Origin of the sequence: Nonomuraea sp. NPDC049486, from assembly GCF_040676925.1 — a bacterium.
GTDB lineage: Bacteria > Actinomycetota > Actinomycetes > Streptosporangiales > Streptosporangiaceae > Nonomuraea > Nonomuraea ferruginea.
This window is the reverse complement of the sequence record NZ_JBFAPV010000016.1, coordinates 54,625-167,191: the sequence shown is the minus strand read 5'-3', so window position 1 is coordinate 167,191 and position 112,567 is coordinate 54,625. Positions and strand designations below refer to the sequence as shown.

Annotated in this window: 107 protein-coding genes (2 of these 107 running past the window's edge); 51 read left to right on the top strand and 56 right to left on the bottom strand. The window is 72.6% G+C overall.

Annotation, left to right across the window (positions count from 1 at the left end; all coding sequences use genetic code 11):
* The 6 genes in view from AB0K05_RS36305 to ptsP are tightly spaced (at most 10 nt apart) and all read left to right on the top strand, a layout consistent with a single transcriptional unit that may run on beyond the window.
* Positions 1-1,236: the 3' portion of a PTS mannitol transporter subunit IICB gene (locus tag AB0K05_RS36305; protein WP_364235375.1), read on the top strand. Its footprint begins 3 nt before the window's first position; 1,236 of the gene's 1,239 nt are visible here — the last part of the coding sequence; the start codon falls outside the window, past its left edge; its stop codon occupies positions 1,234-1,236.
* A gap of 3 nt (positions 1,237-1,239) precedes the next feature.
* The gene (locus AB0K05_RS36300; RefSeq protein WP_364235372.1) at positions 1,240-1,548 is read left to right on the top strand and encodes a PTS lactose transporter subunit IIB; all 309 of its coding nucleotides are present in this window, start codon (positions 1,240-1,242) and stop codon (positions 1,546-1,548) included.
* On the top strand, positions 1,541-1,966 hold the full coding sequence (locus AB0K05_RS36295; RefSeq protein WP_148032035.1) for a PTS sugar transporter subunit IIA: 426 nt from the start codon (positions 1,541-1,543) through the stop codon (positions 1,964-1,966). Before AB0K05_RS36300 ends, AB0K05_RS36295 begins: the two co-directional genes overlap by 8 nt.
* A complete protein-coding gene (locus tag AB0K05_RS36290; RefSeq protein WP_271276246.1) occupies positions 1,963-2,967 on the top strand; it encodes an alcohol dehydrogenase catalytic domain-containing protein in 1,005 nt (334 codons plus the stop codon). Before AB0K05_RS36295 ends, AB0K05_RS36290 begins: the two co-directional genes overlap by 4 nt.
* 10 nt (positions 2,968-2,977) lie before the next feature.
* Positions 2,978-3,259: an HPr family phosphocarrier protein gene (locus AB0K05_RS36285; protein WP_148032037.1), complete on the top strand. Its 282-nt coding sequence runs from the start codon at positions 2,978-2,980 to the stop codon at positions 3,257-3,259.
* The gene (gene ptsP / locus AB0K05_RS36280) at positions 3,252-4,871 is read left to right on the top strand and encodes a phosphoenolpyruvate--protein phosphotransferase (protein WP_364235369.1); all 1,620 of its coding nucleotides are present in this window, start codon (positions 3,252-3,254) and stop codon (positions 4,869-4,871) included. Before AB0K05_RS36285 ends, ptsP begins: the two co-directional genes overlap by 8 nt.
* A 4-nt stretch (positions 4,872-4,875) precedes the next feature.
* Here ptsP and AB0K05_RS36275 read toward each other — a convergent pair whose 3' ends face one another.
* Positions 4,876-5,511, bottom strand: a complete 636-nt coding sequence (locus AB0K05_RS36275) for an NAD(P)H-binding protein (RefSeq protein ID WP_364235367.1) — start codon at positions 5,509-5,511, stop codon at positions 4,876-4,878.
* A gap of 22 nt (positions 5,512-5,533) precedes the next feature.
* On the opposite strand from AB0K05_RS36275, the gene AB0K05_RS36270 reads away from it, so the two are divergent.
* Positions 5,534-6,229: an HAD family hydrolase gene (locus AB0K05_RS36270; protein ID WP_219544343.1), complete on the top strand. Its 696-nt coding sequence runs from the start codon at positions 5,534-5,536 to the stop codon at positions 6,227-6,229.
* 62 nt (positions 6,230-6,291) lie between these two features.
* Positions 6,292-7,716 carry an NADP-dependent phosphogluconate dehydrogenase gene (gene gndA, locus AB0K05_RS36265; protein ID WP_148032041.1) on the top strand — a complete coding sequence of 475 codons (1,425 nt, stop codon included), beginning with the start codon at positions 6,292-6,294 and terminating at the stop codon, positions 7,714-7,716.
* Here the strand turns inward: gndA and AB0K05_RS36260 are convergent, their stop codons facing one another.
* Positions 7,717-8,469, bottom strand: coding sequence for a thioesterase family protein (locus tag AB0K05_RS36260; RefSeq protein WP_261808599.1), 753 nt, complete (start codon positions 8,467-8,469; stop codon positions 7,717-7,719).
* A gap of 95 nt (positions 8,470-8,564) precedes the next feature.
* Between AB0K05_RS36260 and AB0K05_RS36255 the strand changes: the two genes are divergently transcribed.
* Both AB0K05_RS36255 and AB0K05_RS36250 read left to right on the top strand, forming a co-directional pair.
* Complete coding sequence (locus AB0K05_RS36255; RefSeq protein ID WP_364235363.1) at positions 8,565-9,356, top strand: TIGR02569 family protein; 792 nt, start codon at positions 8,565-8,567, stop codon at positions 9,354-9,356.
* A 55-nt stretch (positions 9,357-9,411) separates the two neighbouring features.
* The gene (locus tag AB0K05_RS36250) at positions 9,412-9,843 is read left to right on the top strand and encodes a type II toxin-antitoxin system PemK/MazF family toxin (protein WP_148032044.1); all 432 of its coding nucleotides are present in this window, start codon (positions 9,412-9,414) and stop codon (positions 9,841-9,843) included.
* Between the two features lie 24 nt (positions 9,844-9,867).
* Here AB0K05_RS36250 and AB0K05_RS36245 read toward each other — a convergent pair whose 3' ends face one another.
* From AB0K05_RS36245 to AB0K05_RS36235, 3 genes are read right to left on the bottom strand one after another with little or no spacing between them, the layout of a single operon-like run.
* Positions 9,868-10,275 (bottom strand): cupin domain-containing protein, encoded by a 408-nt coding sequence (locus AB0K05_RS36245; RefSeq protein WP_364235361.1) that lies wholly within the window; start codon positions 10,273-10,275, stop codon positions 9,868-9,870.
* Positions 10,275-11,096 (bottom strand): phosphoenolpyruvate hydrolase family protein, encoded by an 822-nt coding sequence (locus AB0K05_RS36240; protein ID WP_219544339.1) that lies wholly within the window; start codon positions 11,094-11,096, stop codon positions 10,275-10,277. The genes AB0K05_RS36245 and AB0K05_RS36240 overlap by 1 nt, the downstream gene beginning before the upstream one ends.
* Positions 11,093-12,301, bottom strand: coding sequence for a Tm-1-like ATP-binding domain-containing protein (locus AB0K05_RS36235; protein ID WP_364235358.1), 1,209 nt, complete (start codon positions 12,299-12,301; stop codon positions 11,093-11,095). Before AB0K05_RS36235 ends, AB0K05_RS36240 begins: the two co-directional genes overlap by 4 nt.
* A 34-nt stretch (positions 12,302-12,335) precedes the next feature.
* Here AB0K05_RS36235 and AB0K05_RS36230 point away from each other — a divergent pair, with 34 nt between their 5' ends.
* The 4 genes from AB0K05_RS36230 to AB0K05_RS36215 all read left to right on the top strand — a co-directional run bounded on the left by AB0K05_RS36230 (position 12,336) and on the right by AB0K05_RS36215 (position 16,756).
* Positions 12,336-13,694, top strand: coding sequence for an FAD-dependent oxidoreductase (locus AB0K05_RS36230; protein WP_364235356.1), 1,359 nt, complete (start codon positions 12,336-12,338; stop codon positions 13,692-13,694).
* Between the two features lie 220 nt (positions 13,695-13,914).
* Complete coding sequence (locus tag AB0K05_RS36225) at positions 13,915-14,577, top strand: DUF3152 domain-containing protein (protein ID WP_364235353.1); 663 nt, start codon at positions 13,915-13,917, stop codon at positions 14,575-14,577.
* Positions 14,578-14,702: 125 nt separating this feature from the next.
* Complete coding sequence (locus AB0K05_RS36220; RefSeq protein ID WP_364235350.1) at positions 14,703-15,845, top strand: MBL fold metallo-hydrolase; 1,143 nt, start codon at positions 14,703-14,705, stop codon at positions 15,843-15,845.
* Complete coding sequence (locus AB0K05_RS36215) at positions 15,842-16,756, top strand: pirin family protein (RefSeq protein WP_364235348.1); 915 nt, start codon at positions 15,842-15,844, stop codon at positions 16,754-16,756. Before AB0K05_RS36220 ends, AB0K05_RS36215 begins: the two co-directional genes overlap by 4 nt.
* Positions 16,757-16,761: 5 nt before the next feature.
* On the opposite strand, the gene AB0K05_RS36210 is transcribed toward AB0K05_RS36215, so the two are convergent.
* The 4 genes from AB0K05_RS36210 to AB0K05_RS36195 all read right to left on the bottom strand — a co-directional run bounded on the left by AB0K05_RS36210 (position 16,762) and on the right by AB0K05_RS36195 (position 22,862).
* Positions 16,762-19,575 (bottom strand): AbfB domain-containing protein, encoded by a 2,814-nt coding sequence (locus tag AB0K05_RS36210; RefSeq protein ID WP_364235346.1) that lies wholly within the window; start codon positions 19,573-19,575, stop codon positions 16,762-16,764.
* 182 nt (positions 19,576-19,757) lie between these two features.
* Positions 19,758-20,246 carry a hypothetical protein gene (locus AB0K05_RS36205; protein ID WP_364235343.1) on the bottom strand — a complete coding sequence of 163 codons (489 nt, stop codon included), beginning with the start codon at positions 20,244-20,246 and terminating at the stop codon, positions 19,758-19,760.
* Positions 20,247-20,455: 209 nt separating this feature from the next.
* Positions 20,456-21,466: a hypothetical protein gene (locus tag AB0K05_RS36200; protein WP_271276237.1), complete on the bottom strand. Its 1,011-nt coding sequence runs from the start codon at positions 21,464-21,466 to the stop codon at positions 20,456-20,458.
* A 142-nt stretch (positions 21,467-21,608) separates the two neighbouring features.
* A complete protein-coding gene (locus tag AB0K05_RS36195; RefSeq protein WP_364235340.1) occupies positions 21,609-22,862 on the bottom strand; it encodes an FAD-dependent oxidoreductase in 1,254 nt (417 codons plus the stop codon).
* Positions 22,863-22,948: 86 nt separating this feature from the next.
* Between AB0K05_RS36195 and AB0K05_RS36190 the strand changes: the two genes are divergently transcribed.
* Positions 22,949-23,497 carry a DUF305 domain-containing protein gene (locus AB0K05_RS36190; protein WP_364235338.1) on the top strand — a complete coding sequence of 183 codons (549 nt, stop codon included), beginning with the start codon at positions 22,949-22,951 and terminating at the stop codon, positions 23,495-23,497.
* A 9-nt stretch (positions 23,498-23,506) separates the two neighbouring features.
* Here the strand turns inward: AB0K05_RS36190 and AB0K05_RS36185 are convergent, their stop codons facing one another.
* On the bottom strand, positions 23,507-24,364 hold the full coding sequence (locus tag AB0K05_RS36185; RefSeq protein WP_364235335.1) for an SMP-30/gluconolactonase/LRE family protein: 858 nt from the start codon (positions 24,362-24,364) through the stop codon (positions 23,507-23,509).
* Positions 24,365-24,423: 59 nt separating this feature from the next.
* On the opposite strand from AB0K05_RS36185, the gene AB0K05_RS36180 reads away from it, so the two are divergent.
* The 4 genes from AB0K05_RS36180 (at position 24,424) to AB0K05_RS36165 (ending at position 27,724) form a co-directional block, all read left to right on the top strand.
* Positions 24,424-25,242: a methyltransferase domain-containing protein gene (locus AB0K05_RS36180; RefSeq protein WP_364235333.1), complete on the top strand. Its 819-nt coding sequence runs from the start codon at positions 24,424-24,426 to the stop codon at positions 25,240-25,242.
* On the top strand, positions 25,239-25,889 hold the full coding sequence (locus AB0K05_RS36175; protein WP_271276233.1) for a TetR/AcrR family transcriptional regulator: 651 nt from the start codon (positions 25,239-25,241) through the stop codon (positions 25,887-25,889). The genes AB0K05_RS36180 and AB0K05_RS36175 overlap by 4 nt, the downstream gene beginning before the upstream one ends.
* Positions 25,890-25,998: 109 nt before the next feature.
* Positions 25,999-26,820, top strand: a complete 822-nt coding sequence (locus AB0K05_RS36170; RefSeq protein ID WP_148032058.1) for an MBL fold metallo-hydrolase — start codon at positions 25,999-26,001, stop codon at positions 26,818-26,820.
* A gap of 76 nt (positions 26,821-26,896) precedes the next feature.
* A complete protein-coding gene (locus AB0K05_RS36165) occupies positions 26,897-27,724 on the top strand; it encodes an alpha/beta hydrolase (protein ID WP_364235329.1) in 828 nt (275 codons plus the stop codon).
* Between the two features lie 263 nt (positions 27,725-27,987).
* On the opposite strand, the gene AB0K05_RS36160 is transcribed toward AB0K05_RS36165, so the two are convergent.
* Positions 27,988-28,737 carry a hypothetical protein gene (locus tag AB0K05_RS36160; RefSeq protein ID WP_364235326.1) on the bottom strand — a complete coding sequence of 250 codons (750 nt, stop codon included), beginning with the start codon at positions 28,735-28,737 and terminating at the stop codon, positions 27,988-27,990.
* A 1-nt stretch (position 28,738) separates the two neighbouring features.
* Positions 28,739-29,506 (bottom strand): hypothetical protein, encoded by a 768-nt coding sequence (locus AB0K05_RS36155; RefSeq protein WP_364235324.1) that lies wholly within the window; start codon positions 29,504-29,506, stop codon positions 28,739-28,741.
* Between the two features lie 171 nt (positions 29,507-29,677).
* Between AB0K05_RS36155 and AB0K05_RS36150 the strand changes: the two genes are divergently transcribed.
* The gene (locus tag AB0K05_RS36150; protein WP_261808604.1) at positions 29,678-30,019 is read left to right on the top strand and encodes a hypothetical protein; all 342 of its coding nucleotides are present in this window, start codon (positions 29,678-29,680) and stop codon (positions 30,017-30,019) included.
* 3 nt (positions 30,020-30,022) lie between these two features.
* On the opposite strand, the gene AB0K05_RS36145 is transcribed toward AB0K05_RS36150, so the two are convergent.
* A complete protein-coding gene (locus AB0K05_RS36145) occupies positions 30,023-30,658 on the bottom strand; it encodes an Lrp/AsnC family transcriptional regulator (RefSeq protein ID WP_219544325.1) in 636 nt (211 codons plus the stop codon).
* Positions 30,659-30,766: 108 nt separating this feature from the next.
* Between AB0K05_RS36145 and AB0K05_RS36140 the strand changes: the two genes are divergently transcribed.
* From AB0K05_RS36140 to menC, 8 genes are all read left to right on the top strand, one after another.
* Entirely contained in the window at positions 30,767-32,341 is a 1,575-nt protein-coding gene (locus tag AB0K05_RS36140; RefSeq protein WP_364235320.1) for an ABC transporter substrate-binding protein, read from the top strand.
* A gap of 2 nt (positions 32,342-32,343) precedes the next feature.
* Entirely contained in the window at positions 32,344-33,426 is a 1,083-nt protein-coding gene (locus AB0K05_RS36135) for an ABC transporter permease (protein ID WP_364235317.1), read from the top strand.
* Positions 33,423-34,298, top strand: a complete 876-nt coding sequence (locus tag AB0K05_RS36130; protein ID WP_148032063.1) for an ABC transporter permease — start codon at positions 33,423-33,425, stop codon at positions 34,296-34,298. Before AB0K05_RS36135 ends, AB0K05_RS36130 begins: the two co-directional genes overlap by 4 nt.
* On the top strand, positions 34,295-35,068 hold the full coding sequence (locus AB0K05_RS36125; protein ID WP_364235315.1) for an ABC transporter ATP-binding protein: 774 nt from the start codon (positions 34,295-34,297) through the stop codon (positions 35,066-35,068). The genes AB0K05_RS36130 and AB0K05_RS36125 overlap by 4 nt, the downstream gene beginning before the upstream one ends.
* Positions 35,065-35,976: an ABC transporter ATP-binding protein gene (locus AB0K05_RS36120; RefSeq protein ID WP_364235313.1), complete on the top strand. Its 912-nt coding sequence runs from the start codon at positions 35,065-35,067 to the stop codon at positions 35,974-35,976. The genes AB0K05_RS36125 and AB0K05_RS36120 overlap by 4 nt, the downstream gene beginning before the upstream one ends.
* Complete coding sequence (locus AB0K05_RS36115; protein ID WP_364235312.1) at positions 35,973-37,043, top strand: M24 family metallopeptidase; 1,071 nt, start codon at positions 35,973-35,975, stop codon at positions 37,041-37,043. The genes AB0K05_RS36120 and AB0K05_RS36115 overlap by 4 nt, the downstream gene beginning before the upstream one ends.
* Positions 37,044-37,176: 133 nt before the next feature.
* Positions 37,177-37,941, top strand: coding sequence for a GNAT family N-acetyltransferase (locus AB0K05_RS36110; protein WP_148032066.1), 765 nt, complete (start codon positions 37,177-37,179; stop codon positions 37,939-37,941).
* Positions 37,938-39,038 carry an o-succinylbenzoate synthase gene (menC, locus tag AB0K05_RS36105; RefSeq protein ID WP_271276226.1) on the top strand — a complete coding sequence of 367 codons (1,101 nt, stop codon included), beginning with the start codon at positions 37,938-37,940 and terminating at the stop codon, positions 39,036-39,038. The genes AB0K05_RS36110 and menC overlap by 4 nt, the downstream gene beginning before the upstream one ends.
* 31 nt (positions 39,039-39,069) lie before the next feature.
* On the opposite strand, the gene AB0K05_RS36100 is transcribed toward menC, so the two are convergent.
* Positions 39,070-40,338 (bottom strand): IS701 family transposase, encoded by a 1,269-nt coding sequence (locus AB0K05_RS36100; protein WP_364235309.1) that lies wholly within the window; start codon positions 40,336-40,338, stop codon positions 39,070-39,072.
* A gap of 464 nt (positions 40,339-40,802) precedes the next feature.
* On the opposite strand from AB0K05_RS36100, the gene AB0K05_RS36095 reads away from it, so the two are divergent.
* Both AB0K05_RS36095 and AB0K05_RS36090 read left to right on the top strand, forming a co-directional pair.
* Positions 40,803-41,414: a hypothetical protein gene (locus tag AB0K05_RS36095; protein WP_271276224.1), complete on the top strand. Its 612-nt coding sequence runs from the start codon at positions 40,803-40,805 to the stop codon at positions 41,412-41,414.
* Between the two features lie 53 nt (positions 41,415-41,467).
* Positions 41,468-42,904: a hypothetical protein gene (locus AB0K05_RS36090; protein ID WP_271276223.1), complete on the top strand. Its 1,437-nt coding sequence runs from the start codon at positions 41,468-41,470 to the stop codon at positions 42,902-42,904.
* A 76-nt stretch (positions 42,905-42,980) separates the two neighbouring features.
* Here AB0K05_RS36090 and AB0K05_RS36085 read toward each other — a convergent pair whose 3' ends face one another.
* From AB0K05_RS36085 to AB0K05_RS36050, 8 genes are all read right to left on the bottom strand, one after another.
* On the bottom strand, positions 42,981-43,667 hold the full coding sequence (locus AB0K05_RS36085) for an ATP-binding cassette domain-containing protein (protein WP_364235305.1): 687 nt from the start codon (positions 43,665-43,667) through the stop codon (positions 42,981-42,983).
* Positions 43,664-45,472, bottom strand: a complete 1,809-nt coding sequence (locus tag AB0K05_RS36080; RefSeq protein ID WP_364235302.1) for a dipeptide/oligopeptide/nickel ABC transporter permease/ATP-binding protein — start codon at positions 45,470-45,472, stop codon at positions 43,664-43,666. Before AB0K05_RS36080 ends, AB0K05_RS36085 begins: the two co-directional genes overlap by 4 nt.
* On the bottom strand, positions 45,472-46,410 hold the full coding sequence (locus AB0K05_RS36075) for an ABC transporter permease (protein ID WP_219544315.1): 939 nt from the start codon (positions 46,408-46,410) through the stop codon (positions 45,472-45,474). The genes AB0K05_RS36080 and AB0K05_RS36075 overlap by 1 nt, the downstream gene beginning before the upstream one ends.
* On the bottom strand, positions 46,411-47,970 hold the full coding sequence (locus AB0K05_RS36070) for an ABC transporter substrate-binding protein (protein WP_364235299.1): 1,560 nt from the start codon (positions 47,968-47,970) through the stop codon (positions 46,411-46,413). It lies immediately after the preceding gene.
* Between the two features lie 95 nt (positions 47,971-48,065).
* Entirely contained in the window at positions 48,066-49,652 is a 1,587-nt protein-coding gene (locus AB0K05_RS36065; protein WP_364235297.1) for a helix-turn-helix domain-containing protein, read from the bottom strand.
* A gap of 23 nt (positions 49,653-49,675) precedes the next feature.
* Positions 49,676-50,518, bottom strand: coding sequence for a serine hydrolase (locus AB0K05_RS36060; RefSeq protein ID WP_364235294.1), 843 nt, complete (start codon positions 50,516-50,518; stop codon positions 49,676-49,678).
* A gap of 5 nt (positions 50,519-50,523) precedes the next feature.
* Positions 50,524-51,837, bottom strand: coding sequence for a serine hydrolase domain-containing protein (locus AB0K05_RS36055; protein WP_364235292.1), 1,314 nt, complete (start codon positions 51,835-51,837; stop codon positions 50,524-50,526).
* Complete coding sequence (locus tag AB0K05_RS36050) at positions 51,801-53,717, bottom strand: S9 family peptidase (RefSeq protein ID WP_364235289.1); 1,917 nt, start codon at positions 53,715-53,717, stop codon at positions 51,801-51,803. The genes AB0K05_RS36055 and AB0K05_RS36050 overlap by 37 nt, the downstream gene beginning before the upstream one ends.
* Positions 53,718-54,018: 301 nt before the next feature.
* On the opposite strand from AB0K05_RS36050, the gene tuf reads away from it, so the two are divergent.
* Entirely contained in the window at positions 54,019-55,185 is a 1,167-nt protein-coding gene (tuf, locus tag AB0K05_RS36045; protein ID WP_364235286.1) for an elongation factor Tu, read from the top strand.
* 46 nt (positions 55,186-55,231) lie between these two features.
* Here tuf and AB0K05_RS36040 read toward each other — a convergent pair whose 3' ends face one another.
* On the bottom strand, positions 55,232-56,683 hold the full coding sequence (locus AB0K05_RS36040) for a serine/threonine-protein kinase (RefSeq protein WP_364235283.1): 1,452 nt from the start codon (positions 56,681-56,683) through the stop codon (positions 55,232-55,234).
* 103 nt (positions 56,684-56,786) lie between these two features.
* On the opposite strand from AB0K05_RS36040, the gene AB0K05_RS36035 reads away from it, so the two are divergent.
* Positions 56,787-57,122: a hypothetical protein gene (locus AB0K05_RS36035; RefSeq protein WP_364235281.1), complete on the top strand. Its 336-nt coding sequence runs from the start codon at positions 56,787-56,789 to the stop codon at positions 57,120-57,122.
* Between the two features lie 15 nt (positions 57,123-57,137).
* Here the strand turns inward: AB0K05_RS36035 and AB0K05_RS36030 are convergent, their stop codons facing one another.
* Together AB0K05_RS36030 and AB0K05_RS36025 are read right to left on the bottom strand one after the other, a co-directional pair.
* Entirely contained in the window at positions 57,138-57,425 is a 288-nt protein-coding gene (locus tag AB0K05_RS36030; protein ID WP_148032079.1) for an antibiotic biosynthesis monooxygenase family protein, read from the bottom strand.
* An 86-nt stretch (positions 57,426-57,511) separates the two neighbouring features.
* Positions 57,512-58,693 carry an MFS transporter gene (locus AB0K05_RS36025; protein WP_271276213.1) on the bottom strand — a complete coding sequence of 394 codons (1,182 nt, stop codon included), beginning with the start codon at positions 58,691-58,693 and terminating at the stop codon, positions 57,512-57,514.
* 105 nt (positions 58,694-58,798) lie between these two features.
* Here AB0K05_RS36025 and AB0K05_RS36020 point away from each other — a divergent pair, with 105 nt between their 5' ends.
* Positions 58,799-59,290 (top strand): Lrp/AsnC family transcriptional regulator, encoded by a 492-nt coding sequence (locus AB0K05_RS36020; RefSeq protein WP_271276212.1) that lies wholly within the window; start codon positions 58,799-58,801, stop codon positions 59,288-59,290.
* 2 nt (positions 59,291-59,292) lie between these two features.
* Here the strand turns inward: AB0K05_RS36020 and AB0K05_RS36015 are convergent, their stop codons facing one another.
* From AB0K05_RS36015 to AB0K05_RS36005, 3 genes are all read right to left on the bottom strand, one after another.
* Complete coding sequence (locus AB0K05_RS36015) at positions 59,293-59,790, bottom strand: hypothetical protein (protein WP_364235277.1); 498 nt, start codon at positions 59,788-59,790, stop codon at positions 59,293-59,295.
* Positions 59,791-60,168: 378 nt separating this feature from the next.
* A complete protein-coding gene (locus AB0K05_RS36010) occupies positions 60,169-60,519 on the bottom strand; it encodes a hypothetical protein (RefSeq protein ID WP_364235274.1) in 351 nt (116 codons plus the stop codon).
* A gap of 5 nt (positions 60,520-60,524) precedes the next feature.
* Entirely contained in the window at positions 60,525-63,347 is a 2,823-nt protein-coding gene (locus AB0K05_RS36005) for a glycoside hydrolase family 2 TIM barrel-domain containing protein (RefSeq protein ID WP_364235272.1), read from the bottom strand.
* A 73-nt stretch (positions 63,348-63,420) separates the two neighbouring features.
* Here AB0K05_RS36005 and AB0K05_RS36000 point away from each other — a divergent pair, with 73 nt between their 5' ends.
* On the top strand, positions 63,421-63,975 hold the full coding sequence (locus AB0K05_RS36000; RefSeq protein WP_148032085.1) for a dihydrofolate reductase family protein: 555 nt from the start codon (positions 63,421-63,423) through the stop codon (positions 63,973-63,975).
* Between the two features lie 5 nt (positions 63,976-63,980).
* Here the strand turns inward: AB0K05_RS36000 and AB0K05_RS35995 are convergent, their stop codons facing one another.
* The 6 genes from AB0K05_RS35995 to AB0K05_RS35970 form a co-directional block, all read right to left on the bottom strand.
* Positions 63,981-65,357 (bottom strand): M20 family metallopeptidase, encoded by a 1,377-nt coding sequence (locus tag AB0K05_RS35995; RefSeq protein WP_364235269.1) that lies wholly within the window; start codon positions 65,355-65,357, stop codon positions 63,981-63,983.
* Positions 65,354-66,502 carry an amidohydrolase family protein gene (locus AB0K05_RS35990; protein ID WP_364235266.1) on the bottom strand — a complete coding sequence of 383 codons (1,149 nt, stop codon included), beginning with the start codon at positions 66,500-66,502 and terminating at the stop codon, positions 65,354-65,356. The genes AB0K05_RS35995 and AB0K05_RS35990 overlap by 4 nt, the downstream gene beginning before the upstream one ends.
* Before the next feature lie 154 nt (positions 66,503-66,656).
* A complete protein-coding gene (locus AB0K05_RS35985; protein ID WP_364235263.1) occupies positions 66,657-70,043 on the bottom strand; it encodes a phosphodiester glycosidase family protein in 3,387 nt (1,128 codons plus the stop codon).
* Between the two features lie 62 nt (positions 70,044-70,105).
* Positions 70,106-72,184 (bottom strand): hypothetical protein, encoded by a 2,079-nt coding sequence (locus AB0K05_RS35980; protein ID WP_364235261.1) that lies wholly within the window; start codon positions 72,182-72,184, stop codon positions 70,106-70,108.
* A 103-nt stretch (positions 72,185-72,287) separates the two neighbouring features.
* A complete protein-coding gene (locus AB0K05_RS35975) occupies positions 72,288-73,496 on the bottom strand; it encodes an amidase (protein ID WP_364235258.1) in 1,209 nt (402 codons plus the stop codon).
* A 252-nt stretch (positions 73,497-73,748) separates the two neighbouring features.
* Positions 73,749-74,753 carry a Clp protease N-terminal domain-containing protein gene (locus tag AB0K05_RS35970; RefSeq protein ID WP_364235255.1) on the bottom strand — a complete coding sequence of 335 codons (1,005 nt, stop codon included), beginning with the start codon at positions 74,751-74,753 and terminating at the stop codon, positions 73,749-73,751.
* 218 nt (positions 74,754-74,971) lie between these two features.
* Between AB0K05_RS35970 and AB0K05_RS35965 the strand changes: the two genes are divergently transcribed.
* The 4 genes from AB0K05_RS35965 to AB0K05_RS35950 all read left to right on the top strand — a co-directional run bounded on the left by AB0K05_RS35965 (position 74,972) and on the right by AB0K05_RS35950 (position 78,618).
* Positions 74,972-75,571 (top strand): hypothetical protein, encoded by a 600-nt coding sequence (locus tag AB0K05_RS35965; RefSeq protein WP_364235253.1) that lies wholly within the window; start codon positions 74,972-74,974, stop codon positions 75,569-75,571.
* Positions 75,572-75,737: 166 nt separating this feature from the next.
* Positions 75,738-76,460: a VIT1/CCC1 transporter family protein gene (locus tag AB0K05_RS35960; protein ID WP_148032092.1), complete on the top strand. Its 723-nt coding sequence runs from the start codon at positions 75,738-75,740 to the stop codon at positions 76,458-76,460.
* Positions 76,461-76,615: 155 nt separating this feature from the next.
* A complete protein-coding gene (pgi, locus tag AB0K05_RS35955; protein WP_364235249.1) occupies positions 76,616-78,247 on the top strand; it encodes a glucose-6-phosphate isomerase in 1,632 nt (543 codons plus the stop codon).
* 14 nt (positions 78,248-78,261) lie between these two features.
* Complete coding sequence (locus AB0K05_RS35950; protein WP_219544297.1) at positions 78,262-78,618, top strand: spore germination protein GerW family protein; 357 nt, start codon at positions 78,262-78,264, stop codon at positions 78,616-78,618.
* Between the two features lie 50 nt (positions 78,619-78,668).
* On the opposite strand, the gene AB0K05_RS35945 is transcribed toward AB0K05_RS35950, so the two are convergent.
* Entirely contained in the window at positions 78,669-80,375 is a 1,707-nt protein-coding gene (locus tag AB0K05_RS35945; protein WP_219544296.1) for an IlvD/Edd family dehydratase, read from the bottom strand.
* A 96-nt stretch (positions 80,376-80,471) separates the two neighbouring features.
* Here AB0K05_RS35945 and AB0K05_RS35940 point away from each other — a divergent pair, with 96 nt between their 5' ends.
* On the top strand, positions 80,472-82,775 hold the full coding sequence (locus AB0K05_RS35940; RefSeq protein WP_219544295.1) for a phosphoketolase: 2,304 nt from the start codon (positions 80,472-80,474) through the stop codon (positions 82,773-82,775).
* Positions 82,751-83,932 carry an acetate kinase gene (locus tag AB0K05_RS35935; protein ID WP_271276198.1) on the top strand — a complete coding sequence of 394 codons (1,182 nt, stop codon included), beginning with the start codon at positions 82,751-82,753 and terminating at the stop codon, positions 83,930-83,932. The genes AB0K05_RS35940 and AB0K05_RS35935 overlap by 25 nt, the downstream gene beginning before the upstream one ends.
* 6 nt (positions 83,933-83,938) lie before the next feature.
* On the opposite strand, the gene AB0K05_RS35930 is transcribed toward AB0K05_RS35935, so the two are convergent.
* The 4 genes from AB0K05_RS35930 to AB0K05_RS35915 form a co-directional block, all read right to left on the bottom strand.
* Positions 83,939-84,322 (bottom strand): response regulator transcription factor, encoded by a 384-nt coding sequence (locus AB0K05_RS35930; RefSeq protein ID WP_148032098.1) that lies wholly within the window; start codon positions 84,320-84,322, stop codon positions 83,939-83,941.
* Entirely contained in the window at positions 84,319-85,380 is a 1,062-nt protein-coding gene (locus tag AB0K05_RS35925; RefSeq protein ID WP_271279531.1) for a PAS domain-containing sensor histidine kinase, read from the bottom strand. The genes AB0K05_RS35930 and AB0K05_RS35925 overlap by 4 nt, the downstream gene beginning before the upstream one ends.
* Before the next feature lie 31 nt (positions 85,381-85,411).
* Positions 85,412-85,819, bottom strand: coding sequence for an ATP-binding protein (locus AB0K05_RS35920; RefSeq protein ID WP_271279530.1), 408 nt, complete (start codon positions 85,817-85,819; stop codon positions 85,412-85,414).
* A 92-nt stretch (positions 85,820-85,911) separates the two neighbouring features.
* The gene (locus AB0K05_RS35915) at positions 85,912-86,574 is read right to left on the bottom strand and encodes a response regulator transcription factor (protein WP_271279529.1); all 663 of its coding nucleotides are present in this window, start codon (positions 86,572-86,574) and stop codon (positions 85,912-85,914) included.
* A gap of 150 nt (positions 86,575-86,724) precedes the next feature.
* On the opposite strand from AB0K05_RS35915, the gene AB0K05_RS35910 reads away from it, so the two are divergent.
* The 3 genes from AB0K05_RS35910 to AB0K05_RS35900 all read left to right on the top strand — a co-directional run bounded on the left by AB0K05_RS35910 (position 86,725) and on the right by AB0K05_RS35900 (position 89,121).
* Positions 86,725-87,207 (top strand): cation:proton antiporter regulatory subunit, encoded by a 483-nt coding sequence (locus tag AB0K05_RS35910; RefSeq protein ID WP_148032100.1) that lies wholly within the window; start codon positions 86,725-86,727, stop codon positions 87,205-87,207.
* A 6-nt stretch (positions 87,208-87,213) separates the two neighbouring features.
* Positions 87,214-88,374: a cation:proton antiporter gene (locus tag AB0K05_RS35905; protein WP_148032101.1), complete on the top strand. Its 1,161-nt coding sequence runs from the start codon at positions 87,214-87,216 to the stop codon at positions 88,372-88,374.
* A 147-nt stretch (positions 88,375-88,521) separates the two neighbouring features.
* Entirely contained in the window at positions 88,522-89,121 is a 600-nt protein-coding gene (locus tag AB0K05_RS35900; protein WP_364235242.1) for a pentapeptide repeat-containing protein, read from the top strand.
* A 7-nt stretch (positions 89,122-89,128) separates the two neighbouring features.
* Here the strand turns inward: AB0K05_RS35900 and AB0K05_RS35895 are convergent, their stop codons facing one another.
* Entirely contained in the window at positions 89,129-90,121 is a 993-nt protein-coding gene (locus AB0K05_RS35895; RefSeq protein WP_364235239.1) for an aldo/keto reductase, read from the bottom strand.
* 135 nt (positions 90,122-90,256) lie between these two features.
* Here AB0K05_RS35895 and AB0K05_RS35890 point away from each other — a divergent pair, with 135 nt between their 5' ends.
* On the top strand, positions 90,257-91,114 hold the full coding sequence (locus AB0K05_RS35890; RefSeq protein ID WP_364235236.1) for a helix-turn-helix domain-containing protein: 858 nt from the start codon (positions 90,257-90,259) through the stop codon (positions 91,112-91,114).
* A 30-nt stretch (positions 91,115-91,144) separates the two neighbouring features.
* Here AB0K05_RS35890 and AB0K05_RS35885 read toward each other — a convergent pair whose 3' ends face one another.
* Positions 91,145-92,152 carry a hypothetical protein gene (locus AB0K05_RS35885; protein WP_364235234.1) on the bottom strand — a complete coding sequence of 336 codons (1,008 nt, stop codon included), beginning with the start codon at positions 92,150-92,152 and terminating at the stop codon, positions 91,145-91,147.
* Positions 92,153-92,230: 78 nt separating this feature from the next.
* On the opposite strand from AB0K05_RS35885, the gene AB0K05_RS35880 reads away from it, so the two are divergent.
* Complete coding sequence (locus AB0K05_RS35880; protein WP_364235232.1) at positions 92,231-92,563, top strand: hypothetical protein; 333 nt, start codon at positions 92,231-92,233, stop codon at positions 92,561-92,563.
* Positions 92,564-92,644: 81 nt separating this feature from the next.
* Complete coding sequence (locus AB0K05_RS35875; RefSeq protein ID WP_364235229.1) at positions 92,645-93,739, top strand: serine hydrolase domain-containing protein; 1,095 nt, start codon at positions 92,645-92,647, stop codon at positions 93,737-93,739.
* Here the strand turns inward: AB0K05_RS35875 and AB0K05_RS35870 are convergent.
* The 6 genes from AB0K05_RS35870 to AB0K05_RS35845 form a co-directional block, all read right to left on the bottom strand.
* Entirely contained in the window at positions 93,723-94,847 is a 1,125-nt protein-coding gene (locus AB0K05_RS35870; protein WP_271279522.1) for an FAD-dependent monooxygenase, read from the bottom strand. The genes AB0K05_RS35875 and AB0K05_RS35870 overlap by 17 nt on opposite strands.
* On the bottom strand, positions 94,844-96,505 hold the full coding sequence (locus AB0K05_RS35865) for an MFS transporter (protein WP_187281201.1): 1,662 nt from the start codon (positions 96,503-96,505) through the stop codon (positions 94,844-94,846). Before AB0K05_RS35865 ends, AB0K05_RS35870 begins: the two co-directional genes overlap by 4 nt.
* An 85-nt stretch (positions 96,506-96,590) precedes the next feature.
* A complete protein-coding gene (locus AB0K05_RS35860; protein WP_148032110.1) occupies positions 96,591-97,991 on the bottom strand; it encodes an FAD-binding oxidoreductase in 1,401 nt (466 codons plus the stop codon).
* A gap of 78 nt (positions 97,992-98,069) precedes the next feature.
* A complete protein-coding gene (locus AB0K05_RS35855) occupies positions 98,070-98,357 on the bottom strand; it encodes a hypothetical protein (protein WP_148032111.1) in 288 nt (95 codons plus the stop codon).
* A 466-nt stretch (positions 98,358-98,823) separates the two neighbouring features.
* On the bottom strand, positions 98,824-99,693 hold the full coding sequence (locus AB0K05_RS35850) for a PRC and DUF2382 domain-containing protein (protein ID WP_364235225.1): 870 nt from the start codon (positions 99,691-99,693) through the stop codon (positions 98,824-98,826).
* A gap of 140 nt (positions 99,694-99,833) precedes the next feature.
* Positions 99,834-100,454, bottom strand: coding sequence for a DUF4142 domain-containing protein (locus tag AB0K05_RS35845; RefSeq protein WP_364235223.1), 621 nt, complete (start codon positions 100,452-100,454; stop codon positions 99,834-99,836).
* A 182-nt stretch (positions 100,455-100,636) separates the two neighbouring features.
* Here AB0K05_RS35845 and AB0K05_RS35840 point away from each other — a divergent pair, with 182 nt between their 5' ends.
* Positions 100,637-100,924: an iron-sulfur cluster biosynthesis family protein gene (locus AB0K05_RS35840; protein WP_148032115.1), complete on the top strand. Its 288-nt coding sequence runs from the start codon at positions 100,637-100,639 to the stop codon at positions 100,922-100,924.
* Between the two features lie 69 nt (positions 100,925-100,993).
* Here AB0K05_RS35840 and AB0K05_RS35835 read toward each other — a convergent pair whose 3' ends face one another.
* Positions 100,994-101,968 (bottom strand): acetylxylan esterase, encoded by a 975-nt coding sequence (locus AB0K05_RS35835; RefSeq protein WP_364235220.1) that lies wholly within the window; start codon positions 101,966-101,968, stop codon positions 100,994-100,996.
* Between the two features lie 98 nt (positions 101,969-102,066).
* On the opposite strand from AB0K05_RS35835, the gene AB0K05_RS35830 reads away from it, so the two are divergent.
* Entirely contained in the window at positions 102,067-102,339 is a 273-nt protein-coding gene (locus tag AB0K05_RS35830; protein WP_148032117.1) for a hypothetical protein, read from the top strand.
* Between the two features lie 6 nt (positions 102,340-102,345).
* Here the strand turns inward: AB0K05_RS35830 and AB0K05_RS35825 are convergent, their stop codons facing one another.
* Together AB0K05_RS35825 and AB0K05_RS35820 are read right to left on the bottom strand one after the other, a co-directional pair.
* Positions 102,346-102,852, bottom strand: coding sequence for an isoprenylcysteine carboxylmethyltransferase family protein (locus AB0K05_RS35825; RefSeq protein ID WP_148032118.1), 507 nt, complete (start codon positions 102,850-102,852; stop codon positions 102,346-102,348).
* A gap of 225 nt (positions 102,853-103,077) precedes the next feature.
* On the bottom strand, positions 103,078-103,947 hold the full coding sequence (locus tag AB0K05_RS35820) for a hypothetical protein (RefSeq protein WP_364235217.1): 870 nt from the start codon (positions 103,945-103,947) through the stop codon (positions 103,078-103,080).
* 250 nt (positions 103,948-104,197) lie between these two features.
* Here AB0K05_RS35820 and AB0K05_RS35815 point away from each other — a divergent pair, with 250 nt between their 5' ends.
* From AB0K05_RS35815 to AB0K05_RS35805, 3 genes are read left to right on the top strand one after another with little or no spacing between them, the layout of a single operon-like run.
* Positions 104,198-104,923: a L,D-transpeptidase family protein gene (locus AB0K05_RS35815; protein ID WP_271280292.1), complete on the top strand. Its 726-nt coding sequence runs from the start codon at positions 104,198-104,200 to the stop codon at positions 104,921-104,923.
* Between the two features lie 56 nt (positions 104,924-104,979).
* Positions 104,980-105,522 carry a GNAT family N-acetyltransferase gene (locus tag AB0K05_RS35810; protein ID WP_271280291.1) on the top strand — a complete coding sequence of 181 codons (543 nt, stop codon included), beginning with the start codon at positions 104,980-104,982 and terminating at the stop codon, positions 105,520-105,522.
* 13 nt (positions 105,523-105,535) lie between these two features.
* Positions 105,536-106,300 carry an SDR family oxidoreductase gene (locus tag AB0K05_RS35805; RefSeq protein ID WP_219549129.1) on the top strand — a complete coding sequence of 255 codons (765 nt, stop codon included), beginning with the start codon at positions 105,536-105,538 and terminating at the stop codon, positions 106,298-106,300.
* A gap of 48 nt (positions 106,301-106,348) precedes the next feature.
* Here AB0K05_RS35805 and AB0K05_RS35800 read toward each other — a convergent pair whose 3' ends face one another.
* The 6 genes in view from AB0K05_RS35800 to AB0K05_RS35775 are tightly spaced (at most 23 nt apart) and all read right to left on the bottom strand, a layout consistent with a single transcriptional unit that may run on beyond the window.
* Positions 106,349-107,776 carry an aldehyde dehydrogenase family protein gene (locus AB0K05_RS35800; RefSeq protein WP_364235213.1) on the bottom strand — a complete coding sequence of 476 codons (1,428 nt, stop codon included), beginning with the start codon at positions 107,774-107,776 and terminating at the stop codon, positions 106,349-106,351.
* A 23-nt stretch (positions 107,777-107,799) separates the two neighbouring features.
* Positions 107,800-109,149 (bottom strand): P1 family peptidase, encoded by a 1,350-nt coding sequence (locus AB0K05_RS35795; protein WP_364235211.1) that lies wholly within the window; start codon positions 109,147-109,149, stop codon positions 107,800-107,802.
* Positions 109,146-110,327, bottom strand: a complete 1,182-nt coding sequence (locus tag AB0K05_RS35790; protein WP_364235208.1) for a M20 family metallopeptidase — start codon at positions 110,325-110,327, stop codon at positions 109,146-109,148. The genes AB0K05_RS35795 and AB0K05_RS35790 overlap by 4 nt, the downstream gene beginning before the upstream one ends.
* Positions 110,324-111,124: an ATP-binding cassette domain-containing protein gene (locus tag AB0K05_RS35785; protein ID WP_364235206.1), complete on the bottom strand. Its 801-nt coding sequence runs from the start codon at positions 111,122-111,124 to the stop codon at positions 110,324-110,326. The genes AB0K05_RS35790 and AB0K05_RS35785 overlap by 4 nt, the downstream gene beginning before the upstream one ends.
* Positions 111,087-112,007: an ABC transporter ATP-binding protein gene (locus tag AB0K05_RS35780; protein ID WP_364235204.1), complete on the bottom strand. Its 921-nt coding sequence runs from the start codon at positions 112,005-112,007 to the stop codon at positions 111,087-111,089. Before AB0K05_RS35780 ends, AB0K05_RS35785 begins: the two co-directional genes overlap by 38 nt.
* Positions 111,994-112,567: the 3' portion of an ABC transporter permease gene (locus AB0K05_RS35775; protein WP_219549119.1), read on the bottom strand. The gene runs 260 nt beyond the window's last position; only the last 574 of its 834 coding nucleotides appear in the window; its start codon lies off the right edge, out of view; it ends in the stop codon at positions 111,994-111,996. Before AB0K05_RS35775 ends, AB0K05_RS35780 begins: the two co-directional genes overlap by 14 nt.

Below are 112,567 nucleotides of genomic sequence, written 5' to 3'. Positions count from 1 at the left end.
GCCGACACCTATACTCCCCCGGTCTACGGAACCGGCGCCAAAGCCACGATCCAGCGGATCGGCGGCCACCTGGCGGGGATGATCATGCCGAACATCGGCGCGTTCATCGCCTGGGGTCTCATCACCGCCCTGTTCATCCCCACCGGGTGGCTGCCGAACGAGACGCTGGCCGAGCTGGTCGGCCCGATCATCACGACCCTGCTGCCCATCCTCATCGCCTACACGGGCGGCCGGATGGTGCACGGGCAGCGTGGTGCCGTGGTCGGCGCCGTGGCCGCGATGGGCGTCGTCGTGGGGTCGGACGTCCCGATGTTCCTCGGCGCGATGATCATCGGCCCCCTCACCGCCTGGATCCTCAAATATGTAGACAAGTTCACCGAGGCGCGGACCAGGGCCGGGTTCGAGATGCTGGTGGACAACTTCTCCGCGGGCATCATCGGCGGCGCGATGGCGGTGGCCGGCGTGCTGGGCATCGGCCCGGTCGTTCAGGAGCTCACCAAGGCCGCGGGCAACGCGGTCGACTGGCTGGTCGGCACCGGCCTGCTGCCGTTCGCGTCCGTGCTGATCGAGCCGGCCAAGGTGCTGTTCCTCAACAACGCCATCAACCACGGCGTCCTCGGCCCGCTCGGCGTGACCCAGGCGGCGGAGACCGGCAAGTCGATCCTGTTCATGCTGGAGTCGAACCCCGGCCCCGGCCTCGGCCTGCTCCTCGCCTTCATGTTCTTCGGCCCGCGGGCCATGCGGCCCAGCACGCCGCCCGCGATGATCATCCACTTCTTCGGCGGCATCCACGAGATCTACTTCCCGTACGTGCTGATGAAGCCCCGCCTCATCCTGGCCGTCATCGGCGGCGGCATGGCCGGCGTGTTCACCTTCATGGTCACCGGCGCCGGTCTGGTCGCCACGCCGTCGCCGGGCAGCATCTTCGCCTACCTGGCCGTCACGCCGCGCGGCGGCCTGTTCGCGTCCATCGCGGGCATCGTGGTCGCCACGGCCGTGTCGTTCGCCCTGGCCGCGCTGCTGCTGGGCTTCGGCCGCGGCGAGAAGGAGGAGCCCGCCGGAGACCTGCCGGCCGAGGGCGCTCCCGAACCCGCCGACTCCCACCGGGCCGGCGCCGACGACACCGTACCGGACGTCGCGGAGAACACCCCCGGCGAGCAGCCCGCCAACGGCGAGCGCCGCGACTCCGGCGAGCCCGCGCAGACCGAGACCCGTACCGCCAGCAAGGAGGCGTGAACCGTGCCCAGCATCGACAGCAAGGACATTCACAAGATCATCGTGGCCTGCGACGCGGGGATGGGCAGCAGCGTGATGCTCGCCAGCCAGCTCCGCAAGCAGCTCAAGGACTCCGGGGTCGCCGTCGAGCACACGCCGGTCAACAACATCCCCGCCGACGCCGACGTCGTGCTCTGCCACGCCGGGCTGGCCACCAGGGCCAGGGCGGCGGCGCCGGGCAAGGTGCTGGTGCCGTTCCAGATCTTCCTGGGCGACCCGGCCGTGACCAAGCTCGTCGCCACGATCAAGAGCGGCGGCACCGTCGATGCGTGAGGACCTGCTCGACCCGCGCGCGGTGCTGCTGCACGAGAGCGCGGCCGACCGTGAGGAGGCCATCCGGCGCTGCGGGCGGGTCCTGGTCGACATCGGCGCGGTCGCGGAGCCGTACATCGACGCGATGCTGGAGCGCGAGCGCTCGATCTCCACGTACGTCGGGGAGGGCGTGGCGATCCCGCACGGCACCGCGGCCGCCAAGGAGGACGTCAGGCGCGACGCGATCTGCGTCGTGCGCTTCCCCGGCGGCGTCGACTGGGACGGCGAGCCCGTCACGGTCTGCGTCGGGATCGCGGCCAAGGACGACGGCCACGTGCCGCTGCTGGCCGCGCTCGCCGAGATCCTCCTCGACCCGGACCGGGCGCGGACGCTGCGCGAGGCGACGGAAGCACACCAGGTGATAGAGGAGTTGACGTGAAGGTCGCCAGATTCCACGCGCCGGGCGACATCCGGATCGAGGACGCGCCGGAGCCGGTCGCCGGCCCGGGCGAGCTGAAGATCCGGGTGCGCAACTGCTCGACGTGCGGCACCGACGCGAAGATCTACAAGTTCGGCCACCACCACATCCGGCCGCCCCGGGTGATGGGCCACGAGATCGCCGGCGAGGTGGTGGACACCGGCGAGCGGGTGCAGGTGATCGCCGCCATCCCGTGCGGCGCCTGCCCCGACTGCGCGCACGGCCGCATGACCGTGTGCCCCAACCAGGAGTCGATGGGCTACCACTACGACGGCGGCTTCGCCGAATACATGATCATCCCGGCCAAGGTGCTGGCCGTGAACGGGGTGAACGCGATCCCGTCCGGCGTCGGGTTCGCCGAGGCGTCGGTGGCCGAGCCGCTGGCGTGCGTGCTCAACGGGCAGGCCCTGGCCCGGGTGGGTACGGGTGACGATGTGGTGGTGATGGGAGCGGGCCCGATCGGCTGCCTGCACGTGCGGCTGGCGCGGGCGCGCGGCGCCGCCAGGGTGTTCCTCGTGGACGTGAACACCGACCGGCTCGCGATGGCGGCCGAGCTGGTACGCCCCGACGCCGCGATCGACGCCGACCCCGTGGAGCAGGTGCTCAAGCTGACCGGCGGCCGGGGCGCGGACGTGGTCATCACCGCGGCCGCGGCCGGCGCCGCCCAGGAGCAGGCCGTGCTGATGACCGCCCGCCAGGGACGCATCAGCTTCTTCGGCGGCCTGCCGAAGGACGACCCGTTCATCCGGCTGGACTCGAACCTGGTGCACTACCGGGAGCTGACCATCGTCGGCGCCAACGGCTCCAGCCCCGGCCACAACGCCGAGGCCCTCCGCCTGATCGCCGAGGGCGCCGTGCCGGTCGCCGACCTGATCACCCACCGGCTCCCGCTGTCGCGGGTGCTGGACGGGATCGGCCTGGTCAGCCAGGGCGCGGCCATCAAGGTCACCATCGAACCGTGAGGAGGCACCCATGCCCGAGAGGACCGTGGCCGTCGCGTCGGCCAGCGGGCTGCACGCCCGGCCCGCCAAACTGTTCGTCCAGGAGGCGGCGCGGCTGGGGGTGCCCGTGCGCATCCGGGTCGGGGAGAAGTCGGTCCCGGCCCACAGCATGCTGGGCGTGCTGTCGCTGGGCGCCGTCCACGGCACCGAGGTGACCCTGGAGTCGGACGCCCCCGGCGCCGACGAGGCCCTCGACGCCCTGGTGACCCTCCTGTCCCGTGATCTGGACGCGGAAGAGGCCCTGGATGCCTGACCTCCAGCCCTCCGGCCCGGCCTCGCTGGCCGGGCTGGGGGTCAGCCCGGGGCGGACGGCCGGGCCGTGCCTGCGCATGGCCGGGCCCCCGGCGCTGCCCGCGCCGAACCCCGTCACCGACACCGGCGCCGAGCTCGCCGTCGTCGGCCAGGCGCTGGAGGCGGTCGCCGAAGACCTGCGCCGGCGCTCCGCCGCCGCGGCGGGCGCTGACCGCGGCGCCGCCGAGATCCTCGACGCGCTGGCCATGATGGCCGACGACCCCATGCTCAAGGAGGAGGCCGAGCAGGGGGTGCGCGACGGACTGGACGCCCCGCACGCCCTGGACGCGGCCTTCGCCCGTCACCGCGAGGCGCTCGCCGCGCTGGGCGGCTACCTCGCAGAACGGGCCGCCGACCTGGACGACCTCAAGCACCGCGCGGTGGCCGCCGCCCTCGGCGTGCCGATGCCGGGCGTGCCGTCACCGGGGCACCCGTTCGTGCTGGTCGCCGAGGACCTCTCCCCCGCCGACACCGCCGGGCTGGGCACGGACGTGCTGGCGCTGGTGACGGTGAAGGGCGGCCCGACCAGCCACACGGCGATCCTGGCCCGCGGCCGCGGGCTGCCCGCCGTGGTGGCGTGCGCGGGCGCCGCGCACCTGGTGGACGGCACGTACATCTCGGTGGACGGCGCCACCGGCGAGATCGTCACGGGCGTCACGGAGGAGGACGCGGCACGCGTCCGCGAGCAGGACAGCGCCGAGCGCGCCCGGCTCGCGGCCACCAGCGGCCCCGGCAGGACCGCCGACGGCCATCCGGTCAAGCTGCTGCTCAACATCGGCTCGGCCGCCGACCTGCGCCCGGACGGGGAGGGCGTCGGCCTGTTCCGCACCGAGTTCCTGTTCCTGGACCGCAAGCAGGCGCCCACGTACGAGGAGCAGGTCACGGCCTACGCCGACGTCTTCACCGCCGTCCCGTACGTCGTGGTGCGCACCCTCGACGCCGGCACCGACAAGCCGCTGCCGTTCCTCGGGCTGCCCGAGGAGCCGAACCCGGCGCTGGGCATCCGCGGTCTGCGCGTGGACCGGGTGCTGCCGGACGTCCTGGACACCCAGCTGGACGCGATCGCCGAGGCGGCCCGCCGCACCGGGGCCGAGGCGTGGGTGATGGCCCCGATGGTCAGCACCCCCGGTGAGGCCGCAGCCTTCGCGCGCCGGGCCCGCGCCCGCGGCATCGCCCGGGTGGGCGCGATGGTGGAGGTCCCGGCCGCGGCCCTCCTGGCCGACCGTCTGCTGCGCGAGGTGGACTTCCTGAGCATCGGCACCAACGACCTGAGCCAGTACACCTACGCCGCCGACCGGCAGCATCCCGCCCTGGCCGACCTGCTGGACCCGGCCCAGCCGGCCCTGCTGCGCCTGGTCGAGCTCTGCGCCGAGGCGGGCCGCGCGGCCGGCAAACCGGTGGGCGTCTGCGGCGAGGCGGCCGGCGACGCGAGGCTCGCCCCCATCCTGGCCGGTCTCGGCGTGACGAGCCTCTCGATGGCCCCCGTCTGCGTCCCCGCCGTCCGCGACGCCCTGGCCCGTCACACGCTGGAGGAGTGCAGGGAACTGGCCCGCGCGGCCCTGGACGGCCGCTGACCGTTCACCTTGAGGCGACGGCTTCGGGGATGGGCGTGTCGCCGGAGACGAGTTCGAGCGTGCGCCGGCCGGGAGCGGTCAGCAGGGCGGCGACGACGGCGGCCACGTCGTCGCGGGGCACCGAGCCGGGCGGCACCTCCGGTTCGAGCCGGACCAGGCCGGTGCCGGGCTCGTCGGTGAGGCGGCCGGGGCGCACGATGGTCCAGTCGAGGTCGCGGCGGCGCAGGTCGTCCTCGGCCTCGGTCTTGGCCGTGATGTAGGCGGCCCACACCTCGTCGGTGCCGGCCGCGGGCGGCCGGCCCGCGCCCATGGAGGAGATCTGGACGAACGTGCGCACGCCGGCCCGCTCGGCGGCGTCGGCCATGAGCACGGACGCCCCCCGGTCGACGGTGTCCTTGCGGGCGGCGCCGCTGCCGGGGCCGGCGCCGGCGGCGAACACGATCGCGTCGGCGCCGCGCACGATCCCGGCGACCTCGTCGGGGCTCGCCTTCTCCAGGTCGCACACCACCGCCCGGGCGCCGGCGGCCTCGACGTCGGGGACGTGCGCGGGGTTGCGGACCAGGCCGACGGCGGCGGAGCCGAGCAGCCTGGCCAGCCGCAACGCGATCTGCCCGTGTCCGCCCGCGATGATGATCCTCATGGCCCCATGGTGTCATGGGGGTATGCACGACTTCCCTGAGGCGCCCGCTCCGGCGTTTCTCTTCGACCTCGACGGCACCCTCATCGACAGCGTCTACCAGCACGTCATCGCCTGGCGGCAGGCCCTGTCGGGGATGGGCATCGACCTCGCGGTGTGGCGCATCCACCGGCGCATCGGCATGAGCGGCGGCCTGTTCGTGAACGCGCTGCTGCGCGAGACCGGGCTGAAGCTCACCCAGGCGCAGATCGACGAGTTGCAGACGACGCACGCCGACGCGTACGAGCAGCAGGTCGAGTCGGTGCGGCCGCTGCCGGGCGCGCCGGAGCTGCTGGCGGAGCTGTCGTCGCGGGGCGTGCCGTGGGCGATCGCGACCAGCGGATACGCCCGCACGGCCCGGCTGGCGCTGGGCATGCTGGGGCTGCCGGAGGACGCGCCGCTGGTGACGCGCGACCTGGTGCGCCGGGCCAAGCCGGACCCCGACCTGTTCCTGGCCGGAGCCGCGCTGCTGCGGGCCGATCCGGCGCATGCCATGGTGGTGGGCGACAGCATCTGGGACCTGCTCGCCGCGCGCCGCGCCGGCTCGCTGGGGATCGGGTTGCTGTCCGGCGGATACGGCAGGGACGAGCTTGAGCGTACGGGGGCGTTCCGGGTGTACGCCGACCCGGCCGACATGCTCGACCGGCTGGACGAGCTGGGCGTCCGGCACGGCGACTACTAGCGGGAATACCGGCCCGAACCTGTGGGCTGGAGCCTGCGTACCACCCATAGAGGAGCTTTCACATGGACTTGGCAGACATCGGCGTCACCGGCCTGGCCGTCATGGGCCGCAACCTGGCCCGCAACCTGGCCAGGCACGGCTACGCGGTGGCGGTGCACAACCGGTCGGCGTCGCGCACGCACGCGCTGGTGCGGGAGTTCGGCGGCGAGGGCACGTTCGTGCCGTCGGAGGAGCTGGCCGACTTCGTGGCGTCGCTGAAGCGGCCGCGGCGGGCGATCATCATGGTGAAGGCCGGCGCGGGCACCGACGCCGTGATCGACGCGCTCGCGGAGCTGATGGAGCCGGGCGACATGATCGTCGACGGTGGCAACGCGCACTTCGAGGACACCCGGCGGCGGGAGGCCGCGCTGCGCGCCAAGGGCATCCACTTCGTCGGCACCGGCATCTCCGGGGGCGAGGAGGGGGCGCTGAACGGCCCGAGCATCATGCCGGGCGGGTCGAAGGAGTCGTGGGAGGCGCTCGGCCCGATCCTTCAGGACATCGCGGCCCAGGTCGACGGGGTGCCGTGCGCGGTCCACGTGGGCCCCGACGGCGCCGGCCACTTCGTGAAGATGGTCCACAACGGCATCGAGTACTCGGACATGCAGCTGATCGCCGAGTCCTACGACCTGCTGCGCCAGGCGCTCGGCGCCACCCCGGCCGAGCTGGCGGAGGTGTTCCGCGAGTGGAACCGGGGCGAGCTGGACTCGTACCTGATCGAGATCACCGCCGAGGTGCTCGACCAGGTGGACGCGGAGACCGGGAAGCCGTTCGTGGACGTCGTGGTCGACCGGGCCGAGCAGAAGGGCACCGGCCGGTGGACCGTGCAGAGCGCGCTGGAGCTGGGCGTGCCGGTGACGGGCATCGCCGAGGCGGTGTTCGCGCGGGCGCTGTCGGGCCATCCCGAGCAGCGGGCGGCGGCCAGGGAGCTGGCGGGCCCGTCGGTGTCCGGGGTGGGCGCCAAGGAGCTGATCGAGGACGTGCGCCAGGCGCTGTACGCTTCCAAGATCGTCGCGTACGCGCAGGGCTTCGACCAGATGGCGGCCGCGTCCAAGGAGTACGGCTGGGACCTGGACCTGGGCGCGATGGCGACGATCTGGCGCGGCGGCTGCATCATCCGGGCCAAGTTCCTGGACCGGATCCGCGCCGCCTACGACGCCGACCGGACCCTGCCGACGCTGCTGGCCGACCCGACGTTCGCGGCCGCGCTGGGCGTGGCGCAGGAGTCGTGGCGGCGGGTGGTCACCACGGCGGTCCAGATCGGCGTGCCGACGCCCGGTTTCTCCTCGGCGCTGGCCTACTACGACGGGCTGCGCCGCGACCGGCTCCCGGCCGCGCTGGTGCAGGGGCTGCGCGACTATTTCGGCGCGCACACGTACCTGCGCGTCGACCGGGAGGGCGCCTTCCACACCGACTGGTCCGGCGACCGCGCGGAGCGGCCCGCCTGATCAGCCGCGCAGCGGCACCGGGTTGGCCAGGGCGGTGACCACGCAGAACCCGAACGGGCCGGTGGTGTCGTGCAGGGTGACCTGGCCGGTGGCGACGCCGGCGGCGGCGACCCGGCCGGTGGCCTCCATGCCGATCAGCTCGCTCCCGGGCATCCGGGCGAGGGTGAGCGTGTAGTCGGCGTTGATGAAGGCGACGCCGCCCTCGGCCATGGAGGTGAGCGGGCTGGCGAAGTCGCCGGCGAGGGCCGTGCGCACGATCGGGGTGAGCTTCTCGTCGTCGACGAGCGGGCGGTCCTCGCGCATCCACAACCGCCGTTGGCCGGGCACCCACCACATCTCGAACGGCGGCTCCCAGCCCGTCGAGGGCTCCGGGGGGCCGTCGGGCGGGGTCTCGTCCCACGGGTCGGTGAGCACCGGCTGGTTCTCCGGCTGCTCGCTGGTGCGCAGCAGGACGGCGCTCACGCGGCCGATCACTCCCTGCTCGGTGCGGATCGTCGCGTCGGCCACCCGGATCCGCCGCCCGTCCCTGACGAGCGCGGTCTCGACTGTGACCGGCAGCATCGGGCTGTTGCGGAACAGGTCGACGGTGAGCCGGGCGACGTGCAGGTCGGGGTCGGCGTAGCGGGACTCGATGGCGCGGGCCGCCAGCCCGCCGAGCAGGCGGCCGTGCAGCATGCCCGGGGACCAGGGGCTGTGCGCGTGGGCGGCCGGGACGAACTCGGCGCCTTGCGAGGTGAAGAACGGGGACGTCACAGAACGAGATTCTAGAGGAGAGCCGCCCGGCCAGGTCGTGCGGCTCAGTCGCCCCGGCTCTTGAACATCCTCGCGGGGCGGCGAAGATCGGAGATATGACGGTCCTACCGCCCGCGGGCGTGCTCGCCGCATTCGGCCTGTCCGGCGTCCCCGAGCCGCTGCCCGGTGGTGAGGGCCGCGCCGTACGGGTCGGCGGCGCGGTGCTGAAGCCGGTCGACGGCCGCGAGGAGGCCGAGTGGAGCGCCGGGTTGTTCGAGCGCCTGCCGCCGTCGGTGTCCTTCCGCGTCCCCCGGCCGATCAGGGCCGGTTCCGGCACGTACGTGGTCGGCGGGTGGACGGCGTCCGAGCTCCTTCCCGGCCGGACGGGAACCAGGAGGTGGGCGTCGCTGCTGGCGGTCGGCCGGGCCTTCCACGAGGCGTTGCGGGACGTGCCGCGCCCCGATCTGCTGGACCGGCGCGGGCACCCGTGGGCCGTCGCGGACCGGGTGGCGTGGCAGGAGGCGGACGTCGCGCTCCGGGGGGACGCCGGGCCGATGCTTGCCGAACTCCTCGGCCTGCTCGCGCCGGTCGCCGCGCCCGCCCAGCTCGTGCACGGCGACCTGACGGGCAACGTGCTCTTCCACCGGGGCAGCCCGCCCGCGGTGATCGACTTCTCCCCCTACTGGCGGCCCGCCCCTTACGCGGACGCGATCGTCGTCGCGGACGCCCTCCTCTACCACGACGCCGAACCGGACCTGGTGGACGCCATCGGCGAGGACGCGCCGCGCTGGCTCGCCCGCGCGCTGACGTTCAGGCTCGTGGCGCTGGGCCTGCTCACCGAGGATCCCGCCCCCGAGGAGCTGGCCCGCTTCGCCGCCGTCACCCGGCTGGCGAGAGCGCGCCTCTGACGATCCGGTGTGACCGCGGGTGCTGGGCGGGCGGGGCGGCCCGTAGAATCCGCGGGTGCGTGATATCGGAGAGGACCCGCGGCCCGTCAGGGGCGCCGTGCGGGAGGTGCGGTCCCTGCGGGAGGCCGCCACGCTGGCCTACTCGCCCGATCTCGACGGGCTCGCCGATCCTGGCGAGATCGTGTGGGCCTGGGTGCCGTACGAGGAGGACCCGTCGCGGGGCAAGGACCGGCCGCTGCTCGTGGTGGGCCGGAGCGGGCGCAGGCTGCTGGGCATGATGCTGTCCAGCCGGGGCGACGACGGGCCCGACTGGTACGAACTGGGCGCCTGGGGCCGCGACGGCAAGACCTCGTACGTCCGGCTGGACCGGGTGTTCGAGCTGGACGAGGACGACATCCGGCGCGAGGGCGCGGTGCTCGACGCCGACCGGTTCACGCGGCTGGCCGCGCTGCTGATGAGGACCTACGGGTGGGCCGCGGGACGGTGAGTCCCGCGGTGTTTCCCGCGGCGGTCAGGCGGGGCGCCAGGCGGGGATGTCCCCCGCCTGGTGGAGGTGGAAGTCGGGGGCGGCTTCCAGGGCCTTCTCCTCGCCGCCCGGCGTGTAGGTGACGATCAGGCGGAGCGGGCGCCAGGTGGTGTTGAACGTCGAATGGTAGACGCCTGCCGGGATGTGCACGGCGTCGCCCTCGCGGATCGGGAACTCCTCGCCGTCGCCGACCATCTGGCGGGCCTCGCCGGAGATCACGTACAGGATCTCCTCGGCGTCCGGGTGGTTGTGGCGCGCGTGGCCCATGCCGGGGTTCACGATGACCTCGCCCAGGGTGCTGCCCGCGCCGGCGATCGCCGACGGAGTGACGAACCACTTGATCGAGCCCCAGCCGAACGTCATCGTCGGGACCGCGTCGGGATTGATGAGCATCAGATCTCCAGGTTCTTGAAGGCGGCGACCTGCTCGGTGATGGCCCGCTCGGTGGGCAGGCGCTCGACGGAGGACGCGCCGAAGAAGCCGGCCACGCCCTTGGTGCGCGCGAGCACGTGCTGGGCGTCCTGCGGCTCGGCGATCGGCCCGCCGTGACACAGGACGAGGACGTCGGGCCGGACGGCGACGGCCGCGTCGCGCATCGCCTGCACGCGGGTCACGGCCTCGTCGAGGGTGAGCGAGGTGCCGGCGCCGATGCTGCCCTTGGTGGTCAGCCCGACATGCGGCACGAGCACGTCGGCCCCGGCCTCGGTCATGGCCCGCGCCTGGTCCTCGTCGAACACGTACGGCGCCGTCACCAGCTCCCGCTCGCGCGCCAGCCTGACCATCTCGACCTCGAGGTCGTACCCCATGCCGGTCTCCTCCAGGTTCTGCCGGAACACGCCGTCGTACAGACCGACCGTCGGGAAGTTCTGCACGCCGGCGAACCCCATGGCCTTGAGCTGATCGAGGAAGCGCGGCATGACCCGGAACGGGTCGGTGCCGCAGACCCCGGCCAGCACCGGGGTGTCCTTCACCACGGGCAGCACCTCGGCGGCCATCTCGACCACGATCTGGTTGGCGTCGCCGTACGGGAGCAGCCCGGCGAGCGAGCCGCGCCCGGCCATCCGGTAGCGGCCGGAGTTGTAGATGATGATCAGGTCGACGCCGCCGGACTCCGCGCACTTGGCGGACAGCCCGGTGCCCGCGCCCGCGCCGATCACCGGCCTGCCCTCCGCGACGGTCGCGTGGAGCCGTTCGAGCACTGTCTGCCGGTTCACCGCTTGCCTCCGATCATCTCGTGGAGCCGGTCGGCCATCGCCCGCCCGAACTCCGGGTCGTTGATGTGCAGGTCGAGCCGCACGGTCGAGGGGAAGGACGCCAGGGCGGCGAAGCAGGCCCCGTCCGCCTCCGGGTCGTGGAAGGGCATGCCCTCGGCGTCGAGCGCGGACAACCCCTTGAGCGGCACGAACAGCTCGGCCGGCCCGCTCGCCCCGGCCAGCTTGGCCGCCACCCTGCGGCCCAGCTCGGCCATCTCCTCCGGGGTGGTGCGCATGAGGGTCACCGTGGGGTTGTGCGCGTACAGGTTGCGGCGGCCGAACCGCTCGGGGACGGTGTCGCGCGGCCCGAAGTTGACCATGTCGAGGGCTCCGGGCGCGACCACCTGCGGCACGCCGTGCCGTCCGGCGGCGGTCAGCCGGTCGGGCCCGGCCGACAGCACGCCTCCCACCAGGTCGTCGGCCAGCTCGGTGGTGGTCAGGTCGAGCACCCCGGCGAGCATGCCGCTTGCGGCGAGCCCTTCCATGGCCCGGCCGCCGGCCCCGGTGGCGTGGAACACCAGCACCTCGTACCCGAGCTCGCGCAGCCGCTCGCGGGCGGCGTCGACGGCGGGCGTGGTCACCCCGAACATGGTGGCCCCGACGAGCGGCCGGTCGCCCTCGGCGGCCCGCTGCTCCCGGTAGGCGGCGGCCATCCCGGCGGCCGCGGCGGCGGCGTTGCCGAGGATCGCCCGGGACAGCCGGTTGACGCCCGCGATGTCGACGACGCTGTACATGAGCGTGACGTCCTTCGCTCCCACGTACGGGGACACGTCGCCGGACGCCATGGTGGAGACGATCAGCTTGGGCAGGCCGATCGGCAGGTCGCGGACGGCCCTCGCGGCGATCGACGACCCGCCGCTGCCGCCCACGGCCAGCACGGCGGAGACCCGCCCCGCCGCGTGCAGCTCCCCCAGCACCGCCGCCGCGCCCTCGCCCATCGCGGTGACGGCCGCCCCCCGGTCGCCGGCCGCGCGCAGGGCTTCCAGGTCGGCGCCGGCGGCGGCCGCGACCCGGTCGTTCGGGTGGTCGACGGGGTACGGCACGCCCGGGTCTCCGGTGCCCGCGTCGACCACCACGACATCCTGGCCCAGCTCGGTCAGCCGGTCGCGCAGCCATCCGTATTCCTCGCCCTTGGTGTCGAGGGTGCCGATGAGTACGACTGTCATCCTCCGACGTTAACCCGGATGGGATCATGGGGGCATGCGTGTCGTGGTCATCGGGAGTGGCATCGTCGGGGCCGCCGCGGCTCACCGGCTGAGCGGGCGCGGCGTGCCGGTGACGGTGGTGGACGGGGCGTACCCGGGGCAGGCCACCCAGGCGGGGGCCGGGATCGTGTGCCCGTGGGTGGACCATCCGGACGACGAGGACTGGTACCGGCTGACCCGTGAGGGCGCCCGCCACTACCCGGGGCTGGTGTCGTCACTCGGGGAGTCCCTGGGGTACGCGCGGGTGGGCGCGCTCCTGGTCGCCGGTGAGCCCTCCGACCTGGAGCCGGTGCGCGCCCTGCTGGCCCGGCGGCACGCGGAGGCGCCGGAGATGGGGGACGTGGTGGACGTGGCGGCGCCGTCCGTTCTGTTCCCTCCCCTGGCGGAGGACCTGAGCGCGCTCCTGGTGCCGGGCGCGGCGCGCGTGGACGGGCGGGCGGTGCGGGACGCCCTCCTGCGCGCGGCCCTCCGTCAGGGGGCGGAGCTGCGTACGGGCACGGCGACGCTCACCTCGGACGGCGGGGTGCTGGTGCGTGCGGTCCGTGAGGCGGACTCCCGCGGGCGCGTCACGGGGTCGCCCGGGACTCCGGCCGACCGGGAATCCTGGCGTCAGGCCACCCCGGGTTCCCCCCAAGGCCCGCCTTCCGCCCACGGAACGCATCCGGCGTCCGAGGCATCTCCGTACGGGGCCGCCCGCGACGTCGCCGCAGGCGCCCCGCACGAACCCGGCTCACCGTACGGGGACGAGCCGGAGCCCACGCGTACGGCGGGCACCCCGCACGAACCCCGCTCACCGTACGGGGACGAGCCGGGGGCGGGCGGTGAGGGGACGCTGGTCGAGGCCGACGTGGTGATCGTGGCCGCCGGGGCGTGGAGTGGGGAGGTGTGCCGGGGGCTCGGGGTGGAGCTGCCGGTGTTCCCGCGCCGGGGGCAGATCGTGCACGTGACGCTGGAGGGCGTGGACACCTCGCGGTGGCCGATCGTGCTGCCCCACGTCGGGCCGTACCTGCTGGGGTTCCCGGACTCGCGGGTGGTGGTGGGGGCGACGATCGAGGACGCGGGGTTCGCGCCGCGGGTCACCATGGGCGGCCTGGACGAGGTGCTCCGTGCGGGCCTCCGGGTGGCGCCCGGCCTCTCCGAGGCGACGGTGACGGAGACCCGGGTGGGGTTGCGGCCGGTGCACGCACCGGGCCCGCCGCTCATCGGACCGGTGAACGACAGGGTGATCGTGGCTACGGGGCTGGGCGCGTACGGCCTGACAGCGGGCCCCTTCACCGGACGGATAGCGGCCGGACTGGCACTGGGCGAGGAACCACCCCTCAACCTCCGCCCATACCACCCCCGACTCCCTTGACCTCCGACCACCAGCCCAGCCGCGTCGTCGCCTCGGCCCTCTGACAGGCCAGTCGGGCCGCTGACCTGGGCCCTCTGACAAGGCTGCCGGGTCGCTGGTCTTCGTCTTCACCGGTGCCGGCGCAGCCGGGTTCCCTGATGGCTGTCGGTCGCCGGTAAGGGGGGTGACGTCGTGGGTACGATCCGTGGCATCCCCCGCGTGTGGTCGTGGGGAGGCGTCGTTGCGCGCGTTGGTGGTGCTGCTCGTCGTGGTGGCGGGGTGTGCCGTGTCGGTCCCGTCGAAGCCTCCGCCGTCTCCTCCGGGGACGAGCGCGCCGCCGCCGAGCGCGCCGCCGCGTGCGGAGCCCGAGGTGCCGCGGCGGGCGTCGGGGAGGTACGAGGTGGTCCCGGGCGGCGCGATGGCGAGGCGGGGACGTGGGAAGGTGATCCGCTACCTGGTGGAGGTCGAGCGGGGGCTGCCGTTCGAGACGCGGGCGTTCGCGGCGGAGGTGCACCGGACGCTCAACGACCCGCGCGGCTGGGGCCGGTTCCGGCGGGTGGACGGGCCGCCGGTGCGGTTGCGGGTCGCGCTGTCCAGCCCTCGGCTCACCGACCGCGAGTGCGTGCCGCTGCGGACCAGCGGCGACCTGTCCTGCTGGAACGGCTCCCGCTCGGTCATCAACGCGCGCCGCTGGGCTGAGGGCGTCCCGCAGTACCGCGGCGACCTGGCCGCCTACCGCCGCTATCTGATCAACCACGAGGTGGGGCACGCGCTCGGCCACCGCCACGCCAGGTGCCCGAGACGCGGCCGGCTCGCGCCGGTGATGGCGCAGCAGTCGAAGTCGTTGCACGGTTGCCGCCCGAACCCGTGGCCGCACCCGGAGCGTGGCCGCGGGGAGCGTTGACGTGGAGAGCACGGCGGCGGTGCGGTCGGCGCGCTCCGATCTTCCGCGATCTATCGTACCGATAGGGAACATCGGGGCTCTCCCGCCGGGTTGACGCGGGAGGACGTTTTCCAGGGGGTGTGAGCATGGCGGGTTTCCGGACGGCACGGCGCGTGCTGGCGGGTGGCGCGGTCCTGGCGGCCGCGGGCTGGGCGCTGCGCCGGGTGCCCGCGGAGCTGGGGCTGCGGCCCCTGGGCTCCGGGCCGGTCCGAGTGGGCCGGATGCGGCGCTCGCCGCAGTTCCGTGACGGTGTCTTCTTCAATCGGATGCCGGAACCGGTCACGTTGATGACCGCGCCGCCGGTCGGCGCGATCGCCGGGCTGCTCAGGAACAAGGAGCTGCGCCGGCCGCCCGGCCCCGTCCCGGTGCTGGCGCCGCCGTCCGGTGAGCCCGCTCCCGGCGGGCTGCGCGCGACCTGGTACGGGCACGCCTCGACCCTGGTGGAGATCGAGGGCAGGCGGGTGCTGCTCGACCCGGTGTGGAGCCGGCGGCCGTCTCCGTCGCAGCTGGTCGGGCCGAAGCGGCATCATCCGGTGCCGGTGCCGATCGGCGGGCTGCCCCAGGTCGACGCCGTGGTGATCTCGCACGACCACTACGACCATCTCGACATGGCCACCGTGCGCGCGCTCACCCACACCCAGAAGGCGCCGTTCCTGGTGCCGCTGGGCATCGGCGCCCACCTGGAGCTCTGGGGCGTGCCGGCGTACCGGATCATCGAGCTCGACTGGGACGAGGAGGCGGAGGTGGCCGGGCTGCGGTTCACGGCCACCGCCGCCCGCCACTTCTCCGGCCGGTCGTTCACCCGCAACGACACGCTGTGGGGGTCGTGGGTGGTGGCCGGGGCCGCCAGGCGGGTCTTCTACGCGGGCGACTCGGGATACTTCCAGGGCTACCGGGGCATCGGCGCCGCCCACGGGCCGTTCGACCTGACGATCATGCCGATCGGCGCCTACAGCCCGTCCTGGCCGGACATCCACATGACCCCTGAAGAGGCGGTGACGGCCACCGTCGACCTCGGCGGGAGGCTGATGCTGCCGGTGCACTGGGCGACGTTCACGCTGGCGCCGCACCCGTGGGCCGAGCCGGTCGACCGGCTGTGGCACGAGGCCAAGGCACGTGACGTGCCGTTCGTGGTGCCCAGGCCCGGTGAGGCCGTCGACACCGCCGACCTCCCCGCCGTCGACACCTGGTGGGAGATGCTGGGCCCGGCCCGTACAGTCGGGGGGTGAGCAACCTGGAACCGGACCCCTCCGAGATCCTCTGCGGCCCCGGCGGCGGCGCGGGCGGCGAGACGCTGGAAGGGCGCGCGGTGCCGCTCGGCGGCCCGCGCGCCATGACCGTCACGCGGACACTCCCCCACGTGCACCGGCGCATGATCGGCGCCTGGTGCTTCGTCGACGCCTACGGCCCGGAGCAGGCGGAGATGCGGGTCGCGCCGCACCCGCACACCGGCCTGCAGACCGTGAGCTGGCTGGTGGCCGGCGAGGTGCTGCACCGCGACAGCCTGGGCAGCCTCCAGGCGATCCGGCCCGGCAGTCTCAACCTCATGACGGCCGGGCGCGGCATCTCCCACTCCGAGGAGTCGCGGCTGGGCACGCTGCACGGGGTGCAGCTGTGGGTGGCGCTGCCCGGCGGGCACCGGGAGGTCGCGCCCGCCTTCGAGCACCACGCCGTGCTGCCCGTGCTGTCAGGGCCCGGCTACGCGGCCACCGTGTTCATGGGCGCGCTGGGCGGGGTCCGCTCGCCGGCGACCGCGTACAGCCCGCTCGTGGGGGCGGAGATCGCGGTCGACGGTGACGCCGAGGTGCCGCTCGATCCCGCGTACGAGCACGGGCTGCTGCTGCTCGACGGCGAGGTCGCCGCGCTGCCGCCGGGGCCGCTGGTGTACGTGCCGCCGGGCCGCGAGGTCGTGCGGCTGAGCGGCGCCGGGCGGGTGCTGCTCGTCGGCGGCGAGCCGTTCGCCGAGGAGATCGTCATGTGGTGGAACTTCGTCGGCCGGAGTCACGACGAGATCACCGCCTTCCGCAAGGAGTGGATGGAGGGTGACGGGTTCGGCACGGTGCGCGGCTACGACGGCGCGCCGCTGCCCGCTCCCGTGCTGCCCGGCACGCGGCTCAAGGCCAGGGGCCGGGTTCGCTAGGCCGTTCACGGGGCCCACGGCGCGGCCAGCTGCCACGTGCTGTCGGCCGTCAGCGTCTGCGGGCGGTTCCACGCGGTTCCCGTGCCGTTCGCCGACCACACCTCCGCTTGGTAGTGCCGCAGGTACGAACCCGGATAGTTGATCGATTCGAGGGTCACGCCGTCGCCCTGCAGGCCGGGCCGGGCGCACCAGGTCGCGTCCTGGGCGAACAGCGCGCTTCCGTCGTTCGCGTCCATGCGCACGCGCGAGTTCGCGTGGCGGAGGAACCGTCCCGGGTAGTTGACCGACTCGAAGGCGTAGCAGCTGGAGTCGGCGAGCCCGCGGCGGATGGTCCACGTGGCGTCGTTCTTCAGCAGCGCGCCGCTGCCGGAGTTGACCACCGCGGTGGACGCCAGGCTGTCGGCGTGCCGCAGGTAGCGGTCGGTGAAGCCCCAGGTCCGCACCTGCAGCGACCGGCGCGCGTCCACGGGGAGGTCGGCGGAGCTGCGCCACAGGGCGGGGGCGCTGACGTCCCAGGTGGCGTCGGCGTCGAAGGTGGCGCCGCCGTCGAAGGGGTTGGGGCCGCTCGGCCTGGCCAGGTAGACGTTGTCCGAGTGGTGCCGCAGGAACGCCCCGGGGAAGTTCAGCGATTCGAACGAGGCGCCCGTGCCGGTCCGGCCGGGGCGCGCGCACCAGGTGGCGTCCGCGGCGAACGACCCGCCGGTGCTCGCGTCGAGCCGCACCACCGAGTTCGCGTGCCGCAGGTAGCGGCCGGGGAGGTTGACCGACTCGAACGAGTGGCAGCGGGCGTCGGCCAGGCCGGGCACGGCGCGGAACGACGCGTCCCTGCGGGCGAGGTCGGGGCTCGTCGTGGTGATCACGTCGGTGCGCGCGACGGAGTCGGCGTGCCTCAGGTAGCGGCCGGTGTGGCCGGGGGTCGTCACGCGGAACGAGCGCACGTGGCCGGCCGTCAGCCGCGGCGTCGCGTTCTCGTTCGCGGCGGCGGCCAGGAGGTCCCGGTGGGCGGCGCGCACCTGGTTCGTGTCGACCTTCTGCACCCGGCGGTCGTAGGTCATCAGGCCGTTGTACTCGCCTTCCAGGTCGGTGATCTCGGTGTAGACGGACCCGCTCAGGCCCTTCTTGGTGACCAGCTCCCGCAGGTCGCGGACCATGCCGGTGTAGCGGTCGCCGAGCTGCGCGCCGCTGGTCAGGTGCTCGTAGGCGAAGAAGCCGCCGTGCGGGCTGTACTCGTGACCCGGCGTGCGCAAGCCGAGGCCGCCGAACTCACCCAGGATCGAGACGCGGGTGGAGGAGGGCGCGGGAACGTCCGGGCCCGTGTACACGTGCCAGTCGATCATGTCGCCGTTGCCCGGGTCGCCCAGCGAGTTGCAGCAGTTGAACCCGCTGTGCCCGTTGACCAGGCGGGTCGGGTCCTGGTTCTTGACGTTCTGGATGACGCGCCGGGTGTCGGCGAGGTTCCACTCGCCCCAGCCCTCGTTGAACGGGACGTAGGCGACGACCGCGGGTGAGCTGCGGTGCTCGTCGACGATCTCCCGCGCCTCGGTCTCGAACTGCTGCGCGTGGGCGGGGGTGATGTCCCTGTTGGACGCCTGCATCGACGGGATGTCCTGCCACACCAGCAGGCCGAGCCGGTCGGCGTGGTAGTACCACCGCTGGGGCTCGACCTTGATGTGCTTGCGCACCATGGTGAAGCCGAGCTCCTTGTGCTTCCGCAGGTCGAAGGCGAGCGCCGCGTCCGTGGGCGCGGTGTAGAGGCCGTCCGGCCAGTAGCCCTGGTCGAGCGTGCCCAGGTGGTAGACGAACTCGCCGTTGAGCGTGGGCCGCAGCACCCCGTTGACGAGCCGCTTGCCGACCTCGCGCATGCCGAAGTAGTGCGTGGTCCGGTCGACGGTCCGCCCGGCGCCGTCGCGCAGCGAGATCCGCAGGTCGTACAGGAACGGGTCGTCGGGCGTCCATCGGCGGGCGTTCGGCACGGGCACGCGGAACTCGGTGAACGCGCCGGTGGCGGTGCCGACGACGGTGGTGCCGTCCAGGGCTTCGGCGAGCACGGAGTGCCCGCTGACGTTCCCGCGCGTGAACACGCGCACCCGGAGCGTGTCGTCACTCAGGCTGGGGTACGTGTCGACGCTGGAGATGGACGACGGGGGCGTCGGCTCCAGCCACACGGTCTGCCAGATGCCGGACACGGGCGTGTAGAAGATGGCCGACGGGTCGCGGGTCTGTTTGCCGATGACCGGGTGGCTGCCGTTGTGGCCGGAGTCGGTCGGGTCGTACACCTTGACGATCAGCTCGTTCGTGCCTCCGTTGAGCGCGTCGGTGATGTCGAACTCGAAGCGGTCGTAGCCGCCCCGGTGGGTGCCCATCGCCCGGCCGTTGACCCAGACCGACGCTTCCCAGTCGACCGCGCCGAAGTACAGCTGCACCCGGCGGCCCTGCCAGGCGGGCGGGACCGTGAACGTCCGGCGGTAGAAGAGGTAGTGGCGGTCGTCGCCGGCGGGGCGCATCACGCCCGACAGGGCGGACTCGACCGCGAACGGGACGTTGACGCGCTCCGGCAGGGTGACGCCGAACTGCGGCGCGCCGTCGGTCGCCGACTGCCTCAGCTGCCACTCGCCGTTGAGGTTCAGCCAGTCGGGCCGGGTCATCTGCGGGCGGGGGTACTCCGGTAAGGGCGTGCCGTCGAGGGCCTGGCTCGTCCACGGGGTCGACAGCGGGGGCGGCTTGGCGGGCGCCGCGTGGGCGGGCTGGGCGGCGAGCGGCAGCCCGGCGAGGAGGGCGAGCAGGAGCGCGAACGCCCTGGCGCGATGGCGGGTCTTCATGGATATCTCCGTTGGGGGGTGGGAGACGGCCGGGTCGGATGGTCACCCCGGACGACAGCCGGGCCGGCAGAGCCGACATGACGTATACGTACACCTTGGTGCGCGCCACGGCACCCCCATCACCTCGGTCATGGAAGAAGGCCCGCTCGGGCGAGCGGGCCTTCTTCGTCGCGGTCGTCTGATCAGATGGTGACCTGGTGCCAGGCGCCCCGCTTGGTGAGGTTGTTGCTGTAGTAGCCGATCTGGCTGACGCGGATGCGGACCTTGTCCACGTTGTGCTTCCAGAACGTGAAGTTCTTCACGTGGCCGGCGTTGCACAGCTTGTAGGCCCCGGCCTCGTCCCACTTCCAGTTCGGCTGGTAGAGGTGGTGGACCCGGATCTGCACGAACGCGCACTTGCCGCCCTGCTGCAGGGTGCGGAAGTCCAGGTCGTACAGCTTGCCCTTGATGCGGACGTCGTTCTGGGTGTGGGCCGGGTTCCAGTTGGCCTTGACGGTGCCCTTGGCCTTGGCCTTGAAGTTGCTGGAGTAGTAGGAACCCCAGTTCTGCGTCGGCGGGTTCATGATCAGGGGCTGCGGGTCTGTCGAGGCGGCGGCCGGGGCGCCCATGGCCACGGCGGTGGCGGCGGAGGCGGCGGCGAGCGTGAGAACGGTGCGAAGCGAGCGGCGCATGACTTCTCCTTGAGGGATGAGTGCTCCCCGGGCTTCTCCCGGGGGCCCCGTGTGCTGTCGGGGTGTGCACCACCTTGATAAGGCCGACCGCCTGCCGGACGCTTGCTCGTGCGATGCCGCGCGCCTGCAGGGCACTGTATCCGTGGTTGCAAGCGCTGACTTACCGCGTTTTCCCGGCCGTCCCGGCTTCGACGGCGAGGAAAGCGCGGCTAGTAGACCGAGATGTGCGGGTGGTCGTAGTGGTTGGCCGTGGTGCCGCCGCGGTCGGTCATCACGCGCCAGGAACCCGTCCTGACGTGCCAGATCCGCTGCCGGTAGATGATGTACATGATGCCGAGGCGCCGGGCGTTCTTGATGGCCCATTCGGCAATCGCGTGGCCGCGCTGGACCTCGGCCGGCGAGGGGAAGGCGCCGCCCCGGCTGAGCATGAAGTCGCAGGCGCGGCCCAGGGGGTGCTCGCCGCCGTCCTGGATGGGCCGGTAGCAGCCGATGCCCGGCCCCGTCCCGAAGCGTCGCTCGATGAGCGACTTGACCAGCCGCATGCGCGGGGTGACGTTGTCGGACCCGTCGGGGAGCTGCGGCACGAACGTGCCGTCGGAGCGGCGGCCGGGCGCCTTGTGCAGCTGGTCGATCTTGTCCCTGATCTTCTCGATCGTGGCTTCGGCCTTCTCGCGCCGGCCGGCGAGGTCCTTCACGGTGGCGTCCAGCTCGTCGGCGCGGGCCTCCGCCTCCTCCTTGGCCTGCCGGTGGCCGTCGCGCACCCGGGCGAAGCCCGACAGCTTGGCGTGCTGCTCGTCGGCGAGGTGCCGGGTGAGCGCCAGCCTGCGGATCAGGCCGCCCCGGTCCTCGACGCCGGTGAGCAGCGCCATGTTCTCGGACCCGCCGGTCATGTACTGGGTGATCGCCATGGCGCGCAGCTCGGTGGCGTGCCGGTCGAACACCTCCTGGGATCCGGCCAGCTTCTCACGGGCGGCCTTCTCGGCCTTCTCCGCCTGCTGCTGCTCCCGGCGGCCGTGGTAGTAGTCCTCGATCAGCTTGTCGGACTCCTTCTGGAGTGCGGCCAGCTCCTTCTCCAGCTTCTTGACCGAGGGCTTCGGGTCCGCGAGCGCCGTCAGCGGGACCGCCGCGGTCAGGCCGGGGCAGAGTGCCGTCAGGAGGGCCGTCGTGCCCAGAACTCGGAGGAGGCCGCGCCGCCTGCCGGCGGAGGACGCAACGGCCACGCTTCTCCTTCGCCACGTGGTGCAGGACGCGTTTCCGGGCCTGGACTGCACGGGCCGGTCGCGCCCACTATCGAGGCAAAATAGTAGGGGATCTTTCGCTCACCTGTGGCCAATCATGATTTATCCGCATCGGATGTGGTGCTCAGGCGGCGGCTCGGGTGAGGAGCCGGTCGACGGCGCGGGCCACCTCCCGGCCGGCCCGGTTGGCGCCGATCGTGCTCGCGGAGGGCCCGTATCCGACCAGGTGCAGGCGAGGCTCCCGGACCGCGCGGGTGCCGTCGACCTTGATGCCGCCGCCGGGCTCCCTCAGCCGGAGCGGCGCCAGGTGGTCCAGGGCCGAGCGGAAGCCGGTGGCCCAGACGATCACGTCGGCTTCCTCGTACCGTCCGCCGGGCCAGACCACGCCGCCGGGGGTGATCCGCTCGAACATCGGCCACCGGCGCAGCGCGCCCGCCTCCAGCGCCTGCCGGACGACGGGGGTGGCGCCGAGGCCGGTCACGCTGACCACGCTCCGCGGCGGCAGCCCGGCGCGGACCCGGGCCTCGACCTGGGCCACCGCCTCGCGCCTGGCCTGCTCGCCGAAGTCGTCGCCCCGCAGGTCGGGCGGCCGGCGCGTCACCCAGAACGTCTCCCGTGCGACCCCCGCCAGCTCCGCCAGCACGTGCGCGGCCGAGTGGCCGCCGCCCACCACGACCACCCGCAGCCCGGCGAACTCGGCGGGCCCTCGATAGGAGACGTAGTGCAGCTGCCGGCCGCGGAAATCCGCGGCGCCCGGATAGTAGGGCCAGTACGGGCGCGTCCACGTGCCGGTGGCGTTGACCACAGCCCGCGCGGCCCACCCTGCGACGACCTCCCCCGTACGAGAGGACCCGGACGACGTCGACCCGGCGCGGGAGGACGAGCCCGCGTCGGCATCGACCGACGCGCTAGAGGATGGGCCCGCGTCGCCGTCGGCGGACGCCGCACCAGTGCGGGAGGACGGGCTCGCCTCGGCAGCGGACGACGCCGCATCGGTGGCGGCGGTCACGGCGGTGCCGAGGCGTGCGGTGATCAGGAGGCGGTCGGCGGGGCCCGGCTCGACGGCGGTGACCTTGGCGGGGCGGCGCACGTCCAGGCCGAGCTCCCGCTCGTAGGCGGCGTAGTAGGCGGGCACGACGGATGCGGCGGGCCGGTCGTCGCCGTCGCGGGCCGGGTCGCGCCGGACACCGGGCAGGTCGAAGACGCCGTGGACCTTGTCCATGGTGAGCGTGGGCGAGCGGTGCCGCCACGCGCCGCCGGGCCCGTCGTCCGCGTCCAGGACCAGCGGGTCGTGGCCGAACCGGCGCAGGAAGTAGGCGCTGGACAGCCCCGCCTGCCCGGCGCCGATCACCACCACGTCGACCTCGTCCATGTCCATGCCAACCATCCGCGCGAGCCGGCTCTTCCCCGCTGGTCGTCTACTCTGAGAGAGCGCTCTCACGTCCGTCGTCGTCAGGAGAGTCCATGCGGTGTCCCCCGGCGTGCGCGGCCCTGCTCGCCGCGTTCCTGATCACCTCGTGCGGCACGGGCGGGCACGCTCCCCCGCCCACCCCCGTGGCGTCGGCGAGCGGGTTCAACGGCACCGACGCCGCGTGGCTGCAGCTCATGATCCCGATGGCCGGGCGCGCGCTCCCGATGCTGGACCTGGGCGCCCGGCGCGGTTCCACGCCGGAGGTGCGGGAGCTGGCGGCGTCGCTGGCCGAGGCGCACCGCGACGAGCTGGACCGGCTGCGCGAGCTGCGCGCCGCGGCGGGGCTGCCGGACGTGAACGTGCACGAGGGGCACGACATGCCCGGCATGGTGACAGCGGCCCGGCTCGACGCCATGCGCGGGGCCCGGGGCAAGGCGTTCGACCGGCTGTTCCTGGAGAGCGTGCGCGCGCACCTGGACCAGTCGGTCAAGGTGACCCGCGGCGAGCGGGACTCGGGCGCGGACCCGCGAGCCCTGGCCATGGCCGCCGATCTCGGACGGACGCGCACCGAGCAGTTGAAGGCGCTGTCCGCCGTGGAGTGACGGAGGAGGTCAGAGGGTCGTCTCCAGGACGGGACGGCCCCGTACTCCCGGATCGGCCGTGAACAGGGCGCCCGCGAGGGGCTGCTCCGCGCGGTCGACGCCGACCGCGGAGGTGGTGATGAACAGGCGGTCCAGGCCGTCGCCGCCGAACGTCACCGCGGTGACCTTCCGCACCGGCAGCTCGACCACCGCGTCGAGGGTGCCGTCGGGCGCGTAGCGGTGCACGGCGCCGCCGTCGAAGAGCGCCACCCACACGCCGCCCTCGGCGTCGACGGTCAGCCCGTCGGGTTTGCCCCGGTCCACGGTGACGAACGGGCGGCGCGCGGTGAGCCCGTGCTCACGGTCGTAGTCGAGGACGTCCACCCGGCCGGTCATGGTGTCGGCGTAGTAGGCGCGGTCTCCGGAAGGGCTGAAGTCGAGGCCGTTGGAGATGCCCACCCCGGACAGCACCACGGTCAGCGACCCGTCGGGCGCGGCCACGTACAGGGAGCCCTTGCCCGGGGTCTCGTCCCAGGCCATGGAGCCGATGTAGAAGCGGCCGTCGGGGTCGCAGCCGCCCTCGTTCATCCGCACGGACGGGTCCTGCCACGCCTCGCCCAGCGAGCGGAGCGGCGCGTGGAGGTCGTCGGCGTCGGCGAGCAGCAACTCACGTTCGGCGGCGACGAGGAACCCGCCGCCCGCGCGCGGCCTGATGACGGCGGCCAGCGATCCGGCGTGCCTGCGCCGCACGCGCCCCTGCGCGTCGAGCGCGAGCAGGTCGCCGGCCAGCATGTCCACCCAGCGCAGGCCGCCCCAGCGCGGGTGCCACGCGGGGCCCTCGCCGTGGTGGGCGATGGGTTCTGTCACGGGATGTGCGGAGATCGCCATGCGGGCATGCTAACATCATGAATGCACGTTCATGAACGCATGTTCATCCAGGAGTTGGTATGGCGATCGTCAACACTCACCAGGCCGAGGCGTGGAACGGCTACGAGGGGGCCCACTGGGCCGGCCACCACGACCGCTACGACGCCATGAACGGCGTCTACAACGAGCACCTCCTCCGTTTCGTGCGCGACGGCGACCGGGTGCTCGACGTCGGGTGCGGCGCCGGCCAGCTCACCAGGCTGGCGGCGCGGCGGGGCCGGGAGGCGACCGGGCTCGACCTGTCGGCGCCCATGCTCGCCAAGGCCCGCGAGCTGGCCGCCGCCGAGGGGGTCGGCAACGTGACCTTCACCCAGGGCGACGCCCAGGTGCACGACTTCGGCGAAGGCGCTTACGACCTGGCTGTCAGCCGGTTCGGCATCATGTTCTTCGCCGATCCGGTGGCCGCCTTCCGCAACATCGGGAGCGCGCTGGTGCCCGGCGGGCGGGTGGCGTTCCTCAGCCTGCGCGACATACCGGAGCTGGTCACGGTGCTCGGCGCCATGGCGGCCCACCTGCCGCCGCCGCCCGAGTCGCCCGACGGCACCTCCCCCGCCTCGCTCGCCGACCCCGCCCGCGTCCAGGAGGTGTTCACCGCCGCGGGCTTCACCGATGTGGAGGTGACCCCGGTGGAGGCCGACCAGGTGTGGGGGCGCGACACGGAGGACGCGGCCGCGTTCCTCGCCGGATGGGGGCCGATCCGCTACCGGCTCTCCCTCGCCGATCCCGCCTCCGCCGAGCGCGCCACGGCCGCCCTCGCGCCGGCCCTGCGCCCGTACGAGCGAGCGGGCGCGGTACGGCTGCGCGGCTACGCCAACCTGATATCGGGCGTACGGACATGAGCCCTCGTAAAGCGGCAGCCGTCCCCGGCAGCGAGTCGTTGCCCGCGCACCTCATCGCGACGGCCGAGCGGCTGATCGCCCGGCACGGCGCGGCGGGGCTGACCGTGCGGGCCATCGCCAAGGAGGCGGGGGTCGCCGACGGGGTGCTGTACAACCACTTCGCCGACAAGGAGGAGCTGATCGCGCGGGCGCTGCTGGCGCACGTCCGGACGGTGGAGCGCGGCCTCCCCGCGCTGCCGGACGGCTCCGGCGAGGGTGACCTGGAGACCGGTCTGCGGGCGTACGTCGACTACGGGGTGGCGCTGCACCTGGCGATCCTGCCCGCCTTCGCCGGCCTCCTGGCCCAGCCGGGCGTCCTGGCCCGCTTCGCCGAGCTCGGCGGCGGCCCCGGCCTCCTCCGAGGGCACGCCGAGGGGCCGGACGGTTTGCGGGGGGCGCTGACGCGTTATCTGCGGGCGGGGCAGGCGGCGGGCAAGGTCGCGGCGCGGGCCGATGCCGAGGCCGCGGCGACCATGGTGGTCGGGGCCTGCCACGAGCTCATCCTGCCGCACCTGTTCACGGGCACCCCGGCCGGCGAGATCCGGGTCCCGCCCGGCTTCACCGACCGCCTGGTGGCGACGTGCCTCAGTGGCATCGCCCCTGGCTGACCCGTACGGGCGGGTTTGGCGTCAGCAATCGGTGGCATGGGGTCATTTACTGGACGAAAAGGGACAAAAGTCCTGCCCGACCGTTCCACCCGCAGGAGATGAGGACGCCATGCCCGCCACCGGCCGGGGGAGCCTGCTGTTCATCGGGAACGCCACCACGCTCATCCGCTACAACGGTTTCAACCTGCTCACCGACCCGAACTTCCTGCACCGCGGCCAGCGCGCCTACCTCGGCTACGGGCTGACGACCAAGCGCCTGACCGAGCCCGCGCTGCGGATCGACGAGCTGCCGCCGCTGGACGCGGTGGTGCTGTCGCACATGCACGGCGACCACTGGGACCGGGTGACCCGCAAGGGCCTGGACCGGGACACGGAGATCGTGACGACCCGGCACGCGGCGCGGCGGCTGGGCCGGCAGGGGTTCAAGCGGACGACGGGCCTGTCCATCTGGCAGCAGCACGAGCTGCGCGGCCCCGGCGGGTCGGTGACGATCACCGCGCTGCCGGCCCGCCACGCGCCCGGCTCCGCCGAGACGCTGCTGCCTCCCGTCATGGGCAGCATGCTGGAGTTCTGCGACTCGGAAGGGCTGCCCGACCTGCGGCTGCTCATCAGCGGCGACACGCTGATGGACCGGCGGCTGGAGTCGATCCCGATCCGCTTCCCCGACGTCGACGTGGCGGTCGTGCACCTGGGCGGCACGAAGCTGCTCGGCCTGATGACGGTCACGATGGACGGCGAGCAGGGCTCCCGCTACGTCGACCTCGTCGATCCCACCACCGTGGTGCCGGTCCACTTCGACGACTACGCGGCGTTCGCCTCGCCGTTGAGCGACTTCAAGCAGCACATGCTGAGCTGCGGCCTGGACGATCGCGTGGTCTATCTGGAACGGGGCCAGAGCCTCCAGCTGACCGGGCGCCGTTCCAGCGTCTGAGCCCTTGCCTTCACGCCAGGCGCGTGGTTCACTGCACTCAATGGAGATCGGTGCTCTCTGATTGGAGCGGTGAACTATGGAATCGCTGGACGTTCCCGGCGGCCGGATCGCGTACCGGGTCAGCGGCGAGGGGCCGCTGGTGGTGCTGGTCCACGGCATGGGCGACACCCACCGCACCTTCCGCCACCTCATCCCCCGGCTGACCGGACACCGGGTCGCGGCCATGGACGTGCGCGGCTACGGCGCCTCCGGCACCGGCTGGCCCGGGTACGGGGTGGACGCGATCGGCTCCGACGTGCTCGCCCTCATCCGCCGGTTGGGCGGCCCGGCGACGGTCGTCGGCCACTCGATCGGCTGCTCGTCAGCGGTCTGGGCGGCGGCCGAGTCGCCGGAGTCCGTCTCCGGCCTCGGGCTCATCGGCACGTTCTCCGGTGAGACGAAGGTCAAGGCGTGGATGCGGGCGGCGTCCTGGCTCGTCGGCAGGAACGCCGGGCTTTGGGGGATGTTCCTGCGTACGAGCTACCCCTCGGCCCGGCCGGACGACTTCGACGCGTACCTGGCGGAGCTGAAGGCGGCCCTGCGCGCGCCCGGCGGCATGGTCCCGTTGCGCGCGCAGATCGCGCTCTCCCTGTCCGGGGTGGAGAACCGGTACGCCGAGGTCACCCAGCCGTCCCTGCTGGTGATGGGCGGCAAAGACGCCGACTTCCCCGACCCCGCCGGCGACGCCGCCCGCACCGCGGCCAAGCTCGGCGGACCGGCCACGGTACGCGTGATCGACGGCGCGGGCCACTACCCGCACGCCGAAATGCCCGACCAGACCGCCGAGGCCCTGCTGCCCTTCCTGGCAACGGTCACGCCACCCCTTGCGACCCACCACCGAAACGACCACGCACCGACCAGCTGACCGGCATCACCGAGCGGCACTCACCCGACCGGGGTGGCCGGGGGGAGTGACTGAAGGGCGGGACAGCACTCACCCGACCGGGACACCCACCCGGCCTGGACCAGCGAGCGGCACTCACCTGATCGGGTAGTCGGGCGGCGCTTGCCCGGCTTGGATCAGCGCGGGGTTCACCCGGCCGGGCGGGCGGTGGACGTCTGATGTCGGCGGGCCGGCTCCTTTGCCTGCGTCGAGGGCGACCGGCGGTCAGGGCCGGTTGTGGGTGGTTATTTGACGGCGCCGAAGGCGACGGCGGTGGCTGAGGCGATCACGGTGGTCAGCACTGCCATCAGTAGGACCGTCGCGAGGGGGTTGGGCCGTTCTGGTGGGTCGGGGCGTGCGGCCACGATCCTCAGGTTGGAGGTGGGGGTGGGCTCGGCCTTGGTGGGGGTCGGGGTGGGGGTCACGACGGGCGGCGACACCTGGGAGGCGCGCCAGGTGCTCTCCGGGACGGGGGTGGCGCGGCATCTGCCGATGTGGACGTGGGAGCGCGGGGTCTCGACGCACACCGCGTCTCCGTACACCCGCACGTCAGGCACCGACACCAGCGGCCCCGGCCGCCGCTTCCCCGGCACCCGGCCCTCCCCGACGGAGACCCCGGGCGGCTCGACCCGGGGTTTCGACACCCGGGGTTTCATTACCCGGGGCTCGGCCAGCCGGGGCTTCGACAACCGGGAATCCGGCGTCCGGGACCTCGGCCGGGACAGGTTCCTGGCCAGCCGCTCCGCGCGCTCCCCCAGCTCGGCGGGGTCCGGAGGGCCGTAATCGGCACGCACGCCCGTCACGGACCAACGCCCGGCGCGATACGACGCGCCCTCGACGCGGCTGACACGCACGGGCGGGAGATCCGAGGGCGCGACGGGGCGGACGAGCGGTGGGGCGGGGCCGCTGCCGCGCGCCGCCGGTTCGGCGGGCAGGCAGGCGGAGAGGGTCAGCAGGGTGATCGCTGCCAGCAGGGGGGCCAGGGGACGTGGCATGTCAAACGCCTCCGGCGATGCGGGCGAACTCGTTCAGCGCCGCCGTGAAGGCCTCCGGGCCGACCGCCAGCGGGCCGTCGAAGGCGCGGGCGATGTCCCAGGTCAGATACGTGCCGAAGCCCAGGAGGGCGGCCATCGCCGCCAGCGGCAGCAACGTGATCCCGCGCGGCCGGGCCCCCGCCAGGAACGGGAAGAAGATCACCGCCAGCCCGGTCAGGACCGTGAGGGACAGGAGCCCCGCCGGCGGGGTGGCGGCGGCGTCCGCGGCACGCTGGGCGCGGGCCGCGCCGATGGCCGAGAGGTGGCCGAGCGTGGTGGTCCTGGCCTCCCGCTCGTCGTCGTCGTCCGAGGTCAGCTCGATGACCCGGGAACGCAGCTCGTCGAGCCTGACGCCGCCCATCGGGTCGAGCTCACCCCGGGCCATCCGCGGCCACTCGTCCTCCACGACAAAGGTCGCGTACTCCCGCAACCCGGTGCGGATCGGCTCCACCATGACGGACGGCAGCCCGGCGGCGGCCCAGTAGGCGTCGACCACGGCGCGGCTCTCGACCTGGGTGTTCTGTCTCGCCGCGTCGGCGGTGGTCCAGGGGACGATCACGGCGATCGCGAAGACCAGCAGGAACAGCGCCGAGAGCATGGCCCCCGCGTGCCCGGCAGACGGCCCGTCGGCGCCGCGGTCGTCACTCCCCTTGCCCGCCAGCCGGAACGTGAAGGCGGCGGCCCCCACCAGGGCAACCGCCGCCATGACCGAGAACACGTACGCCACCATGACGATCTCCTCGTTACCGACGGTGATTTGACCAACACATTAAGCGATGTGATCGGAATAGCCAAGGATTCGCCGGGCCCGGCTGGACGGATCGCCGCCCAGCCGGTCGCCGTCGCGCCATCCGTCCAGCCGGTTCCCGGCCGCGGGCGCGCAGCCTCCACGATGGAGCGCGTGAACCTACTCAACGGCCGCAAATTCGTGATGGTGAGCTCGACCGCGAGCAAGGTGGACCCCGACAGCCCCACCGAGTTCGAGTACTGGGAGGAGGACGGCCTGGTGTGGGGCAGCTACACCGGCGACACGGTGACCCTCGGCCGCTTCGTCGGCACCCGGGAGGGCGAGCGGGTCTCGATCTCGTACGTGCACGCGCTGGTGGCGGGCGGCACCGCGGCGGGACGCAGCGACAGCCGGGTGGAGAACGAGTCGGACGGCAGGCTGCGCCTGGTGGAGGAGTTCATGTTCGCCGGTGACGACACGCCGCACGTGAGCGTGTGCACCGAGGTCGTCGCCTGACCGTCAGGTGTCCTTGCGCAGCGCCGCCCTGCCCTCGGCGGCCTGCACGAAGCGCATCTTGCCCAGCGGCACGTCCCCCGGCGTCTCGGGGGCGGGCCGCCGGGCGGGGCGGGCCCGCTCGCGGTCGCTCGGCAGCACGTAGGGCCGCTTGAGCACCTCGTCCAGGATGAACACGGTCTCGGTGGCCTTGACCGCGGGGATGTTGGCCAGCCGGTCGGTCACCATGGCGTGCACCTCGGCCACGTCCGCCACCCTTACCAGGATCATCGCGTCGTGCTGCCCGGTGGTGATCGCGCAGTACTCGACCTCCGGCATGCGCGCCAGCTCGGCCCTGAACTGCTTCCACATCTGCTGCCGGACGGTCACGAAGATGAGCGCGGTGATGCCCAGTCCTGCCTTGACCGGGTCCACCTCGGCGGTGAAGCCCTTGATGGCGCCCTCCGCGCGCAGCGCCTCGAAGCGGGTGTAGGCGTTCGCCCGGGAGATGCCGACCCGCTCCGCCAGGGACGCGACCGAGATCCTGCCGTTCTCGCGGAGGACCTCAAGGATCTTCATATGGGTGGAGTCCAGGTCGAGCCCGATGCCGATCCGTCCAGGGTGCGTGCCCCCGGTACCACCATTTCTGGAAATTTCAGTCATTGTTACCTCGCACTCATTTATATCCGTCTCAGTGACCGCACAGAACCTGGACAGATTGACGGACAATCCTGGGCGTTCCCGTTCGAACCGTCCACTTGGAGGACCTACATGGCGACCCGCTCGCAGACGGCGGCAGTGCTGCTCGCCGGTGCGCTCGCCCTCGCCGCCTGCGGAAGCGGCGGCGCACAGGCCCCCGCCGCGCAGAGCGGCGGCAAGACCCTCGTCATCGACACGTCCTTCGACCTGAAGACGGCCGACCCCGGACGCACGTACGAGCCGACCGGCCTCATCGTGGGCAAGGCCACGTACGAGACGTTGCTCACGTTCGACGGGTCGGACGTGACCAAGCCCGTCCCCGCCCTCGCCGAGTCCTACGAGCTGTCCGACGACGGCAAGGTGCTGACGCTCAAGCTCAAGCAGGGAGCCACGTTCGCCGACGGCTCCCCGATCACGGCCGACGACGTGGTCTTCTCGCTCACCCGGGTCCGCGACATGAAGGGTAGCCCGTCGTTCCTGCTCGACGGCGTGGAGGTCGAGAAGACCGACGACACGACGGTCACGATGACGTCGGAGAAGGCCAACGCCGCCCTGCCGTACATCCTGCCGAACCCCGCGCTCGGCATCCTCAACAGCGACGTGGTCAAGGAGAACGGCGGCACCGCCGACGCCCAGGACAAGGCCGAGCAGTACCTGAACGCCAACTCGGCGGGCTCCGGCCCGTACCGGATCGAGACGTTCAACGTCAGCAGCCAGGTCGTGCTGAAGGCGAACCCGCAGTACCACGGCGACAAGCCCGCGTACGAGAAGGTCGTCATCCGCAACGTCGAGTCGGCGACGCAGAAGCTCAACGTGCAGCGCGGCGACAGCCAGCTGGCGCTGAACCTGTCCGGCGACCAGGTGGCGAACATGCCGGACACGCTGCAGGTCAAGAAGACCGCCTCGGCGAACGTCTTCTTCCTGCTGGCCAACCAGGACTCCAAGATCAGCGACGTGACGACGAACGCCAAGTTCGTCGAGGCCGTCCGCAAGGGCGTCGACTACTCGGGCCTGCTGGAGCTGGCCGGCGAGGGCGCGGCCAGGGCGCCGGGCGTGATCCCGTCCCAGATCCTGGGCGCGCTGCCCGAGGGCGAGGCGGTGCAGCGCGACGTGGAGGGCGCCAAGGCGGCGCTGGCCGAGAGCGGGCTGTCCAACCCGACGGTCAAGCTGGAGTACCCGACCGAGCTGACCGTGAACGGCCTGTCCTTCCAGCCGCTGGCCGAGCGCGTGCAGGCCAACCTCAAGGAGGTCGGCATCACGGTGGACCTCCAGCCCGCCCCGGTGACGACGGCGCTGGACAACTACCGCAACGGCAAGGAGGAGATGGGCCTGTGGTACTGGGGCCCTGACTACCCCGACCCGAACGTCTACCTGGCGTTCCTGCCCGGCCAGCTCGTCGGCGAGCGCGCCGGGTGGAAGGCCGGCGCGAACAAGGAACTGGAGGAGCTCGGCGAGAAGGCGGCCACCGCGATCGGCGACGACGCCCGCACGCAGGCCTACCAGGAGGTGCAGCGCAAGCTGAACGAGTCCGGGCCGTTCGTCCCGCTCATCCAGCCGAGCCAGAACATCGTCGCGGCCACCTCGGTCACCGGCATCGAGTACCACCCGGTGTGGCAGGTCGACGTCGCCGACCTGGGCGTGCAGTAGAAGTGCCCGCGAGCGTGGAGAAGGGCGCGGCGGTCACCCCGCCGCGCCCCCGGCGGCCGGCGCTGCCGCCGCTGGCCCGGTTCCTGATCCGCCGGGTGCTGATGGCCATCCTCCTCGCGTGGGGGGTCACCCTGGTGACGTTCGTGCTGACGAACCTCGTACCGGGCGACCCCGTGGCGGCGAACCTGGGCCAGCGGGCCATGAACGACCCGGAGATCGTCGCCCAGTGGCGGGCCGAGCACGGGCTGGACAAGCCGCTGTGGGAGCAGTACGGCCTGTACCTGCAGGGGCTGGTCCAGGGTGACCTGGGCGACAGCCAGCAGAGCCACCGGCCCGTCAGCCAGGACCTGGCGGAGGCGGTGCCGGCCACGCTGGAGCTGGCGGGCGCGGCCATCCTCATCTCGCTGGTGCTCGGCGTGGCCTTCGGCGTGATCGCCGCGCTGCGCCGCGACCGGCTCTCCGACCACCTGCTGCGGCTGCTGAGCCTGATCGGCATCTCGGTGCCGACGTTCTGGCTGGCGCTGGTGGCGTTCTACGTGTTCTTCTACCGGCTGCAGATCACCCCGGGCAGCGGCCGGGTGGATCCGGCGCTCGGCGCGCCGCCCCCGGTGACCGGGCTGCACACGGTGGACGCGCTGCTGGCCGGCCAGTGGGACGTGTTCGGCTCCGCCGCCGGCCACCTGATCACGCCCGCGCTGGTGCTGGCGCTCTACACGATCGGGCTGCTGACCCGGTTCACCCGCTCGGCGGTGCTGGAGGTGCTCGGCCAGGACTACGTGCGCGCCGCCCGCGCCAAGGGCCTGCCGGGACGGGTGATCCTGTTCCGGTACGTGCTGCGCTCGGCGCTGGTGCCGGTCATCACGGTGGCGGGCCTGGCGTTCGGCAGCCTGCTGTCCGGCACTGTCCTGGTGGAGGCGATCTTCGCCTGGCCGGGCATCGGCCAGTACGCCTACAAGAGCGCCACCACGCTCGACCTGCCCGCGGTGATGGGCGTCGGCCTGGTGGTGGGCGTGGTGTACCTGGTCATCAACCTGATCGTGGACGTCCTGTACGGCGTGATCGACCCCCGAGTGAGGTTGCGATGAGGCGGGATCCCCTGGCCCGCAAGGGGCTGCTGGGCCGGCTGCCGCAGGCCTGGCGGCAGCCGCTCGCCGTGTCCGGCGTGGTGATCGCGGTGGCCTGGCTGGTGATCGCGGTGGCGGCGCCCTGGCTGGCCCCGCACGACCCGCTCGCCCAGGAGCTGCCGCGGCTGGCGCCGCCGGGGCCCGATCACTGGTTCGGCACGGACCAGCTCGGGCGCGACATCCTGTCGCGGGTCATGCACGGGGCGCGGGTGTCGATCCCGCTGACCCTGGCGCTGGTGGCGCTGTCGTTGCTGATCGGCGGTCTCCTCGGCGCCTGCGCCGGATATTTCGGCCGATGGGTGGACGAGACGATCATGCGGCTGGCGGACCTGGTGTTCGCGTTCCCGACGGTGATCCTGGCCATGGTGGTGGCCGCGGCGCTCGGCGCCAGCCTCACCAACGCGGTGCTGGCCGTGCTGGTCGTGGCCTGGCCCGCGTACGCGCGCGTCACCCGCGGGCTGGTGCTGGGCGTGCGGGAGCGGGAGTTCGTGCTGAGCGGGCGGCTGCTCGGCTTCTCCGCGTGGCGCTCGCTCCGCGTGGACGTGCTGCCGAACGTGACCGGCCCCATCCTGGTGCTGGCCACGCTCGACATCGGCACCGCGCTGCTGCTGCTGTCCGGCCTGTCGTTCCTGGGGCTGGGCGCCAAGCCGCCGTCGCCCGAGTGGGGGGCGATGGTGTCGTCGGGCGTCGAGGTGTTCGACAGCTGGTGGGTCGCCACCTTCCCGGGCCTGGCGATCCTGACCGTGGTGCTCGCGTTCAACTTCCTCGGCGACACCCTCCGCGACGCCCTGGACCCCCGTACCGCTCGCGCGATCAAGGAGCGTGCGCTGTGACGCTGGCGATCACGGACCTGAAGGTGACGATCGGCGGGAAGGACATCCTGCGCGGCGTGGACCTGACGCTGGAGCCCGGCCGGGTGCACGGCCTGGCCGGCGAGAGCGGCTCGGGCAAGACTATGACCGGGCTGGCCGTGCTCGGCCTGCTGCCGCACGGCTCCCGCGTCACCGGCGGCATCGCGCTGGAGGGGCGCGAACTGCTCACGCTGCCGCCCAAGGAGCTGAACAAGGTGCGCGGCGGCGAGGTCGCCATGGTCTTCCAGGACCCGGCCACCAGCCTGCACCCGATGCTGACCGTCGGCAGGCAGCTCACCGAGCACATGCGCCACCACCTCGGCCTCGGCAAGGCCGAGGCTCGGGACCGGGCGGTCGAGCTGCTGCGCAAGGTGCGCATCCCCGGCGCGGAGGAGGCGTACCGGCGCTACCCGCACCAGTTCTCCGGCGGCATGCGGCAGCGCATCGCGATCGCGGTGGCGCTGGCCTGCTCCCCCAAGGTGCTCATCGCCGACGAGCCGACGACCGCGCTGGACGTGACCGTGCAGGCGGGCGTGCTGCGGCTGCTGCGCGGGCTCTGCGACGAGCTGGGCCTGGCGGTGCTGCTGGTCACGCACGACCTGGGCGTCATGTCGGCGGTCGCGGACGAGGTGAGCGTGATGAAGGACGGCCTGGTCGTGGAGACCGGGCCGCGCTCCCGGGTGCTGCGCGAGCCGGATCACCCGTACACTCGCACGCTACTGGCGTCGCTGCCCGACGCGGAGGTCTCATGAGTAGCCTGCTGAAGATCGACGACCTGGTCGTCGAGCACCGCACCCCCGGCCGGCCCGTGGTCAGGGCGGTCGCCGGGGCGAGCCTGGAGGTGCGCGCGGGCGAGGTGGTGGGCCTGGTCGGCGAGTCCGGCTGCGGCAAGTCCACGCTGGCCCGCGCCGTGGTCGGGCTGAACCGGGCCGCCTCGGGGTCGATCAGCTTCGAGGGGACGCCGGTGACGCCGCTGGGCCTGCGCCGCAGGACGATGACCGGGGTCCAGATGGTGTTCCAGGACCCGTACGCGTCGCTGAACCCGCGCCGCCGCGTCGGCGACCAGATCGCGGACGGGCTGCGGGTGGCGGGCGACGCCACGAGCAGTCCGGCCGACCTGCTGGAGCGGGTGGGGCTGCCGCGCGAGTTCGCCTCCCGGCACCCGCACGAGTTCTCCGGCGGGCAGCGGCAGCGGATCGCGATCGCGCGGGCGCTGGCCGCGCGGCCGCGGCTGCTCATCGGCGACGAGCCGATCTCGGCGCTGGACGCCTCCGCCCAGTCCCAGGTGGCCACCCTCATGCGGGACCTGGCCGTCTCCTCGGGGGCGGGGCTGCTGTTCATCAGCCACGACCTGTCGGTGGTGCGGCTGATCGCCGACCGGATCGCGGTCATGTACCTGGGGCGGATCGTCGAGGTGGGCGACACGGCCGAGGTGTGGGCCGAGCCTCGTCACCCGTACACGCAGGCCCTGCTGGGGGCGATCCCGAAGCCGGACGGGATGGGGGTGCTGCCGGGCGAGCTGCCGGGCGACGTCCCCGACCCGGCGGACCCGCCGCAGGGGTGCCGGTTCCATCCGCGGTGCCCGCTGGTGATGGACGTGTGCCGGGTCAAGGAGCCGGAGTTCGGGCCGGTCGCCTGCTGGCTGCACGAGCCGTCGTGACCCCGCCGGACCCCTCCCAGCCCTCGCCGGACCTCCGGCCGGTGGGCGGCGTGCGGGAGGAGCGGACGCGCCCCGCCGTGTCCGCTCCGGTCTCCGGAGGGAACCGGCTGAGTGCCGTGCGGGCGGGGATGGCGGCGGACGGGATCGACGCGCTGGTGCTGCGGCCCTCGCCGGACTTCCGGTTTCTCGGCGGGCGCGGTGACGGCTTCCTCGTGGTGACGATGGACGGGGCCGCCGAGACCGCGGACCCGCGCCCGTACCTGCCGCCGGGGGTGCGGCGGGTCGGGGTGGACCCCGAGATGCGGGTGCGGGAGCTGTTCGGGCTGGCCGTCGACGCGGAACTGGTCCCGGCCGCGCAGGTGCTCGCGCCCCTGCGGCTGCGGAAGGAGCCGTACGAGGTCGCGATGGTCGAGCGGGCCGCGCTCGCCGCCGAGTCCGTGCTGGCCTGCGCCCCTGAGCTGTCCTGGTTCGGCGCCACCGAGCGGGCCATGGCGACCCGGCTGCTCGTGCTGGCGCTGGAGGCGGGGTGCGAGGAGGTGCTGTCGGTGCGGGTCACGGCCGGTCCCGGCACCGCCGCGCCGGGGAGCGTCCCGTCCGACCGGGTGATCAATCCGGGGGACGCGCTGCTGGTGTCGCTGAGCGCGCGCTGGGACGGTTACTGCGCCGAGGTGGCCCGGGTGTTCGCGGTCGCCGAGCCGCCGGAGGACTACGACGCCGTGTACTCGGTCGTGGTGGCGGCCCGCCACGCCGGGATGGCGGCGGCCCGGCCGGGCGTCCCGGCCGCGGCGGTGGCGGCGGCCGTGGCGCAGGCCGTCGACGACAGCGGCTACGGGCGGTTCGCGGCGCCCGGGGCGGGCCGGGGCGTCGGGCTGGGCGCCGACGAGAGCCCCCGGCTGCGCGCGGACGACGACACTCCGCTGGAAGCGGGCATGGTGCTCTGCCTGGAACCGGCGATCTACGTACCGGACCTGTTCGGCGCCCGGGTGGCCGACATCGTGGCGTGCACGGAATCCGGCCCCCGCCCCCTGACCACGGCCCCCTCCTCCCTCCCCGTCCTCGAACGCTGACCCCGCCCAGAGCGGGCTCCTCGGGCGGGGCGACGAAGAAGCCCGCCGTCTTGGTATGCCCGGACGAATCCCGGCGGGGGTGCGGTGGCATAACGTCGCGGTGACATCCGACCCACGGAGAGGGCCGACAGTTTTGAACGCCATCAGAGAGCTCCACGGCATCGCGGAGTTCGAGCAGGTCATGGCGCTGTTCGAGGACATCTGGCACTTCGAGCCGGCCGGACGGCCGATCACCGCCGAGCTGATGCTGGCCATGGCGCACGCGGGCAACTACGTGGCGGGCGCCTTCGACGGCGAGCGGCTGGTGGGCGCGTCCGTGGCGTTCTTCGGCGCGGACGCCACGCTGCACTCGCACATCACCGGCGTGCTGGGCTCCCCCGGCACCGGGTTCGCGCTGAAGCTGCACCAGCGGCAGTGGGCGCTGGAGCGCGGGGTGCGCCGGATCACCTGGACGTTCGACCCGCTGGTGCGCCGCAACGCCCACTTCAATCTGGCCAAGCTGGGCGCCCGGCCCGAGGAGTACCTGCCGGCCTTCTACGGCGTCATGGACGACGCGATCAACCAGGGCGACGAGGCCGACCGGGTGCTCGCGGTCTGGCCGATCACCGACCGGCGCGTCGAGGCCCTCGTCTCGGGGGCGCGCTCCCCCGTACCGGTGCCGCCGGACGCGGTGGTGGCGCTCGCCGGCGACGGCGGGCGCCCGGTGCCCGGCCGCGCCGACGCCGCCACCGTCCTGGTCGCCGTGCCCGAGGACGTCGAGCGCCTGCGCCGCACCGACCCCGGCACGGCCAAGGCCTGGCGGCATGCCGTACGGGAGACGCTGGGTGACATGCTGGCTGAGGGACGCAGAGTCACCGGATTTCACGACAAGTCGTACTACGTAGTGGAGAGAGCGTGAAGATCACTGGAGTCGAGCTGCGCCGGGTCGCGATGCCGCTGGTGGCCCCGTTCCGCACCTCGTTCGGCACCGAGACGGCCCGCGACGTGCTGCTGGTGCGGGTGGTGACGCCCGACGCGGAGGGCTGGGGCGAGTGCGTGGCCATGTCGGAGCCGCTCTACTCCTCCGAGTACGTGGACGGCGCGGCCGAGGTGATCCGGCGCTTCCTCCTGCCGAGGCTGCCCGCGAGCGTGGACGCGCAGTCCGCCGGCCGGGCCATGGAACCGGTCAAGGGGCACCGGATGGCCAAGGCCGCGCTGGAGACGGCCGTGCTGGACGCGCAGCTGCGGGCGTCGGGCGAGTCGTTCGGCCGCTACCTGGGGGCGTCGCGCGACCGGGTGCCGTGCGGGGTCTCGGTGGGCATCATGGACTCGATCCCGCGGCTGCTCGACGCGGTGGAGGGCTACCTGTCCGAGGGGTACGTGCGGATCAAGCTGAAGATCGAGCCCGGCTGGGACATCGAGCCGGTCCGCGCCGTCCGCGAGCGCTTCGGCGACGACGTGCTGCTCCAGGTGGACGCCAACGCCGCCTACACCCTGGCCGACGCCCGCCACCTGGCCCGCCTGGACGCCTTCGACCTGCTGCTCATCGAGCAGCCGCTGGCCAACGACGACTTCGTCCAGCACGCCGCGCTCGCCCGCCGGTTGCGCACCCCCGTCTGCCTGGACGAGTCCATCGAGTCGGCCGAGCACGCGGCGGCGGCGATCGCCCTCGGCTCCTGCTCCATCATCAACATCAAGCCCGGCCGCCTGGGCGGCTACCTGGAGGCCCGCCGCGTCCACGACCTGTGCCGGGCCAACGGGATCGCGGTGTGGTGCGGCGGCATGCTGGAGACGGGCCTCGGCCGGGCGGCGAACGTGGCGCTGGCGGCCCTGCCCGGCTTCACCCTCCCGGGCGACACCTCCGCCTCCCGCCGCTACTTCGCCACCGACCTCACCGAGCCCTTCGAACTCTCGGACGGCCACCTGGCAGTGCCGACGAGGCCTGGCCTCGGCGTGGACCCCATCCCGTCCATCCTGGACGAGATCACCACGTCCAAGGAGTGGATCCCCCTCTAGTACGGCAGCCGCCATTCATTAGTTGACCTGGCTATATGCAGTGGCCAGGCGGGCTCGGTGATGGAACCAGCGGGCGCGGGCTTGATGGCGGCGTCGCCAGGTCGACCAGTGGACGGTGTGTTCCAGCGTCGGTGGATGTCCGGTGACGGCGTTGAACAGGCGCTTGACCTCGGCGACCGTCAATGGGATCAGGCCAGGGTCGGCCGGCGTGGGTGTCGGTTCCATGCCGGGCTGCTGCGGCGGCGACCGCGCAGACGGCCAGGCCGGCCATGACCAGCACGAGGTGCCACAGTAGTGCCTCATAGAGGCGGACCTGGGACTCGTCCAGGCCGAACAGGTCCTTGCCGGCCTGGAAGCTCTCCTCCACCGGCCACCTCAACCTGGCGGCTGAGATGAGGCGGGCCAGGGTGGCCGGCTGACCGGCGGGCACGAAGCAGTAGTGAAAGGCCAGCTCACCGGTGGTGCGGTGCTTGCGGACCAGCAGGAAGTGGGCAGGGCTGGCGGTGGCGATCCACGCCCAGGCATAGGTGCGTTCGCCCTTGGAGCCGTGCCCGGCTGAGCGAATGGTCCACCGGCGTTTGGGCCGCAGGTGCTTGGCCACGGCTTGTTCACAGGTCAGGCAGGCGCCGCCGCCGAGGGTGAGGGTGAAGGTGGCGCGGATGCGCAGCACGTAGGCCTGGCCGTGGGTTTCCAGGTAGGTGCGCAGCGTGGTGCAGGCGCCGTAGACCTCGTCCCCGGTCACGAAGTCCAGGCGCACGCCGTCGGCGTAGGCCTCGCGCAGCAGGCCGATGGCCAGTTCACCCTTGGTCGCGAAGCTGAGGTCCAGCGGAAGAGCGGTGGTGATGGCGGTGACCGGGTCGCTGATCTGCTCGGCGGGGATCCATTGCCGGGCGCCGATCAGCGCGTGCCCTGCCCCGGCGCGCACGTAGGCGAGGTAGACGGTGTTGATGCCGTTGTCGATGCCGCCGGCGCAGCCCATGTGCTGGCGTTTGACGCCTGCCGTGGCCGTGCCCTTCTTCTCCTGGCCGGACTCGTCCAGCACGCCGACGGTCAGGCTGCCCGGCCGGGTGGCGGCATCCAGCCGGGTGACAGCGAAGCGGCGGACGGTACTCATCGCGCCCGCGGTGTCCCATCGGGCCCGGTTCAGCAGGCGCTGGGTGGCGTCCGGACGGCGGTCACCGATCCACTCGGCGATCGTCCAGCCGTTGCGCCGGGGCAGCTCGGACATCACGGCCCGGACGTACTTGGCGGCCTGCAGTCGCGGTTCGATCCGGGGGAACATCGGGGCCAGCGCGGTCATGAGGTCGTCGAGGTTTTGTTGCGCCCGCCTGGCCTCTACGATGAGGGCAGCAGCCGCTTTGGATCTTGTTCTCGTCACACAGACATGATCACGAGCGGCTGCTCTCGTTGTACGGGGATCCCGCCAGAAACTCACGTCCGGCCCGGCACCACGTCTTCCCAGCTCACACAGCAAATGGCGGCTGCCGTACTAGGCTTGCTTCTTTGTTCCCTAGATCGTCGTGAGGACTCTGGGGATGGGGCTGCGTTTGACGTTCTGCCCATGTCGTAGCGGTGCGCGGGGGCCGCTGATCAGCTGGCCGAGAAAGATCCACTCTATAATGCAATCGGACAAAGCGCACATATGCCTATAATGTATTATCAATACAATTTCGGCGCGCACCAATCAGGCAATAAGCGCACCTAGGCTTGTAATATGTTACAAACAAGCTTGCGCGGCGATTCTCGCTGTATATGATCCGATGCATGACGTGGTGGCAAGGGATACTTGCAGCGGGAACGGGGGGACTTTTCGCAGTCATAGGCGTGCTGATCGGCGTATGGGCAAATCGCAGGAAGATCGCGGCCGAAATTGCGAAACTAGGGGCTGACGCAACGAAGGTGCCACTCGAGGCCGAGAAGATAAGAGTGGACATCGAGAAGACGTTGCAGGAGGCCGAGAAACTGCGCCTGGAAACCCAGAAACTGCGACATGAGATCGGCACTGTGATAACTGCCGTGGACACTGCGAACTCCGGCCACAGTGAGAAACTGGAACAGATTCACGCGGCCGTGGAGGAGGCGGTGAGAGATGTGCGGGAGCTGGATAGCGCGGTGAAGAAGCGCATGCACTGGCAGATAGAGCCGGAAATGCTTCGTGTGTTGACCGCCCTGGTGCAACGATCGGGCCACGCGCTGAACGGCAGGCTCAAACACGCCGAGATGATAGAGACGATTAGCTCTGTCGAAAATACCGAGCCAGCCGAAAGAATAGTCGAGGCGTTGATGAACGAAGGATATATGCGTTCCAGCCCTGACAGTAGATACGAAGTGACGACCAAGGGCCGGCAGGCACTGTCACGGGGAGGTTCCTTCTGATGGCGCGTAGGTCATGGCCGATCAGCAGAATCAAAGAGAACGCGGGGGAAGGAGTGCTGGAGATACCGAGTCTCGCCATACTCCGGTACCGCACTCCTGAAGAGTTGATCTCCAATTTCACCCAGCTGTGGGGTGTCGAACCCACAGCGGTGAGTCTTCCGGCAACAGAGTTCGACGGCCCTCTCTTCGGGGTGGATGGACTTCGGGGCATCAAGTTCTCCACTTATGCCAGCGTCTCCAACGTCCTCAATGGTTTTGAGGACGTCGTCCAGGAGTTCGCCTCCCGCGGCATGGGCATCGTGCTCACCATCTGTCCGAACCTGTCTTTCATCCCAGGCGAAGGGCTATCGGTTCGCGACATCCTCGGTGACGCGTCGCCACAACTGTGTGTGGCGAATCCGCGGAGCGTGGAGGTGATCGCCGCCATCCTGGGCACAGGCGTCGATATCGTTAGAGAAGTATGCGCACAGCAGCCGGGAAAGCTGCAGGGCATCGCCATCGACGCGACCGACCTATGGCCGATGGGCGGAAGCCTGGGGCGCGTGGAGGCCACATGCTTCTGTGCGTTCTGCACCCAGCACTTCGACAGGGTGGCGCCGGATCTCCTGCTGAGGTTCAAAACGTTTCCGAATCCTTGGAGCCTGTTGCTGAAGCCCAGCAACACCGGCATCGGATTCGTTGACGAAGTCGGCCCGCTCACCAGCCCTGAGGAGATCGTCGGCCTGTCACGCCAGCGAGGCTACGTCGAGCAGTTCCAGAATGCCGCCGAGTCGTATCTGCTGGAGAATGCGAATCTCCTTCTGCGCTACATGCGGGCAAGGCACGAACAGACAGTAGGCGCAATAGCGGCTATCTTCGACCAGGCCTGCCACGAGCTGGACGATCTGCCTCGAAGGATACTCATCATCGAAGGCGAGCGGTATGGGTGGACCACAGGCATCTGGGCCGAGGAATTGGATCTGGCCTATCCCGCGGGCGATAGAACATTCGATGAGGTATGGCTCAACGCGAACCCCAACTTCATCCTTACGAGAGTTCCTTACCGAGTCTACATGTGGCGCAGGTCGCGCTACGTCATCTCCTCGTTCTTCGATCTTGCCGCCAGCGCCACGGATCCGACTCGCCGGGCTATATCCCAAATAGCACTGAGACCTCCCGGGCAAATCCGGAAGATTCTCTATCAGCGCTTCTATCAGATGCTGGCATACGGCCTGAACAGCGAAGGAGCGCTGCTGTCGCTGCCGGGAGGGCTCAGGCGCGGGGGAGCATCCGGGGAAGGCGACAGCACGCGGCTGGGATTCGTCGGCGTGTCACTCGATCGCGAATTCGGCGAGCGCTTCATCAATCAACTGAACATCGCCCCCGGCCAAGTGGACATCCTCGGCGACCAAGAGGCTGAAGCTCACCAGTCCCAAGCCGGTGCTTTGAGCAATATAGACCCCCATATCATGCAGCTCTTGCTGCATCAGTTCCAGGCCAGAGAAGGCTAGACATCGCCGGCTTCCTCCTCCCTGAGGAAACGGAGGAGCCGCAGGACCTCTCCGGGTCGTTCGACGCCGACAAACTTCAGCGGCGCAGGCGCGGCACCGCCTCCAGGAGGGTCCGCGTGTACGGGTCGGCAGGGCTGGAGACCAGGTCCACCGTGGGGCCGTGTTCGACGACGCGCCCCCGGTGCATGACGGCGATCTCGTCGCACACGTACCGCACCACCGCCAGGTTGTGCGAGATGAAGAGGATCGGCAGCCCCGTCCGGTCGCGCAGGGATCGGATCAGGTTGAGGATGGACCCCTGCACCGACACGTCCAGGGCGCTGGTGATCTCGTCGGCGACCAGGAGGTCGGGGTCGGCGGCGAGGGCGCGGGCGATGGCGACGCGCTGGCGCTGGCCGCCCGACAGCTCGCGCGGGTAGCTCGGCGCCGTCTCCGGGGGCAGGGACACCATGCCCAGCAGGCGGGTCACCTCGGCGGCGCGGGCGCGGCGCGGGAGGTGGAGGAGGGCTTCGCCGACGGAGTCGCCGACGCGCATGCGCGGGTCGAGGGAGGCGTACGGGTCCTGGAAGATCATCTGGATGCGGGAGGCGCCGGTGACGCTGCCGGTGTGCGGGACGAGGCCGCTGACGGCGCGGGCCACGGACGACTTGCCGCTGCCCGACTCGCCGACGAGCCCGACGATGCGGCCGGGCGGGATCTCCAGGGTCACTCCGTCGACGGCGGTGAAGGTGCCGTACCGGACGGTCAGGTCGTCGATTCTCACGAAGCCTCCCAGCAGGCGACCCGGTGGTCGTGGCCGTGTGCCTCCAGCGCGGGCCGGTCAGTGGCGCAGCGGCCGGTGGCGAGGGGGCACCGGGGGGCGAACGCGCAGCCGGCGCCCACCTCGGCGGGCGCCGGCTGGCGGCCGGGGATGCTGGCCAGCGGGAGCGCCCGGTCGGTGTCCATGTCGGGCAGGGACGAGATGAGCGCCCGGGTGTACGGGTGGGCGGCGCCCTCGGCGAGGCGGTCCACGGGCAGTTCCTCCACGATCCGGCCCGCGTACATGACCACCACCCGGTCGCACAGCTCGCCGACCACGGCGATGTCGTGGGAGATGAACAGCGCGCCCGCGCCGCTCTCCTCGACGACCTCGCGGAGCAGGCGGAGGATCTGGCGCTGGACGGTGACGTCGAGCGCGGTGGTGGGCTCGTCGGCGATGATCAGCTTGGGATCGCCCATGAGGCCCATGGCGATGACGGCGCGCTGGCGCATGCCGCCGGAGAGCTGGTGCGGGTGCCGCGCGGCCTGCTTCTCCGGTTCCGGCAGGTGGACGTGGCCGAGCCGGTCGACGGCGCGCCGCCGGGCGTCCTCGCGGGTGGCGCCCTGGTGCACGACGGCGACCTCGGCGAGCTGGCCGCCGATCTTGAGCGCGGGGTTGAGCGAGGCCATCGGGTCCTGGAAGACCATGGCGAGGGAGGTGCCGAGCTGCTTGCGGCTCAGGTCCGCCACGTCCTCGCCGCACAGCCGCAGCCGCTCGTGGCTGACGGTCCCGGGGTACGGGACGAGCCCGCCGACGGCGGCGGCGGTGAGCGACTTGCCGCTGCCCGACTCGCCGACCAGTCCGACGATCTCGCCGGGCCGCACGCTCAGTGACACGCCGCGCACCGGGGTGACGCCGCCGGGGAAGGTGACGGTGAGGCCGGCGACGTCGAGGATGGCGCCGGGCTGGGTCTCCCCCGCGTCCGCGGCGGCGGCCGGCCGTTCCTGGCGGGAGCGCGGAGTCCGTACGGGGGTGCGGGCGGCCCGCCTGGCCAGGGCGTCGCCGAGGAGGTTGAAGCCGATGCCGGCGAGCGCGATGGCGGCGGCCGGGCCGAGCGCGACCTCCGGGTGGATGTAGATGCGGCCGAAGCCGTCGAAGAGCAGCCTGCCCCAGTCGTAGTCCGGCGGCTGCACGCCGAGACCCAGGAACGACATCCCGGCCAGGCCGAGCAGCGCCCCGCCGAGCGCCTGGGTGAGGTTGAGTATGAGCGGCTCGGCGATGTTGGGCAGCACGTGCCTGGCGAGGATGCGGTGGCGCGGCACGCGCAGCATGCGGGCCGCGGCCACGTAGTCGGCCCCGGACACGGAGGCGGCCAGCGTCTGGGTGAGCCGGGCGAAGCCGGGGGCGATGGCCGCGCCGATGCCGAGCACCGCGCCGCGCGCGCCGAGCCCGGCGGCCACCGCGGTGAACATGGCCAGCAGCAGGCCGGGGAAGGCGACGAGCGCGTTGACGGCGCCGGTGACGAGCCGTCCGGCGCGGGCGGGCAGCACGGACGGGAGCGCGCCGAGCACGATGCCGGCGCTCGCGCCGATGAGCGCGGCGGCCAGCGCGAGCTGCAGCGAGTACCGGCCGGCGACGAGGACGCGGGCGAGCAGGTCGCGGCCGAGGTTGTCGGTGCCGAGCGGGTGCGCGGCCGAGGAGCCCTGCAGGATCGCGCCGGCGTCGACGAGTTCGGCCGCGTCCCCCCAGATGGGCGGCCCGATCACGGCCAGCACCACCATGAGCGCGGCCAGGGCGGCGCCGGCGATGGCCGCGGGGGTGCGGAGCATCACGACTCCTTGATGGCGGAGGTCGGGTCGAGCACGCCGAGCACGACGTCGACCAGGAGGTTCACGAGCAGGACGATGGCGCCGTAGACGAGGATCACGCCCTGGGCGACCGGGTAGTCCTTCTGGGTGATCGCTTCGACGATCTTCCCTCCGAGTCCTGGCCAGGCGAAGACGTACTCGACCAGCACGCTGCCGGCGATGAGCGAGCCGAGCAGCAGCCCGCCCAGGGTGAGGGTGGCGGTGAGCGTGTTGGGCAGCACGTGCCGCAGGTGCAGCCGGGCGGCGGGCAGCCGCTTGGCCCTGGCCAGCCTGACGTAGTCGGTGCCGAGCACGCGCAGCGTCTCGACCCGGGCGATGCGGGCGATCATGGCGGCCGGGCCGAGTGCCAGCGCGAGCACGGGCAGCAGGTAGGACTCGGGCCCGGCCTTCCCGGCGGGCGGCAGCAGCCCCAGGCCGATGGCGAACACCGCCACGAGCGCGATCGCGTACAGGAACTCGGGGATGGCCACCACGGCGCTCGTGACGGAGCCGAACGTGGCCTCGGTGCCCCGGTTGCGGCCGTTCTCGGTCCGTACGGCGGCCCACATGCCGAGCGGGACGGCGGCGAGCAGCGCCACGACGGTGGCGAGCAGGGCGAGCGCCAGCGTGTTGGGCAGCCGGGCGGCGATCACGGCGGTGACCGGCTCCCCCGTGAGGAACGAGGTGCCCATGTCGCCGGTCACCAGCCCCGACACGTACGCGGCGAGCTGCTCGTGCGGCGGCAGGTCCAGGCCGAGCGCGGCCCGGCGGGTCTCGACCAGCTCGACCGGGGCGGCCGGGCCGAGCGAGGCCCGCACGGGGTCTCCGGGGATCAGGTGGATCATCGCGAACGCGGCCAGCACGAGCACCGCGAGCGACACCGCGAACCGGACGAGCCGCCGGATGAGCGGACGGCGCACTCAGCCTCCCTGGGTGAGCCGGAACGAGCTCGGGTCGAACAGCCCGCCGGCCATCCGGAAGGCGGCGTTCTTGGTGGCGATGAGCGTGGTGTTCCCCACGACGGGCACCAGGTCGGCGCTCTCGAACAGGGCGGACTCGGCCTGGCCCCAGAGCGCGCAGCCCTTCTCGCCGGGCGTGCCGTTGGCCTCGGTCACCAGCTCGGTGTAGCGGTCGTTGTCCAGGTGGGCGAAGTTGGCGCCCTTGGGCGCGGCCGGGCCGGAGAGAAAGCCGACGAGCTGCGACGGCAGCGTGACGGTGATCGGCAGCCAGACGGCGTCCCAGTCCTGGGTGACGTTGAGCGACTCCGACAGCTTGGTGTCGAGCACGCCGTTGAGCTTCACCTCGGCGCCGGCCTTCTTCCAGGCGGCGGCCATGTACTCGGCGGCGGCCTGCACGCCCGGCCCCCGGGTGGTGGCGTAGAGCAGGCGCAGGCTGAGCCGCTCGCCGTCCTTGACCCTGATGCCGTCGGGGCCGGGCTTCCAGCCGGCGGCGTCGAGCGCGGCGGCGGCCGCGGCCTCGTCGAAGGCGGGCACGTGGCCGGTGACGGTGTCGCCGGGGCAGGCGCGGGGTTCGACGACGAGCCCGGTGGCGGGCCGGCCGGTGCCGCCGGAGGCGATGCCGCCCAGCTCGGTCAGGTTGAGCGCCTGGGTGAGCGCCTTGCGGACGGCGGGGTCGGCGCCGGGCCGGCCGTCGCCCTGGTGGTAGAAGAACTGGCCGTTGCCGACGGGGGTGACGATCTGCCCGATGCCGGGGGTGGACTCCATGCGGGCGCGGTCGGGGCCGAGGAACTGGGCGCCGTTGAGGGTGCCGGCGACGAGCAGGTTGGCGGCGGTCTGCTCGTTGGGCACGACCTTGAGCACGACCTGCTCGGGCAGGTCCGCGCCGGTGCCGCTGCTCCCCCAGGCGTAGTCGCGGCGCACCTTGAACGTGTAGTGGTCGCCGGGCGCGGCCTCGGACAGCACGTACGGGCCGGAGCCGGAGGTGCCGCGGGCGAGCAGGGAGCGGTCCTCCACCCCCTTGCCGCAGACGATGAAGATGTCCCTGGCGCTCTCCAGGATGAACCCGAACGGCTCCGGCGTGGACAGCGTGACGGTGCCGTCGCCGGCCTCCGCCTTCATGCCCACCGGTACGAACACGCCGTAGACGGGCGACTTGGTGTCCGGGTCGGCGATGTGGTTGATGGTGCCCGCCACGTCCTCGGGGGTGACCGGGGAGCCGTCGGAGCAGGTGACGTCCTTGCGCAGGGTGAAGGTGACGGCGTCCGGCTTGACGTCCCACTTCTCGGCCAGCCCGGGGACGATGCCGCCGTCCTCGCCGGCCCGCACGAGCGTGTCGTACGCGATCGAGAGCACGGTGTTGGTGACCGACAGCACGCCCGTCGCGGGGTCGAGCACGCCGGGGTCGGCCGGGATCGCGTACGTGAACGTGCCGCCGGTGGACGTGGGCGCCGCCTCAGGCGTGCCCGCGCCACATGCGGTGGCCAACAGGGCCAGCGCGGCGGCGCCTGCTGCTTTCTTCATGGGAACTCCGGGAGGTGGGAGGTGATGCCCCACCTTTTCCGCTTGCGGCGGCTCGTTCTTCGTGCCCGCCCACGAAATCCGCGCGCGCCGTCGTGCTACGGTCCGAAGATCCGCATCTGCAGCATGACCGTGAGCCTGGCCTCGGGGTCGGACAGGTCCAGGCCGCTGATCTCGACGAGCCGCTTGAGCCGGTAGCGGAAGGTGTTGGCGTGCACGTGGACGCGCGCCGAGGCGGCGTTCACGTCGCCGAACGCGTCGAGGTAGGCCCGCAGGGTGGCGGCCAGCTCGCTGCCGTGCTCGCGGTCGTGCTCCAGCAGCCGCTGGTAGGGGCCGGTGGGGGTCTGCTCCTCGGCGCCGGCCACGTCGGCGACCTGCAGCAGCAGCGACTCGAAGTGGACATCGGTGTAGCCGGCGGCCTGGCCGGAGGTGCCCCGGGCGCGGAGGACGCGCAGCGCCCGGTCGGCGTCGGCGCGGGACCTGGACGCCTGGGCGAGGGTGCCGGCGAGCCGGCCGACGCCGATGTTGGCGGGGTGGCGGGGGCCGACCCGGGCCAGGAAGTCCTGGGCGATGCGCACCGCGCGGGCCTCCTCGTCCTCCGGGCCCGCGGTGAGCGGCAGCACGGCGTACGCGACGGAGCCGACGAGCGCGGCGGCGGCCTTCGGGTGGATGGTGGCGACGTGCAGGGCGAGCGCGTCGCAGAAGCGCTGGCGGTCGCTCTCGCCGCGGGCGGGGTCGCCTTCCTGCTGGTCGGTGAGCTGGGCGGCGAGCACGCACAGCCGCTGGGTGGCGATGCCGAGCCGGCCCGCCGCCTCGGCCGCGCCCGTCCCGCCGGCGAGGACGGTGGACAGCAGGTCGGCGCGGAGCCGCCGCTGGGCGTCGGCGCCCGCCCGGTCGCGCAGCAGCCGCAGCGCCACGATCTTGGCGGCGTCGGCGAGGGCTCGCTGCCGCTGCTCGGTGAGCGGCTCGCCCACCGCGGCCCAGATCGAGCCGAGGATCTCGTCGCCGGAGCGGACGGCGACGGCGGCCCGGTCGAGCATGTCGGCGGGCAGCTCGATGTGGATGGGGTCGCGGCTCTGGTAGAGCTCCTTGAGCGCGCCGCGCTCGTCGAGCATGCGCCGGTAGCGCTCGGGCACCTGCCGGCCGAGCACGGTCTCGACGCGTCCGGGGTCGGCCTCGTCCTGACGGCCGGAGAAGGCCAGGACGCGGGAGGAGCGGTCCTCGATGGTGACGGGCGCGTCGAGCAGCGCGCAGACGGCGTTGGCGAGGGAGAACAGGTCGCCCTGCGGCTCGTCCTCCGGCCCGTCCAGGTCGCCTTCGGCCAGCAGCGAGCGCAGCAGCGCGGCGACCTGCGACCAGGAGGCGGCGCGGGTGAGGCCGAGCACGGCCACTCCGGTCTCGGTCACCGCGGCGCGGACCCGTTCGTCCACCTCGACCGGCAGTTTGACGACGACGCCCGCCGCCCTCGGCGCCCGCTCCAGCAGGGCGCGGACGCCGTCGGCGCCGCGCACCCCGACGGCGAGCACGATCCCGCCCGGCGCCACCATCGGCTCGTCGTGCGGGTCGTAGATGTGCACGCCGGTGACCTCTGCGTCGAGGTCGCCGGGCGCGGCGGCCACGTCGAGGACGGTGCTGCCCAGGTCCTGCAGGATCCGCCCCAGGCTGGCGCGCGGGCGGGTGGTCATCCACTCACCATAGGGGGCGGCCGTCATGGGCCGCGCAGCCGGTCCACCGCCAGCCGGGCGGCCCGCCCGATCACCGCGTCGGCGGCCGGGTCGCGCCCGCCCAGCTTGTCCGTGCGCAGGAACACCGCGACGGCGTAGCGGCCGCCGTCGGGGTACTCGACGACGCCGGCCTCGTTGCGCACCCCCCACAGCGTGCCGGTCTTGCCGGAGACCCGGACCTCGTCGCCGAACCCGGAGGCGAGCCGGTGCGGCCAGATCTGCCTGCCCATGACCGCGCGGACCTCGGCGCACGCCTCGGCGGGGCCTGCCTCGTCCCGCCAGATCCTGGCGAGCAGCGTGGTGATCTCGCGCGGCGTTCCCGACGTGGTCCGCGCCGGGTCGCGCACGGCCAGCGGCTCGATCAGCTCGCGCGGCATCCCGTCGAGCTCGACGGTGCCGAGCTCGGCCTCGACCTGGGCGAACAGCTCGGCGCAGCCGCCGATGAGCCGGGTGCGGCGCAGCCCGAGCCGGGCGAGCGTGGCGTGCACCCGGTCCAGGCCGACCCGGCGCAGCAGCACGTCGGTGGCGGCGTTGTCGCTCATCGTCATCATGAAGTGCGCGAGGTCCCGCAGCGTGAGCGAGACGTCGTCGGCGCAGCCCGAGGTGCCGATGCCGCCGTCCTTGTCGGCGGCGGTGACGGTCAGCCGCTCGGTCCGCGCCACCTCGCCCGCCGCCGCCTGCAGGGCGTACTCCAGCAGCACGGCGATCTTGAACACGGACGCGAGGACGACGGGCTCGTCCGCGTCGTGGCATGACTCGCGGTCGCCGTCGACGTCGCGGGCGTGCAGGAAACCCCGCGCGCCCGCGCCTTCGAACACCTCACGCACGCCTTTCAGCCCGTCCGGGGCGTGGCGCGGGCGCCCAGGTGCACGTACGGGGAGCCGTCGGGCAGCTCGAAGAACACGGCCGAGAGCCAGTCGGGGTCGCCGTCCCTGCGGCCGACGAAGGTGGCCTCGTCCACGGGCCGCAGGTCCAGCTCGACGGGCTCGTCCAGCGCGGCCAGCTCGCCGGTGGACTCCATGCGCAGCCGCAGCCCGCCCTCGCGCTCGCCGATCGTGATGCGGGACCCGGCGCGCTCGTAGACGCCGGCGTAGCGGGCGGAGTCGACCTGGACGGGCTGCTCGGGCGGGCCCAGCCTGGCGGGCACGGTGACGCCGTCGAGCTCGGCGAACAGCTCGGTGACGACCCGGTGGGTGAAAGCGCCGCTGTGGCCGCCGTTGACGGTGACGCAGGCGATGGTGCCGGTGCCGGGCAGCATCCAGAGCATGGCGTGCTGGCCGATGGTGTTGCCGCCGTGGGAGACGACCTTCTGGCCGTCCCACTCGTCGAGGATCCAGCCGATGCCCCACTGCCTGCCGAGCGTGTGCGGGTTGGGGATGTCGATCTGCGGCTCCCACATGGCGGCCGGGTTCTCCAGCAGGCCGCCTTCGAGGTGGGCGCGGGCGAAGGCGACCACGTCGGCGGGGCGGGCGCAGATGAGCCCGGCGGGTCCGGCGGAGCGCATGAGCCCCCAGACCGGGGCGGGGTCCCCGTTCTCCATGTGGCCCATCGCGGCGCGGAAGCGGAGCACGTCCTCGGCCAGGGTGGCGGTGTGGGTGAGGCCGAGCGGCTCGATGATCCGCTCGCGCAGCACGTCGTCCCAGCGCTTGCCGGCCAGCTTCTCCAGCACCCGCCCGGCGACGATGAAGCCGGAGTTGCAGTAGGACTGGGTGACGCCGAGCGGGTGGTTCTGGGCCAGGTCGGCGCAGGCGGCCACGTACTTCTCGACGCAGTCGTCGCCGCGGCCGGTGTCCAGGAACAGGTCGCCGTCGATGCCGCTGGTGTGGGAGAGCAGGTGGCGGATCGTGACGGTCTTGGTCACCTCGGGGTCGGCGACCTTGAACTCGGGCAGCACGTCGACGACGGGCGTGTCCAGGGTGAGCCTGCCCTGCTCGATGTCCTGCATGAGCAGGGTGGCGGTCCACACCTTGGTGACGGAGCCGATCTGGAACAGCGAGTCGGGGGTGCTCTCGACCCCCGTCGCCTTGTTGAGCACCCCGGCGGCGAACTCGTGGAGCTCCCCCTGGTGCAGGTAGGCGAGGGCCGCGCCGGGCACCTCGTATTCGGCGATCAGCTCGGCGAGCCGGTGACCCATTGCTGCAGCCACGCGATGATCCTCTCGTTGTAGTCGATCCGGTGTGAGGGGCGTCCGTTGAGGATGAACAGGTGGGAGGCGCCTGGATAGCGCACCAGCCGGACGGGCACGCCGCGCTCGCGCAGCGCCGCGAACCACTGCTCGGCCTGGCCCACGGGGCAGCGGTCGTCGGTGTCGCCGTGCAGCAGGAGGGTGGGGGTCGTGACGTCGTCCACGTGGGTGAGCGGGGACTGGGGTACGACGTCACCCCCGCATTCAAACATTTTCAGGAAATATCCCATATCGGAGGTTCCACCCATGCTGACCAGGTCAGTCACGGCACCTCCGGGGATGGCGGCCTTGAACCGCCCGGTCCGCGTGGACAGCCAGCAGGTCATGTAGCCGCCGTAGCTGTAGCCGGTGACGGCCAGCCGCTCCGGGTCCGCGACGCCCTCGGCCACCAGGTCGTCGAGGGGGCCCAGGAAGTCCTGGGTGTCGGCCAGCCCCCAGGCTCCGGCCGCCGCCTTGTAGAAGGCTTCACCGTACCCGTCGCTGGCGCGCGGGTTCAGGGTGAGCACGGTCCAGCCGCGTGCGGCGAGCACCTGGTGGTAGAGGTGCGCGCCGTCGAAGACGGGCGCCCAGGCGTTGTGCGGGCCGCCGTGGATGTCGAGCAGCAGCGGCCCCGGCCCGTTCAGCGTCTCGTCGCGCAGCACGAACCCCTCGACGGGCGTGCCGTCGGCGGCGGTGAACGTGCGGCGGACGGGGGTGAACAGGTCCACGCCGGCGAGCGCGTACGAGGTGAGCGCACTCTCAGGCGCCGGGGTCTCGGAGGTGTCCGGCGGTGACTCTCCCGATGTCTCGGATGTTCCGCCCGACGGGAGATCCATCAGGTACACCTCGCCAGCGCTGCGGGCCGTCGCGGCGACGTACGCGAGCTTCCCGGCGGTGGTGCCCGCACCGGCCACCACGGCGTCGCCGCCGACGACCTTGACCGCGTTTCCCCCGGTCAGGGGGACGGTGTAGAGGTGCGTGCAGCCGCGGTCGCGGGCCGCGAACAGCAACTGCCCGCCGGCGAGCCGGGGCGCGGCGCCGGGGTAGCCGGGCGCGCCCACCATGACGCTGCGGTCCAGCCCGGTCTCCAGCTCCCGCGCCCCGTCCGCCTCCACCAGGTGGAGCCGCGTGTGCCCGACCGGCTCGACCGGCCCGGCCACCACCAGCCGCCCGCCGAGCCACCACACGCCGGCGGCGATCACCTCGGGACCGGTCAGCCGTTTCGGCTCACCCCCGCCCGCCTCGACCGCGTACACCGAGCTCGACAGCCGCAGGTCGCCGTCGGGCTCCATCCCGGCGGTGAACGCCAGCCGCTCCCCGTCCGGCGCCCACGAAGGCTCCCCCGCGTGGAAGCCGCCCTCGGTGAGCCGGACGGTCTCCCCCGACCTCACCTCGGCGACGAAGACCTGCGTGGTGATCCCGCGCAGCAGCCCGGCGCCGTCGGCCTTGTAGTCCAGCCGGTCCGCCACCACGGGAGCGTGCGGGTCGAGCTCGCCGTGCGGACCCGCGTACGCGATCCTGTCGCCGCCGGGCGACCACACCGGCGCGCCCGCTCCGAGCGGCGCGGCGGTGAGGACGCGCGGCTCACCGCCGTCCATGGGCAGCAGGTGGATCTGCGGCCGGCCCTCGACGGGCCGCAGGTACGCCAGCGTGCGCCCGTCCGGAGACCAGCGCGGGCAGCTCCCCTCGGCGAGCCGCCGGGGCTCCGCGCCGGGGGCGGCGAGCCAGATCTCGTCGTGGTTCCCGTCCGGCTCGCGCCGGGCCGTGGTGAGCGTGTACGCGACCGCGCCGCCGTCCGGCCGCGGCTGCGGATCGGACGGCACGGCCAGGCGGAACAGGTCGTCCAGCGTGATGCGGGGCATGAGCGAACGCTAGGCCAGCACCGTCACGCCTTCTTCGGTCTGCAGGACGAACCGGGGCCCGCGCCTTGTCCGCCGGACCAAAGGGAATATTCGATTGCCCATCGCTGCTGACAGCAGCACCATGGTCATCATGATCCGGCACGCGCTCCCGACGACGCCCGCCCGCGCGGGCGCGTTCGAGCGTGCCTGCGACGGCCTGGAGCGCTGACCTCTTCCCGTTCGTCCCGGAGTGTGACCCGGCGGGGAGAGGTAGACGGCCCTGCACGGGTCACCACGCATCCAGGTTCGCAAGGAAGGGATCATGGCCAAGCAGGCCTATGTGCGGAACAAGCCGCACCTCAACATCGGCACGATGGGCCACGTCGACCACGGCAAGACCACGCTGACCGCCGCCATCACGAAGGTGCTGGCGGAGCGCGGCCAGGCGACGTACACGCCGTTCGAGCGGATCGACCGCACCCCGGAGGAGCACTCCAGGGGCATCACGATCAACATCTCGCACGTCGAGTACGAGACCGCCACGCGGCACTACGCCCACGTGGACATGCCGGGCCACGCCGACTACGTGAAGAACATGATCACGGGGGCGGCGCAGCTCGACGGCGCCATCCTGGTGGTGTCGGCGCGCGACGGCATCATGCCGCAGACCAGGGAGCACGTCCTGCTCGCCCGGCGCGTGGGCGTCGAGCACCTGGTCGTCGCGGTCAACAAGGCCGACGGGGCCGACCCGGAGCTCACCGACCTGGTGGAGCTGGAGCTGCAGGACCTGCTCGGCGAGCACGGCTTCGCCGGCTCGCCGATGGTGCGCGTCTCCGGGCTGCGGGCGCTCGAGGGCGACCCGGCCTGGACGGCGTCCATCGACGAGCTGCTCCGTACGGTCGACGACCACATCCCGGTCCCGGTCCGGTACGTGGACGCGCCGTTCCTCATGCCCGTGGAGAACGTCATGTCCATCACCGGCCGCGGCACGGTCGTCACCGGGGCCATCGAGCGCGGCGCCGTCCGCGTCGGCGACCCGGTCACGGCCGTCGGGCTGGGCGGCGACCTGTCCGCGGTCGTCACCGGCGTCGAGACGTTCGGCCGCACGATGGAGCGCGGCGAGGCGGGCGACAACGCCGCCCTCCTGCTCCGGGGCGTCCAGCGGCACCAGGTCAGGCGCGGCATGGTGCTCGCGGCCCCGGGCAGCCAGGCGGCGCACCGGGCGTTCACCGCCCGGGTGTACCTGCTGACGGCGGAGGAGGGCGGCCGGCGCAAGCCGATCGCCTCGGGCTACCGGCCGCAGTTCTACCTGCGCACGACGGACGTGCCGGGTGAGCTGCTGCTCACCTCGCCGGCCCGGCCGGGGGACACGATCGAGGTCCCGGTCACCCTCGGCAAGCCGGTCGCCCTGGAGCCGGGCCTCGGCTTCGCCATCCGCGAGGGCGGCCTGACCGTGGGCGCCGGCACGGTGCTCGCCGTGACGGACTGAACCGTGGTCGCCGGGATCTCTTCGGAGGTCCCGGCGACCAGCGGCATCAGCTGAAGCCCTGGGGACAGAGGAAGGTCTTGATGCTGCCCGGCGCTCTCGCGAGGAGGGCCGGGCGGTCCGACAGTGAGCAGAAGTTGCTGCCGATCTCGGCGTCGACGAACCGGGCTCTGTTCCGCGTCGCGATCAGGGAGATCCCGCCGACACTCGGGGACTCGATCTCGGCCGCGAGCCAGGAGCCCGCGCACTTCCTGCCCCCGACCGCGGCGTCCTGCGGCAGGCTGCCGCCGTTCATCGCGGCGACCTGCTGGAGTATCGCGCTGTCGGACGGGCACGGCGCGGTGGTGGCCGAGGGGCGCGGGCTCGTCTTCCTCGCGGTGGGCGTCTTCACGGGGGTCCTGCTGGGAGTGGGCGACTCCTCGGCGGTCTCGTCCGCCGTCGCCGTCTCCTCCGGGCTCTCGCTCTCATCCGGCTCCGGGCTTTCGCTCCCGCCCGGCTCCGGGCTTCCGGACCGCGTGGACGAGGAAGAGACGCCCGGGCTCCGCAGCGCCTCCGGCGTCCCCGCCGCGTTCACCGTGAAGGCCACGCCGACGGCCGAGACCGCCGCCACGACGGCGACGGCCGACCACAGCGGCACCACGGGGCGCCTGCCGGGCACCGGCATGGGGGTCGTCGCGCCCCTCCTCAGCGCGGTGACCCGGGCGAGCAACTCGTGCGTGGCCGGCCGCGCCTTCCGATCCTTGGCGAGCGCGCTCCGTACGAGGTCGCGGACGCGCGGCGGCACGCCGGACAGGTCGGCGTCGACGCTCATGACGCGGTAGGCCAGGACATCGGGGGCGCCGGTGCCGAACGGCGGGCGCCCGGTCGAGGCGTACACCATCAGCGCGCCCCAGGCGAAGACGTCGGCGGCCGCGTCCGCCTGGTCGCCCCGGTACTGCTCGGGGCTGATCCAGCCGGGGGTGCCGATCAGCGCGCCGGTGCCCGTGAGCCCGCTCTCGTCGAGGGCGCGGGCGATGCCGAAGTCCAGGACCTTCGCGCCGGAGGCGGAGAGGATGACGTTCCCGGGTTTGAGGTCGCGGTGCACGACGCCGGCTCGATGGATGTCGGTGAGCGCTTCGGCGATGTCGGCGCCGAACGACAGCAACTCGTCCGGCGGCAGCGGCCCGTTGCCCTGCACGTGCGTGCTGAGCGTCGGGCCGGGCACGAACTCGGTGGCCAGCCAGGGAGGCATCGTGGCGGTGTCGGCGGCCAGCACCGAGACCGTGCAGCGCCCGCGCACCCGGGACAGGAGATCGACCTCGCGCACGAAACGGGCATGGAACTGCGGATCGGCGGCCAGCCCCGGATGGATGACCTTGACCGCCACCCGGGCGCCGTCCGCCGCCACCCCCGCGTAGACCACGCCCATGCCGCCGGCGCCCATCCGGCCTTCGACGCGGTACGGGCCGATCATCTCTGGCTCGTCCATCGCCCGGGGGCCGAAGCCGCGGGGGTCGCTCATCGGGGCTCCCGATCGCCGGGGTCATCGCAACGGCAATGATCCTAATGATCTGGGCGTGGTGGTGCTCCATGGCATACTGGCGGCCCCGCGGCATGGAGGTGCCATGTTCGAGTCCGTCAGATTATGGCTGGTGATCGCCCTCGGTTTCCTGACGAGCGCCTGCGCGCTGGGGAACAACGTCCTCTGGGCCGGCGCGATCGCCTGCCTTCCGGTGATCGGCTACATCGGCGTCCGCCGGCTGCGCCACGGGAGCGCGCGCGGGACCGGTGACGTGTTCGGCGCTCTCACCTGGACGCTCGTGGGAGCCGTGGCGTTGTACCTCGGCTGTGTGCTCGCCTGGCCGTTTCCCACAGGGCTGGTCGTCTCACTGTTCTTCCTGGTCGTCGCGATGATCATCGGTATCCGGAAGGACGTCTCGGCACGCTACGCGGGCGACTGAGGACCGGCTGACGGCTCAGGTCAGCGAGCGCAGGTCCGCGACGTCGTACTCGGTCACCGAGGCGGCGAGTATGGCGTCCTGCTGGGTGTCGTCGGGGCCGCTGCCGCGGAACGCCTCGACGGCCGCCCGCGACTCCCAGCGTTCGAAGATGTTGACGCGGCCGGCGTCCACCAGGTCCGCGCCGATGGCGAAGTCGAGGCAGCCGGGTGCGCGGCGGGCCAGCTCGACGACGCCCTCGCAATCCGCCAGATAGCGCTCGCGCCGGTGCGGATCGACGACGATGTGCCCCGCGACGATGACCATGTCCTGCTCCTCTGCCGAGTTCGTCCTGACCGTCGTGGTTGTGACCGCCGAACGAGCCGGAACTCATCGGTGCGCGCACGAGAGGGTCACCTTCGCGCAGGGGCGGCGCGCCGGGTCCGGGCGAGCGTGACCGCGGCCAGGACGAGCAGGGCCATGGCGACCGGCGCGAGGACGGTGTACCCACCAGAGGAAAGGACCATGGTGGAGGCCAGGCCGGCCACGGCGGCCGCGCCCCAGAGTCCGGCGTCGACCGCGCCCTCCACGCGCATCCGGTCGGCCCCCTCCGGCAGCCCCGTGGCGAGGCCGGCGCTGCCGCCGATGAAGCAGAGGTTCCAGCCGTACCCGAGCAGGAACAGGCCGGCCGTCAGCATCGGCATGCGGCCGGGCCCGGCCGCGGCCAGGGCCACGGACAGCGCCATGATCGCCAGCCCGGCGGCCATCACGGGCCGCGCGCCGTACCGGTCGATCAGGTGGCCGGTGAGCGGCGAGAACGCGAACATGCCGAAGGTGTGCGCCGCCAGCGCGGCGCCGACCGCATCCAGGCCGTGGTGGTGCAGGTGCATGTCCGGCGGGGCCGCGGTCATGATGCCGACCATCACGACCTGCGCCGCGGCCATCACCGCGAACGCCGACCGCGCGGCGGGCCCGTGCACCAGGTCGCTGAGCCGTGCCCGCCCAGGAACCGGGCGTGCCCCGGATCCCGCCAGGGCGGCGGAGACGGCCATGGCCGCGGCGCAGGCGACACCGGCCAGCAGGAAGGGGCCGGTGAAGGCGATCCATCCCAGCCCCGTCGCGACCGTGCTCGACGGTGCGAGCAGCAACGGCCCGCCGACCGCGCCGAGCGTGCCGCCCCAGACCACGGTCCCGATCGCGAACCCGCGCCGCGCCGGTGGATACAGGTCCGCCGCCGCGTAGCGGGACAGCTGGGCCCCGGCGTTGCCCACCCCCAGCAGGAGCATGCCCAGGGTCAGCGTGACGATGTCGTACGAGGCGACGGCCACGAGCGCGAGGCAGGCCCCCGCCGTCGCCACCGCGAAGCCGAGCACGAACCCGGCACGCCGCCCGGCGCGGTTCATCACGCGGGTCAGTGCGAGGGCGCCGGCGCCGGTGCCGACGATGCCCGCCGTCACGGGCACGCCGGCCCACGCGAGGCCGAGGCGGTCTGTGGCGACGAGGGTGCTGACCGCGCTCGCCGCCGCCATCGCGGCGTTCATGAGCGCGGTCGCCGTGAACAGGGCGGTTATGCTGCGCCGGTGTCTATTGATCATCCCTTTACGATAGGAATGTCGGTTTTGAGAATGAAGGGGATCTGAACGGTCCTGCGGCGGTTACGCTTCTCGAACGTGATGCATGATCCGGTCAGAGGTTGACGAATGGACAGACAGTTGGATCGTACGGACTGGCGGATCCTCGCCGAACTCCAGCGCGACGGCCGTCTCTCGTACAACCGGCTCGGCCGCCTCGTCAACCTGTCGCCGCCCGCCGTGGCCGAGCGGGTGCGCCGTCTGGAGGAGGCCGGAGTGATCACCGGATATCAGGTCACGATCGATCCGGCCAAGGCGGGGCTGCCGCTCACCGCGTTCGTCCAGATGCGCTGCGCGCCGGGCCGCTGCCTGCTGAAGACCACCACGGCGGGGGACTATCCCGAGGTCGTCGAGGTGCACAAACTGACGGGCGACTCGTGCACCATGCTCAAGATCCGCACCGCCTCGATGCGCCATCTGGAAGGACTGCTCGAACGCCTCGGCGGGCACGGCGAGCTCACCTCGTTCGTCGTCCTGTCCACCCAGTACGAGGGCCGTCCCGTCGAACCTCCGGCCTCCGAGCTCAGACCGGTGACCGACTCCGCCGGGTGGAGCCGCTGACCCTACTTGAGGGACAGGATGCGGCCGTGGTACTTCGGGTGCTTGGTCTCCCAGTAGCGCCAGCCCTCCACCTTGGCGGGGACGTTGGCTATGCCGCGGTCGATGAGACGGTGACGGCAGGTGCCGAGCACCGACCAGGCCGACCAGCCGACGCGGTAACCGAAGACGCGGTAGCGCATGTTGCCGTACATGCCCTTGCTGACTTCCCGCGTGTACTCGTGGCCGGCGAAGACCATGTGGCGCTCCTCCAGGTGCGGGATTCCCAGCCGGCGCAGGTTGCGCACCACGTCTCCGGTGGTGAGGGAGATCTGCTTCTCCGACTCGGTCTCGAGGAAGGCGAGCACCTCGTGCTCACGTGTCACACTCACCGTCATCGTGCCGCCCGGCCCGTCGATGAAACGGGTGCGTGGGATGTAGAAGTTCCGCGGCGAGAGCCGGTGGATCTTGAAGAAGACCCTGGACTCGCACGTCGCGTCGACGTCCCCGAAGCCCCACCTCACCCGCGGAGTCGGGGTCGGGGTCTCCGTCGGGCTCTCCGTGGCGCTGGGCGTGGGAGTCGGGGTAGGACTCGGGGTCGGGCCCGCGCTCGCCGACGGGGACAGGGTGGCGACGAGGGCCGCGGACAGGGTGCCCGCCGCGACCAGTATCGCCGATCTCCCGGCCGGGCGACGCCTTCCCGGCCCGGACGAGGCCACTCTTCCTGGTTTCGCCGTGGACATGTCGGTGAGCTTCCTTTCGACCGGGTCCGTACGATGCTCGCAGCCGACCCGAGCCGCAGGGCGACGGCTCGCCGGTTCCTCCTTTCTGGTACCTGGAAAGAATGGTCGACAAAGGGACCAAGCCGCTCGTCGCATCCGGCCCTGAAGGCTGATCCGTCTTCACGACGGCGCGTCGTGAAGAGCTCCGATCGGGGCGACCACGTGGGAGCCGCCCTTGCAGCGCCACACGGGCCGCCGCGCCTCGAAGTCGACGTGCAGCCCGAACTCGTGTGCCGGGCACTCCGGCCACACGATCCAGAGCACCTCCATCATCAGGTCCTGCATGCACTCCGCGACGTTCGCCACGTCGTACTCGGTGTCGGCGTTCAGGAACGCTCCCCCGCTCCAGGACCTGCCGTCCTCCAGGGCGAGGTACCGGTACTCGTCCTGCCATTCCGTGAAGTGGAACCGGTGGCGGGCCCTGACCTCGGGCGGCAGGTCGGCGATGACCGTCTCCAGAGCCCGTTCCAAGGGAGTCACGACGGCTCGAAACGGAGGCGGAAGGTGGCCGGGCGGGCGCGCAGTTCGTAACGCGCCAGGGTGGCCGGGCCGCAGGCGGCGCTGCCGATGCCGTGCTGGGCCAGGTCCAGGGTGAGATGGAGGCGGCCATCCGGGACGAGGTCGGGGCGGTGGGCGGCGGCGTCCAGGGCCGCGGTGCTCCAAGGGCGGACCGTCAGGCCGAACACCGGGGCGCCGGTGATCCTGATCCCGGCGAGCTCGGCCCAGCGGACGGCGGCGCGGTGGCCGTTCTCCTGGGGGTAGACGTACGGGGTCTGCATCCCCTCCACCGTGCTGGTCCACCTGCCGACCCGGGTGGCCATGCCGGTGTCCGGGTACGCCTCCCCCGGCCCGAGGCCATACCAGGTGACCGTCCGAGGGACGGACGGAAGCGTCAGGGCGAGGCCGAGGCGCGGGATCGGCTCGGGCCAGTCGCCTTCGGGGACGATGTCGACCCGGAGGTCGAGGGCGTCGCCCGAGGCGGTCCAGGTGTAGGTGGCGCGCATGCCGAGGTCGGTCGCGGCGGGCGCCACCCTGGTGCGGACGGTGAGCGCGTCGCCGGGCTCGACCGCGTCGACGCGGTGGGTGAGGCGGTGCAGGCCGAGCAGGCGCCAGCGGAACTCGGTGCCGTCGTAGCGGTCGTTGTCGATCGGCGCCCGCCACAGCTCCAGCCGAGGACCTTCGACGTCGAGGCCGAACAGGCGGGTGAGACGGCCGGTCGCCCCGTCGAACACCGCCCCGCCGACCTCGATCTCCGCACCATGAGCGGCCGAGGCGGCGTCCCTGCGGTGAGCGGGTCCATCGGCACGGCGCGGGACGGCGCGGAGGTCGTCCGGCCCCGTGTACGGGGTGCCGTCCGTGTCGAGGGGGACCTGGGCCCACGCCACCTCGTGCCCCGCGTCCGCCCACGGCTCGTCGCGGGCCAGGGAGGCGCGGACGGTGAGCCAGCGCTCGCCTTCCCTCTCCGGGAAGACCGGCAGCTTGACCTCGCCGCCCTCGGCCGGGACCTCCAGCGGGAACGACCCCAGGGGCACGCCCTCCGCCTCGACCTCGCCCGAGAAGGCCAGGTGGGACAGGTCGCGGAAGCCGTACTTGCTCCGGATCGTCACCGAACCCGCCGAGAAGGTGAACGCGACCGGCTCGAACACCTTCTTCAGGTCCAGGAACCCGGGTGACGGCGTGCGGTCGGGGAAGACGAGGCCGTCGACGACGAAGTTGCCGTCGTGGACGGGCTCGCCGTAGTCGCCGCCGTACGCGTACCCGAGCGCGGGATGCGCGAGGCCGTGGTCGATCCACTCCCAGATGAAGCCGCCGGCCAGCCGCGGATAGCGCTCGAACAGCTCCTGGTACTCGGCGAGCCCGCCGGGGCCGTTGCCCATCGCGTGCGCGTACTCGCACTGCAGGAACGGCATCGCGCGCCGCCGCGCGTCCAGCTCGGGGTCGTCCAGCGGGTCCTCGGCGCCCCGGCCGATCGCCTCGACCTCGGCGTGCGAGGCGTACATGCGCGAGTACACGTCCGTGTGCTCGCACGAGCGGTCGCCCTCGTAGTGGATGGGCCGGGACGGGTCCCGCTCGCGGGTCCACTCCGCCATGGCGCCGAGGTTGCGGCCGACGCCCGCCTCGTTGCCCAGCGACCACATGATGACGCTGGGGTGGTTCTTGTCACGCTCCACCATGCGGCGCATCCGGTCGAGGCACGCCTCCTCCCAGCGCGGGTCGTCGCTGGGGTTGCGCCGCCAGCCGACCTGGCCGAAGCCGTGCGTCTCCAGGTCGCACTCGTCGATCACCCACAGCCCCAGCTCGTCGCAGAGGTCGAGGAAGGCGGGGTGGGGCGGGTAGTGGCTGGTGCGGACGGCGTTGACGTTGTGCCGCTTCATCAGCAGCACGTCCTCGCGCATGGTCTCGTACGAGACCGCCCGCCCGTGCTCGGGGTGGAACTCGTGCCGGTTGACGCCCTTGAGCAGCAGCGGCCGACCGTTGACGAGCAGCACCCCGTCCTCGATGGAGACGGTACGGAAGCCGACGCGCAGCCGGACGGTCTCCCCCGGCGCGCGCAGCACCGCCTCGTACAGCCGCGGCGTCTCGGCGCTCCACGGCTCGGCTCCGACGGTGACGCGCTCGCCCGGCCCGAGCCCGGTGATGCCCAGCTCTGGCACGTCGAGGGCGCCGTCGCCGTCGAAGCTCAGCGTGCCGCGCCCTTCCTCGTACGAGGCGCGCACGAACACGTCGGCGGCCGAGCGGGTGAGGGTCACGTCGCGGAAGATGCCGGGAAGCCACCACTGGTCCTGGTCTTCCAGGTAGGAGGCGGCCGACCACTGGTGGACGCGCACGGCCAGCACGTTACGTCCCGGCTTGAGCCACGGGCCGGCGTCGAACTCGGCGGGCAGCCGGCTGCCGGTGGTGAAGCCCAGCTCGTGCCCGTTCAGCCAGACCTTCGCGTACGACTCGACGCCCTCGAAGCGGAGCCTGCCGCCGCTCCAGCCGTCCGGCAGGTCGAAGGCGCACCGGTAGTCGCCGGTCGGGTTCTCCGTGGGCACGTGCGGCGGGTCGACGGGGAAGGGATAGGACACGTTGGTGTACGCGGGAGCGCCGTGGCCGTGCAGCGGCCAGTGCGACGGCACCGGTAAGTCGTCCCAGCCCGTGTCATCGTAGCCGGGGTCGGCGAAGCTCTCGGAGACGGTCGCCACCGGTGACAGGCGGAACCGCCAGGTGCCGTTGAGATCGAGCGAGGGGGCGTCCGAGCGCAGGGCCGCGCGAGGGTCGAGGCGGCCGGAACCAGGGGTGAAACGTTCGCATTCCATCGCCTGCCGAGCCTAGAGGTTCGGCGCGCTTTCGTCAGCGACGAGTTTCCGGCGGGACGGCGGTCTACCGGGTATGAGCGATGTGGTGCTGAACATGACGGTCTCGGTCGACGGGTTCGCCACCGGGCCGGACGAGGATCTGGAGCGGCTCCACCGGTGGATCTTCGCGGAGAGCGCGGAGGACGCGGAGATCATGGCGGAGTTCGCCGCCGAGCCGGGCGCGTACGTGATGGGGATGGGCATGTTCCGGTCGGGCCTGGAGCCGTGGGGTGACGCGCCGCCGTTCCCGCACCCGGTGTTCGTGCTCTCCCACACCGAGCGGGAGCCGCTGGTCAAGCCGCCGGCGACGTTCACGTTCGTCACCGGCGGGATCGAGGACGCGGTCGCCCGCGCGCGGGCGGCGGCCGGGGAGCGGGACGTGTGGGTGGTCGGCGGCGCGGACGTGTGCCGGCAGGCGCTGGCCGCCGGACTGGTCGGCGAGCTGCGGCTGCACGTCGCGCACGTGCTGCTCGGCGACGGGCTGCCGCTGTTCGGGAAGCTCCCGCTGCCGGCCGACCTGGAGGAGGTCAGGACGGTGACGACGCCGGGCATGACGCACCTGACGTTCCGGGTCGCCAGGAACGCCTGACCCCGTCAGGGGATCACCCGTTCCTCGGGATGCCGGCGGACACCCCTCCCGTTGACGCCCGGCGACGGGGACGCGGCGAGATAGCCGGCCAGGAGGCTTTCGGCGACCTCGCCCACGGTGGCGTCGTCGGGCAGGAACTCGGGGGTGTGCAGCCCGGCCCGCGTGTCGACGCCGACGAACATCATCAGCGACGGCATCAGCTCGCCGTACTGGGCGAAGTCGTCGCCGCCGCACGAGCGCAGCTCCTCGCTGACCGACCGCCCGCTCTGACGCAGCAGCGCGCCGGTGCGCATGGCGAGCGCGGCGTCGTTGACCAGGACCGGCTCGCCCCGGTGGACCCGGACGTCGGCCTCACAGCCGTAGGTGCGCGCCATGTCCTCGACGAGCTGGGCGAACTGGGCGTGCAGCGTCTCGCGCGCCGGCTGTGACAGGGTGCGCAGGGTGCCGTGGGCGACGGCCTCGGCGGGGATGGCGTTCGGCGCGGTGCCGGCGTGCACGGTGCCGAACGTCACCACGGTCGGCACCATCGGGTCGGCGGTCCGGCTGACCAGGTGCTGGGCTCCGGTGATCACCTGCGCCATGGCGACGATCGGGTCGCGGGCCAGGTGCGGGTAGGCGGCGTGCCCGCTCACGCCCCTGAGCGTCACCCGGAACTCGTCGGCGGAGGCGTTGACCGCGCCCGGCGTGCAGGCGGTCACCCCGGCGTCCAGCACGGGCTGCACGTGCGCGCCGATCATGGCGCAGACGTCGTTGCGGGCCAGGGCTCCCGATCGGACGATGTCGGCGGCGCCCGACGGGTGGCTCTCCTCGCGTGGCTGCAGCACGACCATGAGCGGGGCCGGCCGCTGCTGGGCGGTCACGGACTCGTACCCGGCCTCCGGCCGGCTCTCGTGCGTCTCCAGGATGGCGGTGACCCTGGCGACCGCGCGGGCCAGCGCCACGACGGCGGCCAGGTGGACGTCGTGGCCGCAGGCGTGCATGGCGCCGTTGTCGGCCGCCCAGGGCACGCCGGTGCGCTCGACGATGGGCAGCGCGTCGAGTTCGCCGCGCACGCCCACGGCGGGGCCGGGGCCGCCGATCCTGACCAGCGCGCCGGTCCCGGCGACGTGCTCCACCGGCCCTTCCGGCAGCGCGTCCAGCACCCGTCTGAGCGTGGGCGCCTCCTTGCCCGACACCCTGGGGTCGGCGTGCAGCTCGCGCCGCAGCCGCTCGGCGGCGGGCAGCTCGGCGTGCAGCGCCTCCCGAAGCAGCACCTCGCGGTGGTCGGAGCCGAGGTCGGCGCGGGCGTCCGCGCGCCGGCCGGAGAGCTGATCGGATCGCAGCTCAGCACGGTGGTCCGTACGCCGGTCGGAGTGGCCGTCCGGGCGGGGATAGGAGGTCACGCGGCGCCCCCGAGCCGGTAGAGGCGGCGCGCGTTGGTGGCGCCGATCATGGTGGCGACCCGCACGGCCTGGCCCGCCGACCACTCCCCCTCGGTGACGAAGCCGCCTAGCACCCGCGTCATGGCCCGCCGCCACAGCTCCGCGCCGAGGAAGTGCAGCTCGGCCGGGCCCCATCCGTCGGACGAGAACATGATCTTGGCGAACGGGGCGGTCTCCAGGCTCTCGGCCACCACCGCGGCGCTGCCCGCACCGGTGTGGTGGACGGCCAGGCCCAGGTCGAAGAACACGTGCGGGTACGCGTGCGCCAGGTATCCGGCGTGGCGGTGGAACGGGTAGCAGTGCAGCAGCACCAGCGGCACCCCGGCCGGCTGCGTCCGCTCGATCAGCCCGCGCAGCAGCAGCGGGTCGGCGCGGCGCAGGTCCAGGTCGGGGTCGCCGATCCCGGTGTGGAACTGCAGCGGCAGGCCGGTCTCCAGCGCGGTCCAGATGAGGTGCCGCAGCAGCACCGGGTCCGCCAGGCGGCCGCCGGCGGCGAGCCAGCGGCCCGCGGCCTCGGTCACCTCGGCGGGCGAGGGCGGGTCCGGGTCGAGGTCGAGCCCGTGCCGGTAGGCGACGATGCTCTTCAGCGCGCGGGCGGTGCGGATCCGCTCCCCCAGCGCCTCGGCGAACCGGCCGGCGAAGCCCGCGGCGGACACGCCGGAGGCGGCGACCTGCTCGGCCACGGCCTCCAGCCGCACCACCTCGTCGACCGGGACCGCGGCGAGCTCGGCCATGCCGGAAGGGCCGACGACCTCGTCGGCACGGTAACCGGTCTCGATCAGGTAGTGGCCCGCGCCCGCGGCGCCGAGCAGCAACCGGTTCACCGAGACGACGCCCAGCCGGGCGCGGCGGGCCAGGTACTCCTCGGGCGAGATGAACGCGTCGAGTCCGAGCACGGGCGCGCAGTGGCGCAGGATGGCGTGGCCCAGCTGCGAGTCGAACGGCGTCATCCAGTCGGGCGCCGGCCCGTGGGCCTCGGTGATCAGCTCCTCGAACGCGGCACGCGACAGGTCGCGGCCCGTCACCCCGTGGGCGTGCTGGTCGACCAGCGGCAGTTCCTCGATCGTCCGATGGAGCCCGGACAGCACGGTGAGTTCACTGGCCATCGGCGCCCCCGCCCGGCTTCACCTCTACGCGCGACACGTACGTTCTTCCCCTTCGCGGACAACGGCCTCAACCCGAACCGTGCCCGCGTGCGGGGCCGATGAACGTGGGGACGGGCACGACCTGCGCGCCCGTCCCCGCGGATCAGGCGGTCGATCAGGCGGCGGACCTGGCGGCGACCGCCACGGCGGCCTGCTCGGTGACGCCGTTGACGGTGACCGCGACCGTCACCTGACCCTTGCGCAGCGCGGTGAGCGTGCCGGTCTCGGGGTCGAGCACGGCGACGTGCCACGGCTTGGCCTTGGCCCGCGGTCCCACGTGCAGGTTGGGCGAGCCGGACCAGGCCGCCGACACCGGGTAGGCGACGGGCACGTCACGGCCGTCCTGCCGGACCGTGGCGGTGACGGTGGCCGGGGTGCCGGTCTCGACCCTGGACGGGGCGGTCAGCGTGAGCCGGTCGACGTGCGGGCGCAGCTCGGCGCCGATCCACTCGGGGGCGTCGGCGAACCAGTTGCGCCTGACGTGCTCGGCCTCCTTGCCGGTGACCGGGTCGACGCCCCACAGGGACCAGCCGGTGAAGCCGCCGTCGCCCGCCGGGGTGGACGGGTTCTTGGCGGCGTTGCCGTTGATCACGTAAGGCACCGCGTCCACCCGGGAGGCGTGGAAGGTGCCCACGTGCCCGCCGATGAACGCCGCGCCCTTGCCGGTCTCCCGCTGGAAGTCGGCCAGCCAGCCCTCCACCAGCGCAGCTTCCTTGCGGTCGCCTAGCTGGCTGCCCTTGCCGGGGGTGGGGTCGCGCGGCGGCACGTGGAACAGCACCGCGACCGAGCCGATCGAGCGGTCGTCCGCGGCCCGGTCCAGCTCCGTACGGAGGAGCTCGATCTGCTCGAAGCCGCCGCCGCGCAGGTTGAGGCGGGAGGTGTCGAGCGTGACGAAGCGGGTGCCCTTGTGGTCGAAGGTGGTGTACGTGTCGCCGAAGACGGCCTTGAAGTTGTCGATGCTGCCGCCCATCACCTCGTGGTTACCCGGGATGTAGTGATATTTCAGGTCATCGCCGAGTTCTTCGTCGAGGACCCGCTTGGCCAGCGCGAAGTCCTCCGGCGAGGCCTCGTCCACCAGGTCACCGTTGACGAACAAGAAGTCCGGCTTCGCCGCCTTGATCTCGCGGAGCGTGCGGCGCGCGCCCGCGACCAGGTCGCTGTCCGGGTCCCGGGCGACGAACTGCGCGTCCGACATGACCGCGAACCGCCACGGCCGGTCGGCCACGTCCGGCTTGACCACCGGGTCGGCGACCTTCTCCGGCTCCGGCGTCTCCACGGACGGCGGCACCTTCGCGACCAGGCCGTCGATCAGGATCTCGTTGGTGTAGGAGGCGGTGGCCTTGGTCTCGGCCACGTAGAAGCGCCGCAGCTTGAGCGGGTAGCTCACGCCCGGCGGCACCGCGAACTCGACGAACCGCCAGCCGGTCCACGTCATGTACGGGCCGCGCAGGATCTGCGACTGCCCGAGCGCGTCGTAGAACTCGAGGCTGGGCCACTCCCCCTTGCCGGTGGAGTGGATCCACATCCCGAACGCCTGCGGCTGCCCTTCCACCACGAGCTGCTCGGGCGGGCTGGCGTAGGCGGCGCGGGTCGCCGTCGACTGGGTGAAGTCGTACGAGAGCTTGAGCCCGCCGCCGCTCTGGCCCGGCGCGGCCGAGAGCGAGCCGGTGGCCCGCGCGGCGGCGAACGTCCACGAGGCGGCGTTCTCGAAGTCGGCGACCGGCTGGTCCTCGAAGCCGACGGTCACCGGCAGGGCGGTGCTGATCTTGCCGACCTTGGCGGTGATCAGGGCGGAGCCGGTGTCCTTCCTGGCCTTGACGGTGAAGGATCCGTGCTCGTTCGCGGTGACGTCGAGCAGGGCGCGGTCGTAGTCGAGCGACAGGTCGGCGGGCTCGATCGGGGCGGTGTTGCCGTTGCGGTCGTAGCCGACGACGCCGAAGGTCGCGGTGTCGTCCGCGCCGGCCAGGCCGACCCGGTCACTGGTGACGCCGAGCCGCTGGAGCGGCTGGAGCACGGTCAGCTCCAGGGAGCCGGTGGCCTTGCCGCGGGCGGCGGTGACGGTCGTGGTGCCGGGCACCAGGGCGTGGAACCTGCCGTCCCTGACGATGCCGTGGACCGCGGGCTTGCTCCGCCAGATCGGCGCCCCGGACGCGGGCCCGTACGTCTCGTCGTATCCGGCGGCGGTCAGCCGTCGCGTGAGGCCGGGGAAGACGCGCTCGGGGCGCCCGCCGCCGATGGGCGCCGCGCCGGGGGCCCGGCCGGGGTCGACGGCGGTCTCGACCCAGAAGCCCTTGAGCTTGCCGCTGCCCTCGGGGGCGTAGAGCGCCAGGCCGTTGGGTACGTGCCGCTCGCCGCCGTCGGACGGGCTGTTCTCGACCTGCGGGGCGGCCTGACCCGGCTCGCGGGCGAGCATGGTGGAGGAGCCGCCGCCGTCGAGGTTGAGCGCGTCGGCCGCGCCCAGCTCGACCATCATCGCGGCCAGCTCGTTGAGCGTGACCCCGCGGCTGTCGGCCTGGCGGCCGTCCACGGTGAGCAGGTACATCTTCTTGCCGTCGGCGGAGAAACCCACTGCAGTGCGCGGGTGCGCCGACTGGTCGGTGGAGTTCTGCGCCTTGCCGTCCTTGACCAGCACCCAGTTCCCGCCGACCGCGGCCTTGACGTCCCCGCCGTCGGAGGCCTTCGGCCGGTACGCGACCTCGACCTTGTCGCCTGCCTTGAGCCCGGCCAGGGCAGCGGCGCCGGCGTCGCGGCCGAGCAGGATCGAGGTCCCGGCCGGGATGGGGCCTTCACCGGCCTGCCCGCGGACCGCGGCGACCACGCCGTCCTTCAGCTCCACCTCGGTGACGGCGGTGGCGCCCTCGACGGCGCGGGCCCGGGTGTAGGACCCCCACAGCGGGGTGAACAGGCCGACGCCGCCTGACTGGATGCGCTGGTTGAACTGGGTGAGCGTGACCGGTGAGCCGCCCTCGGGGGTGGCGGTGCCCTCGAAGTGCATCTTGAGCACCCGGCCGACGCCGTCGCCGCTGATCGCGACCGCGTTGTCGTGGCCGGCCATCGGCGACTGGACGAGCTCTCCGGTCTGCACGCCGATGCCCTGGGCGGCGCCCGAGTTGTTGATGTCGAAGAAGTCGCCGTTGACGGCGGCGACCGCCCGCGACCGCTGGGCGGGGCCGGACAGCGGCTCGGTCTTCGACACCTCGCCGGAGTACACGTAGTCGGCGCTCGCCCCGCCGGCGAGGTCGGCGGTGAGCGCGTCGGCGCGCAGCCACCCGAGCGGGTCCAGCCGGTCGAAGGAGGTGAGGGTGATGCCCGGGGCCACCGGCCTGGTCTTCTTGGCGGTGTCGAGCCGGTCGCCGGTCGCCTGGGCGGCGACCAGCGTCGAGAGGGGCGGGTAGGACGACGCCGTCGGCGCGTCCTCGATCGGGGGTGCGGGATCGGCCTGTGCGGGCGCGGCGGCGGTGAGCACGAGCGTCGCCGCGGCGAGTAAACGGAGGGTCTGCACGACCGAATGCAATCGTCCGTGCATATAACTTTCAAGACCTTGGGGTGAACTAAAAGAAAATTTCAGATCTTGGCGGCGACAGGGGCCTCCTCGGACGCGGGCTCCGCCAGCGGCTCGCTGTGGATCCCCGCGTACAGCACCAGCGGCACGGCCACCGCCACGACCATCGACAGCACGGCGGTGCCCGAGTCGTTCACCAGCATCCCGACCACCCCGCTGACCAGCGCCCCGATCAGCCCGGCCTTCAGCATGGGCGCGCGCTCGAACGCCTGCGGCACCACCCCGGCGCTGATCTTGCCCGGTCGCATGATCGCGAAGATCAGGAACGCCAGGCCGGTGATCACGATCGGCATCAGGTTGGGCGAGAGCATGGTGTTGAGCATGGCCCCGAGCTTGCGGAGGATCATCGGCATGAACGTCCCTTCGAGCACCATGCCGACGAACCTGCCCAGGTGGGTCTGCGACGGCGCCGGCCGCAGGTAGTCGAGCACCGCGAGCGCCGACACGGTCACCCCGCCCAGGGCGCAGAACCCGACGAACTTCAGCACCGACACCCGCTTGCCCGCCACCAGCAGCGCGGTGACCGCGATGCCGGGCACGAACGCGATCACGCCGCCGAAGTCGCTGCCGATCCCCGGCCAGCCCGCCAGCAGCATCGCGGCCACGCCCAGCGTGGAGACCAGCGCCACCGCGGCCCGCCGCCGCCCGGCCCGCACCAGATGGTCGGCGGCCACCGCGGCGGTCATCAGCACGGAGGTGGCCAGCAGCGCGAACGGGATGTTCGCCAGCCCGTAGTAGCGCCCGCCCACCACGGCGGTGTAGCCCATGAGGCTGTTGAACTGCAGGTTGGTGCCGGTCAGCAGGTCGGCCACCATGACGATGCCGATGATCGCGGCCACCACGCCGGGCGGCCCCAGCGGGCCGCGCCGCCACGGCCCGAGCACGGCGAAGGCGGTGATGGCCGAGGCGATCGCCACCACGCCGGTGAGGACCAGCGCGATCGGGTACGGGCCGTGCCCCCAGGGGAACACGTTCACCGCGTACGTCGAGACGGGCACCGCCGCCAGGCCGAGCGCGACCACGCCGACGGCGCCGGCGTTCCTGCGGCGTGACAGCACGTAGTAGGCGATCGCGTAGAACGACACCGTGATGACGGCGAAGCCGGTGAAGAACAGCCCGGTGGTGTTGCGGATGCCGGTGCCCATCATGTCGGCCCTGCGCAGCTCGGCGACGGCCTCCTCCAGCGGCAGCCGCTCCCCCGCCTGCCAGGGCAGGCCGATCACGGTCGGCGGGACGGGTATGCCCGCGGCGGTGAGCACGGTCGGCGTGGTGTCGGTGATGATGACGATGTCGCCGCGCCGGGTCGAGGCGGTGCCGAGCAGCGCGCCGGACGCCTCGGCCCGCTTCCACATGGCCACCCGCAGGTGCGGCACCGACCCGTGGTCGCCGATGCCGCTGAGCACCACCTGGGCGCCGGCGGGCAGCTTCGCCAGCGCGGCGCCGACCTCCGCGTCGGCGGCCCGCACGGCCTCGCGCCGCCGCTCCGGGCCGAGCGCGTCGGGCACCGCGGGCAGGTGGCCGCCCGCCAGGTAGGGGCGGATCAGCTCGTCCACGTCCACGGCCAGCACCCGGCAGCGCGACCAGTCGGCCAGCGCGGCCGGCTCCGGCGCGTACACGTCCACCTTGCCGCCGGCGTCGGCCAGCGCCAGCGCGGCGCCGGGGCCGACGGCGGTCGTGCAGTGACCGGCGGCGTGCACGGCCGCGCCGAGCGTGCCCGCGTACGTGCCGTCACGCCTCGCGCGCAGCCCGTCGAAGCCCGGCACCCGGGCGCCCTCGCCCGTGCGCTCCGGTTCGGGCGGCAGCCCGCAGCGCTGCCCGACGGCGGAGCGGACGCCGGCGGACACCGACAGCCAGCCGTCGAACGGGCAGGCGAGGGTGCCCACGGTCTTCACCGACACCGACCCCAGGTCGCTCTCCCCGGCCAGCCGCCACAGGTTGGGGGTCGCCTGCGGGTCGACGTCCTCCCAGAGCAGACCGGGCACGCCGATGAGCGCGACCGGGGGCTCCTCTTGCGCGGCGTGCGCGGGCGGCGCGATCCACCACAGCGCCGACGCGACCAGCAGGAAGTACGCCCACCTCACCGTTTGCCCCCATGCGGAGAAGGAGTCAGGTACGGCGACGCGGATCCGGCCGCCGGGGATCAGCAGGCAACGTAGCACGCCACCCCGTGGTTAGGCTCCCTCCTTATCCGGGGGCTTTCGCGCGCTCGATCTCCGCCGCGGCGGCCAGCACGACGTGTTCCTCCCACGGACGGCCGACCACCTGGACGGCCGAGCCGCCGCAGGGCACCACCACGACCGGCGCGCCGGTGAGGCTCCAGGGCAGCGTCCACAGGTAGTCGGCCGTCTCGGACTCCCGCCACGGCGGCGGCTCCTCGGCGGCGGGGATGACGAGGACGTCGGCCCGCGCGGTGGCGGCCAGCATCCGCCTGCGGAACCGGTCCCAGTCCCGCAGCACCCGCACGTTCTCCTCTCCGCTCAGCCCAGCCCGGTCCCAGTAGCGCCAGGTCAGCTCCAGCGCCTCCTCCCGCACGTCGGGCAGCGGCCGCTCCGCGACGGCCGCCCCCGCCTCGGCCAGCGTCCGCACCGCCCGCGCCGTCGCCTCGTGGCCGCCGGCCCCGGCCATGGTCGCCACCCGCAGCCCTGGGACGCGCACGGCTCCCGGGTCGCCGAGCGGCACCGGCGGCGTCCCGCCGTCCATCCCGTCCGGCCCGGCGATCACCTCCAGCGTGGCGGCGAGGTCGGCGACGGTCCCGGCGATCGGGCCGATGACGGTCCTGCCGTCCTCCAGCGATCCGCAGCGCGGGAAGTGACCGGTCAGCGGCACCCGCCCGAACGTCGGCTTCAGCCCGGCCACCCCGCACCAGGCGGCGGGCAGCCGTACGCTCCCGCCCGAGTCGCTGCCCAGCCCGAGCGGCACGGCACCGGCGGCCACCAGCGCCGCCGTCCCCGACGACGACCCGCCGGGCGCCCTGCCCGGATCGCGCGGATTGCCGGTCTTCCCGTGCACGGGGTTGTCTGCCATGGCGCTGCTGATCGCGACCACGACCGCCCCGGCGGCCCGCAGCCGCGCCACGGCCGTCGCATCCCGCTCAGGCCGCCGCCCCGGGCTCCCCGGCGTCCCCCCGGCCGCCCCGCTCACGGGCCAGCCTGAGACATCGATCCAGTCCTTGACGGTGACGGGCACCCCTTCGAGCACCCCGCCCTCACCGGCCCGCAACCGCCGATCAGCCCGCTCCGCCTCCGCCATACTCCACCCGGCATCAACGGCGGCCACACCCCCGAACCGCTCCCCCGCCCACCGCACCCGCTCGATCGCCTCCCGTACGACGTCGACGGCGGTCGTCTCGCCTGCCCGTAACCCCTCCGCCAGCCCCAACGCGCTCCGCACCATGCGCGCATCCTGACATGTCCCCCGTACGACGGACATCGCGCTTCAGTCCGCGGGACGTCTTCGATAGCCCCCCGCTCCACCGGGAGGCCGGCGGTGTCCCGGCCATGACGCGGTTGCCGTCGACGCCCCGGCCAGGAACGGTGGGAAAGGTACCGCCTCACCAGGTGGCGGCGATGACGACGCCCACCATGACGACGGCCACGACGGCGTAGCGGAACGCTCTGGCGCGCAGGACTCGGGTGATCCGCATTGTCAGTCACCGGAGGCCGGGCCGAGATGCTCCTCCAGCCGGGCGATCCGCTGGACGAGGGGCTGGAGTTGCTGCCGCACGGCCACGGCCACGAGCGCCGCCAGGTCCGGCGCGCCGGGCGACTGGCCGGACGGTTGCGCGGCGGACTCGGCGCGTAGGTGGACGTAGCCGGCGAGGGCCGCCACGACGGCGCGGCGGGTCGGCCGGTGCTCGGCGCCCAGCCCGCGCAGCACCTGACCGGCGATCCCGTCGGGTTCGGCGACGAGCCCGAGGAGGAGGTGCTCGCATCCGACGTAGTTGTGCCCGAGCGAGGTCGCCTCGTTGACCGCGGCTTCCAGAGCGTTCGCCGCGCCCACGCCGAACCGGCGCACCTCTGAACCCGGCTCGCCCGCCCCGGGTTCTTGCACCGGGCCGCTGCCCGGCTCGGGCTCAGAACCCGCAGCCCGTCCCGGCTCGCCGCCAGGATCCTGTCCGGCTCCGAGACCTCCGGACGACATACGACCGCCCGGAGAGTCAGGACCTTCCGCACCTCCCGGGCCCGTAGAAGCTTTCGCAGTCGTACGACTCTCCGGGGACGTAGAACCTTCCGCAGATGCACGACTTCCCGGGGACGTGCGCCCTTCCGCAGACGTACCACCTCCCACGGACATCCGGCCAGCGAGGTCGCGGGTTACCTGGCCGGGGTCGATGTCCATGGCGCGCAGGACGTGGAGGGCGAGGTTGGTGCCCTCCGCCAGCATGCCGGCCAGGAGGTGCTCGGTCTCGACGCCGCCCGCCCCGGCCCGAGCCGCCGCGAGCTTGAGTACGGTGCGGGTGCGCGGGGTCAGCAGGGTCAGGGCGCCGGTCGGACGGTCGAGGTCGACGTCGGACAGGGCCGTCTCACGGATGGCCGTGACGCGGCGTACGGCCTGCTCCAGGGCGCGCTGGCAGATGGACGAGACCGGCACGCCCGCCTGCTTGACCGCCTCCGCCAGGTCGTCCGGCAGATACACGTTGATCTTCGGCACGTCACCTCCCCAAGGACTGCCCCCATCATAACCCCCATGTAACCCCACCGCCTCCGACAAGGCCGGGAGTCTTATTCACTGGCATTGGGGCAGATGTCAGCGCAGACTGGAAAGACGGCGATACACCACAAAGTGGAGCACCCGTGGACAATCACCTTGATCACATGCCGGTTCTGTCCCGTGGCAGGCATCGCAACCCGAAGCGTGGTGCTTGCTTCATGGAGTTCGCGTCCTATCTGGCCGGAGAACGGTGGAGCGACCACCCGGCCTGCACACACCCGCTGCTGGCCGCGCTGGCCCGCCTCGTCAACGACAACACCACCGACGAGAGCCGGAGCCGCCTCATCCATCTGGTCCCGTCCATCATCGGCCTGACCAGCACGGACCTCCGGGTCGACGCCCACATCGCGCTCCGCTGCGCGACCACCGCCCTGCCCGTCGCCGCCGCCGAGCGCCAGCTCGCCCTCGCGGTCTCGGTGCTCGCGGCGGAGGAGATGCTGGCCCGGCTGAACGGCGTCCCGCCCGGACGGCTGAGCCCGCGCAGCCAGGAGGCGATGGACCAGGTCCCGCAGGCGGCGGCCCAGGCGCGCAGGTTCAGCCGGGCAGCCAAGATCACGGAGAAGGGCTTCCGCAGGTACGCGGCCCCGAACGCGGTGCAACTGGCCGTGGTCGGGATCGTGCAGGCCTGCATCGAGGACCCGGACACGATGCTGCGCGACCTGCTGACGGCGGCGATCGACGACTGCTCCCGCCTGATCCAGGACACCGGGACGACGAACCCGGCCGTGCCGCTGCCCGTCGCGCAGCCGGCGTCTTGAGAGTGTCGTTCGTCACCCTGGCCCGCCTTACTTAGGAGGGCCTAAAACACTCGTCCACCTGTTCGTATACGGTGCAGAACCGCAGGTCAGGCAAGCCTCTCCTTCGTTGCGGATCTTTCCGGCATTTACCTAATGTCGATGGAAATGCAGCAATAGGAGGGATTTCATGACCATCGAGCTGGAGCGGACGTACTCCCCCGAAATGCACCACAGCCACCGTGACGTCACCGGCGGGTGGCTGCGGCCGGCGGTGTTCGGGGCGATGGACGGGCTCGTCTCCAACTTCGCGCTGATCGCCGGTGTGGTGGGGGCCTCGGGTCCCGGGCGGGGCGCCGTGCTCGCCGGGTTCGCCGGGCTGGTGGCGGGTGCGTGCTCGATGGCGGCCGGCGAGTACACGTCGGTCAAGTCCCAGACGGAGCTGATGCGCGCCGAGATCGCCGTGGAGCGGCGCGAGCTGGCCCGCAACCCCGAGGGCGAGCGCGCCGAGCTGGCCGCGCTCTACCGGTCCCGCGGGCTGGAGCCGGAGCTGGCCGAACAGGTCGCGGCCGGGCTGTCGGCCGATCCCGAGCAGGCTCTGCGGGTGCACGTGCGCGAGGAGCTCGGGGTGGATCCTGACGACCTGCCTTCGCCGAAGCTGGCGGCCGTGTCGTCGTTCTGCGCGTTCTCCGCCGGGGCGCTGGTGCCGCTGGTGCCGTTCTTCTTCGGGGCGTCGGGGCTGGCGCTGGCGGTGGTGCTGAGCGTGCTCGCCCTGTTCGGGTTCGGCGCGGTCGTGGCGCACCTCACGGCCCGCCCGTGGTGGGTGGGCGGCCTGCGCCAGCTCGTGCTCGGCGTCGGCGCCGCCGCGGTGACCTTCGGCATCGGCCACCTGCTCGGCGTCGCCGTCTCCTAGACCCAGCCGTCTCCCGGCCCAGCCGTCTGCTGATCCATGCGCGGAACCCGGCTCCGGCAAAGAGTCCGCTCCGCCATGCGCGGAATCGGAACCTCCGGGTATGCGGATACGGGACGATGGCGTGATCGGTTTGTGACGGCCGCGAGGAGGGCGACGTGAACGGCGACATCACCCAGAGCCAGGAGTGGGCGGCGCTGGAGAAGCACCATGGTGAGCTGGCGGGCATACACCTGCGCGAGCTGTTCGCCGACGACCCCGGCCGGGCCGGCCGCATGACGCTGACGGCGGGCGACCTCTACCTCGACTACGCCAAGCACCGCGTCACCAGAGAGACCATCGGGCTGCTGGTGCGGCTGGCCGAGCGGGCCGGGCTTCGCGAGCGCATCGAGGCCATGTTCACCGGCGAGCACATCAACGTCAGCGAGGATCGGGCCGTCCTCCACACCGCGCTGCGCGCCCCCGCCGACGCCGCCCTCGTGGTCGACGGCCAGGACGTCATCGGCGACGTGCACGCGGTGCTCGACAAGATGACCGCCTTCGCCGACCGGGTGCGCGCCCAGGAGTGGCGGGGGGCCACCGGGCGGCCCATCGCCACCGTGGTCAACATCGGCATCGGCGGCTCCGACCTCGGCCCCGCGATGGCCTACGAGGCGCTGCTCGACTACGCCGACGCCGGCATCGAGGCCAGGTTCGTCTCCAACATCGACCCGGCCGACATCACCGGCAACCTCCGCGGACTCGACCCCGCCACCACGCTCTTCGTGGTCAGTTCCAAGACCTTCACCACACTCGAGACCCTCACCAACGCCAGGGTGGCCCGGCAGTGGCTGGTCGGCGCGCTGGGCGAGGACGCCGTCGCCAAACACTTCGTGGCCGTCTCCACCAACGCCGCCAAGGTCGCCGAGTTCGGCATCGACACCGACAACATGTTCGGCTTCTGGGACTGGGTCGGCGGCCGCTACTCCTACGACGGCGCCATCGGCCTGTCCCTGATGATCGCCGTCGGGCCGGCCAGGTTCCGCGCGATGCTGGCCGGCTTCCACGCCATCGACCAGCACTTCCGCACCGCTCCTTTCGAGGCCAACATGCCGGTGCTGATGGGCCTGCTCGGGGTGTGGTACGCCGACTTCTTCGGCGCCCAGACCCGTGCTGTGCTGCCCTACAGTCAGCGCCTGCACCGCTTCCCCGCCTACCTCCAGCAGCTCACCATGGAGTCCAACGGCAAGTCGGTGCGCGCCGACGGCGCCCCCGTCACCTGCGACACCGGCGCCATCTTCTGGGGTGAGCCGGGCACCAACGGTCAGCACGCCTTCTACCAGCTGCTCCACCAGGGCACCCACCTGGTGCCCGCCGACTTCATCGGCTTCGCCGAGCCGTACGAGGACCGCGAGGGCATGCACGACCTGCTCACCGCCAACCTGTTCGCGCAGACCTCGGCGCTCGCGTTCGGCAAGACGGCCGAGGAGATCGCCGCCGAGGGCACCGCCGCCGCGGTCGTGCCGCACAAGGTCATGCCGGGCAACCGGCCCACCTCCACCATCCTCGTCCCGAAGCTCTCCCCGTCGACCCTCGGCCAGCTCGTCGCCCTGTACGAGCACGTCGTGTTCGTCGAGGGCACCATCTGGGGCATCGACTCCTTCGACCAGTGGGGCGTCGAGCTGGGCAAGAAGATGGCGCTCGACCTGGCCCCCGCGCTCACCTCCGACGAGCCGCAGGCCGGCTTCCCCGACCCCTCGACCGAGCGGCTGGTCCGCGTCTACCGCGAGCTGCGCGGCCGCCCGTCGTGAGCCACGATGAGGGCATGGACATCATGGAGATAGCGGAGAAGTCCAGGGACTCCGCGAACGTCAAGAGGGTGTTCGGCGACCCCGTGCAACACGGCGACGTGGTCGTCATCCCCGTCGCCAGGATCGCCTACGGCGGTGGCGGCGGCACGGGCCAGGGCGAGGACAAGAAGGGCGACAGCGGCAGCGGCAGCGGCGTCGGCTACGGCGTGGCGGCCACCCCCGCCGGGGTGTTCGTGGTCAAGGACGGCGAGGTGCGCTGGCAGCCGGCCGTGGACGTCAACCGCATCGTGGCCGGCGGCCAGATCGTCGCCGTGGTGCTCCTGCTGACGCTGCGCGCCGTCTTCAAGCGCCGCCGTCGCCGCCGTCACTGACGCCCGGGGTCGGCCAGAGACTCCGGGCGCCGCGCTTCCGGTGAAACCGCTCAGTGGGACTCGCGGCCCACCCCGTCGCCGCTCGAACCAGTGAGGAAGTCCAGGTCGACGCCCCGGTCGGCCTGGAGCACGTGGTCCACGTACAACCGCTCCCAGCCGCGTACGGGCCGGGCGTGGCCGGTCATGACCGGCTCCCGGGCGGCCAGTTCGGCCTCCGGCAGGTCCACGTCGAGCCGCCTGGCCGCCACGTCGAGCACGATCGGGTCGCCGGTGCGCACCCTGGCGAGCGGCCCGCCGGCGGCGGCCTCGGGCGCGGCGTGCAGCACGACGGTGCCGTAGGCGGTGCCGCTCATGCGGGCGTCGCTGATGCGCACCATGTCGCGCACGCCCTTGGCCAGCAGCTTGGCGGGCAGCGGCAGGTTGCCCACCTCGGGCATGCCGGGGTAGCCGCGGGGACCGCAGCCGCGCAGCACGAGCACCGACGTCTCGTCCACGTCCAGGTCGGGCGAGTCGAGCCGGGCGTAGACGTCCTCGACGCTGTCGAACACGACGGCCCGGCCCCGGTGACGCAGGAGTTCGGGCGAGGCGGCGGCGGGCTTGATGACGGCGCCGTCTGGGGCGAGGTTGCCGCGCAGCACGGCGATGCCGGCGTCGGGCAGCAGCGGCTCCGCGCGCCTCCTGATCACGGTCTCGTCCCAGATCTCGGCCCCGGCCAGGGAGCCGGTGAGCGGCTCGCCGGTGACGGTGATCGCGGACGGGTCGAGCAGGTCGGCGACCTCGTTCAGCACGGCCCGCAGGCCGCCCGCCCTGAACATGTCCTCCATCAGGTGCCGGCCGGCGGGCTGCAGGTCGACGAGGAGCGGCACACCGGAGCCGGTGCGGTCGAAGTCGTCGAGGTTCAGCTCGACGCCGAGCCGGCCGGCGATGGCGAGCAGGTGGACGACGGCGTTGGTGGAGCCGCCGACGGCGGCCAGGGTGACGATCGCGTTGAGGAACGAGGCGCGGGTCATCACGTGGCTGGGGCGGCGGCCCTCGCGCACCAGCTCGACGGCCAGGCGGCCGGTGTCGTGCGAGCGTTCCAGCAGTCTGCTGTCGGGGGCGGGGATGCCTGCGGTGCCGGGGATGGTCATGCCGAGCGCCTCGGCCATGCACGCCATGGTGGAGGCGGTGCCCATCGTGTTGCAGTGGCCGCGGCTGCGGATCATGGAGGACTCGGACTCCAGGAACGCCTCACGGGAGAGCGTCCCGGCGCGTACCTCCTCGCTGAGCCGCCACACGTCGGTGCCGCAGCCGAGCGGGACGCCGCGGAAGCGGCCGGTGAGCATGGGGCCGCCGGGCAGCACGACGGCGGGCAGGTCGACGGAGGCGGCGGCCATGAGCAGCGACGGGATGGTCTTGTCGCAGCCGCCGAGCAGCACCACGCCGTCGATCGGGTTGGCGCGCAGCATCTCCTCGGTGGCCATGGCGGCGAGGTTGCGCCAGAGCATGGCGGTGGGCCGGACGTTGGTCTCGCCGATGGAGAGCGCGGGCAGATTGAGGGGGACGCCGCCGGCCGCCCAGATGCCCTGTTTGACGCTGTCGGCGACCTCGTTGAGATGGGAGTTGCAGGGGGTCAGGTCGGAGGCGGTGTTGGCGATCGCGATGTGCGGCCGTTCGCCGTCGAAGGCGTCCCGGGGCAGTCCTCGGCGCATCCACGCGCGGTGGATGTACGAGTTCCTGTCATCGCCCGCGTACCAGTGCGAGCTGCGCAAAACCATAACGGCACCTTAGCCATCGAATCATGGCTAACGGTAGCAATCGTCTACGGAACGTGCCTTGTTCACCATGGCCATAACGGGGGCACTTGTCGGAGCATGGACGACATCGATGCCTATTGGCGTGCGGCCAACTACCTGTCGGTGGGCCAGATCTACCTGCTGGACAACCCACTCCTCACCGAGCCGTTGCGGCGCGAGCACGTCAAGCCGCGCCTGCTCGGCCACTGGGGCACCACCCCCGGGCTGAACTTCTGCTTCGCCCACCTGAACCGCGTCATCCGCGAGCGCGACCAGGACATGATCTACATCGCCGGACCCGGGCACGGGGGCCCCGCCGCCGTGGCGCACTCCTGGCTGGAGGGCTCGTACACCGAGCGCTACCCCGACGTCACGCAGGACGAGGACGGCATGCGCCGCCTGTTCCGGCAGTTCTCCTTCCCCGGCGGGATCCCCAGCCACGTGGCGCCGGAGACCCCCGGCTCAATCCACGAGGGCGGCGAGCTGGGGTACGCGCTCGCGCACGCGTACGGGGCCGCCTTCGACAACCCGGACCTGGTGGTGGCGTGCGTCATCGGCGACGGCGAGGCCGAGACGGGCCCGCTGGCGGCGAGCTGGCACTCCAACAAGTTCCTCAACCGGGAGCGCGACGGCGTGGTGCTGCCGATCCTCTCGCTGAACGGCTACAAGATCGCCAACCCGACGGTGCTCGCCCGCATCCCCGAGGACGAGCTGCTCAAGCTCATGGAGGGGTACGGCTACCGCCCGCACCTCGTGGGCCCGGACCACGAGGAGATGGCGCGCACCCTGGACGAGGCGTTCGAGCAGATCGCCGCGTACCGGGAGGGCGCCGAGAAGCGCCTGCCCATGATCATCCTGCGCACGCCGAAGGGCTGGACGGGCCCGAAGGTGGTCGACGGGCTGCCGGTGGAGGGCACCTGGCGCGCCCACCAGGTGCCGCTGTCGGCGGTGCACGACAACCCCGAGCACCTGGCGATGCTGGAGGAGTGGATGCGCTCCTACCGGCCCGACGAGCTGTTCGACTCCGGCGGGCGGCCGGTCCAGGGCATCCTGGACACGGTGCCGCGCGGCGAGCTCAGGATGAGCGCCAACCCGCACACCAACGGCGGCGAGCTGCTCACGCCGCTGCGGCTGCCGGACTTCCGCGCCCTCGCCGTCGAGGTCAAGGCCCCCGCCACCCAGTCGACCGAGCCGACCCGGGTGATGGGCAGGCTGCTGCGCGACGTCATCGAGCGCAACCCGCGCACGTTCCGGCTGATGGGCCCGGACGAGACCGCCTCGAACCGGCTCAGCGCGGTCTTCGAGGCGACCGACCGGACGTGGGAGGCCGGGCTGCTGCCCACCGACGAGCACCTGGGGCCGGCCGGGCGGGTCATGGAGGTGCTCAGCGAGCACCTGTGCCAGGGCTGGCTGGAGGGCTACCTGCTGACCGGCAGGCACGGCCTGTTCAACTGCTACGAGGCGTTCATCCACATCGTCGACGCGATGTTCAACCAGCACGCCAAGTGGCTGGAGTCGTCGCAGAAGATCCCGTGGCGGCGTCCGGTGGCGTCGCTGACGTATCTGCTGTCGTCGCACGTGTGGCGGCAGGACCACAACGGCTTCAGCCACCAGGACCCGGGCTTCCTGGACGTGGTGGTCAACAAGAAGGCATCGGTGGTGCGGGTGTACCTGCCGCCGGACGCGAACACGCTGCTGTCGGTCACGGACCACTGCCTGCGCTCACGCGACTACGTGAACGTGATCGTGGCGGGCAAGCAGCCGGTGCTGGACCTGTTCGGCATGGACGAGGCCATCGCGCACTGCACGCGCGGGCTGGGCATCCTGCCGTGGGCGTCCACGGACGCCGGCAGCGAGCCGGACGTGGTGCTGGCCTGCGCGGGCGACGTGCCGACGCTGGAGACGCTGGCCGCCGCCTCGATCCTGCGCGAGGAGATGCCGGAGCTGAAGGTCCGGGTCGTCAACGTGGTCGACCTGATGCGGCTGCAGCCGCCGTCGGAGCACCCGCACGGCATGCCGGACTCCGAGTTCGACACGCTGTTCACCACCGAACGGCCGATCATCTTCAACTTCCACGGCTACCCGACGCTGATCCACCAGCTCACCTACCGGCGCACCGGGCACGACAACCTGCACGTGCGCGGCTACAAGGAGGAGGGCACCACGACCACGCCCTTCGACATGTGCATGCTCAACGACATCGACCGCTTCCACCTGGTGATGGACGTGATCGACCGGGTGCCCGGCCTCGGCTCGAAGGCCGCCCACCTGCGCCAGCGCATGTCCGACGCCCGGCTGCAGGCCCGCGCCTACACCCGCATGTACGGCGAGGACGCCCCCGAGATCAGTTCGTGGACATGGCCGCACACATCCTCGTCCTGAACACGGGCTCTTCCTCCATCAAGTACGAGCTGATCGACGCCGAGTCGGGAGCCCGCCCCGCGCGCGGCGTCATCGAGCGGATCCACGAGGGCGAGGGCCTGCTGACCCACCATGCAGGCGACGCTCCCCCGTACCGGAGGAAGTGCGTCTACGCGGACCACGAGCAGGGCCTCGAAGCGGTGCTGGAGGCGTTCCGGACGGTGGGGCCGGAGCTGGACCCGGTGGCGGTCGGCCACCGGGTGGTGCACGGCGGTGAGCGGTTCGGCGAGGCGGTGCTGGTGGACGAGCCGGTGGTGGCCGCCATCGAGGAGCTGGCGCCGCTGGCTCCGCTGCACAACCGGGTGAACGTGACCGGCATCCGGGTGGCGCAGGCCGCCTTCCCCGGGGTGCCGCAGGTGGCGGTGTTCGACACGGCCTTCCACCGGTCGCTGCCGCCCGAGGCGTACACCTACGCGGTGCCGCGCGAGTGGCGCGAGCGGCTGGGCGTGCGCCGGTTCGGCTTCCACGGCACCTCGTGCGCGTACGTGTCCCGCAGGGCGGCCGCGTTCCTGGGCCGCGACCCCGCCGGAGTCAACCTGATCGTGCTGCACCTGGGCAACGGCGCCAGCGCCACCGCGGTCGAGGGAGGGCGCAGCGTCGACACCTCCATGGGCCTGACCCCGCTGGAGGGCCTGGTCATGGGCACCCGCTCGGGCGACGTCGACCCGGCGCTCTGCGCGTATCTGGGCCGGGTGGCCGGGTTCGACACGCAGGACGTGGAGGAGGCGCTCGGCCGCCACGGCGGCCTGCTCGCGCTCGCCGGCACCGGCGACATGCGCGAGGTGCGCCGGCGCGCGGCGGACGGCGACGGCGAGGCGCGGCTGGCGCTGGACGTCTACTGCCGGCGCATCCGCAAGTACGTGGGCGCGTACTACGCGGTGCTGGGCCGGGTGGACGCGATCGTGTTCACCGGCGGCGTCGGCGAGAACGACGCGGCGACGCGGGCCACGTCGCTGGCCGGGCTGGAGAGGTTCGGCGTCGCGGTGGACCCGGCGCGCAACGAGGCCGCGGGCGGCGGCGAGCGGGCGATCTCGCCGCCCGGGGCGGAGGTCGCGGTCCTGGTCATCCCCACCGACGAGGAGTGGGAGATCGCCCGTCAGGCGCTGGAGCTGATCTGAGGGAGGTCAGGAGGTGGCGGCCGTGCGCCGCACGGCCGCCACGATGTCGCTGTTGGGCAGCCCTTTGAGCAGGTACTCGCGGACGCCGACGCGGCGCATCTCGTCGACGGAGCGGGAGTCGCCGTAGGCGGAGAACGCCATCACCCTGGTGGCGGGCGACAGCCGGCGGATCTCCCTCGCCGCCCACGCCCCGCCGCCGGGCATCCGCACGTCGAGGATGGCGACCGCGGGCAGGTGGCGGACCGCCAGCCGCACCGCCTCCCGGGCGTCGGCGGCCACGGCGACCACGTCCAGGTCGGGCTCGGCCGTCAGCACCTCGGTGAGCACCTCGCGGATCAGCGGCTGGTCGTCGCCGATCAGGACGGTGAGCCGGTCCGGCGCGGCGCTCATGACCGCCTCGGCCGCACCGCGGGCACCCAGAACTCCACCGTGGACCCCTCGCCGGGACTGCTGTGGAGCTGCCACCAGCCGCCGGAGATCTCGGCTCGCTCGCGCATCTCGATCAGCCCGAAATGCCCCATCCGGGAGGAGCCGTCGCCCTGATCGGCGAAGCCGACGCCGTCGTCACCGACCTTGACGTGCACGCCCTGGTCGGCGGAGGCGAGCGAGACCCGCACGGAGGAGGCGTGGGCGTGCTTGCGCACGTTGGTGAGGGCCTCCTGGCAGATCCGGAACACGGTGATCGCGGTCTCCGGCGGCGGCTCCTCGTCGAGGTCGGGGACGAAGTCGTAGGTGAGGCCCGCGGTGGAGACGACCTGCTCCAGGTAGCCGGACAGGGTGTCGACCAGGCCGCCGCTGTCGAGGCCCGGCGGGTGCAGGAAGAAGGCGAGGTTGCGCAGGCGGCCGACGGCGGCGTTGACCGTGTCGTTGAGGCGCAGCACGGCTTCGGCGTGGTCGCCCGGCAGCTGGGAGGCCAGCAGTTGCAGGCGCATGCCGACGGCCACCATCGACTGGATGGTGTCGTCGTGCACGTCCCAGGCGATGCGCCGCCGCTCCTTCTCCTGGGCCTGCACCAGGTGGGCGAGGAGCCTGCCGCGCTCGTCGAGCGCGCGCTCGGCGTTGCGGCGCTCGCTCATGTCGCGGGTCACCTTGCCGAACCCGCGCAGCCGGCCCTCGCCGTCGCGCAGGGCCGTGATCACCACGTTGGCCCAGAACCGGGTGCCGTCCTTGCGCACCCGCCAGCCCTCGTCCTCGAACCTGCCTTCGGCGGCGGCGGTCTCCAGGCCGCGGGCGGGTCTGCCCGCCGCGATGTCCTCCGGCGGGTAGAAGATCGAGAAGTGACGGCCGGTGACCTCGTCGGCCGCGTAGCCCTTGATGCGCTGGGCGCCGGAGTTCCAGCTCATGACACGGCCGCCCGGATCCAGCATGAAGATCGCGTAGTCGCCGAGGCTCTGCAGGAGGAGCTGAAGGTCGACGTGCTCGTGCTCGGGCATAGTGCAGCTTCGCACGGCGGTGTCCCTCTGAGGGACCCGCACCCCCTCAATCGGCGGTGGTGACAGCGGTGAGAGGGGCCGCGAGCTCACACCAGACCACCTTCCCGCCCTCCTGGAGCGAGGTGCCCCAGGCGATGCTCAGTTCTTCGACGACGTGCAGCCCCCAGCCGTCGGACGGGCCGGGGCTCCGCGGCCTGGGCAACGCGTCGCTGGAGTCACCGACCTCGACGCGGATGTGGCCGAGACCGCCGGCGATGCGCAGCACGGGTGCCCCGGCGCCGTGCACGAGGGCGTTGGTGACCATCTCGGAGACGACGAGCAGCACGTCCTCGAAGCGGCCTCGATAGCCCCACGTCATCAGGGTGTCACGGGCGACCTGCCGGGCGACGGAGATGCTGCCCATCTCCTCCGCGAGGTGGTGCTCCACCATGTGCGAGTCGAGTCCCGTGCCCATGGTCCTACTTTCGGCCACCCGAAGCCCGGCCGCGAGACGCAACCGCGCCGACCTTTCTGGTGCTGGTGCGGAACGGGACTGGTGCAGGTGCATCAGTCGAGCAGGCCCTCACGCCGGGCGATGGCCACCGCCTCCAGCTTGGACCGGGCCCCGAGCTTCTCCAGCACCCGCTGGATGTGGTTGCGGGCGGTGTTGCGGGCGATGCCGAGCCGCTCGCTCAGCTGGTCGGTGCTCACTCCCTCGGCGAGCAGGTGGAGCGTCTCACGCTCCCGCCCGGTCAGCGCGCCCCGGCCCGCCCGCCCGCGGCCGGCGAGCTGGTCGAGCACGGCGGGCAGCAGGCCCGGCCCGAACGCCACCCCGCCCGAGGCCACCTCGATCACCGCCGACTCGAGCTCGCGCAGCCCCGACGACTTCACCACCAGGCCCGCGCCACCGGCCTCCACCACGCGCACGGCGATCGCCGGCGTCGCCTCGGCGGTCAGAACCAGCACGCGGGCGCCGGGGGCGGCCTGCGAGATGCGGCCGATGGCCGTGATGCCGTCGCCGTCGGGCAGCCGCCGGTCGAGCACCACCACGTCGGGCAGGTGGGCGCGGGCGTCGGCCACGGCGGCGGCCACCGATCGGGACCTGGCCACCACCTTGATGCCGGGGTCGTGGTCGAGCGCCATCGCGATCGCCTCGGCCACCATGTCGTGGTCCTCCACGAGCAGAAGTCGCACGGGGGCGGGCGGGTGCGGCCCCTGCGAGGGTGACACGGCAGCTCCCCTTTTACCTGCTCCCGACGATTGTCTTCTCCGCACACTACCGTTCACCTGCTATGTCGGTTCCTCTCGGTGCCGACACTATGGGTGGAGATTGGTAATGTTCTCCCGTTGTTTTCGGATCAAGATGGATGGGATACAGCCGTGGAGGTCGAGCAGACGGCGCTGCCGGGGATAGGGCTGCGCCATGAGTTCACCACCCATTCAGGCCGAAGAATCGGGGTGATCTCGCACCGCACGGGGCGGCGTGATCTCGTCATCTACAGCAAGGACGACCCCGACCGGGCCTGCGAAGCAGTCAAGCTCAACGACGAGGAGGCCGACGCGCTCGTCGAGCTGCTCGGCGCCCCGCGCATCGTCGCGCGGCTCAACCAGGCGCACGCCGAGGTCGAGGGCCTGGTCAGCCTCCAGCTGCCGATCCCGGCCACCTCCCCGTACGTGAACAGGCCGATGGGCGACGCGCGCGTGCGGACCCGGACGAACGCGTCGATCGTCGCGATCGTCCGCAACGGGCAGGTCTACGCCAGCCCCGGCCCCGACTTCGTGCTCCTTCCCGGCGACATCGTGGTCGTGGTGGGCAGCGCGGACAGCACGGCCGAAGTCGGCGACATATTGGCTGAAGGCTAGGGCCGGGTGCATCACACAGCGATACTCTTCCTCGAATTCGGGGCCGTTCTCCTCGGCCTGGGCGTGCTCGGAGCGCTGGCGCTGCGCGCCGGCATCTCCGCCATCCCCCTCTATCTGATCGCCGGGCTCGCCTTCGGCACCGGCGGCGTCCTTCCTCTGGCCACCAGCGAGGAGTTCATCTCCATCGGCGCGGAGATCGGCGTCGTCCTCCTGCTGCTGACGCTCGGCCTGGAGTACAACGCCGACGAGCTGGTCTCCAGTCTCAAGGGCAACGCCCGCGCCGGCATCGTCGACCTCGTGCTCAACGCCGCGCCCGGCGCGATCCTGGCGCTGCTGCTCGGCTGGGGGCCGGTGGCCGCCCTGGCGATGGCCGGCGTCACGTACGCGACCTCCTCCGGCATCACCGCCAAGGTGCTGAGCGACCTGGGCTGGATCGGCAACCGCGAGACACCGACCGTGCTGTCGCTGCTGGTGTTCGAAGACCTCACGATGGCCGTCTACCTGCCGATCCTGACCGCCACCCTGGCCGGGCTCAGCCTGCTCAGCGGGGCGATCGCGGTGGGCATCGCGCTGGCCACGGTGACCGTGGTGCTGCTGATCGCGCTGCGGTTCGGCAAGTGGATCGAGGCGTTCGTCTCCAGCCCCAACAACGAGGTGCTGCTGCTGAAGGTCGTCGGCCTGGCGCTGCTGGTGGCCGGCATCGCCCAGCAGCTCCAGGTGTCGGCGGCGGTCGGCGCCTTCCTCGTCGGGATCGCCCTGTCCGGCCAGCTCGCGCACGACGCGCAGGCGCTGCTCGCGCCGCTGCGCGACCTGTTCGCGGCGGTGTTCTTCGTCTTCTTCGGCCTGCAGACCGACCCGACGAAGATCCTCCCGGTGGCGGCTATCGCCGCCGCGCTGGCGCTGGTCAGCATGCTCACCAAGCTGGCGACGGGCATGTACGCGGCCAGGCGGGCCGGCATCTCCAAAGCGGGTCAGGCCCGGGCGGGCATCGCCCTGGTGCCGCGCGGTGAGTTCAACATCGTCATCGCGGGTCTCGCGGTGGCGGCCGGCGCCCACCCCGACCTGGGTCCGCTGGCGGCCGCGTACGTCCTGATCCTGGCCGCCTTCGGCCCGCTCGCGGCCAAGCTCGTCCAGCCTCTCTTCGAAGCCATCGCCAAGCGCGCCTGACCGGCCGCGCGCTCTTCCGTTTCTGTCGGTGGGGTGTGGGAGGTTTGCCTCCGATCATCGAAGGAGGCGGCTGACGGTGGAGTTCACGGACAACGCCGGCGGCGACCGCGTGGTCGTCGCCGGCGAGCGGGTGGAGGCGGGCGCGCGATGACGACACGCGTGACGGCCGACACCACGATCGGCCCCGACGAGTGGGACGACCGCGACCTCGACGGCGAGACCTTCCGGCGGGTGCGGTTCGTCGACCTCGACATGATGGAGATGGCCGACGACGGCACGACCTTCGAGGAGTGCACGTTCAGCAACGTCCGCTTCAACGTGTCGGTCCACGCCGACGCCGCCTTCGTCGCGTGCACGTTCGGGAGCTGCTCGTTCTTCGACGCCACGTTCAACGGCTGCAAGCTGACGGGCAGCACGTTCTCGGGGTGCACCTACGGGCTGCTCAAGGTCGACGGCGGCGACTGGTCGTTCACCTCGCTGGCGGGCGCCGACCTGCGGGGCAGCACCTTCGACGGGGTCCGCCTGCGCGAGGCCGACCTGTCGGGGGCCAATCTGACGGGCGCCACCCTGCGCCGCTGCGACCTCAGCGGCGCCGCGCTGCGCCGGGCCGACCTGACCTCGTGCGATCTGCGCGGCAGCGACCTGAGCACGCTCGACCCGTCGGCGGTCACCCTGCGCGACGCGACCGTCGACCCCCACCAGGCCACGGTCATCGTCACCGCCCTGGGTCTCCAGGTCCTCCCCTGATCCGGTGTCAGGGGCGGCCGTCGAGGCGGTCGATCCGGGTGCCGAAGACCCCGCCGGCCTCGGCGATGAAGTCGGCGGGGAAGCCGCGGGTGAAGGGCGCCGCCCGGGCGAGGCGGTCCATGGCCTCCTCGGGGAGGGTGACGTCCGCCGCGGCGAGGTTGTCGGCGAGCTGGCCGGGGGTGCTCGCGCCGACGATGGGGTGCACCACGCGCGAGCGGGCCCGGGTCCAGGCGATCGCCACCTGCGACGGCGTGACGCCCAGGTCGTCGGCCACGTCCATGACGGCTCTGGCCGCCGCGTGCTCGCGTTCCGTCACCGCCCCGGGCTCGATCCTGGTGGGGGTCTCGGGAGCGGGGCCGGCGGTGTACTTGCCGGACAGCACGCCTTGGGCGAGCGTCGCCCAGGCGGCCACCGTCAGCCCCGACTCCTCCGCCATCGGCAGCAGCTCGCGCTCGACGTCGCGCCACAGCAGGCTGTAGGGCACCTGCAGGCCGGCGAACGGCGTCCATCCGCGCCACTCCGCCAGCGTGTTGGCCCGGCTCACCACCCACGCCGGCGCATCCGATATCCCGACATAGAGCACTTTGCCTGCCCGTACCACGTCGTCGAGGGCCCGCATCGTCTCCTCCAGCGGCGTGTGCCGGTCCCAGATGTGCACCCAGAGCAGGTCCACATAGTCGGTGCGCAACCGCCGCAGGCTCCGCTCCAGGGAGAGCACGAGGTTCTTGCGGTGGTTGCCCGCCGCGTTGAGGTCGCCGGCGTCGCGGGTCAGGGTGTACTTGGTCGCCACCACGAACCGGTCCCGCCGCCCTTCCAGCACCTCGCCGACCACGCTCTCAGACTCGCCGTAGGCGGAGGCCGTGTCGACGACGTTGCCGCCCGCGTCCTCGTACAGGTCCATCATCGCGCGCACCCCGGGCGTCACCGCCCGCCACGTCATGGCGCCGAGGAACAGCTCCGACACCCTCAACCCGGTACGCCCGAGCAACCGGTACCTCATGGCCGTCTTCCCTTCACTCGTCATTCCGTACGGGGTCCACCATGGCGGGGCCGCCGGCCGGGGAGGGAGACCGGGCGGAGACTGGCCCTGACAGGGCCACGATGCGCGGGCGCCGTCCCGCCTAGACTGCCCTGCGTGAGCGGGAACGAGCTGGCCGCCTACCTGCGCGGCCTCCGGGAAGCGGTCAGACCGGGCGACGTCGGCCTGCCGGAGGGGCCGCGGCGCCGCACCCCCGGGCTGCGCCGGGCCGAGCTGGCGACGCTGGCGGGCATCAGCGTCGAGTACCTGACCCGGCTGGAGCAGGGCCGCGACCGCAACCCGTCCGCCCAGGTGCTGGGGGCGCTCGCCGACGTGCTCGGGCTGAGCTTCGAGCAGCGGCTGCACCTGCGCCACCTGGCCAAGATGGCCGGCGGCGACGCGCTGCTCTGCTCCGCCGCCGCGTCCTCGCCCGCGCGCACGGTGCGGCCCACGCTCCGTGCGCTGCTCGACCGGCTGGAGCCGGCCCCGGCCGTCCTGCTCAACCGGCTGGACGACGTGCTGGCGCACACCGCCGGCTACGCCCTGATGGTGGCGGCGCTGGGCGTCCTCGACGACGACCGGCCCAACCTGGCCCGCTACGTGTTCACCGACCCCCGGGCGCGGGCCGCCTTCCCCGAGTGGGGCGCGGTGGCCGCCGGGCGGGCCACCGCCCTGCGGCTGGCGGCCGCCATGGGTGACGGGCGGGCCGGACACCTCGTCGAGGAGCTGACGATCACGGCCGGTGCGGTGTTCACCGAGCTGCTCCACGCCCCGCCGGCGCCGCCCGCGACCCCTTACCGCGAGCGGCTGGCCCATCCGGGCGCGGGCGAGCTCCGGCTGGTCGTGGAGTCCCTCGATTTGGCGGACGCCGACCAGCGGCTCGTCGTCTACCTCCCCGCCGACGAGACCACGGCCGCGGCCCTGGACCACCTGACCGGCCGCCAGCCCGGCGCCCTCCACGCGGTCACCGCCTGACCCAGGGCGCCGCGGGGAGTGCGCGCGTGGTCAGGCGGGCGGGGCCAGGTGTCCGGCCGTGCGCCGGAGGGACGGGAGGGCCGCCAGGACGGTGGCGGCGCGGGCCTGGCGGGCGGCGGGGGTGTCCGCGCCCAGGTCGGAGAGCAGTTCGAGGAGGGCGTCCTCGGGGGCCGGCCGACCAGCCGCGGCGAGCTTGAGCAGGCAGCGCGCGTAGGTGGCCGCCAGCCAGAAGACCGCCTCCCGGTGCAGGCCGGCGTCGACGAGGGCGCGGCTGCCGCCGACGGCGATCGGCCGGGCGGCGGCGGTGATGTCGGAGTCGAAGCGGTAGGCGGGGGCGTCCACCCGCGCGGCCGTGTCGAAGAGCCGCTCCAGCCCGTCCAGATGGCGCCGGACCCGGCCCGGGGTCATGGTGGCGCAGCCGAGCAGGTCGAGGAGGTGCTCGTGGTGGTCGGCGAGGCCGCGCCCGTCGAGCAGCTCGCGGGTGGCCGCGTACCGGCGGCGGACGGTCGGATTGCGCAGCCCGGCGACCAGCAGGACGTGCGCCGTCACCCCGGTGCCGAACAGCCACGCGTTCACCTGGCCGGGCAGCGGCCCCGGCGAGCCGGCGCCGGCCAGCCGGGCGCGGACCGTCTCCAGGGCGTGGTCACAGCGGGCCAGCACCCAGCGCCGCCCGGCGAACCGGCGGGACACCTCGCGGCCGAGGTCCCTCAGCCGCCCGGTGGGGTCGGCCAGCACGCCGGGCCGGTGGAAGGCGCCGGCCAGGTGGTAGTCGCGCAGCACGGCCTCGGCCGACTCCACCCGGGTGGCGGGCAGGAACGACACGTCCAGGAGCGCTCCCCCGTACCGGACCTTGCGCCCGTGCCCGGCGGGCTCGTCGAGCACCACCATCACGTCCACGTCGGAGTGCGGCGGCAGCGCGGAGCCGGGCGGCGCCCACAGCGCCGAGCCGGTCAGGAACGCGCCGCCGAAGCCGGGCAGGCGGGCGCCCTCGTCGCGCACCCACCGTCGGGCCGTGTCCACGGCTTCCCCCACGCGCACGCCCGCCATCGTACGGGAGGTACGGCGCTCGCACCTGAGGGTAGGTTCGCGGCGGGCGGTCATGGGCAGCGAGTTGACATGAACGTGGCGGATCCCGAGCTGGAACGCCTGGTGTGCCAGGAGCTCAGAGACGCCGGATTCGCCGTGGCGCCGTCCCGCAAGCCGAGCGACGGCGGGCTCAGCGTGTGGTGCGACCCGGAGCGCGGCGTGGTGGTGCGCTGGAGCGTCCCGTCCGGTGACCCCTCCCGTCACGACACCATCCGCACGGCCGTCCGGCTCGCGTTACGCACGATCCTCGGCGCGGCCGGGTTCGAGGTGGCGGAGGTGGCCGGGCGGGCGGAGCTGGTGGTCACCGCGGCGGGCCGCCCGCCACGTGAGGACGGCGCGAAGCCCGGGCTCACGACGCCATGACGCCGCGTCCTCCGTGGCGGGGCCGGCCCGCCGATGGCTTCCTGCCACCGGGGCGGTCATACCAGCGTTAAGGTGACAGACATGCAGAAGATCGTGCAGGACATCGCCGACGAGCTGGTGGCGTCGGGCGCGGAGCGCGGGCTGCAGGTGGCCGTCTACCGGCGGGGAGAGCTGCTGGCGGACGTGGTGGCCGGGGTGGCGGACGCGGCGACCGGGCGGCCGTTCACGTCAAGCACCCCCGTGTACGCGACCTCGACCGGCAAGGGCGTCACCGCGGCCGTGGTGCACGTGCTGGCCGAGCGGAAGGTGTTCTCGTACGACACGCCGATCGCCGAGCTGTGGCCGGAGTTCGGCGCGCGCGGCAAGGAGCGGGCGACGATCCGCCACGCCCTCTCCCACCAGGCCGGCGTGCCCGGTGTGCCCGAGGCGACCACGCCGGAGGACCTGTGCGACTGGGACCTGATGTGCGCGGCGATCGCGGACGCCGAGCCGTGGTGGGAGCCGGGCACCCGGTGCGGCTACCACCCGCAGACCTTCGGCTACCTGCTGGGCGAGGTGGTGCGCAGGGCCACGGGCAAGCGGATCTCGCAGGTGCTGGAGGAGGAGGTCGCCGGGCCGCTCGGCGTCTCGGGCGAGCTGTTCTTCGCCGTGCCGGAGGCGGAGCTGGGCCGGCTGGCGCGGATCGAGGAGGTCGCCCCGCCGGTGACGCCGCCGCCGTCGCTGCGGAACGGGATCCCGTTCTTCCGGGTGGTCGGCGGCTACACGGCGGCGCCGATGGCGGCCATGCCGGACGCCGGGTTCAGCAACCGGCGCGACGTGCTCACGGCCGAGATCCCGGCCGGCGGCACGATGACCGCCCGTGCGGTGGCGCGCGTCTACGACGCGCTGCTGACGGGCGAGCTGGTGCCGCCGGCGCGGCTGCGCGAGCTGTCGGCGCCCGCGGTGCGCGGCCTCGACGAGGTCACCGGCGTCGAGGCCGCGTGGGGGCTGGGCTACGCGATCGGGCTCACCCCAGGGCTGGCCGCGCCCACCGTGTTCGGGATGCCGGGCAGCGGCGGCACGGTGGCCTTCGCCGACACCCGGACCGGGCTGGCCGTCGGGATCCTGAAGAACCGCATCGGCGACTTCGCCACCGTGGACCGGATCGGCTCGGCGGTGCTCAGCGCAGCACCCTGACGTACCCGTCGCCGATCGGCTCGGTGTCGCCGAACACGTGCAGGTCCTCGCGGAACACGTCCAGGTAGGCCGCCTTGTCGTGGAACGTCCCTGACAGCGCGTCACCGTAGTCGATCAGCTCGCCGTGCGCGTGCCTGCGCGGCTCGTACCCGGTCTCCAGCCCCTTCTCCAGCAGCGCCGGGTCTCCCTCGGCGGCGCAGATGATCCCGGCGAGGATCTCGGCGTCGTGCATGGTGTAGCTCATGCCCATGCCGGTCATCGGGTGGCAGGCGAACGCGGCCGAGCCGAGCAGGGCGGCGTTGCCCTTGTGGTACACCGGCACCCGCATCGCCGCCACGGGGATCTTCTGCCAGTGCGCGGGGCCGAGGACGTCGTAGGCGTCGTCGTTCTCGGTGACGAACTCCTTGAGCGCGTCCACGAGCAGGCCGTGCCCGAACACCTCGTCGTCGTCTTCCAGCGGCAGGCCGACGAACACCCGGGCCTGCTCCTCGTTGACCGGATACAGGTAGCTGAACCAGCCCTCGGAGTTGAAGTAGAGCCGGTTGAGCCGGGCGACGCTGGCGGTCAGCGGCACGGTGGCCACCCGCAGCATGTGCGGGTAGGAGGTGGTCTCCTTGGTGATGCCGAGCTCCTGGCGCACCATCGAGCGGGTGCCGTCGGCGGCGATGACCACCCCGGGCCGCAGCTCGCGGCCGTCGGCCAGGACCAGCCGGGCCACCCGGTCGCCGTCGCGCTCCAGGCTCTCGATCCGCGAGTCGAACCAGAACTCGACGCCCTCCATCGCGCAGGACGAGTAGATGACCTCGACCAGCTCGCGGTAGGGGCGGATGAGGAAGCCGTCGGGGTAACGGCATTCCTGGATCGGCTCGCCGTCGTGGTAGTAGCGGACGATGTCGCGTTTGAGCGAGTGCCGTTCCACCAGGCTCCCCAGCCCGTGCCGGGCCAGGACCGCCATGCCGGGGCGTTTGACGAAGTCGGCGCCGGCGGCCGGGATGGCCGTGCCCTGCTCCACGACGACGACGCTCCGGCCGCTGCGGCCCAGTAACAGGGCCAGGAAGCAGCCGCCGAGACCGGCGCCGACGATCGCTACGTCGCAGGATGTCGTCATTGCCATGATGAGAGCCCTTCTGGTGTTCTTGCGAGACGCGTGCCCCCGTGCACGCGGGGTTGCGAGCCGGGCCTCATGGCGTGGGCCTGGCCCCGCCCCAGCTGGGGCGGTACCGCCGGGACCGCGGCGTGGCCGGGGTCGGCGGCGGGCTGCGGGGGCAGCAGCGCGTCGGCTTCGGCGGCGACCGTGGCCAGCTGCATGCGCAGCTCCAGCAGCATCTTGCGAGGCACCAGGACCATGACCTCGCCGGTGGCGTGCGGCATCCGCAGCATCTTGATCAGGGCGAGCGTGCCGACCAGCACGGAGACGGCCACGCACACCGCCAGCGCGCTGGCCAGACCGCCCATGGGGCCCACCATGAAGGGGTGGCCGATGACGACCGACACGGTGGCCACGCCGACGGCGCCGCCGACCATGCGGGACATGACGGCCGCGCCCACCGCGGAGGCGTACTGGTGCGGCTGGGCGGCCAGGGTGGTGGCCATGGAGGTGCCGGGCGCGAGCGCCCCCACCCCGACGCCCACGCCGACGCTCGCCGCGAGCCCCCACAGCGTGGGACCGCTCTGCGCCAGCGCCACGACACAGGAGCCGCCGCACGCGGTGGCGCCGACGTAGATGAGCCCGTACGGGCCCAGCTTGCGCACGACCTTGCCGCCCAGCCACGCGGTCACCGCCACGGCGACGGAGGTAGGCGTCAGCCACAGCGCGACCTCCAGCATGGGGAAGCCCAGGTGCAGGAGGTAGAGCGGCTGCAGCGCGAGCAGGCCGTACGACAGCACGCCGAATCCCCAGGTCGCGAGCCAGCCCCAGGCGAAGCCGGGCCGCCGCCAGAGCGTCAGGTCGACGGCGGGCACCCGGTGCCGGCGGGACCGCAGGAGCGACAGGACCAGCAGGACGAGCGCGCCGGCGGCCAGGTAGGCGCACACCACGCCCCACGAGGTCGCCTTGGAGATGGCCAGGACGATGGCCCCGATCGAGGCGGCCAGCAGGACCGCGCCGAGCATGTCGGGCCGCGTCCGGGCGCCGCTCCGGCCGGCGGGCAGGCCGGGCGGCAGCCAGGTGGCGGCGAGCAGCAGGAGCATGCCGACCACGACGACCGGCGCGAACAGCGCGCGCCAGCCGAACCCTTCCGCCAGCCAGCCGCCGCCCGCCTGCATGAGCAGGCAGCCGACGCCGGACGCGGAGCTCCACAGCGCGATGGCGCCGCGCCGCTGGTGCTCGGGCAGCTCGCCGAGGAGCACGGCGAGGCTGGCCGGGATCATGGCGGCGGCGCCGACCCCCTGCACGGCCCTGGCCGCGAGGACCATCGGCCAGTCGGGCACGGTGAGCGTGGCGAGCCCGCCGAGGACGAACACCACGAGCCCGATGATCAGCACGCGGCGGCGGCCGAACAGGTCGGCCCAGCGTCCCGCGGTGGCCAGCAGGGCCGCGATCGGCACGAACGCGGCGCTGGTCAGCCAGAGCAGGTCGTTCAGCGGCAGGGCGTTCCCGGCGTCGCCGTGCTGCATCAGGCCGACGGCGAGCGTGGTGGCCGTGGTGTCGGCCATGACGGTGAACATGACGCCGGCGCCTACCAGCCGCAGCAGCGTGCCGCGCCCGCGTGCGGGCTTTCGCGTGACCGGGTATGAGCCCGTCTCGACGACTGGCGACTGACGCAACGTGGCCACCTCCATGAGAGCCCGGATGTCGTTCCCGCCGCCCGGCGCGCCGGGCGGCGGTCGTGCCTTCCCGTCCCCGCCGCCGTCAGGCGCTGTAGCGTCCCGGCGAGACCAGTCCGTACGGGTCCAGCGCGCCCTTGAGCCGGTAGAGCATGGACAGGGTCGCCGTCGAGGACTGGGCGTAGACGTCGGCGGCGGCGTTGTCGATGTCGGAGCGGTAGATGGGGCAGCCGTAGCCGCGCAGCAGGCCGTTGGCGTCCTGGCGCAGGCGGTGGGCGCGGGCCGGCGCGTCCGCCACGCCACGGTCGAAGAAGATCTGGATGACGCCGTTGGCGAGGTTCCTGCTGACCATGTTCCACTCCATCATCGCCGCGGTGCCGTTGCACTCGACGGCCGCGCGGAGCACGGTCAGGAGGTTCTCGGTGGAGATCTCGTCCATCGGGAGCTTGGGCAGCAGCACGAGGAAGCCGATCTGGCCGGCGTCGACGTCGTCGCAGGAGGTGACGCCGAGCGCGTTGTGCACGCTCAGGCAGTTGGGGATGCCCTGGGCCATGAGCGCCCGCGGGTAGAGGGGGTCGTCGGGGCTCACCGCCGCGGCGTCCAGGACGCGGAGCCCTTCGGCGCCCTCGACCTCCAGCAGGTGCTTGCGCAGCAGGTCCTCGGCCAGACGGACGGTCTCCCCGCTGCCGAGCAGCGGGCCGACGATGGTGAGCAGTTCGGGGTCCACCCCGTCCGGGAGCATCCAGCCGCCCCGGCTGGGCGTCAGCGACAGCTCGCGCACCCGCAGCAGCCCGTCGGCGGGGTTGCCGTTGCGCAGGAACGAACCCACCGCGCCCACGGCCCGGCCGGCCTGGTCGCGCGGGATGCGGGCGTGCACCAGCCCGATGGCCTGCGGGCGGGGCACCAGCGCGATGACGCCCGCGGTGATGATGCCGAGGTTGTGCTGGACGAAGGCGCCGGTCAGGTCGGGGCCGGCGACGGCGCCGCGGTAGCGGCCCCAGTGGTCCAGCCCGCCGGTGCTGACGAGGCTGCCGTCGGCGAGCACGGCCTCGAGCCCGGCGAGGTCGTGCACGCGGGAGCGGATCGAGCCGTCGCCGCGCTCCAGCGCGTTGCCGACCACGGAGGTGTCGGCGCACGAGGAGGTGACGTTGAGCATCCAGTCGGTGTCGCGCAGCTCCTCGGCGAGCTGGCGCTGGGTCACTCCGGGCTCGATGACGGCGAAGCCGTTCTCCAGGTCCAGGCTGCGGATGCGGTTCATGGCGCTGAGGTCGACGACCACGTTCTCGTCCTTGGCCGGCACGCCGGAGCCCATGCCCCAGTTGCGCCCGGTGCTCAGCGGATATAGACGACGCCCCTCGACGGCTGCCCGCCGCACCACGGCGCGTACCTCGTCGACGTTCTGGGGCCGCGCGACGCCCGCGATCATCCGCGCGCGGTGTGCTCCGACGTCGCGTACTGCTGACGCCAGTCGCGTGTGACCTTGCATGACACTCCTTGGTGAGCCGAGACATTCCCCGCGGGTCGCCGGCCGCTTCGCCGGGTCTCCCCCCTCATTGGTTCGCGATCAGGCGGTGCGCTTGAGCAGGTCGTCGATGGAGCCGATGGCCCTGTTCGATATCTCCCGGATCTGCCACAGCCGCTCGGTGACCTGGGTGTCAGGCTCGATCGGCTCGGGTGCGGCGATCTCTTCCAGGTGGTCGTAGACGGCCAGACGCGGCTTGGGCGGCTGCCGGTCTCCGTCGTAGGGGTGGCGGTAATCGGGGTGGACGTGCATGGCGGGGCTCCTACCGAACGGGTTCTGGGTCGCGGTCGGCCGTGACGTCGGTGCGGCGCCGTCGGGGGTAACGCTCATCTCGCTGGTCACCTCCCCTTTCAGGACATCCGCGAAGTGCTCTGTAAACCCTGAACTACTTGTTCACGCCCTGATCCTGCCATTTACCGTCAAGCTGTCAACTGCTACTTAACGAATGCGTTGGAATGCCCCCGTGGGTCACAGGGCGGCTCGCAGGAACCTCCAGGCGCGCCGGTCAGCCGGCGTGGAAGACCGCGCGAAACCGTTCCGGTAGTGCTCGGAAAGGGGATCTCGGCCGCGGAAGGGGGCCACGGGCGAGCCGTCCGCCATGTAACCCGAAGGTCAGGCGCGGCTACCCTGCGGGAGGGTAAGAGAGCAACCACGGAGTAACGGGTCGTGACAGCCCGCAAGCGGGATCAGGCCCGCCCGAATTCGGGGGTTTCGTTGCGCTATGTGAGTTCTTTCATCATCTGAAAGCGAGGGCGCGACCGTGCGCCCTCGCCTGAAAACCGCGCGAAAGAGGGCGTCAGCGCCCGCGTCGGTCGTCGCGCTCGTCGCCCTCGTCGATCGTCGTGCCGTCCCGGTCGACCTCGAAGCGCTCCTTGCGGACCTCCCCCTGCACCGTCTCGTCCTTGCGGACTCTCTCCTTGTGCAGGCGCACGCGCTCGACGGGCCGGGTCTCCTTGCCGACGACCGGGCGCTCCTCGTACAGGGTGATGGACTCCTCGTCCTCCTCCAGCTCGCGCCCCTCCAAGGGCTGGCCGCCGGAGATCGGCTCGCGCTCGATCACGACCTCGTCGTGCTCCAGCGGGATGCTCTCCTGGACGTTCTCGCTGTCCACGTACTTGCGCAGCCGGACGTGGCCGGCCTCCCTCGTTTCCTTGCCGACGTGCATCGTCTCCTCGGAGCGGGTCATGTCGACATCCCGCTCGGTCCCCCGCGCGCCGCGCCGCTCGGGCGCGGGGCCGGTGACCTTTCCGGTCATCCCGGCGGTCGTTCCGGACGTTCCGGTCGTTCCGGTCGTTCCGGTGGTCGTTCCGGTGGTCGTTCCGGTCGTGCCCTCGGGCTTGCGCTGGCTGGGGATGGTGGACGGCTGCATGCCGTAGTAGCGGTAGAGCCCGGCCTCCTCCTCCAGGGTCAGGTGTTCGTCCACGTCGATGCTGGGCGCGCCCTTGATGATCTCCTTCACGAACGGGACGCGCAGTTCGTTCCCGGACCGGCGCGAACCGGTCAGCGGCACGAAGTTCTGCTTCATGCCGAACATCCCGGTGCGCACCGTGACCCACTCCGGGTCCCCCGTGCGGTCGCTGAGGTAGACCTGGCCGACCCTGCCGACCCGCTGACCATCGGAGTCGATGACATCGCAGTCGAAAAGGCTCCGGATCTCTGTCTGCATAGCCACGACGATTCCCCCGAATTGTTCGTTCTGACGGCCGCTTCGCCGGACCGACAGGTGGCTCAAGACGGGCAAATACCCCCATACCTGCACAAACGCACGCTCACCCGGGATGTTTTGCGTAATTCGGGGTTGACGCCTCAGGAGTTCTCCGGGGCCGGGGCGCCGCTGTCCGGCGCCGGCGCCTCCCCGCCGGGGATCTTGCCGATCTCGTCGAGATGCATCTCCAGCGCCGGGAGCGCCTTCTCCGCCAGCTGCTTCACCTGGGGCGACGTGCCGCTCTGGATCTCGGCCTGCGTGGCGGTGACGGCCTTCTCGTGCGCCTTGCGCATGGCGATCAGGAACTCCTGGTTGAAGTCGGCGCGCGAGGCGTCGCGGAGCCCGGCGATGACCTTCTTCTGCTCGCCCGAGGTGTTCTTGGGCAGGCTGACGCCGAGCTGCTCGGCGGTCTTCACGACCTCCTGATCGAGCTTGGTGTGGTCCTCGACCAGCATCGTGCCCAGCCTCTGGACCGCCTCGGAGGTGCTCTTGTGCTGGGCCAGGTCCCCCGCCTGGGTCTCGGCCATGTTGCCCTGGTGGATCTCCCGGAGCCAGATCCGGTCCTGGTCGGAGGGCTGAACGGGAGAGGCCGTCCCCGGCGAGGCCGCGGTGGGCGAGGCCGGCGAGGCGAGCCCCGCGGACGTGCTGGGGCCGCTGTTGCAGCCGGTGACGGCGGTCACGGCGGCCAGGAGCAGGGCGAGGTACGGGCGCGGAACGGACATGCTGAATCCCCCGACGATCTGTGATGGTGCGTTGACGGAGAGTCATCCAAGCGCGCCCGGCGGGCCCGGCCCGCCACGCCACGCCGGTTCGCCGGTAAAAGTCCCGGCCACAAAGGTTAGGACCCGGACAGACCGGGGAATGGCAGCCGACTCATGTACGTCGAATCCGAGGAGGAGCCGTAGTGCTCACCCTGACAGCTAACGCAGCCCAGGCGATCCGCAATCTCACGGCGGGCGCGCCCGAGCCGGCGCAGGGCGGCATCCGCATCGCCTCCAGCGATGACGACGCCAGCTCGCTGACCCTGTCCCTGGCCACGGCTCCCGAGCCGGCTGACGCGGTCGTGGAGTCGGAGGGCGCCCGCGTCTACCTCGACCCGGTGGCCGCGACGGTGCTGGACGACAAGTCACTCGACGCCGGCGCCGACGACCAGGGGGCGGTGTCCTTCCTGGTGACCGAGCGCGCCGGCTGACACCGCAGCTCGGCACGCCGCCGGGTCCGGCACGATCCACGTGCCGGATCGGCGGCGTGCCAGGCGGGGTCAGGCGAACAGCGCGGCCAGGTGGCGGCGCTGCTCCTCGCGCTGGTAGCCGCTCCCGCCCTCGTGGCCGTTCCACGGCCACACCGTGATCTCCTTCGGCCCCTGCCAGTGGTTGTAGGCGGCGAAGACCGTCGACGGCGGGCAGACGAAGTCCATCAGCGCCACCGAATACAGCGCCGGCACCGTGCCACGAGCCGCGAAGTTGACCCCGTCGAAGTACGCGAGCGTCCGGAACACCTGGTCGGCGGCCTCGCGCCGGGTGGCGAGGAACCGGACCAGCTCCTGGTACGGGTCGCGGTCGGTGATCTCGACGGCCCGGCGGAAGTGCGTCAGGAACGGCACGTCCACGAGCGCCGCCGCCACCGACGGGTGCAGCGCGGCGGTGGCCTGCGCGATGCCGCCGCCCTGGCTGCCGCCTGAAACCACGATCCGGCCCGCGTCCACGGACGGGTGGGCCGCCGCCGCGTCGACGGCCCTGACCGCGTCGGCGAACACCCGGCGGTAGTAGTAGTCGTCCGGGTCCATGATCCCGCGGGTCATCATGCCGGGAGCCTGCGGGCCCGCCGCGCCGTGCGGGTCGCCGGTGGAGCCGGGCGACTGCACGCTGGCGCCGCCGTGGCCCCGGGTCTCCATCACGAACACCGCGTACCCGGCCGCCGGCCACATCAGGTGGTCGTGCGGGAAGCCGCGCCCGCCGCTGTAGCCGATGTAGTGCATCACGCACGGCAGCGGGGCCCCGGCGCCGCGCGGGATGAGGAACCAGCCGTTGATCCGGTGCCCGCCCCACCCGGCGAACGAGACGTCGAACGCGTCCACGTGGGCGAACGGCAGCTCGTACGGGGTGAACTCCGCGTCCAGCGCGAACTCGCGGGCCTCGGCGAGCGTGCGGGCCCAGAACGCGTCGAAGTCGGCGGGCTCGTCACGGTCGGGGCGGTAGTCGCGGAGTCGCTCAAGCGGCAGATCGAACAGGGGCACAGATACTCCAACCTTTCGGGATGGAGACATTTCATCGCATCCACGCACATCAGCGCCACAGCGTGCACGATCATCAGGAATCCGGGTAGCTGACCCCCGTGAACGTGCACCTGTTCCAGACATCCCGCCCCCACCTGGCGCCGGGCATGATCCTCGACGCCCCTCTGGACTACGACGACTTCATCCTGGGGTTCGGCGACGAGACCGAGGCGCGGGCCGAGCTCTTCTTCATCGGCGGCCGCCCGTTGCTGGTCGTCGGGGGTTACATGACCATGGACGGCACCGTCGTCGACGAGCGCATGTGGACCGTCAGCGAGGTGACCGTGAGCGGCGACCGGCGCATCCTGCGCCTGGGGCACCCGCTGGAGTGACCGGCGTCAGGGGTGGTACGGCCGGACGCGCGGCCACCACCCGGGCACCGCGCGGCGGTATCGCTCGTAGTCGGCGCCGAACCTGCCGAGCAGGCGCGGCTCCTCGTACCAGTGCGCGAAAGCGCCCATCGCCGCCCCGGCCACCGCCGCGTACACCAGCAGCCCGCCGTCGCCGAACAGCAGCGCCTGCCCCAGGATCGCCGCCAGGACGCCCACGTACATCGGGTTGCGCACGTGGCGGTAGAGGCCGCCGACGACCAGCCGCCCGGGCGCCGCGATCGGGGCCGGCGTGCCGGAGCCCTCGGCGACGAACCGGACGAACGCGTCCACGACGACGGCCGCCCCGGCCAGGAGCAGCAGCACGCCCGCCACCCTGAGGGGGATCATCCAGGCGCCGGGCAGCGGCGAGCGCGGCTCCCAGCCGGAGACCCACCAGGGGCCCAGGCCGGCGACGACGCCCGGGGCGGCGAGGAAGAAGATCGCACTGCCGATCGCGGCTGATGTCCTGCGCATGGCCCACCCCTTATTTCATCACATGATGACTTCTTCGGGTCGGCCCGCCAACCCCGGGGAACGCGAAATGCCGCACCCGTCGAAACGGGTGCGGCATTTCGTCCGCACGATGAATCACCGAAGGGAATCCGCCTGCCGGATTTTCGCCACGGCCTGCGGCCGGGCCGGAAAACGAGCGGCGGGTTCATTCCCCTCCGCTACGGGCGACGAGCCCCAGCGGCTTTTTCAGGCGGTCTTCTTCTTCTGGTCGGTGCGCCACCACGGCTCGCTGCCGTTCTCGACGAACGGCCACACCCACCACTTGTTGTTGTGGTGGTGGTGCTTCTTGGCGTAGGAGCCGTGACCCCACTTCTCCTTGTGCGGAGCCTTGTACTCGCCCCAGTCGCCGCGGGCGTGGTCGCCGTTGTACGTGTCCCACTCGCCGCGGTCGCCGTCGCCGTACTTCTCCCACTCGCCGCGGTCGCCGTTGTACTTCTGCCACTCGCCGTGGTCGCCCTTGTACTTGCCCCAGTCACCGTGGTCCTGGATGCCGTTGTACGTGTCCCGCTCGCCGCGGTTCTGGTCGCCGTTGTACTTGTCCCACTCGGCGCGGTCGCCCTTGTACTTGTCCCACTCGCCGCGGTCCTCGTTGTACTGCTTCCAGTCACCGCGGTCCTGGTAGCCCTTGCGCCCGTCCCACTCGCCGCGCTCGTCGTCGCCCTTGCGCTTGCCCCAGTCGCCCTCGCGGTCCTTGTGCTTGAACCCGTCGTCGTGGTGGCGGCCCTTGTGCTCGAACTCGTCGTCGTCGACGTCATCGTCGAGGTCGCGGTGGTGGTGGTGACCCTTGTTCTTGAAGAACCAGTTGCCGTCGTGGTGGCGGTGCCCGCAGTTGTGGCAGCCGCGACGGTGGCCGCAGCTGTGGCACCTGTAGCGGTGCCCGCACTTGCGGTGCTTGCAGAGAATCGGCTTCTCGTGCACGACGACGGCGGTGCCGGCCACCTGGCCGGTACCGGCGACGGCCTGTGCCGCGGGGAGGAGCGTCGCTCCGGCGGCGGCCGCCGCCAGCGCGAGACCGGCGACCCGCCTGCCGGAGCGGATACGGCTTGCAATGTTCATGGGCGATGGTTTCCGTTCATGGTTCATCGATCTGGAAGCGGGCTCTGAAACGCCTCGCGACAGCCGCGAACATACCCTTGCCGCGAAGCAGGACTATCTCGCCACTCAGCAATGCCGGTTCAAAAAAACGCCATTCTAGGGAACCAAAAAGAAGGCGGCCCAAAATGTCCGAATTTGTCCTGGCCTGCTCTTTACAGAATGAGACCCTCCGGCGGGATCACCATTTCCTAACAAGGGATACGTTAACTCCGTGATCAACGCCTGCCGCATTCTCGCGCTCGTCCTGTGCCTCGCTCTCCCGACGGCCGCCCCTTTCATCTCCCCGGCGGCGGCCGACGACGGCTGGGGCGAGGACGAGGAGATCGACCTGCGGCCCGGAGACCGCGGCGAGGACGTCAGGTGGCTCCAGCAGCGGCTGCGCCAGATGGGCTACCTGTTCACCAAGGCGACCGGCAGCTACGACAAGGACACCCGCTTCGCGGTGTGGGCGTTCAGGAAGAGCCAGGGCATGCAGGCCGCGAACATCGTCGACACCGATGTGTGGCGGAGGCTGACCAGGCCCAGGAAGGTGCGCCCGCTGGTGAAGACCGGGTCGGCCAACCGGGTCGAGATCGACCTGCGCCGCCAGCTCCTGACCGTCTACCGCCGCGGCCGGCCGGTGCTCATCTCGCACACCTCGACGGGCGCCGGGGTGCGGTTCTGCCAGGGCGGCCGCTGCCGCGTCGCCGTCACCCCGATCGGCGACTTCCGCGTCTACAAGCGCGCGCCGGGCTGGACGACGGGCCCGCTGGGCTCGATGTACAACTCGCTGTACTTCGTGGGCGGGGTGGCGATCCACGGCGGCCGGAAGGTGCCGTCGTGGCCCGGCTCCCACGGCTGTGTGCGCCTCCCCATGTCGATAGCCGACCGCCTCTACCGGATGGTGACCATCGGGGAGCCGGTGTACGTCAGGCAGGGCCACAAGCTGAAGGGCTAGGCCGCCGCGCCGAAAATCCGTCGAGGGGCGCGGGACCGGCGATTACCGTGTGCCGGATGGACACGGAACGCCTCATCCTGCGCCCCTTCACGATGGACGACGCCGGCGAGCTCGTCCGCCTCCACAACGACCGCGACGTCATGCGCTTCCTCAACGGCGGCAGGCCGACGCCGCGCGAGACGATCGTGCGCGAGACGCTCCCCCGGTTCATGGCGTCGGGGTTCTTCGCCGCCGAGGAGCGGCGCACCGGCGCCTTCATCGGCTGGTTCCACCTGCGGCCGGGCGGCGAGGGCGAGCTGGAGCTGGGTTACCGGCTGCGCCGGGAGTCCTGGGGACGCGGGTACGCGACCGAGGGGTCGCTGCGGCTGATCGAGCGGGCGTTCGCCGAGCTGGGCGCGCGCCGCGTCTACGCCCAGACGATGGCGGTGAACCTGGGTTCGCGCCGGGTCATGGAGAAGTGCGGGCTGCGGCACGTACGCACCTTCTGGGAGGACTGGGAGGACCCGATCGACGGCGCGGAGCAGGGCGAGGTCGAGTACGAGCTGCTCCGGGAGGAGTGGGAGGCGCGACACCACCTGGTGCACTGGTCTGACCAGTGACTAAGGTGCTGCCATGAAGGCATACGAGGGGTTGTTCCGCCTGGACGGGCGGCGTGCGGTGGTCATCGGGTCGGGCAGCGGCATCGGCAGGGAGGCGGCGCTGGCGCTGGCCGCGCACGGCGCGACGGTGGTGTGCGCGGACCGCGACCTGCCCTCCGCCGAGGAGACGGCGTCCCGCTGCGGCGGCACGTCCCTGGCGCTCGACGTGCTGGACGGCGCGGCCGTGCACGCCGCGGGCGCCGAGCTCGAGGCGGACGTGGTGGTGTTCACCGCGGCCACCAACGTGCGCAAGCGGCTGCTGGACTACACGGCCGAGGAGTTCCAGCGGGTCGTCGACCTCAACCTGAAGGCCTCGTTCGAGGTGGTCCGCGCGTTCGGCGCGGGCATGGTGGCGCGCGGCCGCGGGTCCATCATCGGCTTCGCCTCCATCCGCGCCGCCGTCACCGAGCCCGGCCAGGGCGTCTACTCGGCCACCAAGGCCGGGCTGGTGCAGTTGCTGCGCACCGCGGCGGCCGAGTTCGGGCCGCACGGGGTGCGGGTGAACGCGATCGCGCCCGGCGTGGTGGAGACACCGCTCACCAAGCAGATCAAGGACGACCCCGGCTGGTACGGGGCGTACGCGGCCAAGAGCGCGCTGGGCCGCTGGGCCACCGCCGGGGAGCTGGCGGGCGCGGTCGTCTACCTGGCCGGCGACGCCGCCAGCTTCGTCACCGGCTCGGTGCTGTACGTCGACGGCGGCTGGACGGCGGTGGACGGCCGCTTCGACCCGCCCAACTGACGGCGGACCAGGAGCCACCCGTCCCTGCCGGACGCCTGTCATCCGTCCTCAGGGGCGGATGATGGCCATCCGGGTCACGGTGAGCTCCTCGATCGCGAACCGCGGGCCCTCCCGGCCGACGCCGGAGTCCTTGACGCCCCCGTACGGCATGTTGTCGGCACGGAAGCCCGGCACCTCGTTGACCACCACTCCCCCGGCCTCGATCCGCTCGATCGCGGCGAAGGCGGTGGCCAGCGAGCGGGTGAACACCGAGGCGTGCAGCCCGTACCGGGAGGCGTTGACCGCGGCGAAGGCGGCCTCCAGGTCGGGCACCGGGCGCACGCACACGACGGGGCCGAAGATCTCCTCGTCCCAGGCGGCGGCCCCGTCGGGCACGCCGGCCAGCAGCGTGGGCGCGATGGCGCGGCCGTCGCGCACGCCGCCCGTCACCACCTCGGCCCCGGAGGAGGCGACCCAGTCGAGCACCCGGTCGGAGGCGGCCGGGTCGATGAGCGGCGCCACCCGGGTCTCGGGCAGCCGCGGGTCGCCCACCACCACGTCCTTCATCCGTGCGGCCAGCAGCTCCCGGAACCGCGCCGCCACCGGCTCCTCGACGAGCACCCGCTGCACCGAGATGCACGCCTGGCCGGAGGCGTAGTAGCCGCCGCGCACCACCGCGTCGGCGGCGGCCTCCAGGTCGGCGTCGGCGGCCACCACGAGGGCGGCGTTCGAGCCGAGTTCGAGCAGCACCTTCGTGGGGGCGGCGTTGCGGGCGATGGCGTGCCCGGCCGCGGCCGAGCCGGTGAACGAGACGGCGCCGATCCGCCGGTCCTCGACCAGCGTCCGGCCCACCTCGACGTCGCCGGTGACGAGCTGCACCGCCGCCCGCGGCAGCGCGCCGGACTCGCGCAGCAGGTGCACCAGCCAGAGCGTCGCCAGCGGCGTCGCCGGGGCGGGCTTGACGATCACCGGGCACCCGGCGGCCACCGCGGGCGCGATCTTGTGGGCGGCCAGCAGCAGCGGGTAGTTGAACCCGGTGATGCCGACCACCACCCCGATCGGCCGCCGCGTCCAGAACCCGATCAGGCCCTCCCCCGCGGGCAGCAGGTCCAGCGGCACGGTCTCGCCGTGCAGCCTGGCCACCTCCTCGGCGGCCGTGACCAGCGTGACCAGGGTGCGCGCCACCTCGACCCGGCAGTCGACGAGCGGCTTACCGGTCTCCAGCACGAGCAGCCGCTCGACCTCCTCGCGCCGCTCGGCCAGCGCGTCGTGGGCGGCCATGAGGGCGCGGCGGCGAACGTGCGACGGCAGCGCCGCCATCGCGGGCGCGACCGCGAGCGCTTCCTCGACCGCCCGCGCGGCCAGCTTCGCGTCCCCGACGGGGGCGGGCATCACCACCGAGCCGTCGTACGGGAAGATCACGTCGGCTTCGGCGGCCGGTTCGACCCATCCGTCGCCGATGGGCAGCCCGGACGGCCACGCATCCTGATATTTCACGCTTTGATCCCCCTTGGTGTGCTTCATGACGTACGCATCGCGCTCGGGAACACGTCGAGATAGGCCGGCGCGCCCTCCCTGCCGGTGGCGGCCAGCACGGCGTGCGCCACGGCCCGGCTGAACACGTCGGCCCCGGCGGCGAGCAGGTCGTGCAGCTCGGCCCCCGGCGGTTCGTCCTCCCCGGCCCGCTCCCCGAACACCCGCTGCTCGCCGCCCGGCTCGGGCAGGGCGCAGGTGGCGACGGCGAAGATCGTGTCGCCGTCGACCATGGTGTGCGCGGGACGGATGGCGCGGGCCAGGCCGTCGTGCGCGACCGCGGCCAGCTTGGCGCACTGCGCCTTGGTCAGCGTCAGGTCGGTGGCGACGACGCCGATCGTGGTGTTCAGCGAGGTCACCCCGGACGGCCGCCACGCGGCGGTCTCCTCGGCGCTCGGCTCCCGCAGGTGGTCGAACTCGCCGGGCAGCCCGTACCTGGCCCCGGCCAGGGCGCCGCTTCCTGGATCGAGCACCGACCCGGCGGCGTTCACCACAGCCAGCGCGGCGACGGTGGCCCCGGAGGGCAGGACCACGCTCGCGGTCCCCACCCCGCCGGCCAGCCCTCCGGCCACCGCACCCGCGCCCGCGCCGACGGACCCGCTCACATGCCCCGCCGCGCTCTCCCCGCACGCCCCTCCAGACGCGGCGCCCGCCTCGCCATCGGGGGCCGAGGCCGAGGTGAAGGAGCCCCGCGCGGACACAGCAGCGCCACCTGACGCGACGTACGGACCACCGGCGGGGCCGGCAGGCGCGACACCGCTCGTACCGGCCGGCTCGACGTCGGCGGCCGAGGAGGCGCGCGCGGAGGGAGAAGCGCCGGGCGCGGCGTGCAGGGTGCCGTGGCCCGTGACGGGGGCGGCCGGGCGGGCCGGCTTGACGCCGGTGGCCGGGGTCGCCGTGAGAGAGGGAGCGGGGTGGAGGGCGGCGTCGTGGGCGGCTTCGCCGAAGGCGGCGTCCGGGGTGGCGCGGAAGGCGCCGCCGCGGCCGAGGTCGTAGATGACGGCGGCGGGGACGATGGGGACGACGCCGCCCTCGACGGGGAAGCCCACGCCGGCGTCGGCGAGGCGGGACATGACGCCGCAGGCCGCGCTGAGGCCGTACGCGCTGCCGCCGGTCAGGACGATGGCGTGGACGCGTTCCACGAGGTTGCGCGGGTCGAGGAGCTCGGTCTCGCGGGTGCCGGGGGCGGCGCCGCGGACGTCGACCCCGGCGACCATGCCGCCCGAGGGGGCCAGCACGACGGTGGTGCCGGTCCGGTAGCCGCCGCCCGCCCTGTGGTGGTGGCCGACGCGCAGGCCGGCCACGTCCAGCAGGGAGTTGGTGGCACCCGGTGTCACGTCAGGTTCCGGGTGAGGAAGCGCCTGGCCGCCTCGGCGAACACGCGGGTGCAGCGGACGATCTCGTCCACCTCGACGTACTCGTCCGCCTGGTGGGCGATCCACTTGCCGCCCGGGCCGTACACGACGGACGGGACGCCGCCCCAGTGGGTCAGCACGGTGCCGTCGGTGGAGCCGGGGACGCCGCCGTAGACGGGCTCCTCGCCGGTGACGTCGCGGTGCGCGGCGGCCAGCGCGGCCACCACCGGGTCGGAGACGGGCACGTCCACCGGCGGCCGGTCCACCAGGATGCCCACCTCGGACGCGATCCCGTCCCAGGCGGCCAGCTCGGCCACCCGGCCGGCGACGTCCTGGTGGCCGACGCCGGGGATGGTGCGCACGTCGACGAACACAGAGGCGGTGGCGGGGATGACGTTGACCTGCTCCTCGCTGCCGGCCCGGACCACGGTCGGGGTCACGTACACCTCGCCGAGGTGCTCGTGGGCGGGGAAGCGCTTCTGCAGCTCGGCCTGGAGCTCGCGCAGGCCGGTGAGCAGCGCGCCGACGGCCTGGACGGGGTTGCGGCCGTGCTGCGGCATCGCGCCGTGCGCCATCTTGCCGGTGAAGTCGACGCGCAGCCGCAGCGCGCCCTTGGCGACGGCGCAGATCTCGCCGGCCTCGGGCTCTGCCACGATGGCGCCGTCCACGTCGGCGGCCAGGCCCTGGTCGACGAAGTGGTGGGCGCCGATCATGAGCCCTTCCTCGTCGGCCAGCGCGCACACCTTGATCCGTCCCGGGAACGGTCCAGCGAGCTGCAGCGCGCGGGTGGCGTAGAGCGTGGCGGCCAGGCCGGACTTCATGTCGGCGCTGCCGCGCCCCCACAGCTTGCCGTCGCGGATCTCGCCGCCGAACGGGTCCACGGTCCACTCCGACAGGTCGCCTTCGGTGACGACGTCGGTGTGGCCCTCGAACATCAGGGTGGGCCCGTCGCCGCCGCCGCCCTCGACCACGGCGACCACGTTCGGCCTGCCGGGGGCGGCCTCGTACACGACCGGCTCCCAGCCCCACTCGCGCATCCTGGCGGCCACCAGGTCGGCGGCGGGCTGCTCGTTGCGGCCGCGCGCCGGGTCGTTGGTGCTCGGGACGCGGACCAGCGCCCGGGTGAACTCGACGACGCCCTGCGCGTCCACTTCGATCACAGCAATCCCTCCAGGGTGGGTACGGCCTGCAGCAACGCCCGGGTGTAGGGGTGGCTCGGCTCGATCCAGATGTCGTCGACGGCGCCGGTCTCCACGATCTCACCGTCGTTCATGACGGCGACCGTCTCGCACACGTGGCGGACGACGGACAGGTCGTGCGAGACGAAGACGAGGGTGAGGCCGTGCTCGTCGACGAGGTCGGCCATCAGGTTGAGTATCTGCCCGCGTACGGACACGTCGAGCGCGCTGACGGGCTCGTCGGCGACGAGCACCTTGGGCCGGGGGGCGAGCGCGCGGGCGATGGCGATGCGCTGGCGCTGGCCGCCGGAGAACTGGTGCGGGTAGCGGTCGGCGGCGGCGGCGGGCAGCCCGACCTCGTCGAGCAGTTCGGCCACCCGGCCGCCGACGGGCTCGCCGAGCGCGACGAGCGGTTCGGCGACGAGGTCGCGGACGCGCATGCGCGGGTCGAGCGAGCTCATCGGGTCCTGGAACACGATCTGCAGGCTGTGGCGCAGGAAGCGCAGCCGCCGTTCGGGCAGGCCGGTGATCTCCTGGCCGTCGAACCGGATGGAGCCGGCGGTGGGCTTGTCGAGCCCGCACAGCAGCCGCAGCAGCGTGGACTTGCCGGAGCCGGACTCGCCGACGATGCCGAACCGCTCGCCCTTGTGCACGGTCAGCGACACGCCACGCAGTGCGTGCACGGCTCCGCCCGGCTTGGTGAGCGAGGTGCGGGGCCGTTGGTAGACGCGGGTGAGGTGGCTAATCTCGATCAGCGGGGTGCCAGCATGCGTGGGCATGGCCCTCTCCTGTCAGCGCCGGGACTTTCTCACACGTCACGTCGGCGTGCGGGCAACGGTTGCGGAAGACGCATCCGCCGGGGAACTGGCCTGCGGGCGGGACGCTGCCCTTGATCGTGGGCAGGCGGGTGCCGCGCGGCGTCAGCTTGGAGGCGGCCAGCAGGCCTTCGGTGTAGCGGTGGCGGGGCCTGGTGAACACCTCGCGGATCGGGCCGCTCTCCACGACGCGTCCCCCGTACATGACCAGGACGCGCTCGCAGACGGAGGCGACCACGGCCAGGTCGTGGGTGATGAACAGCAGTGCGGGCGCCACCTCGGCGATGAGGTCGAGCATCTGCTTCTGCACGGTGACGTCGAGCGCGGTGGTGGGCTCGTCGCAGATGAGCAGCTCGGGCTCGTTGGCGAGGGCGATGGCGAGCATGACGCGCTGGCGCTGGCCGCCGGAGAGCTGGTGCGGGTAGGCGCGCGCGACCTGTTCGGGGCTGGGCAGGCGGACCCGGCCGAGCAGCTCGACGGCGCGGGCGCGGGCCTGCTCGCGTGGCTTCCCGTGCAGGGTCATGACCTCGGCGACCTGGGCGCCGACCCGCATGAGCGGGTTGAGCGCGGTCATCGGCTCCTGGAACACCATGGACATGGCCCGGCCGCGCAGGTCCTTCAGCCGCGACTCGGGCACGCCGACCAGGTCGCGGTCGCGCAGGCGGGCCCGCCCGGCGGCGGTGACGCCCTCGGGCAGCAGGCCCATCAGCGACAGCGCGGTCAGCGACTTGCCGGAGCCGGACTCGCCGATGAGGCCGACCCGCTCGCCGGGCCCGATCCGGAACGACACGTCGTGCACGAGCTCGGCCGCGTGCGCCCGCACGGTGAGGCCCTCAACGCTCAGCACGGATCCTCCTGAGCTTGGGGTCGAGGTAGTCGCGCAGGCCGTCGCCGAGCAGGTTGAAGCCGAGCACGGCCAGCGCGATGGCCAGGCCGGGCCACAGGGCCAGGCGCGGCGTGGAGAACAGCAGTTCCTGCGACTCCTGCAGCATGCGCCCCCACGACGGGGTGGGCGGGCGGGTGCCGAAGCCGAGGAACGACAGCGCGGCCTCGGCCAGGATGGCGATGGCGAACGACACCGACGCCTGCACGATCAGCATCGAGCCGATGTTCGGCAGCACGTGCCGGAACGCCACGGGAAGGCGGCGGCGGCCGGCGGCGCGGGCGGCGAGGATGTAGTCGGTCACCATGACCTGCATGGTCGCGGCGCGGGCGACCCGGGCGAAGGCGGGCACCGTCGCCACCCCGATGGCGATCATCGCGGTGAGCGTGCCGGCCCCGTACACCGCGCCGAGCATGACGGCCAGCAGCAGCGCGGGGAACGCGAACACCAGGTCGTTGGCCCGCATGACGAGCTCCGACAGCCAGCGCCAGCGGGTCATGCCGGCGATCACGCCGAGCGGCGTG

Bases quoted from the DNA above. Each gene is read 5' to 3' on its own strand.
- AB0K05_RS36295 (WP_148032035.1), top strand. From the start codon at position 1,541: ATGCGTGAGGACCTGCTCGACCCGCGCGCGGTGCTGCTGCACGAGAGC.
- AB0K05_RS36285 (WP_148032037.1), top strand. From the start codon at position 2,978: ATGCCCGAGAGGACCGTGGCCGTCGCGTCGGCCAGCGGGCTGCACGCC.
- ptsP (WP_364235369.1), top strand. From the start codon at position 3,252: ATGCCTGACCTCCAGCCCTCCGGCCCGGCCTCGCTGGCCGGGCTGGGG.
- AB0K05_RS36275 (WP_364235367.1), bottom strand. From the start codon at position 5,511: ATGAGGATCATCATCGCGGGCGGACACGGGCAGATCGCGTTGCGGCTG.
- AB0K05_RS36270 (WP_219544343.1), top strand. From the start codon at position 5,534: ATGCACGACTTCCCTGAGGCGCCCGCTCCGGCGTTTCTCTTCGACCTC.
- gndA (WP_148032041.1), top strand. From the start codon at position 6,292: ATGGACTTGGCAGACATCGGCGTCACCGGCCTGGCCGTCATGGGCCGC.
- AB0K05_RS36255 (WP_364235363.1), top strand. From the start codon at position 8,565: ATGACGGTCCTACCGCCCGCGGGCGTGCTCGCCGCATTCGGCCTGTCC.
- AB0K05_RS36245 (WP_364235361.1), bottom strand. From the start codon at position 10,275: ATGCTCATCAATCCCGACGCGGTCCCGACGATGACGTTCGGCTGGGGC.
- AB0K05_RS36235 (WP_364235358.1), bottom strand. From the start codon at position 12,301: ATGACAGTCGTACTCATCGGCACCCTCGACACCAAGGGCGAGGAATAC.
- AB0K05_RS36230 (WP_364235356.1), top strand. From the start codon at position 12,336: ATGCGTGTCGTGGTCATCGGGAGTGGCATCGTCGGGGCCGCCGCGGCT.
- AB0K05_RS36220 (WP_364235350.1), top strand. From the start codon at position 14,703: ATGGCGGGTTTCCGGACGGCACGGCGCGTGCTGGCGGGTGGCGCGGTC.
- AB0K05_RS36210 (WP_364235346.1), bottom strand. From the start codon at position 19,575: ATGAAGACCCGCCATCGCGCCAGGGCGTTCGCGCTCCTGCTCGCCCTC.
- AB0K05_RS36205 (WP_364235343.1), bottom strand. From the start codon at position 20,246: ATGCGCCGCTCGCTTCGCACCGTTCTCACGCTCGCCGCCGCCTCCGCC.
- AB0K05_RS36195 (WP_364235340.1), bottom strand. From the start codon at position 22,862: ATGGACATGGACGAGGTCGACGTGGTGGTGATCGGCGCCGGGCAGGCG.
- AB0K05_RS36190 (WP_364235338.1), top strand. From the start codon at position 22,949: ATGCGGTGTCCCCCGGCGTGCGCGGCCCTGCTCGCCGCGTTCCTGATC.
- AB0K05_RS36185 (WP_364235335.1), bottom strand. From the start codon at position 24,364: ATGGCGATCTCCGCACATCCCGTGACAGAACCCATCGCCCACCACGGC.
- AB0K05_RS36180 (WP_364235333.1), top strand. From the start codon at position 24,424: ATGGCGATCGTCAACACTCACCAGGCCGAGGCGTGGAACGGCTACGAG.
- AB0K05_RS36175 (WP_271276233.1), top strand. From the start codon at position 25,239: ATGAGCCCTCGTAAAGCGGCAGCCGTCCCCGGCAGCGAGTCGTTGCCC.
- AB0K05_RS36170 (WP_148032058.1), top strand. From the start codon at position 25,999: ATGCCCGCCACCGGCCGGGGGAGCCTGCTGTTCATCGGGAACGCCACC.
- AB0K05_RS36165 (WP_364235329.1), top strand. From the start codon at position 26,897: ATGGAATCGCTGGACGTTCCCGGCGGCCGGATCGCGTACCGGGTCAGC.
- AB0K05_RS36160 (WP_364235326.1), bottom strand. From the start codon at position 28,737: ATGCCACGTCCCCTGGCCCCCCTGCTGGCAGCGATCACCCTGCTGACC.
- AB0K05_RS36155 (WP_364235324.1), bottom strand. From the start codon at position 29,506: ATGGTGGCGTACGTGTTCTCGGTCATGGCGGCGGTTGCCCTGGTGGGG.
- AB0K05_RS36145 (WP_219544325.1), bottom strand. From the start codon at position 30,658: ATGACTGAAATTTCCAGAAATGGTGGTACCGGGGGCACGCACCCTGGA.
- AB0K05_RS36140 (WP_364235320.1), top strand. From the start codon at position 30,767: ATGGCGACCCGCTCGCAGACGGCGGCAGTGCTGCTCGCCGGTGCGCTC.
- AB0K05_RS36130 (WP_148032063.1), top strand. From the start codon at position 33,423: ATGAGGCGGGATCCCCTGGCCCGCAAGGGGCTGCTGGGCCGGCTGCCG.
- AB0K05_RS36120 (WP_364235313.1), top strand. From the start codon at position 35,065: ATGAGTAGCCTGCTGAAGATCGACGACCTGGTCGTCGAGCACCGCACC.
- AB0K05_RS36100 (WP_364235309.1), bottom strand. From the start codon at position 40,338: ATGACCGCGCTGGCCCCGATGTTCCCCCGGATCGAACCGCGACTGCAG.
- AB0K05_RS36095 (WP_271276224.1), top strand. From the start codon at position 40,803: ATGACGTGGTGGCAAGGGATACTTGCAGCGGGAACGGGGGGACTTTTC.
- AB0K05_RS36080 (WP_364235302.1), bottom strand. From the start codon at position 45,472: ATGCTCCGCACCCCCGCGGCCATCGCCGGCGCCGCCCTGGCCGCGCTC.
- AB0K05_RS36070 (WP_364235299.1), bottom strand. From the start codon at position 47,970: ATGAAGAAAGCAGCAGGCGCCGCCGCGCTGGCCCTGTTGGCCACCGCA.
- AB0K05_RS36065 (WP_364235297.1), bottom strand. From the start codon at position 49,652: ATGACCACCCGCCCGCGCGCCAGCCTGGGGCGGATCCTGCAGGACCTG.
- AB0K05_RS36050 (WP_364235289.1), bottom strand. From the start codon at position 53,717: ATGCCCCGCATCACGCTGGACGACCTGTTCCGCCTGGCCGTGCCGTCC.
- tuf (WP_364235286.1), top strand. From the start codon at position 54,019: ATGGCCAAGCAGGCCTATGTGCGGAACAAGCCGCACCTCAACATCGGC.
- AB0K05_RS36040 (WP_364235283.1), bottom strand. From the start codon at position 56,683: ATGAGCGACCCCCGCGGCTTCGGCCCCCGGGCGATGGACGAGCCAGAG.
- AB0K05_RS36035 (WP_364235281.1), top strand. From the start codon at position 56,787: ATGTTCGAGTCCGTCAGATTATGGCTGGTGATCGCCCTCGGTTTCCTG.
- AB0K05_RS36030 (WP_148032079.1), bottom strand. From the start codon at position 57,425: ATGGTCATCGTCGCGGGGCACATCGTCGTCGATCCGCACCGGCGCGAG.
- AB0K05_RS36025 (WP_271276213.1), bottom strand. From the start codon at position 58,693: ATGATCAATAGACACCGGCGCAGCATAACCGCCCTGTTCACGGCGACC.
- AB0K05_RS36020 (WP_271276212.1), top strand. From the start codon at position 58,799: ATGGACAGACAGTTGGATCGTACGGACTGGCGGATCCTCGCCGAACTC.
- AB0K05_RS36005 (WP_364235272.1), bottom strand. From the start codon at position 63,347: ATGGAATGCGAACGTTTCACCCCTGGTTCCGGCCGCCTCGACCCTCGC.
- AB0K05_RS36000 (WP_148032085.1), top strand. From the start codon at position 63,421: ATGAGCGATGTGGTGCTGAACATGACGGTCTCGGTCGACGGGTTCGCC.
- AB0K05_RS35990 (WP_364235266.1), bottom strand. From the start codon at position 66,502: ATGGCCAGTGAACTCACCGTGCTGTCCGGGCTCCATCGGACGATCGAG.
- AB0K05_RS35975 (WP_364235258.1), bottom strand. From the start codon at position 73,496: ATGGTGCGGAGCGCGTTGGGGCTGGCGGAGGGGTTACGGGCAGGCGAG.
- AB0K05_RS35965 (WP_364235253.1), top strand. From the start codon at position 74,972: ATGGAGTTCGCGTCCTATCTGGCCGGAGAACGGTGGAGCGACCACCCG.
- AB0K05_RS35960 (WP_148032092.1), top strand. From the start codon at position 75,738: ATGACCATCGAGCTGGAGCGGACGTACTCCCCCGAAATGCACCACAGC.
- AB0K05_RS35950 (WP_219544297.1), top strand. From the start codon at position 78,262: ATGGACATCATGGAGATAGCGGAGAAGTCCAGGGACTCCGCGAACGTC.
- AB0K05_RS35945 (WP_219544296.1), bottom strand. From the start codon at position 80,375: ATGGTTTTGCGCAGCTCGCACTGGTACGCGGGCGATGACAGGAACTCG.
- AB0K05_RS35940 (WP_219544295.1), top strand. From the start codon at position 80,472: ATGGACGACATCGATGCCTATTGGCGTGCGGCCAACTACCTGTCGGTG.
- AB0K05_RS35935 (WP_271276198.1), top strand. From the start codon at position 82,751: ATGGCCGCACACATCCTCGTCCTGAACACGGGCTCTTCCTCCATCAAG.
- AB0K05_RS35930 (WP_148032098.1), bottom strand. From the start codon at position 84,322: ATGAGCGCCGCGCCGGACCGGCTCACCGTCCTGATCGGCGACGACCAG.
- AB0K05_RS35920 (WP_271279530.1), bottom strand. From the start codon at position 85,819: ATGGGCACGGGACTCGACTCGCACATGGTGGAGCACCACCTCGCGGAG.
- AB0K05_RS35900 (WP_364235242.1), top strand. From the start codon at position 88,522: ATGACGACACGCGTGACGGCCGACACCACGATCGGCCCCGACGAGTGG.
- AB0K05_RS35895 (WP_364235239.1), bottom strand. From the start codon at position 90,121: ATGAGGTACCGGTTGCTCGGGCGTACCGGGTTGAGGGTGTCGGAGCTG.
- AB0K05_RS35880 (WP_364235232.1), top strand. From the start codon at position 92,231: ATGAACGTGGCGGATCCCGAGCTGGAACGCCTGGTGTGCCAGGAGCTC.
- AB0K05_RS35875 (WP_364235229.1), top strand. From the start codon at position 92,645: ATGCAGAAGATCGTGCAGGACATCGCCGACGAGCTGGTGGCGTCGGGC.
- AB0K05_RS35870 (WP_271279522.1), bottom strand. From the start codon at position 94,847: ATGACGACATCCTGCGACGTAGCGATCGTCGGCGCCGGTCTCGGCGGC.
- AB0K05_RS35860 (WP_148032110.1), bottom strand. From the start codon at position 97,991: ATGCAAGGTCACACGCGACTGGCGTCAGCAGTACGCGACGTCGGAGCA.
- AB0K05_RS35855 (WP_148032111.1), bottom strand. From the start codon at position 98,357: ATGAGCGTTACCCCCGACGGCGCCGCACCGACGTCACGGCCGACCGCG.
- AB0K05_RS35850 (WP_364235225.1), bottom strand. From the start codon at position 99,693: ATGCAGACAGAGATCCGGAGCCTTTTCGACTGCGATGTCATCGACTCC.
- AB0K05_RS35845 (WP_364235223.1), bottom strand. From the start codon at position 100,454: ATGTCCGTTCCGCGCCCGTACCTCGCCCTGCTCCTGGCCGCCGTGACC.
- AB0K05_RS35825 (WP_148032118.1), bottom strand. From the start codon at position 102,852: ATGCGCAGGACATCAGCCGCGATCGGCAGTGCGATCTTCTTCCTCGCC.
- AB0K05_RS35820 (WP_364235217.1), bottom strand. From the start codon at position 103,947: ATGAACATTGCAAGCCGTATCCGCTCCGGCAGGCGGGTCGCCGGTCTC.
- AB0K05_RS35810 (WP_271280291.1), top strand. From the start codon at position 104,980: ATGGACACGGAACGCCTCATCCTGCGCCCCTTCACGATGGACGACGCC.
- AB0K05_RS35805 (WP_219549129.1), top strand. From the start codon at position 105,536: ATGAAGGCATACGAGGGGTTGTTCCGCCTGGACGGGCGGCGTGCGGTG.
- AB0K05_RS35785 (WP_364235206.1), bottom strand. From the start codon at position 111,124: ATGCCCACGCATGCTGGCACCCCGCTGATCGAGATTAGCCACCTCACC.